Origin of the sequence: Microbacterium sp. F2E (assembly GCF_020905435.1) — a bacterium.
GTDB classification, from domain to species: Bacteria; Actinomycetota; Actinomycetes; order Actinomycetales; family Microbacteriaceae; genus Microbacterium; species Microbacterium lacticum.
The window spans coordinates 227,638-339,902 of record NZ_JAJJIB010000001.1; the positions used below are offsets into that span (position 1 = coordinate 227,638).

At 71.4% G+C, this 112,265-nt stretch carries 106 protein-coding genes, 4 tRNA genes and 1 pseudogene (2 of these 111 only partly in view); 38 read left to right on the top strand and 73 right to left on the bottom strand.

The genetic code is table 11. The features are described from left to right. From LOK55_RS01085 to LOK55_RS01095, 3 genes are all read left to right on the top strand, one after another. Positions 1 to 1,384: the 3' portion of an MDR family MFS transporter gene (locus LOK55_RS01085; RefSeq protein ID WP_229933879.1), read on the top strand. 353 nt of this gene lie to the left of the window's left edge; only the last 1,384 of its 1,737 coding nucleotides appear in the window; its start codon lies off the left edge, out of view; it ends in the stop codon at positions 1,382 to 1,384. After that, positions 1,381 to 1,908, top strand: a complete 528-nt coding sequence (locus LOK55_RS01090) for a MarR family winged helix-turn-helix transcriptional regulator (RefSeq protein ID WP_196323915.1) — start codon at positions 1,381 to 1,383, stop codon at positions 1,906 to 1,908. Before LOK55_RS01085 ends, LOK55_RS01090 begins: the two co-directional genes overlap by 4 nt. An 82-nt stretch (positions 1,909 to 1,990) precedes the next feature. Further along, entirely contained in the window at positions 1,991 to 3,076 is a 1,086-nt protein-coding gene (locus LOK55_RS01095; protein WP_374107593.1) for an NADP-dependent oxidoreductase, read from the top strand. A gap of 42 nt (positions 3,077 to 3,118) precedes the next feature. Here the strand turns inward: LOK55_RS01095 and LOK55_RS01100 are convergent, their stop codons facing one another. Next, positions 3,119 to 4,033, bottom strand: coding sequence for a LysR family transcriptional regulator ArgP (locus LOK55_RS01100; protein ID WP_141379802.1), 915 nt, complete (start codon positions 4,031 to 4,033; stop codon positions 3,119 to 3,121). A gap of 72 nt (positions 4,034 to 4,105) precedes the next feature. Between LOK55_RS01100 and LOK55_RS01105 the strand changes: the two genes are divergently transcribed. Beyond that, a complete protein-coding gene (locus tag LOK55_RS01105) occupies positions 4,106 to 4,729 on the top strand; it encodes a LysE/ArgO family amino acid transporter (protein WP_229933880.1) in 624 nt (207 codons plus the stop codon). A 24-nt stretch (positions 4,730 to 4,753) separates the two neighbouring features. On the opposite strand, the gene LOK55_RS01110 is transcribed toward LOK55_RS01105, so the two are convergent. After that, entirely contained in the window at positions 4,754 to 5,092 is a 339-nt protein-coding gene (locus LOK55_RS01110) for an iron chaperone (RefSeq protein ID WP_229933881.1), read from the bottom strand. Between the two features lie 56 nt (positions 5,093 to 5,148). Between LOK55_RS01110 and LOK55_RS01115 the strand changes: the two genes are divergently transcribed. Continuing rightward, entirely contained in the window at positions 5,149 to 5,424 is a 276-nt protein-coding gene (locus tag LOK55_RS01115) for an acylphosphatase (RefSeq protein ID WP_141379799.1), read from the top strand. A gap of 1 nt (position 5,425) precedes the next feature. Here the strand turns inward: LOK55_RS01115 and LOK55_RS01120 are convergent, their stop codons facing one another. From LOK55_RS01120 to gabT, 13 genes are all read right to left on the bottom strand, one after another. Next, a complete protein-coding gene (locus LOK55_RS01120; protein WP_229933882.1) occupies positions 5,426 to 6,472 on the bottom strand; it encodes a nitronate monooxygenase family protein in 1,047 nt (348 codons plus the stop codon). Positions 6,473 to 6,550: 78 nt separating this feature from the next. Continuing rightward, complete coding sequence (gene rplA / locus LOK55_RS01125) at positions 6,551 to 7,240, bottom strand: 50S ribosomal protein L1 (RefSeq protein ID WP_141379797.1); 690 nt, start codon at positions 7,238 to 7,240, stop codon at positions 6,551 to 6,553. 13 nt (positions 7,241 to 7,253) lie between these two features. Continuing rightward, complete coding sequence (gene rplK, locus LOK55_RS01130; RefSeq protein WP_005050009.1) at positions 7,254 to 7,685, bottom strand: 50S ribosomal protein L11; 432 nt, start codon at positions 7,683 to 7,685, stop codon at positions 7,254 to 7,256. A gap of 122 nt (positions 7,686 to 7,807) precedes the next feature. Next, entirely contained in the window at positions 7,808 to 8,899 is a 1,092-nt protein-coding gene (gene nusG / locus LOK55_RS01135) for a transcription termination/antitermination protein NusG (RefSeq protein ID WP_229933883.1), read from the bottom strand. Between the two features lie 45 nt (positions 8,900 to 8,944). After that, positions 8,945 to 9,208 carry a preprotein translocase subunit SecE gene (secE, locus tag LOK55_RS01140; RefSeq protein ID WP_229933884.1) on the bottom strand — a complete coding sequence of 88 codons (264 nt, stop codon included), beginning with the start codon at positions 9,206 to 9,208 and terminating at the stop codon, positions 8,945 to 8,947. A gap of 85 nt (positions 9,209 to 9,293) precedes the next feature. Next, positions 9,294 to 9,366: transfer RNA gene (locus LOK55_RS01145), tRNA-Trp, on the bottom strand. Between the two features lie 134 nt (positions 9,367 to 9,500). Next, complete coding sequence (locus LOK55_RS01150) at positions 9,501 to 9,938, bottom strand: pyridoxamine 5'-phosphate oxidase family protein (RefSeq protein ID WP_141379794.1); 438 nt, start codon at positions 9,936 to 9,938, stop codon at positions 9,501 to 9,503. 78 nt (positions 9,939 to 10,016) lie between these two features. Further along, on the bottom strand, positions 10,017 to 11,381 hold the full coding sequence (locus tag LOK55_RS01155) for an NAD-dependent succinate-semialdehyde dehydrogenase (protein ID WP_229933885.1): 1,365 nt from the start codon (positions 11,379 to 11,381) through the stop codon (positions 10,017 to 10,019). Positions 11,382 to 11,416: 35 nt separating this feature from the next. Next, positions 11,417 to 12,874, bottom strand: coding sequence for an NAD-dependent succinate-semialdehyde dehydrogenase (locus tag LOK55_RS01160; protein WP_229933886.1), 1,458 nt, complete (start codon positions 12,872 to 12,874; stop codon positions 11,417 to 11,419). Beyond that, positions 12,871 to 14,463, bottom strand: a complete 1,593-nt coding sequence (locus tag LOK55_RS01165) for an APC family permease (protein WP_229933887.1) — start codon at positions 14,461 to 14,463, stop codon at positions 12,871 to 12,873. The genes LOK55_RS01160 and LOK55_RS01165 overlap by 4 nt, the downstream gene beginning before the upstream one ends. Continuing rightward, a complete protein-coding gene (locus LOK55_RS01170; protein WP_229933888.1) occupies positions 14,460 to 15,347 on the bottom strand; it encodes a universal stress protein in 888 nt (295 codons plus the stop codon). The genes LOK55_RS01165 and LOK55_RS01170 overlap by 4 nt, the downstream gene beginning before the upstream one ends. Then, a complete protein-coding gene (locus tag LOK55_RS01175; protein ID WP_229933889.1) occupies positions 15,344 to 16,702 on the bottom strand; it encodes an NAD(P)/FAD-dependent oxidoreductase in 1,359 nt (452 codons plus the stop codon). Before LOK55_RS01175 ends, LOK55_RS01170 begins: the two co-directional genes overlap by 4 nt. Positions 16,703 to 16,741: 39 nt before the next feature. Beyond that, positions 16,742 to 18,091, bottom strand: a complete 1,350-nt coding sequence (gabT, locus tag LOK55_RS01180; protein WP_229933890.1) for a 4-aminobutyrate--2-oxoglutarate transaminase — start codon at positions 18,089 to 18,091, stop codon at positions 16,742 to 16,744. 108 nt (positions 18,092 to 18,199) lie between these two features. Between gabT and LOK55_RS01185 the strand changes: the two genes are divergently transcribed. After that, positions 18,200 to 19,747: a PucR family transcriptional regulator gene (locus LOK55_RS01185; RefSeq protein WP_229933891.1), complete on the top strand. Its 1,548-nt coding sequence runs from the start codon at positions 18,200 to 18,202 to the stop codon at positions 19,745 to 19,747. 47 nt (positions 19,748 to 19,794) lie between these two features. Here LOK55_RS01185 and LOK55_RS01190 read toward each other — a convergent pair whose 3' ends face one another. Continuing rightward, positions 19,795 to 21,288 (bottom strand): helix-turn-helix domain-containing protein, encoded by a 1,494-nt coding sequence (locus tag LOK55_RS01190; RefSeq protein WP_374107594.1) that lies wholly within the window; start codon positions 21,286 to 21,288, stop codon positions 19,795 to 19,797. 159 nt (positions 21,289 to 21,447) lie between these two features. Here LOK55_RS01190 and aceB point away from each other — a divergent pair, with 159 nt between their 5' ends. The 5 genes from aceB (at position 21,448) to LOK55_RS01215 (ending at position 27,993) form a co-directional block, all read left to right on the top strand. Further along, positions 21,448 to 23,115 carry a malate synthase A gene (gene aceB, locus LOK55_RS01195; RefSeq protein WP_229933892.1) on the top strand — a complete coding sequence of 556 codons (1,668 nt, stop codon included), beginning with the start codon at positions 21,448 to 21,450 and terminating at the stop codon, positions 23,113 to 23,115. 46 nt (positions 23,116 to 23,161) lie between these two features. Further along, positions 23,162 to 24,757, top strand: a complete 1,596-nt coding sequence (locus tag LOK55_RS01200) for an isocitrate lyase (protein ID WP_229933893.1) — start codon at positions 23,162 to 23,164, stop codon at positions 24,755 to 24,757. Positions 24,758 to 24,848: 91 nt separating this feature from the next. Further along, the gene (locus tag LOK55_RS01205) at positions 24,849 to 25,526 is read left to right on the top strand and encodes a GntR family transcriptional regulator (RefSeq protein ID WP_229933894.1); all 678 of its coding nucleotides are present in this window, start codon (positions 24,849 to 24,851) and stop codon (positions 25,524 to 25,526) included. Further along, positions 25,523 to 26,770: an MFS transporter gene (locus tag LOK55_RS01210; protein ID WP_141379783.1), complete on the top strand. Its 1,248-nt coding sequence runs from the start codon at positions 25,523 to 25,525 to the stop codon at positions 26,768 to 26,770. Before LOK55_RS01205 ends, LOK55_RS01210 begins: the two co-directional genes overlap by 4 nt. Positions 26,771 to 26,793: 23 nt before the next feature. Beyond that, on the top strand, positions 26,794 to 27,993 hold the full coding sequence (locus LOK55_RS01215) for a pyridoxal phosphate-dependent aminotransferase (protein WP_229933895.1): 1,200 nt from the start codon (positions 26,794 to 26,796) through the stop codon (positions 27,991 to 27,993). A gap of 132 nt (positions 27,994 to 28,125) precedes the next feature. Here LOK55_RS01215 and LOK55_RS01220 read toward each other — a convergent pair whose 3' ends face one another. From LOK55_RS01220 to LOK55_RS01285, 14 genes are all read right to left on the bottom strand, one after another. Continuing rightward, complete coding sequence (locus LOK55_RS01220; RefSeq protein WP_229933896.1) at positions 28,126 to 29,274, bottom strand: UDP-N-acetylmuramate dehydrogenase; 1,149 nt, start codon at positions 29,272 to 29,274, stop codon at positions 28,126 to 28,128. A 3-nt stretch (positions 29,275 to 29,277) separates the two neighbouring features. Then, positions 29,278 to 29,721 carry a MaoC/PaaZ C-terminal domain-containing protein gene (locus LOK55_RS01225; RefSeq protein ID WP_229933897.1) on the bottom strand — a complete coding sequence of 148 codons (444 nt, stop codon included), beginning with the start codon at positions 29,719 to 29,721 and terminating at the stop codon, positions 29,278 to 29,280. Continuing rightward, entirely contained in the window at positions 29,718 to 30,167 is a 450-nt protein-coding gene (locus LOK55_RS01230; protein WP_229933898.1) for a MaoC family dehydratase N-terminal domain-containing protein, read from the bottom strand. Before LOK55_RS01230 ends, LOK55_RS01225 begins: the two co-directional genes overlap by 4 nt. A gap of 34 nt (positions 30,168 to 30,201) precedes the next feature. Beyond that, positions 30,202 to 30,996, bottom strand: coding sequence for a sulfite exporter TauE/SafE family protein (locus tag LOK55_RS01235; RefSeq protein WP_229933899.1), 795 nt, complete (start codon positions 30,994 to 30,996; stop codon positions 30,202 to 30,204). Continuing rightward, the gene (locus LOK55_RS01240) at positions 30,993 to 33,032 is read right to left on the bottom strand and encodes an ABC transporter ATP-binding protein (RefSeq protein ID WP_229933900.1); all 2,040 of its coding nucleotides are present in this window, start codon (positions 33,030 to 33,032) and stop codon (positions 30,993 to 30,995) included. The genes LOK55_RS01235 and LOK55_RS01240 overlap by 4 nt, the downstream gene beginning before the upstream one ends. Then, entirely contained in the window at positions 33,029 to 34,756 is a 1,728-nt protein-coding gene (locus LOK55_RS01245) for an ABC transporter ATP-binding protein (protein ID WP_229933901.1), read from the bottom strand. The genes LOK55_RS01240 and LOK55_RS01245 overlap by 4 nt, the downstream gene beginning before the upstream one ends. A gap of 178 nt (positions 34,757 to 34,934) precedes the next feature. After that, a tRNA-Met gene (locus LOK55_RS01250) sits at positions 34,935 to 35,008 on the bottom strand. Between the two features lie 35 nt (positions 35,009 to 35,043). Beyond that, positions 35,044 to 35,115: transfer RNA gene (locus tag LOK55_RS01255), tRNA-Thr, on the bottom strand. A 61-nt stretch (positions 35,116 to 35,176) separates the two neighbouring features. Then, entirely contained in the window at positions 35,177 to 36,532 is a 1,356-nt protein-coding gene (locus LOK55_RS01260; protein ID WP_229933902.1) for a M23 family metallopeptidase, read from the bottom strand. Positions 36,533 to 36,667: 135 nt separating this feature from the next. Next, on the bottom strand, positions 36,668 to 37,459 hold the full coding sequence (locus LOK55_RS01265; RefSeq protein WP_229933903.1) for an inositol monophosphatase family protein: 792 nt from the start codon (positions 37,457 to 37,459) through the stop codon (positions 36,668 to 36,670). A gap of 7 nt (positions 37,460 to 37,466) precedes the next feature. Next, entirely contained in the window at positions 37,467 to 38,453 is a 987-nt protein-coding gene (locus LOK55_RS01270; protein WP_229933904.1) for a hypothetical protein, read from the bottom strand. Positions 38,454 to 38,547: 94 nt separating this feature from the next. Further along, complete coding sequence (locus LOK55_RS01275) at positions 38,548 to 38,916, bottom strand: hypothetical protein (RefSeq protein ID WP_229933905.1); 369 nt, start codon at positions 38,914 to 38,916, stop codon at positions 38,548 to 38,550. Positions 38,917 to 39,021: 105 nt separating this feature from the next. Further along, positions 39,022 to 39,103: transfer RNA gene (locus tag LOK55_RS01280), tRNA-Tyr, on the bottom strand. An 87-nt stretch (positions 39,104 to 39,190) separates the two neighbouring features. After that, positions 39,191 to 39,676, bottom strand: coding sequence for an FBP domain-containing protein (locus LOK55_RS01285; RefSeq protein ID WP_196324436.1), 486 nt, complete (start codon positions 39,674 to 39,676; stop codon positions 39,191 to 39,193). A 196-nt stretch (positions 39,677 to 39,872) separates the two neighbouring features. Between LOK55_RS01285 and LOK55_RS01290 the strand changes: the two genes are divergently transcribed. The 4 genes from LOK55_RS01290 to LOK55_RS01305 are packed head-to-tail and all read left to right on the top strand — an operon-like array spanning position 39,873 to position 43,136. Next, on the top strand, positions 39,873 to 40,475 hold the full coding sequence (locus LOK55_RS01290) for a GNAT family N-acetyltransferase (RefSeq protein ID WP_229933906.1): 603 nt from the start codon (positions 39,873 to 39,875) through the stop codon (positions 40,473 to 40,475). Next, positions 40,457 to 41,305, top strand: a complete 849-nt coding sequence (locus tag LOK55_RS01295; RefSeq protein WP_196324438.1) for a GNAT family N-acetyltransferase — start codon at positions 40,457 to 40,459, stop codon at positions 41,303 to 41,305. Before LOK55_RS01290 ends, LOK55_RS01295 begins: the two co-directional genes overlap by 19 nt. 10 nt (positions 41,306 to 41,315) lie before the next feature. After that, complete coding sequence (locus LOK55_RS01300; RefSeq protein ID WP_229933907.1) at positions 41,316 to 41,804, top strand: YajQ family cyclic di-GMP-binding protein; 489 nt, start codon at positions 41,316 to 41,318, stop codon at positions 41,802 to 41,804. Between the two features lie 3 nt (positions 41,805 to 41,807). Next, positions 41,808 to 43,136, top strand: coding sequence for a D-alanyl-D-alanine carboxypeptidase family protein (locus LOK55_RS01305; protein ID WP_229933908.1), 1,329 nt, complete (start codon positions 41,808 to 41,810; stop codon positions 43,134 to 43,136). Between the two features lie 67 nt (positions 43,137 to 43,203). On the opposite strand, the gene LOK55_RS01310 is transcribed toward LOK55_RS01305, so the two are convergent. From LOK55_RS01310 to LOK55_RS01335, 6 genes are all read right to left on the bottom strand, one after another. Next, on the bottom strand, positions 43,204 to 43,572 hold the full coding sequence (locus LOK55_RS01310; protein ID WP_229933909.1) for a hypothetical protein: 369 nt from the start codon (positions 43,570 to 43,572) through the stop codon (positions 43,204 to 43,206). Further along, entirely contained in the window at positions 43,569 to 44,546 is a 978-nt protein-coding gene (locus LOK55_RS01315) for an alpha/beta hydrolase (protein ID WP_229933910.1), read from the bottom strand. The genes LOK55_RS01310 and LOK55_RS01315 overlap by 4 nt, the downstream gene beginning before the upstream one ends. 42 nt (positions 44,547 to 44,588) lie before the next feature. After that, complete coding sequence (locus LOK55_RS01320; protein ID WP_229933911.1) at positions 44,589 to 45,977, bottom strand: FAD-dependent oxidoreductase; 1,389 nt, start codon at positions 45,975 to 45,977, stop codon at positions 44,589 to 44,591. Between the two features lie 66 nt (positions 45,978 to 46,043). Continuing rightward, positions 46,044 to 47,105, bottom strand: coding sequence for a polyprenyl synthetase family protein (locus LOK55_RS01325; RefSeq protein WP_229933912.1), 1,062 nt, complete (start codon positions 47,103 to 47,105; stop codon positions 46,044 to 46,046). Between the two features lie 71 nt (positions 47,106 to 47,176). Next, the gene (locus tag LOK55_RS01330; protein ID WP_374107601.1) at positions 47,177 to 47,839 is read right to left on the bottom strand and encodes a class I SAM-dependent methyltransferase; all 663 of its coding nucleotides are present in this window, start codon (positions 47,837 to 47,839) and stop codon (positions 47,177 to 47,179) included. A gap of 71 nt (positions 47,840 to 47,910) precedes the next feature. Next, on the bottom strand, positions 47,911 to 48,474 hold the full coding sequence (locus LOK55_RS01335; protein WP_229933914.1) for a DUF402 domain-containing protein: 564 nt from the start codon (positions 48,472 to 48,474) through the stop codon (positions 47,911 to 47,913). Positions 48,475 to 48,589: 115 nt separating this feature from the next. Here LOK55_RS01335 and LOK55_RS01340 point away from each other — a divergent pair, with 115 nt between their 5' ends. Next, complete coding sequence (locus LOK55_RS01340; RefSeq protein ID WP_229933915.1) at positions 48,590 to 49,852, top strand: isochorismate synthase MenF; 1,263 nt, start codon at positions 48,590 to 48,592, stop codon at positions 49,850 to 49,852. Between the two features lie 113 nt (positions 49,853 to 49,965). On the opposite strand, the gene LOK55_RS01345 is transcribed toward LOK55_RS01340, so the two are convergent. From LOK55_RS01345 to LOK55_RS01355, 3 genes are read right to left on the bottom strand one after another with little or no spacing between them, the layout of a single operon-like run. Next, the gene (locus LOK55_RS01345) at positions 49,966 to 50,829 is read right to left on the bottom strand and encodes a polyphosphate kinase 2 family protein (RefSeq protein WP_229933916.1); all 864 of its coding nucleotides are present in this window, start codon (positions 50,827 to 50,829) and stop codon (positions 49,966 to 49,968) included. A 25-nt stretch (positions 50,830 to 50,854) separates the two neighbouring features. After that, positions 50,855 to 52,657: a 2-succinyl-5-enolpyruvyl-6-hydroxy-3-cyclohexene-1-carboxylic-acid synthase gene (menD, locus tag LOK55_RS01350; protein WP_229933917.1), complete on the bottom strand. Its 1,803-nt coding sequence runs from the start codon at positions 52,655 to 52,657 to the stop codon at positions 50,855 to 50,857. 1 nt (position 52,658) lies between these two features. Beyond that, a complete protein-coding gene (locus LOK55_RS01355) occupies positions 52,659 to 53,057 on the bottom strand; it encodes a PLD nuclease N-terminal domain-containing protein (protein ID WP_229933918.1) in 399 nt (132 codons plus the stop codon). Positions 53,058 to 53,194: 137 nt separating this feature from the next. Here LOK55_RS01355 and LOK55_RS01360 point away from each other — a divergent pair, with 137 nt between their 5' ends. Further along, positions 53,195 to 53,527, top strand: coding sequence for a DUF4229 domain-containing protein (locus tag LOK55_RS01360; RefSeq protein WP_141379940.1), 333 nt, complete (start codon positions 53,195 to 53,197; stop codon positions 53,525 to 53,527). A 14-nt stretch (positions 53,528 to 53,541) separates the two neighbouring features. On the opposite strand, the gene LOK55_RS01365 is transcribed toward LOK55_RS01360, so the two are convergent. The 4 genes from LOK55_RS01365 to LOK55_RS01380 all read right to left on the bottom strand — a co-directional run bounded on the left by LOK55_RS01365 (position 53,542) and on the right by LOK55_RS01380 (position 58,091). Next, a complete protein-coding gene (locus LOK55_RS01365; protein WP_229933919.1) occupies positions 53,542 to 54,534 on the bottom strand; it encodes a 1,4-dihydroxy-2-naphthoate polyprenyltransferase in 993 nt (330 codons plus the stop codon). 303 nt (positions 54,535 to 54,837) lie between these two features. Next, complete coding sequence (locus tag LOK55_RS01370) at positions 54,838 to 56,004, bottom strand: glycerate kinase (protein ID WP_229933920.1); 1,167 nt, start codon at positions 56,002 to 56,004, stop codon at positions 54,838 to 54,840. Between the two features lie 7 nt (positions 56,005 to 56,011). Then, positions 56,012 to 57,154, bottom strand: coding sequence for an AMP-binding protein (locus LOK55_RS01375; protein ID WP_229933921.1), 1,143 nt, complete (start codon positions 57,152 to 57,154; stop codon positions 56,012 to 56,014). Positions 57,155 to 57,164: 10 nt separating this feature from the next. Then, positions 57,165 to 58,091 (bottom strand): 1,4-dihydroxy-2-naphthoyl-CoA synthase, encoded by a 927-nt coding sequence (locus LOK55_RS01380; RefSeq protein ID WP_229933922.1) that lies wholly within the window; start codon positions 58,089 to 58,091, stop codon positions 57,165 to 57,167. Between the two features lie 86 nt (positions 58,092 to 58,177). Between LOK55_RS01380 and LOK55_RS01385 the strand changes: the two genes are divergently transcribed. Genes LOK55_RS01385 through LOK55_RS01410 form a run of 6 tightly spaced genes read left to right on the top strand, consistent with a single transcriptional unit; the run spans position 58,178 to position 61,200 of the window. Next, on the top strand, positions 58,178 to 58,621 hold the full coding sequence (locus tag LOK55_RS01385; RefSeq protein WP_229933923.1) for a GNAT family N-acetyltransferase: 444 nt from the start codon (positions 58,178 to 58,180) through the stop codon (positions 58,619 to 58,621). Further along, entirely contained in the window at positions 58,618 to 58,908 is a 291-nt protein-coding gene (locus LOK55_RS01390; RefSeq protein WP_229933924.1) for an antibiotic biosynthesis monooxygenase, read from the top strand. The genes LOK55_RS01385 and LOK55_RS01390 overlap by 4 nt, the downstream gene beginning before the upstream one ends. Then, positions 58,905 to 59,309, top strand: coding sequence for a VOC family protein (locus tag LOK55_RS01395; protein ID WP_196324837.1), 405 nt, complete (start codon positions 58,905 to 58,907; stop codon positions 59,307 to 59,309). Before LOK55_RS01390 ends, LOK55_RS01395 begins: the two co-directional genes overlap by 4 nt. A gap of 48 nt (positions 59,310 to 59,357) precedes the next feature. Further along, the gene (locus tag LOK55_RS01400) at positions 59,358 to 59,750 is read left to right on the top strand and encodes a glucose-6-phosphate dehydrogenase (protein ID WP_229933925.1); all 393 of its coding nucleotides are present in this window, start codon (positions 59,358 to 59,360) and stop codon (positions 59,748 to 59,750) included. Further along, positions 59,729 to 60,160 (top strand): helix-turn-helix domain-containing protein, encoded by a 432-nt coding sequence (locus LOK55_RS01405; protein ID WP_308066622.1) that lies wholly within the window; start codon positions 59,729 to 59,731, stop codon positions 60,158 to 60,160. Before LOK55_RS01400 ends, LOK55_RS01405 begins: the two co-directional genes overlap by 22 nt. A gap of 53 nt (positions 60,161 to 60,213) precedes the next feature. Further along, positions 60,214 to 61,200 (top strand): o-succinylbenzoate synthase, encoded by a 987-nt coding sequence (locus LOK55_RS01410; RefSeq protein WP_229933926.1) that lies wholly within the window; start codon positions 60,214 to 60,216, stop codon positions 61,198 to 61,200. A gap of 23 nt (positions 61,201 to 61,223) precedes the next feature. On the opposite strand, the gene LOK55_RS01415 is transcribed toward LOK55_RS01410, so the two are convergent. Together LOK55_RS01415 and LOK55_RS01420 are read right to left on the bottom strand one after the other, a co-directional pair. Beyond that, on the bottom strand, positions 61,224 to 62,279 hold the full coding sequence (locus LOK55_RS01415; RefSeq protein ID WP_229933927.1) for a hemolysin family protein: 1,056 nt from the start codon (positions 62,277 to 62,279) through the stop codon (positions 61,224 to 61,226). After that, a complete protein-coding gene (locus tag LOK55_RS01420) occupies positions 62,276 to 63,604 on the bottom strand; it encodes a hemolysin family protein (RefSeq protein WP_229934040.1) in 1,329 nt (442 codons plus the stop codon). Before LOK55_RS01420 ends, LOK55_RS01415 begins: the two co-directional genes overlap by 4 nt. A 400-nt stretch (positions 63,605 to 64,004) precedes the next feature. Between LOK55_RS01420 and LOK55_RS01425 the strand changes: the two genes are divergently transcribed. Continuing rightward, the gene (locus tag LOK55_RS01425) at positions 64,005 to 64,976 is read left to right on the top strand and encodes a hypothetical protein (RefSeq protein ID WP_229933928.1); all 972 of its coding nucleotides are present in this window, start codon (positions 64,005 to 64,007) and stop codon (positions 64,974 to 64,976) included. A 140-nt stretch (positions 64,977 to 65,116) separates the two neighbouring features. On the opposite strand, the gene LOK55_RS01430 is transcribed toward LOK55_RS01425, so the two are convergent. Then, positions 65,117 to 66,574, bottom strand: coding sequence for a GuaB1 family IMP dehydrogenase-related protein (locus LOK55_RS01430; RefSeq protein WP_229933929.1), 1,458 nt, complete (start codon positions 66,572 to 66,574; stop codon positions 65,117 to 65,119). A gap of 111 nt (positions 66,575 to 66,685) precedes the next feature. Here LOK55_RS01430 and LOK55_RS01435 point away from each other — a divergent pair, with 111 nt between their 5' ends. Beyond that, positions 66,686 to 70,444: a multifunctional oxoglutarate decarboxylase/oxoglutarate dehydrogenase thiamine pyrophosphate-binding subunit/dihydrolipoyllysine-residue succinyltransferase subunit gene (locus LOK55_RS01435; protein WP_229933930.1), complete on the top strand. Its 3,759-nt coding sequence runs from the start codon at positions 66,686 to 66,688 to the stop codon at positions 70,442 to 70,444. Positions 70,445 to 70,500: 56 nt separating this feature from the next. Here LOK55_RS01435 and LOK55_RS01440 read toward each other — a convergent pair whose 3' ends face one another. Further along, positions 70,501 to 70,746 carry a zf-HC2 domain-containing protein gene (locus tag LOK55_RS01440; protein WP_141379926.1) on the bottom strand — a complete coding sequence of 82 codons (246 nt, stop codon included), beginning with the start codon at positions 70,744 to 70,746 and terminating at the stop codon, positions 70,501 to 70,503. A 13-nt stretch (positions 70,747 to 70,759) separates the two neighbouring features. After that, complete coding sequence (locus tag LOK55_RS01445; protein WP_229933931.1) at positions 70,760 to 71,380, bottom strand: sigma-70 family RNA polymerase sigma factor; 621 nt, start codon at positions 71,378 to 71,380, stop codon at positions 70,760 to 70,762. Between the two features lie 109 nt (positions 71,381 to 71,489). On the opposite strand from LOK55_RS01445, the gene aroA reads away from it, so the two are divergent. The 3 genes from aroA to bcp all read left to right on the top strand — a co-directional run bounded on the left by aroA (position 71,490) and on the right by bcp (position 74,524). Beyond that, positions 71,490 to 72,839, top strand: coding sequence for a 3-phosphoshikimate 1-carboxyvinyltransferase (gene aroA / locus LOK55_RS01450; RefSeq protein WP_229933932.1), 1,350 nt, complete (start codon positions 71,490 to 71,492; stop codon positions 72,837 to 72,839). Between the two features lie 12 nt (positions 72,840 to 72,851). Further along, positions 72,852 to 73,892, top strand: a complete 1,041-nt coding sequence (gene rsgA, locus LOK55_RS01455; protein WP_229933933.1) for a ribosome small subunit-dependent GTPase A — start codon at positions 72,852 to 72,854, stop codon at positions 73,890 to 73,892. A gap of 143 nt (positions 73,893 to 74,035) precedes the next feature. Continuing rightward, on the top strand, positions 74,036 to 74,524 hold the full coding sequence (gene bcp, locus LOK55_RS01460; RefSeq protein ID WP_229933934.1) for a thioredoxin-dependent thiol peroxidase: 489 nt from the start codon (positions 74,036 to 74,038) through the stop codon (positions 74,522 to 74,524). 47 nt (positions 74,525 to 74,571) lie between these two features. On the opposite strand, the gene LOK55_RS01465 is transcribed toward bcp, so the two are convergent. Further along, positions 74,572 to 74,970: a histidine kinase gene (locus LOK55_RS01465; RefSeq protein ID WP_229933935.1), complete on the bottom strand. Its 399-nt coding sequence runs from the start codon at positions 74,968 to 74,970 to the stop codon at positions 74,572 to 74,574. Positions 74,971 to 75,222: 252 nt separating this feature from the next. Between LOK55_RS01465 and LOK55_RS01470 the strand changes: the two genes are divergently transcribed. Next, the gene (locus LOK55_RS01470) at positions 75,223 to 75,471 is read left to right on the top strand and encodes a WhiB family transcriptional regulator (protein WP_196324119.1); all 249 of its coding nucleotides are present in this window, start codon (positions 75,223 to 75,225) and stop codon (positions 75,469 to 75,471) included. A 48-nt stretch (positions 75,472 to 75,519) separates the two neighbouring features. On the opposite strand, the gene LOK55_RS01475 is transcribed toward LOK55_RS01470, so the two are convergent. The 3 genes from LOK55_RS01475 to LOK55_RS01485 are packed head-to-tail and all read right to left on the bottom strand — an operon-like array spanning position 75,520 to position 79,021. Next, entirely contained in the window at positions 75,520 to 77,007 is a 1,488-nt protein-coding gene (locus LOK55_RS01475; protein WP_229933936.1) for a sensor histidine kinase, read from the bottom strand. A 23-nt stretch (positions 77,008 to 77,030) separates the two neighbouring features. Further along, the gene (locus LOK55_RS01480; protein ID WP_229933937.1) at positions 77,031 to 78,395 is read right to left on the bottom strand and encodes an AAA family ATPase; all 1,365 of its coding nucleotides are present in this window, start codon (positions 78,393 to 78,395) and stop codon (positions 77,031 to 77,033) included. Beyond that, positions 78,392 to 79,021: an SAF domain-containing protein gene (locus tag LOK55_RS01485; RefSeq protein ID WP_229933938.1), complete on the bottom strand. Its 630-nt coding sequence runs from the start codon at positions 79,019 to 79,021 to the stop codon at positions 78,392 to 78,394. Before LOK55_RS01485 ends, LOK55_RS01480 begins: the two co-directional genes overlap by 4 nt. 97 nt (positions 79,022 to 79,118) lie before the next feature. Here LOK55_RS01485 and LOK55_RS01490 point away from each other — a divergent pair, with 97 nt between their 5' ends. Beyond that, a complete protein-coding gene (locus LOK55_RS01490) occupies positions 79,119 to 79,400 on the top strand; it encodes a helix-turn-helix domain-containing protein (RefSeq protein WP_141379917.1) in 282 nt (93 codons plus the stop codon). A gap of 103 nt (positions 79,401 to 79,503) precedes the next feature. Here LOK55_RS01490 and LOK55_RS01495 read toward each other — a convergent pair whose 3' ends face one another. After that, positions 79,504 to 80,121 (bottom strand): hypothetical protein, encoded by a 618-nt coding sequence (locus LOK55_RS01495; RefSeq protein WP_141379916.1) that lies wholly within the window; start codon positions 80,119 to 80,121, stop codon positions 79,504 to 79,506. Positions 80,122 to 80,246: 125 nt separating this feature from the next. Here LOK55_RS01495 and LOK55_RS01500 point away from each other — a divergent pair, with 125 nt between their 5' ends. Beyond that, positions 80,247 to 80,687, top strand: a complete 441-nt coding sequence (locus tag LOK55_RS01500; RefSeq protein ID WP_141379915.1) for an Rv3235 family protein — start codon at positions 80,247 to 80,249, stop codon at positions 80,685 to 80,687. Positions 80,688 to 80,753: 66 nt separating this feature from the next. Here the strand turns inward: LOK55_RS01500 and LOK55_RS01505 are convergent, their stop codons facing one another. Then, positions 80,754 to 81,977 carry a pyridoxal phosphate-dependent aminotransferase gene (locus LOK55_RS01505; protein WP_196324123.1) on the bottom strand — a complete coding sequence of 408 codons (1,224 nt, stop codon included), beginning with the start codon at positions 81,975 to 81,977 and terminating at the stop codon, positions 80,754 to 80,756. 62 nt (positions 81,978 to 82,039) lie between these two features. Continuing rightward, on the bottom strand, positions 82,040 to 84,841 hold the full coding sequence (gene secA / locus LOK55_RS01510; protein ID WP_229933939.1) for a preprotein translocase subunit SecA: 2,802 nt from the start codon (positions 84,839 to 84,841) through the stop codon (positions 82,040 to 82,042). Positions 84,842 to 85,009: 168 nt separating this feature from the next. Here secA and LOK55_RS01515 point away from each other — a divergent pair, with 168 nt between their 5' ends. Next, positions 85,010 to 86,332: a hypothetical protein gene (locus LOK55_RS01515; RefSeq protein WP_229933940.1), complete on the top strand. Its 1,323-nt coding sequence runs from the start codon at positions 85,010 to 85,012 to the stop codon at positions 86,330 to 86,332. Between the two features lie 126 nt (positions 86,333 to 86,458). Here the strand turns inward: LOK55_RS01515 and hpf are convergent, their stop codons facing one another. The 5 genes from hpf to mtrA form a co-directional block, all read right to left on the bottom strand. Next, positions 86,459 to 87,124, bottom strand: a complete 666-nt coding sequence (gene hpf / locus LOK55_RS01520) for a ribosome hibernation-promoting factor, HPF/YfiA family (protein WP_229933941.1) — start codon at positions 87,122 to 87,124, stop codon at positions 86,459 to 86,461. Positions 87,125 to 87,226: 102 nt separating this feature from the next. Then, positions 87,227 to 87,958 carry a ComF family protein gene (locus LOK55_RS01525; RefSeq protein WP_229933942.1) on the bottom strand — a complete coding sequence of 244 codons (732 nt, stop codon included), beginning with the start codon at positions 87,956 to 87,958 and terminating at the stop codon, positions 87,227 to 87,229. A 123-nt stretch (positions 87,959 to 88,081) separates the two neighbouring features. Further along, positions 88,082 to 89,797: an LpqB family beta-propeller domain-containing protein gene (locus LOK55_RS01530; protein ID WP_229933943.1), complete on the bottom strand. Its 1,716-nt coding sequence runs from the start codon at positions 89,795 to 89,797 to the stop codon at positions 88,082 to 88,084. After that, the gene (gene mtrB, locus LOK55_RS01535) at positions 89,797 to 91,551 is read right to left on the bottom strand and encodes an MtrAB system histidine kinase MtrB (RefSeq protein ID WP_229933944.1); all 1,755 of its coding nucleotides are present in this window, start codon (positions 91,549 to 91,551) and stop codon (positions 89,797 to 89,799) included. Before mtrB ends, LOK55_RS01530 begins: the two co-directional genes overlap by 1 nt. Positions 91,552 to 91,561: 10 nt before the next feature. Further along, the gene (mtrA, locus tag LOK55_RS01540; RefSeq protein ID WP_229933945.1) at positions 91,562 to 92,242 is read right to left on the bottom strand and encodes an MtrAB system response regulator MtrA; all 681 of its coding nucleotides are present in this window, start codon (positions 92,240 to 92,242) and stop codon (positions 91,562 to 91,564) included. Between the two features lie 262 nt (positions 92,243 to 92,504). On the opposite strand from mtrA, the gene aqpZ reads away from it, so the two are divergent. Beyond that, complete coding sequence (aqpZ, locus tag LOK55_RS01545) at positions 92,505 to 93,257, top strand: aquaporin Z (protein ID WP_229934041.1); 753 nt, start codon at positions 92,505 to 92,507, stop codon at positions 93,255 to 93,257. A gap of 104 nt (positions 93,258 to 93,361) precedes the next feature. On the opposite strand, the gene katG is transcribed toward aqpZ, so the two are convergent. The 4 genes and pseudogenes from katG to LOK55_RS01565 form a co-directional block, all read right to left on the bottom strand. After that, positions 93,362 to 95,644 carry a catalase/peroxidase HPI gene (gene katG, locus LOK55_RS01550; protein WP_229933946.1) on the bottom strand — a complete coding sequence of 761 codons (2,283 nt, stop codon included), beginning with the start codon at positions 95,642 to 95,644 and terminating at the stop codon, positions 93,362 to 93,364. Between the two features lie 28 nt (positions 95,645 to 95,672). After that, positions 95,673 to 96,131 (bottom strand): Fur family transcriptional regulator, encoded by a 459-nt coding sequence (locus LOK55_RS01555; RefSeq protein WP_279070991.1) that lies wholly within the window; start codon positions 96,129 to 96,131, stop codon positions 95,673 to 95,675. Between the two features lie 53 nt (positions 96,132 to 96,184). Further along, a pseudogene (locus LOK55_RS01560) lies at positions 96,185 to 96,343 on the bottom strand (adenosylhomocysteinase); the annotation flags it as partial. Between the two features lie 86 nt (positions 96,344 to 96,429). Continuing rightward, on the bottom strand, positions 96,430 to 96,636 hold the full coding sequence (locus LOK55_RS01565) for a DUF3499 family protein (protein WP_141380229.1): 207 nt from the start codon (positions 96,634 to 96,636) through the stop codon (positions 96,430 to 96,432). Between the two features lie 94 nt (positions 96,637 to 96,730). Here LOK55_RS01565 and LOK55_RS01570 point away from each other — a divergent pair, with 94 nt between their 5' ends. Further along, entirely contained in the window at positions 96,731 to 97,165 is a 435-nt protein-coding gene (locus LOK55_RS01570) for a metallopeptidase family protein (protein ID WP_196324131.1), read from the top strand. A 28-nt stretch (positions 97,166 to 97,193) separates the two neighbouring features. Here LOK55_RS01570 and LOK55_RS01575 read toward each other — a convergent pair whose 3' ends face one another. The 8 genes from LOK55_RS01575 to LOK55_RS01610 form a co-directional block, all read right to left on the bottom strand. After that, entirely contained in the window at positions 97,194 to 98,609 is a 1,416-nt protein-coding gene (locus tag LOK55_RS01575) for a DUF5719 family protein (protein WP_229933947.1), read from the bottom strand. Beyond that, positions 98,606 to 101,554: a glycosyltransferase family 2 protein gene (locus tag LOK55_RS01580; protein WP_229933948.1), complete on the bottom strand. Its 2,949-nt coding sequence runs from the start codon at positions 101,552 to 101,554 to the stop codon at positions 98,606 to 98,608. Before LOK55_RS01580 ends, LOK55_RS01575 begins: the two co-directional genes overlap by 4 nt. A 98-nt stretch (positions 101,555 to 101,652) precedes the next feature. Continuing rightward, positions 101,653 to 101,970, bottom strand: coding sequence for a WhiB family transcriptional regulator (locus LOK55_RS01585; RefSeq protein WP_141380226.1), 318 nt, complete (start codon positions 101,968 to 101,970; stop codon positions 101,653 to 101,655). A 159-nt stretch (positions 101,971 to 102,129) separates the two neighbouring features. Then, positions 102,130 to 103,308 carry a mannose-6-phosphate isomerase, class I gene (gene manA, locus LOK55_RS01590; protein WP_229933949.1) on the bottom strand — a complete coding sequence of 393 codons (1,179 nt, stop codon included), beginning with the start codon at positions 103,306 to 103,308 and terminating at the stop codon, positions 102,130 to 102,132. Positions 103,309 to 103,317: 9 nt separating this feature from the next. Further along, positions 103,318 to 104,391 (bottom strand): IS630 family transposase, encoded by a 1,074-nt coding sequence (locus LOK55_RS01595; protein WP_229934043.1) that lies wholly within the window; start codon positions 104,389 to 104,391, stop codon positions 103,318 to 103,320. A gap of 120 nt (positions 104,392 to 104,511) precedes the next feature. After that, the gene (locus tag LOK55_RS01600; RefSeq protein WP_229933950.1) at positions 104,512 to 105,153 is read right to left on the bottom strand and encodes a hypothetical protein; all 642 of its coding nucleotides are present in this window, start codon (positions 105,151 to 105,153) and stop codon (positions 104,512 to 104,514) included. Positions 105,154 to 105,162: 9 nt separating this feature from the next. Beyond that, a complete protein-coding gene (locus tag LOK55_RS01605) occupies positions 105,163 to 105,747 on the bottom strand; it encodes a hypothetical protein (protein WP_229933951.1) in 585 nt (194 codons plus the stop codon). A 9-nt stretch (positions 105,748 to 105,756) separates the two neighbouring features. Beyond that, complete coding sequence (locus LOK55_RS01610; RefSeq protein WP_229934043.1) at positions 105,757 to 106,830, bottom strand: IS630 family transposase; 1,074 nt, start codon at positions 106,828 to 106,830, stop codon at positions 105,757 to 105,759. Between the two features lie 104 nt (positions 106,831 to 106,934). On the opposite strand from LOK55_RS01610, the gene LOK55_RS01615 reads away from it, so the two are divergent. The 4 genes from LOK55_RS01615 to LOK55_RS01630 all read left to right on the top strand — a co-directional run bounded on the left by LOK55_RS01615 (position 106,935) and on the right by LOK55_RS01630 (position 112,087). Next, positions 106,935 to 108,341 carry an O-antigen ligase gene (locus LOK55_RS01615; RefSeq protein ID WP_229933952.1) on the top strand — a complete coding sequence of 469 codons (1,407 nt, stop codon included), beginning with the start codon at positions 106,935 to 106,937 and terminating at the stop codon, positions 108,339 to 108,341. Next, complete coding sequence (locus LOK55_RS01620) at positions 108,320 to 109,690, top strand: O-antigen ligase family protein (protein ID WP_229933953.1); 1,371 nt, start codon at positions 108,320 to 108,322, stop codon at positions 109,688 to 109,690. The genes LOK55_RS01615 and LOK55_RS01620 overlap by 22 nt, the downstream gene beginning before the upstream one ends. Positions 109,691 to 109,702: 12 nt before the next feature. Continuing rightward, positions 109,703 to 110,707 carry a glycosyltransferase gene (locus LOK55_RS01625; protein ID WP_229933954.1) on the top strand — a complete coding sequence of 335 codons (1,005 nt, stop codon included), beginning with the start codon at positions 109,703 to 109,705 and terminating at the stop codon, positions 110,705 to 110,707. A gap of 75 nt (positions 110,708 to 110,782) precedes the next feature. Next, positions 110,783 to 112,087, top strand: coding sequence for a UDP-glucose/GDP-mannose dehydrogenase family protein (locus LOK55_RS01630; protein WP_229933955.1), 1,305 nt, complete (start codon positions 110,783 to 110,785; stop codon positions 112,085 to 112,087). A gap of 19 nt (positions 112,088 to 112,106) precedes the next feature. On the opposite strand, the gene LOK55_RS01635 is transcribed toward LOK55_RS01630, so the two are convergent. Next, on the bottom strand, positions 112,107 to 112,265 hold the 3' portion of the coding sequence (locus LOK55_RS01635; protein WP_229933956.1) for an ABC transporter ATP-binding protein. It continues 585 nt past the right edge of the window; the window shows 159 of its 744 coding nt (coding positions 586-744); its start codon lies off the right edge, out of view; it ends in the stop codon at positions 112,107 to 112,109.

A 112,265-nucleotide genomic window follows, 5' to 3' on the forward strand; every position in this document is an offset into this window, starting at 1 on the left:
GCAGGGCATCGGCGCGGGCGGCCTCGCCGCGCTCAGCCAGGTGCTCATGGCCGACATCATCAGCCCGCGCGAACGCGGCCGGTACATGGGCCTGTTCGGCGGCGTCATGGCGCTCGCGACGATCGGCGGGCCGCTCCTCGGCGGCGTCATCACCGACGCGTGGGGCTGGCGCTGGAACTTCTTCGTGGCCCTCCCCGTCGCGATCGTCGCGCTGATCCTCGTGCAGGCGACGCTGCACGTGCCCGCCCGCCCGAAGAAGAAGACGACGATCGACTACCTCGGCATCGTGCTGCTCTCGGTGTCGGTGTCGCTGCTGCTCATCTGGGTCACGAACGCCGGCACCACGAAGGGCGGCGACTGGGGAGACGTCGCGAACAACAACGACTGGTGGAGCCTGTCGACGGTGCTGATGGTGGGCGGCTCGCTGCTCGCCGCGATCCTCTTCGTCATCGTCGAGCTGCGCTCGAAAGAGCCCCTCATCCCCCTGACGCTCTTCCGCAACCGCACCTTCACCCTGTCGGTCATCGCCTCGATCGCCACCGGCATCGCGATGTTCGGCGCGTCGGTGTTCCTCAGCCAGTACATGCAGCTCGCCCGGGGCGCGACGCCCACCGAGGCCGGCCTCATGACGATCCCGATGATCGGCGGCCTGCTGATCTCGTCGATCGGCGTCGGGGCGCTCGTGACGAAGTACGGCAGCTGGAAGCCGTACCTCATCGTCGGCTCGGTGCTGCTGGTCGCCGGCTCGTTCCTGCTGTCAACGATCCACTACGACACCGACTTCTTCCTCGTGTCGGTCTACATGTTCCTCCTCGGTGCGGGCGTCGGCATGACGATGCAGAACCTGGTGCTCGTGGTGCAGAACCAGGCGCGCCCCGACCAGATCGGCGTCGCCAGCTCGGGTGTGACCTTCTTCCGCAGCCTCGGCGGCACGATCGGCGTCTCGGTGATGGGCGCGGCGCTGTCGGCGCGCGTCATCGACCTCGTCGCCGAGCGCAAGGACGACATCACCGCGGCGCTCATGAGCCTCGGGGACAAGGCGCAGTACTGGGCTGACCAGCTGCAGTCGGGTGCGCTGCCGCGCGTCGCCGACATGCCCGAGGCGCTGCGGGTGATCTTCGAAGACATCTACGCGAACGGCATCTCGCACTCGTTCCTCATCGCCGTGCCGTTCGCCGTGATCTCGCTGCTGGCGATCGTGTTCCTGCCCAACAAGCCGCTGACCACGATGACCACGACCGAGCGCCTGCAGGCCGGCGAAGCGGACCTCGCCACGGTGTCGGTCCCCGAGGGCATGGCGACCCTCACCGCGACGGGCGCGGTGCGCACGATGAATGCCGGTGACGCGCCCGCCTCCGAGACGCACTCCACGCGTTCGTCATGACCTCCGATGAACTCCAGGCCCGCACCGACGCGGTGCGGGCCCTGGAGGCCCAGTTCGGCGAGCTGATCAACCGCATGCGCCGGCACCTGAACGAGAACGCCCAGCGGGTGAGCCCCGGCATGCTCCCCGGGGCATACAAGGTGTTCAGCACGATCGCGGGGCGCGGCCGTATCGCGCAATCGACGCTCGGCGATGTGCTCATGGTCGACAAGGGCCAGCTCAGCCGCACCGTGCGCGAGCTCGAGCAGCTGGGACTCATCCAGCGCGAGCCCGACCCCGACGACGGGCGCGCGAGCATCCTCTCCCCCACGCCGCTCGGCATCGAACGCCTCGCCGCGGCGCGCGCCCCGCAGGAGCAGACCCTGATCGGGACTCTCCGCGACTGGCCGCTCGATGACATCCACAACCTCACCCGGCTGCTGCACGCGCTCGCGAGCGGAGCTCTTCCCGGCGGCGACGCTCCCCCGCTGCCCGGTGACGACCCGGCGGCGCGGAGCCTTCTCGACCCGGTAGCACCGGCGTAACACGGCGGAGACAATCGCAGGGTTGACTGGGGGCACCCGGGCATCCCGCCGGCGCCGTCGACTCGCTACCGGAAGGACGACCATGTCTCCTGATCGCCTGCGCCGCTTCCGCTCGCCCCGTGCGGCGGCCCTCGCCGCACCGGCCACGGCCGGAACGCTGCCGAGCAACGCCACCGACCGCGAGCCGGGTGCGCACGAGGTCCCCGAAGAGATGCGCGCGGTCGTGTTCGACGCGCCCGGGCCCGCAGAATCGCTCCGCGAGACCGCCGCCCCCACACCCGCGCCGGTGCTGAGCGAACTGCTCGTGCGGGTCGTCGCCGCGGGCGTCAACCCGATCGACGCGAAGACACGTGCCGGCCGCGGGGTCTCGGGCGCGATCGAGCAGTTCCCCTCGACGCTCGGCTACGACTTCAGCGGGGTGGTCGTGCGCGCCCCCTACGAGACGCATCCGTTCCCCGCGGGCACCGAGGTGTTCGGAATGGTGCCCTTCCCCCGCTCGGGCGGGACGTACGCGCAGTACGCCGTCGTGCCGACGCTCTCGGTGGCGCGCAAGCCCAGCGCGCTCTCCCACGTCGAGGCGGCCGGCGTGCCGCTCGCCGCGCTCACCGCGTGGGGCCTCGTCGTCGAGACGGCCCACGCGCACGAGGGGCAGCGGATCCTCATCCACGGCGCCTCGGGCGGAGTGGGGCACTTCGCGGTGCAGCTCGCCGCCTACTTCGGCGCGCACGTGAGCGCCACCTGCTCGCCGCGCAACCTCGCATGGCTGCGCGAACTCGGGGCATCCGTCGTCATCGACCACACCGCGATGGCCTTCGAAGACGTCGTCGGCGACGTCGATGTCGTGATCGACCTCGTCGGGAACGTGCACGACGACACCGGCACCCGTTCGCTCACGGTGCTGCGACCGGGCGGCCTGTACATCGTCGTGCCGACCGGGTCGTGGCCCGGCTACGCGCAGGCGGCGACGGATGCCGGGGTGCGCGCCACCGCGTACACCGTGATCCCCGACGGCGGCGCGCTCGCGACGATCGGCCGCCTGCTGACCTCCGGCGCCATCCAGGTGTACGTCGACCGGGTGTTCCCCCTCGACGAGGCGGCCGCCGCGCACGAGGCGCTCGAGCAGGGTCGCACGCGGGGCAAGATCGTGCTGGCGGTCAGCGAGGGCTGATCGCGCGCGGCCGGCGTCGCGGCCGGCACCGGCCGGGCGGTCTCACACCGCGAGGACGCGCCGCCCCTCGGCGACGACCTCGACTGCGACGGCGTCGAGCAGGGCGGACCGCAGGTTCCACTGCTGCCAGTACAGCGGCACGTCGACGGGCGCGCCGCCGAGCCGCACGAGCCGCCCGTCGGCCAGGTGATCCGCCGACTGCAGCGTCGGCAGGAGCGCCCAGCCGAGCCCCCGCACGGTCGCCTCGGCGAAGTCGTGCGAGGCGGGCACCCGGTGCCGCGGCGGCAGCGCGGGGTCGACGCCACGGGAGGCGAGCCATCGGGTCTGCAGATCGTCGCGACGGTCGAAGTCGATGAGCGGCGCCCGCGTCAGCGCCTCGGCGAGCGCGGCGGAATCGGCGGGGTCTGCGCCACCTCCGCCCGCCCCCGGCAACCAGGTGCCGACGAACGCAGGCGTGGCGACGGCTTCGTAGCGCAGCACGCCGAGGGGCTGCACGCGGCATCCGCCCACCGGCACCGCGCGCGAGGTGACCGCGCCAGTCACCGTGCCGTCTTCGAGCATGCCCGCCGTGAAGTCCTGATCGTCGCGGTGCAGGTCGAAGACCACCGGATGCCGCGCGCTCAGCCGCGCGAGCGGCGCGAGGAACCACGTGGCGAGCGAGTCGGCGTTGACCGCGAGCGGCAGGGCGACGGGGCCCGCGCCCTGACCGAGCTCGACGGCGGCATCGTGCTCGAGCAGCGCGACCTGCCGCGCGAAGCGGACGACGGCGTGCGCTTCGGCGGTCGGCCGAAGCGGCTTCGTCCGCACGAGGAGCACGCGGCCCACCTCGTCCTCGAGGGCCCGGATGCGCTGGCTGACCGCGGACGGCGTGATGTGCAGTGCACGGGCGGCGCCCTCCATGCTGCCCGCGTCGAGCACGGCGGCGAGGGTCGCGGCTCCCAGGGCGGGAATCGGCATGAATAAGCGCTCCTTCATCGACATAAGAATCCTGAGCTGGACTGTATCAGCGGCTGCCCGTATGTTCGAGCCATGCTCGCCTCCACCGCCTCCGGTCTCGCCCTGGGGCTCTCCCTCATCGTCGCGATCGGGGCGCAGAACCTGTTCGTGCTGCGCCAGGGCATCCGCCGCGAGCATGCCCTCGCCGTCGCGCTCGTCTGCGCCGCCTCCGACGCGATCCTGATCGCCGTGGGGGTGTCGGGTCTCGGCGCGGTGCTGCACGCCGTGCCGTGGCTGATCGACGCGGTGCGGTGGGCCGGTGCCGTCTTCCTCGCCGTCTACGCCGTCCTCGCTGCCCGGCGGTCGCTCCGCCCCGGCGCGGAGGTGCTCGACGCGGGCGCCGCACGCGCCGCAGGCCGCCGCGGCGCGCCGCTGCTGCCGGTGCTGCTCACCTGCCTCGCCCTCACCTGGCTGAACCCGCATGTCTACCTCGACACGGTGTTCCTGCTCGGCTCGGTCGCGAACACGCACGGCGCGCACCGGTGGTGGTTCGCCGCCGGCGCGATGGCGGCGTCTCTGCTGTGGTTCTCGGCCCTCGCGCTGGGCGCGCGCTACCTCGCCCGCTGGCTGGCCACCCCGCGGGCATGGCGGGTGCTCGACGGTGTGATCGCCGTCGTCATGATGGCCCTCGCGGTGAGCCTCGTCTGGCCGCGCTGAGACCAGGGCGGCTCCCCGGCGGGATCAGCCGTCGATCTCGGCCTTCCGCGCCGCGACGAGCGCACGGACGGTGTCGTCGGGGAGCGGCTCGGTGAACCGGATGGTGCCCTTCGCATGATCGACGCCTTCGAGCAGCGGCAGCACCGCGTTGATCGCCCCGGGGCTGAACGGGAAGATGCCGAAATGCTTCTTCGCGCGCATCACCGACAGCAGCGGCGAACCGCGGTAGACGAGCGCGGGCATGCCGTAGCCGAGGCCCTGCTCCGCCTCCCGCACCACTTCGAGCGCGAGGTCGTACGTGTGCGAGATGACCGCGCTGTCGGCCGGGTCGAGGGTCGCGAGGTAGTCGTCGATGGTTCCCATAGGGGCATCCTTCCCGCTCCGGTGCGCCGGCGGAAGGTCCGCGCCAGGATGGGAGCATGAGACGAGTGCACGCGATCGTGACCGGAACCGTGCAAGGCGTGGGCTACCGCTTCACGCTGCAGCACGTCGTCGAGCGCGCCCATGCCACCGGGTGGGTGCGGAACCTCCGCGACGGGAGCGTGGAGGCGGAGATCGAGGGCGAGGATGCCGCGGTGGAGGCCGTGCTCGATTGGATGCGGGAAGGCCCGCGCGGCGGCGACGTGACCGGCGTCGAGGTCGCCGAGCTCTCCCCCACCGGCGGCACCGGGTTCGAGGTGCGCCGGGACGGCTGACTCAGGCGGGCAGTCCCGCCGCGAGCTCCGCGAACACGTCAGCCGCGTCGTCGTAGACGCTCAGCGCCGCCGCCTGCCCTGCCCACAGGCTCACGAGGTCGGCGCGACCCTGCTGTGCGGCCGCCGCGCGGAACTGCCCGGTGAGCCAGTTCTGCGCCGGGAACGGCAGGATCTCGTGCTGCTCCAGCAGGCGCATCGCCGCGTTCGGGATGCCCCGGGCCAGGCGCCCGCTCATCGCCCGCGTGAGGACGGCGCTCGTGTCGTGCGCGTGGGTGATCGCGCGGCGGTGCCCGGCCGTCGCGGCCGATTGACGGGTGCGCAGAAACGCCGTGCCCACCTGGACGCCGCTCGCTCCGAGCGCGAAGGCAGCGGCGACACCGCGCCGGTCGGCGATGCCGCCGGCGGCGATGACCGGCACGTCGACCGCGTCGACGACCTGGGGCACCAGCGCGAACGTGCCGACCAGGGAGTCCTCCGGCGGGGCGAGGAACGACACCCGGTGCCCGGCGGCCTCGGCACCGGTGGCGACGACGGCATCCACGCCGCCCGCCGCGAGCGCCTGCGCCTCCGCCACGGTGGTCGCCGTGCCGATCAGGGCGATGCCGCGCTCCCGCGCCGCCGCGACGACGTCGGGGGCGGGCACACCGTAGACGACGCTGAGCGCGGCGGGCCGCGCCGCGAGCACCGCGTCGAGCTGCTCCTCGACCGGCGGCAGGAACCGGGCCGGCGCCTCGGGCAGCGGGAGGCCGAGCTCGGCGAACTGCGGCGCGAGCGCGCTTCGCACCCGCTCGAGGTCCCCGTCATCCACAGCCGCTTCGTCGCCGGTGGGCAGCCACAGGTTCAGGGCGAAGGGTCGCGTCGTCGCGGCCCGCAGCTGCGCGGCGGTCTCGGCGATGCGCGCGCCGTCGTAGCCGTACAGCCCGTAGGAGCCGAGGCCGCCGGCCTCGCTCACCGCGGCGGTCAGATCGATGGAGGAGAGTCCGCCGAACGGCCCCACGACGATCGGAGAGTCTGTGCTAAGGACGTCGCGGAGAGCCCGGGGAGCCATGTCGCAACGCTAGCGCGGGAACGGGAAAGGCCCCACCCGAAGGTGAGGCCTTTCCGTCTGCTCGGTGCGAGCGGATGCTCAGGCGAGCGAAGCGACGTCCAGCGGGATACCGGGGCCGAACGTGGTCGACACGGCGCCCTTCTGGATGTAGCGGCCCTTCGAGCTCGAGGGCTTGAGGCGCACGATCTCCTCGACCGCGGCCTTGAAGTTCTCGTCGAGCTGCTCGGCCGTGAACGAGGCCTTGCCGACGACGAAGTGCACGTTGGCGTGCTTGTCGACGCGGAACTCGATCTTGCCGCCCTTGATCTCCTCAACGGCCTTGGCCGGGTTGGGGGTCACGGTGCCGGTCTTCGGGTTCGGCATGAGGCCACGGGGGCCGAGCACCTTGCCGAGGCGACCGACCTGGCCCATGAGCTCGGGCGTCGAGACGGCCGCGTCGAACGCGGTCCAGCCGCCGGCGACCTTCTCGATGAGCTCCGCGCCGCCGACCTCGTCGGCGCCTGCGGCGATCGCGGCCTCGGCCGCGGGGCCGGTGGCGAACACGATGACGCGGGCGGTCTTGCCGGTGCCGTGCGGCAGGATGACCGTGCCGCGCACCATCTGGTCGGCCTTGCGCGGGTCGACCGCGAGCTTGAGGGCGACCTCGACGGTGGAGTCGGTGTTCTTCGAACCGGTCTCCTTCGCGAGGTTCACCGCCTCGGTGGACGTGTAGAACTTGTCGCGGTCGATCTTCGCCGCGGCTGCTTCGTAAACCTTGGACTTAGCCATTGTCGTCTCCCCCTCAGTCCTCGACCGTGATGCCCATGGAACGGGCGGTGCCGGCGATGATCAGCGAGGCGGCCTCGATGTCGTTCGCGTTCAGGTCGGGCATCTTCGTCTCGGCGATCTGGCGCACCTGGTCCTTGGTGAGCTTCGCGACCTTGACGGTGTGCGGGGTCTTCGAGCCCTTCTGCACGCCGGCGGCCTTCTTGATGAGTTCCGCCGCGGGCGGGGTCTTCAGGATGAACGTGAAGCTGCGGTCCTCGTAGACGGTGATCTCGACGGGGATGACGTTGCCGCGCTGCGACTCGGTCGCGGCGTTGTACGCCTTGCAGAACTCCATGATGTTGACGCCGTGCTGACCGAGCGCGGGCCCGATCGGCGGCGCCGGGTTGGCGGCACCGGCGTTGATCTGAAGCTTGATCAGGCCGGTCACCTTCTTCTTGGGTGCCATTTCCTTGTCCTTTCCTCGAACGGATGCCGAGGCATCCGTTCTCCCGCGAATCCGGCCTCTCCGGACAGCGGTACGTCCGCGTGCACGCGGACAACCTGCCTATTCTACGACAGGAGTCTGTATTACTGCTTGGTGACCTGGTCGAACGACAGCTCGACCGGGGTCTCGCGCTCGAAGAGCGAGACGAGCACGGTGAGCTTGCCGCTCTCCGGCTTGATCTCGCTGATCGAGCCGGGCAGGCCCGCGAACGAGCCCTCCTTGATCGTGATGGTCTCGCCGATCTCGAAGTCGACCTCGGTGACGACCGAACGCGCCTGCGTGGCCGAGCCCTTGGCCGCACCCTTCGCGGGCGCCGTCTCGGCGACCTGCACGAGCGAGCGCAGCATGTTGAACGCCTCTTCGAAGCGCAGCGGCGTCGGGTTGTGCGCGTTGCCGACGAAGCCCGTGACGCCGGGCGTGTGACGCACGACCGACCAGGTGTCCTCGTTCAGCTCCATGCGCACGAGCACGTAGCCGGGGATCCGGACGCGCGTGACCATCTTGCGCTGACCGTTCTTGATCTCGACGACGTCCTCCATGGGGACCTCGACCTGGTAGATGTCCTCTTCCACCTCGAGCGTGTTCTTGCGCTGCTCGATGTTCGCCTTCACCTTGCGCTCGAAGCCGGCGTAGGAGTGGATGACGTACCACTTGCCCGGCAGCGACCGCAGCTCGGCGCGGAACGCCTCGTAGGGGTCTTCCGGCTCGGCCGGCTCGGTCTCCGCCTCGACCTCGGCGGCGTCGACGATCTCGGCGGCCGCGGCCACCTCGGCGACGGCATCCTCGTCGAGCACGGGCTCGTCGGGCTCGCCGTTGACGTCGGGACCGTCGTACGGGGTCACGTCGTCGGCGGCCGCAGCGGCGGCTTCGGCCTCTTCTTCGGCGAGCGCGTCGGTGAGCACCTCAGCGGCGGCCTCGGCCTCGGCGGCCTGGTCGATCTCGAGTGCGTCGTTCACGATGGCGTCTGCCTCCGGGTCGTCGATGTCGATCTCTTCGTCGTCGTCCTGGCTGTCGTCGTCTTCGTCGTCGTCGACGACGTGCACGGCGAGGTGCTCGGCGGGAGCCGAGGATGGCTCTTCGGCGGCGAGGATGTTGCCCTCCTGGGCTTCGTCGTCCTCACTGGACTGCTCGGCGGCGGTGGCCCAGTCGGCGTCGTCGACATACTTTTCAGACACGTGTGTTCACTTCCATCGGGGGCGGCTGTCGGTCTGGTGTCCGCGTCAGGCGGGAACACCGAAGACGACGTTGACCACCCAGGTGAAGAGCAGATCGAGGCCGTACACGATCGCCATCATGACGACGACGAACCCCAGCACGACCAGGGTGTACTTGACGAGCTCCTGCCGGGTCGGCGTGACGACCTTGCGAAGTTCGCCGAACACCTGACGGATGAAGAGGGCGATCCGCTGGAAGAAGTTCAGCTTCTTGTCGCGGGGCGCGCCGCCTGCTGCGACGACCTCGCCGTGCGCCTCTTCCTGGACCATGTACCCACCCGTGTGAATTGCTCGGACTTGCATTCCGTGCCGGCATCAGCCGACACGCCTTCTGTGTCAACTCAGCGCTGACGCGCAGGGCGGACAGGAATCGAACCTGCAACCTGCGGTTTTGGAGACCGCTGCTCTGCCAATTGAGCTACCGCCCTAGAGACCGTTCCGGTCTCAGGAGAGTCTGCCATCTCCCCGGCCGTGCCCGGCAGGCACGGCGAAAGAATGCAGACTTCCACTGCACTGTCCAGTGTACGTCATGGCCCAGGGGCACGCGAACGCACGGGCCCGGTCAGTACTGCTGCACCCCGTACCGGTCGGGTTCGTCGCCGCGGTGGATGTCGCGGCCCGAGAGCGAGGTCGGCACGATCCGCACGTAGTTGTACTTCAGCGTCGGCACCCACGGCGTGAGGGCGAGCCGGTCGGCGGCGTCGACCTCCTCGGTCGTCTCGAGGCGGTGCGCACGCCCGCGGACGACGACGCTCCAGGCATCCGTGTCGGTGTACTCGTCGACCTCGAACAGCACGTCGTCGTTGATCGTCACCTCGGTGAGCTTCGAGCCCTCCGCGGTGCGGAAGACGAGGCTCTGCCCGTCGACGATGTAGTTCACCGGGAAGACGTCGAGCACGTCGCCCACGTGCGTCACGAGCCTGCCGAGCTGCTGCTCGGCGAGGCGGTCCCAGCACTCGCGATCGGTGAGGAAGACGACGGCATCGGACTCGTTGCTCATGCCCCCATCCTGCCTCCGGGCGCATCGCAAGGGAAGGCGTCCCCGCAGGGAAAACGCCGCTCGCGGCGGGTTGCGGTGTCAGCCGACGCGGATGAGCTTCTTGTTGACGAACTCGTCGGCGGCCAGGAGGCCCATCTCACGACCCGTGCCGGAGCGTTTCACCCCGCCGAAGGGAAGCTCGGGAGAATCGGCGAGGACGATGTTGACGTAGACCATGCCGGCGTCGATCTTGTCTGCGATGCGCTCCGCCTGCGCGGGGTCGGTCGTGAACACGTACGAGCCGAGTCCGAACGACGTGCCGTTCGCAACCTCGACCGCCTCCTTCTCTCCCGAGACCTTGAAGACCATGCCGACCGGTCCGAAGAACTCCTCGCGGTAGGCGTCCATCTCGGGCGTCACGCCCGTGATCACGGTGCCGGGGTAGTACGCCCCGTCCCGGACGCCTCCGGTCACCACGGTCGCGCCCTGCGCCACCGCGCGATCGACCTGCTCGGCAAGGCGCTCCGCCGCCGCGAGCGACGAGAGCGGCCCGAGGACCGTGTCCTCCGCGAACGGGTCGCCGACCTTGGCATCCGCCATCGCCTCCGTGAACTTCTCGACGAACGGGTCGTAGAGGTCTTCGGCGACGATGAACCGCTTCGCAGCGTTGCAGGACTGACCGTTGTTGTCGAGACGCGCCTCGACGGCCATCTGCACCGCGCCGTCGAGATCGTCGGTGGAGAGCAGGATGAACGGGTCCGACCCGCCGAGCTCGAGTGCGACCTTCTTGAGGTTGCGGCCCGCGATCTCGGCGACCGCCGCCCCCGCACGCTCGGAACCGGTGACCGACACACCCTGCACGCGCGGGTCGGCGATGACGGTCGCCGACTGCTCGTTCGTCAGGCGGACGTCGACATAGGCACCCTCGGGGAACCCGGCATCGAGGTACATCTGTGCGATCGCCGCCGCCGACTCGGGGCACTGCGGCGCATGCTTCAGCAGGATCGTGTTGCCCACCGCGATGTTGGGCGCGGCGAAACGGGCCACCTGGTAGTACGGGAAGTTCCACGGCATGATGCCCAGCAGCACCCCGAGCGGGGCCCGGCGGATGACCGCCGAGCCCTCGCCGAGGAGGTCGATCGGGGTGTCGCCCGTGATCTTGTCGATGTTGTCGGCGTAGTACTCGGTGATGTCGGCCGCGAAGTCGACCTCGCCCTCGGCCGCGGCGAGGGGCTTGCCCATCTCGCGGACGATGATCGCGGCGAGCTCGTCGCGCCGCTCGCGGTGAAGCTCGGCGACCCGCTTCAGCAGCGCCGCCCGCTCGGCGGGGGCGGAGGTGCGCCCGAACGAGCGGAACGCCCCGTCGGCGGAGGCGATCGCCGACTCCACCTCGGCGTCAGTCGCGGTCGGATACGTGGCGAGGGTCTCCCCCGTGGCGGGATTCGTGACGGCGTAGTCGCTCATGGTGTCCTCTTCTCGATATCGATCGTGCGGTCCGGTCAGGATGCCGGGATCAGCGTGTACTTCGTGGACAGGTACTCGTGGATGCCCTCGAGCCCGCCCTCGCGGCCCAATCCGGACTGCTTGACGCCGCCGAACGGTGCAGCGGCATTCGAGACGACGCCGACGTTCAGGCCCATCATCCCGGTCTCCAGCCGGTCGATCATGCGGTGTCCGCGGGCGAGGTCCTGCGTGAAGACATACGAGACGAGTCCGTACTCGGTGTCGTTGGCCAGGCGCACGGCCTCGTCTTCGTCGGCGAAGGTCGCGATCGCGAGCACCGGCCCGAAGATCTCCTCACGCAGGATGTCGCTGCCCGCCGCAACCTCGGTGATGACGGTCGGCTCGAAGAACGTGCCGGGGCCGTCGATCGCCGATCCGCCGGCGCGGACGGTCGCGCCGCGATCCACGGCATCCTTGACGAGCGCCGCCGTGGCCTCGACGGCCTTGCGGTCGATGAGCGGGCCGATCTGCACGCCCTCCTCGGTGCCGCGGCCGATCTTCATCGCCTTGACGCGCTCCGAGACACGATCGGCGAACTCCTCCGCGACAGACGAATGCACGATGAATCGGTTCGCCGCCGTGCAGGCCTGCCCGATGTTGCGGAACTTCGCGGCCATCGCGCCGTCGACCGCCTTGTCGAGGTCGGCGTCGTCGAACACGACGAACGGGGCGTTGCCGCCGAGCTCCATCGACACCCGCAGCACGCCCTCGGCGGCCTGCGCGATGAGCTTCTTGCCGACCGGCGTGGACCCCGTGAACGAGAGCTTGCGCAGCCGCGGGTCGGCGATGATCGGGCCCGACACCGCCCCCGAGGTCGTGGTGGTCACGACGTTGACGACGCCGGCGGGAAGACCCGCCTCGACAAGCAGCTGCACGAACGCGAGGGTCGTGAGCGGCGTCAGTTCGGCGGGCTTGATGACGACGGTGCACCCCGCAGCGAGCGCGGGCGCGATCTTGCGGGTCGCCATCGCGAGGGGGAAGTTCCACGGTGTGATGAAGAAGCACGGCCCGACGGGATGCTGGCTGATCACCATCCGGCCGGTGCCCTCGGGGTTCTGCCCGTAACGACCGGCGACCCGCACCGCCTCCTCGCTGAACCAGCGCAGGAACTCACCCCCGTAGGTGACCTCGCCGCGGGCCTCGGCGAGCGGCTTGCCCATCTCGAGGGTCATGAGCAGCGCGAACTCGTCGGCGCGTTCCATCAGCAGGTCGAACGCGCGCCGGAGGATGTCGCTGCGCGTGCGCGGGGGCGTGGCCGCCCAGTCATCCTGCGCCTCGACGGCCGCGTCGAGGGCGCGGATGCCGTCTTCGGGCGACGCGTCGGCGATCTCGACGAGCACGTCGCCGGTGGCCGGGTCGTGCACCGGGAACGTGCCGCGGGAGCCCTCGACCCACTCCCCTCTGATGAACAGCCCGCGCGGGACCTTCTCGAGTAGTGCGGATTCGGTGATCAACGTGCGGCCTCCTTCAGACGACGGGTGCTGGCAGGGGCATCCATACCCAGCGTCTCACCCTTGAAGAAGGCGGGGCGCTTGATGGACTGCCAGATCATGAGGACGATGCCGATGACGATGATCAGCACGCCGAGGACGAAGACGATCCCCACTCCCCCGACCTCTGCGCCCGAGCCGTAGGCCGGGTCCATCGAGTCGAGGAGGGTCGTGAAGAAGAGGATCGCGAGGATGACGCCGCCCACGAGCGGGAACAGGAACGTGAAGAAGACGTCCCGCACCGAGTCGAACCACTGGTGACGGAAGTACCACACGCACGCGAACGCCGTGATGCCGTAGTAGAAGCAGATCATCATGCCGAGGGTCAGGATCGTGTCCCATAGGGTGTTCTCGCTGACGACCCGCATGACGGCGTAGAAGGCCGAGGCGACGACCGCCGAGACGATCGTGGCGTAGCCCGGCGTGAAGAACCGCGGGCTGACCTTCGCGAACGCGGGCGGCAGCGCCCCGTAGTGTCCCATCGACAGGAGCGTGCGGGCGGGGCCCACGAACGTCGACTGCAGCGACGAGGCCGAGCTCGTCAGCACGGCGAGCGAGACGAGGAAGGCGAGCGGGCCGAGGATCGGCCCGGACAGGTGGAAGAACACGTTCTCCTGGATGTCTTCGTTGCCGAGTCCCAGCCTGCCCGTGCCGACACCGGCGAACATGATCATCGCGACGGCGAGCAGCAGATAGAGCGACACGATCGTAATGACCGTGAGGGTCGCGGCACGCCCCGGCGTCTTCTCGGGGTCCTTCGTCTCCTCGTTCATCGTGAGGGTGACATCCCACCCCCAGAAGATGAAGATCGACAGCGACAGCCCGGCCGCGAAGGCGGAGAACGAGGTCACCGCGAACGGGTTGAACCAGCCGATGTCGAACGGCCGGTAGTCGAAGCCCTGGCCGTTCACCGCCTCGACGATCGCCGCGACGGCGAAGAAGACGAGCACGAGCACCTGGAAGCCGACGAGGAAGTACTGCAGCTTCTGCGTCGTCTGCATGTCGCGGTACGAGATCCACGTGGCGGCGAGCATGAACAGCAGGCAGACGGCGATGTTGATGACGGTGTTGGATGCCAGGTCCGCGATGTCGGGATTGCCGCTGATCTGCGAGATGAGCAGGAACAGGAAGTCGACGGCGACGCCAGCGAGGTTCGAGAGCACGAGGATCGTCGCGACGACGAGACCCCAGCCAGCCATCCAGCCGACCCACGGGCCGAATGCGCGAGACGCCCACGTGAACGACGTGCCTGCGTCGGGCATGCGGTTGTTGAGCTCGCGATAGCCGAAGGCGACGAGGAGCATGGGGATGAAGCCGACGAGTACGATCGCAGGGATCTGCGCACCCACGACCGAGGCCGTGGGGCCGACCGCCGCCGTGAACGTGTACGCCGGGGCGATGCACGAGATGCCGATGACGATGGCGCCGATGAGTCCGATCGTGCCGGCGGACAGGCCCTTGGCGGACAGGCCGCCCGTGGTCGCGGCGCCCGCGGCGCTCGCCCCGGTGGCGGACGTGCCACCGGCCGGGGCGCCGGGTTCCGATGCGGTCATTTCGTCGTCTCCTCAGTGCGGGTGGCGCGGGGCACGACGATCACGGGAACCGTGATCTCTTTGAGCATCTTCGCGGCCGTCGATCCGAGGAACAGGCGCCGCGGCTGGGCGAGCCGGCTCGATCCGACGAGCACGACCTCGCCGTCCTGCCAGTCGAGATGCGACACGGCGTCTTCGATGCTCTCGCCCGCGGCGACCACCACGTCGGCGGAGACCTCCGCGGGCAGCTCGGCCTTCGCGACGGCGAGCACGTGGTCCGTCTCGGTCGAGGAGGCCACCCGGATCGTGGCGGTGTCGGCGGTGGCCGGCAGATCAACCGGCAGCAGAGACAGCAGTCGCACCGGCACATGGGCGGACTGCGCGAACCGCGCCGTCACCTCGAGCAGGGCATCGGCACCGGGCCGGGTGCCGACGGCGACCGTGAGGCGGGTGATACCCGTCTCGGGCGCGACCTTGCGCGCGCCGCGCGGCACGAGCGCGACCGGCACGTCGGACGAGTGCAGCAGCTCCGTCGTCGTGCTGCCGAGGCGGTGCCGACCGCGGGTCGCCCCGTCCGCGGCGCCGACGACGATGCACGCCGCGTCGAGCTCGTCGGCGATCTGCACGAGACCGGCGGCGAACGACTCGGCCGCGCGGATCTGGGCGTGCGCGACGACGTCGTCGGGGATGCGGTCGATCGCCTCGGCGATCCACTGCTGGGCCTGCTCCTTCAGCACCCGGCTGTAGCCGTCCGCCGGCGGGGTGATGACACTGCGGTCGGCGCTCGGCAGCACGATCGAGACGTCGAGCAACGCCCCGGTGGCGCGGGCGAGACGCGCGGCGAACGCCACGGCATCCCGTCCCGTCTTCGTCGCGGTGTAGCCGACGACGACGTGGCTCGTCATGCGCGCACCTCGTCGATGATCTGCGCGGCGACCAGGCGCCCCATGCGGATCGCGCCGTCGACGTGCTGATAGCCGGCGCCGGCCAGATCGCTGCACGCGAAGTGGATCGGGCCGACGGCCTCGCGCAGGTGCTTGCCGTAGCGCGAGAGCCCGCCGAGGTCGAAGCTCGCAGCGTACGCGCCGCGGGTCCACTCCTCGCTCCCCCAGTCGCTCTCGTAGTAGACCACCGGGTCGAGCGCCTCCGGGCCGTAATAGTGGCTGAGCGAGGTGAGGATGCGCTGCTTGCGCTCGTCGGCGGACAGCTCGAACACGCCGTCGGCGTTCAGGTCGCTGACGAAGCCGACGAGCGTGCCGCGCTCCTCGCCGTGGTTGGAGTTGTCGTACGCCTCGTGCGAGAGCTCGTACGGGCTGAACGCGGTGCCCGACAGGCCCTTCTCGCGCCAGAACGGCGTCTCGTACACGGCGTGCACCTTGATGACGAAGCCCATCGACAGATGCTGGTGCATCTGGTGCTGCAGGCGCGGCAGCGCCGGCACGAACGAGATGCGGCTGTAGAGCACGGGCGCGAGCGCGAGGATCGCCTGGCGCGCGCGCACCGTCATCCCGTCGGCGACGGCGGTGACGCCCTCGTCGGACCACTCCAGCGTGCGGACGGGCTGGTTCAGGAAGACGTCCTCGCCGAGGCGCTCGGCGAGCAGCAGCGGCACCTGCTGCAGGCCGCCCACGACCCGTTTGTCGAGGATGAAGTCGGCGTCGACGAGGTTCGAGTAGCTGCCCGCGGAGGCGGCCATCAGGAGCGATTCGAGCAGCGAGATCGCGTGCGTGGGCTTCGTGAGCATGGCCGAGCCGGTGGCGAAGGCGAGGTTTCGCACCGCCTCGTCGTCGTCGGTCTGGGCGCGCAGCCACGCATCCCATGACACGCTGTCCCACTCGGCGGCCTTCTCGTGCGCCCAGGGCCGGTCGGGGTCGATCTCGGCGACCATCGCGTCAAGTCGTTCGGTCAGGCGGGCGATGACCGCCTCGGTCTCGGGAGAGACCGGGAACATCTCGCCGGTGAAGCGGTGCGCCGTCCCGTCCGGACCGACGTACACGCTGTCGCCCTCGCGGTACCGGCTGAAGGTGTCGAGGCCGAGGTCTGCGACCGTCTCGATGAGCGCGGTCTGGTCCGGCGAGATCCACTGCCCGCCGATCTCGAGCATCGCGCCGTCGATGACGTCGGTCCACAGCCGTCCGCCGACGCGGTCGCGCGCCTCGAGGACGGCGACCGACAGGCCCGCCTTCTTCAGCTCGTTGGCGGCGGTCAGTCCTGCGGCGCCGGCGCCGACGATGACGACGTCTCGGGTGATCTCGGTCATGCCTTGTCTCCTTCGCGTGCGGGGGTAGGGCCGGAGCGGTCAGTTGGCCTGCAGAGCGGATGCCACGACGTCCAGGCCCTCGCTCAGCAGCTCGTCGCTGATCGACAGCGGCGGCAGGAAGCGGATCACGTTGCCGTAGGTGCCGCAGGTGAGGACGATGACGCCCTCGGCGATGGCCGCCTTCGCGACGGCCGACGTGAGCGCGGCATCGGGGGCGCCGGTGGCCGGGTCGACGAACTCGGCGGCGATCATGGCGCCGCGTCCGCGGACGTCGCCGATGCGCGGGTCGGCCTCTGCCATGGCGCGCAGGCGCGTGAGGAGGAGCGCCTCGATCTGCTGCGCGCGCTCGATGAGGCCGTCGTTCTCGAAGGCGTCCATCGCCGCGAGCGCGGCCGCGCATGCGACGGGGTTGCCGCCGTAGGTGCCGCCGAGGCCCCCGGCGTGCGTGGCATCCACGATCTCGGCGCGGCCCGTGACGGCCGCGAGCGGCATGCCTCCGGCGATGCCCTTGGCCGTGGTGATGAGGTCGGGCACGATGCCGAACAGCTCGCTCGCGAACATCGCGCCGGTGCGGGCGAAGCCGGTCTGCACCTCGTCGGCGATGAAGACGACGCCGTTCGCGCGGCACCAGTCCACAACCGCCGGGAGGAACCCGTCGGCGGGCACGATGAACCCGCCCTCGCCCTGGATCGGCTCGATGATGACGGCGGCGAGGTTGTCGGCGCCGATCTGCTTCTCGATCAGCGAGATCGCCTTAGCCGCGGCCTCGGCGCCGGAGAGGCCGTCGCGGAACGGGTAGGAGGCGGGAGCGCGGTAGACCTCGGAAGCGAACGGGCCGAAGCCGCTCTTGTACGGCATCGACTTCGCGGTGAGGGCCATCGTGAGGTTCGTGCGGCCGTGGTAGGCGTGGTCGAACGCGACGACCGCCTGCCGGCCGGTGAACCTGCGCGCGATCTTGACGGCGTTCTCGACCGCCTCGGCGCCCGAGTTGAACAGCGCCGACTTCTTGGCGTGGTCGCCGGGGGTGAGCCGGTTGAGGCGCTCGGCGACGGCGACGTACGACTCGTACGGCGAGATCATGAAGCAGGTGTGGGTCATCTGGGCGACGGCGTTCTGCACGGCCGCGACGACGGCGGGGTGCGCGTTGCCGACGCTCGTGACGGCGATGCCCGAGCCGAGGTCGATGAGCGAGTTGCCGTCGGCGTCGACGACGACACCGCCACCGGCGGCGACGGCCGCGATCGGCACGGTGTGTCCGACGCCGGCCGCGACGGCCGACGCCTTGCGCGCGAGCAGTTCCTGGGAGCGCGGACCGGGGATCGCGGTGACGAGGGAACGCTGCTGCGGGAGGGTGGGTCCGCCGAGGAGGGTCGTGGTGGGAGTGCTCATGCCTGGGAGCGTAGGGCGGCGCGCGCGCCGCTCACACTCGCCGTCGTGTACATTCTGCTGCGAGACGCGTACGTCGCGGACAGCACCACCGACCCGAGATGAGCGACGATGCCCACGACCGAGACGCAGCCGACGCTGCGGGCTCTCCTCGCCCGCACCGAGCTGGCGCTGCGGCTCGCCTCGCGCGAGGGCGACCTGCCGGGCGACGCGCTCGACGCACCGCTGCGGTGGGTGCACTCCTCCGATCTCGCCGACCCGACGCCGTTCCTCGCCGACGATCTGCTGCTGCTGACCACCGGCACCCAGTTCGCGCTCGACGCCCGGACCGGCACGGCGCCCACGACGGCCGAGGCGTACGTGGCGCGCCTGCGCGCCCGGGGCGTGCGGGGCCTGGGGTTCGGCACCGAGGTCGTGCGCGACGGCATCCCGCCGACCCTCGAGCGCGCGTGCCGCGCCGCGGGCATGCCGCTGTTCGAGGTGCCCTACCGCACGCCGTTCATCGCGCTCGCCCGGGCCAACGCCGAGGCGATCGCCGCGCAGGCGTACGCGCGGCGCACGTGGGCGCTGTCGGCGCAGCGCGCGATCTCGCTCGCCGCCCTCCGCCCCGACGGGCTCGCCGCGACGGTCGCCGAGCTGGCGAAGCAGCTGGGCGCGTGGGTCGGACTCTACGACGCGGCGGGCGTGCTCACCCAGAGCCATCCGCACGAGGGGCCGGGCGCGGCGGCGCGCGCGGCGCTGGATGCCGAGGCGGGCGCCGTACTGCGGCGGGGCAGCCGCGCCGCGTCGCAGTTCGAGATCGACGGGGCGCGCGTGACGATGCAGACGCTCGGCCGGGGCGGCCACCTGCGCGGGCTGATCGCGATCGCCGGCGCCGAACTCGACCTCGAGGGCCGGAGCGTCGTCACCTCGGTGATCGCGATGGCGGGCCTGGCGCTGGAGCAGAACGTCGGCCTCGGGCGGGCGCGGTCGGCGCTGCGCGCGGGCCTCGTGCACGCACTGCTCGAGGGGGATGCGGGGCTCGCCCGGCGCGTGTCGCGGGAGCTGTGGGGGCCGCTGCCCGCCGCCCCCGTCATCGTGGCCGTCGCGACCGTCACCCCAGCGCGGCTCGACGCGGCCGTCGACTGGCTCGAGCTGCGGGCCGCCGAGGCGCGGGGCGCGCTCTTCCACGGTCGCGGCCCCGAGGGGGTCGTGCTCGTGGTGCCCGCCGCCGACTCCGCGACGATCCCCGCCTTCGCGGCGCTGTTCGACGCCGCCTGCGGCGTGTCGGAGCCCGTCGACTACACCGGCTTCGCGACCGGGCACGTCCAGGCGGTCGCCGCGCGCCGCCGGGCGGCTGCCGGCATCCCGGCCCGCTTCGCCGACGACGCGGCGCGGGGGCTCCTCGGCGCCCTCGACTCCCCCGCCGCGCGCGCCCTGGCCGAGGCGCGGCTCGCGCCCCTGCGCGAGCACGACGACGCGCACGCGACCGCCCTCGTCGACACGGTGCGCACGTGGCTCGAGAGCGACGCCCGCATCGACCAGACGGCGCAGGCCCTCGGCATCCATCGGCACACCGTCCGCGCCCGGGTGGCGCAGGCTCAGCGCCTGCTCGGCGTCGACCTCGGCTCCTTCCCCGCCCGCGCGGAGCTGTGGGCCGCGCTCGTCGCGCTGCGCTGACCCGCCCTTCCGCCACCCCCCGGCCCGCCTTACGGAGGCAGGCGGCGTCAGCCGCGCGGGGCGTGCGCCTCGAGGAACTCGTACAGGTCGGTCGTGTCGACGCCCGGGAACGAGCCCGACGGCAGCGTGGCGAGGAGCGTCCGCGGCGTGCGCACGTTCGGCCAGGCCTGGTCGCGCCACTGCGACTCCAGCTCGGCGGGGGCCCGCCGGCAGCACACCTCGACGGCATGCCGGGACACCCCGCGGTTGGTCGTCTCGCGTCCGAGGAACCATTTCGTGTCGTCGAAGCGCACGCCGACCGAGACGGAGTGGGCGCCTTCGCTGGATGCCTCGACGCGCGCCGTGCACCAGTACGTGCCGTTCCCGGTGTCGGTGTACTGGTAGTACGGGTTGAACTTGTCGGGGATATCGAACACCGTGCGGCTCGTCCACCGCCGGCAGCACAGCTGCCCCTCGATCGACCCGATCCGGTCGGCGGGGAAGTTGACGTCGTCGTTCTCGTACGCCTTCGTGATGGTGCCCGACTCGTGCACCTTGAGGAAGTGCACCGGGATGCCGAGGTGCTCGGTCGCGAGGTTCGTGAACCGGTGCGCGGCGGTCTCGTACGAGACCGAGTACGCGTCGCGGAGGTCTTCGATCGAGATCGCGCGCCGCTCCTTGGCGTCGCGCAGCACCGGCACCGCATGCTCTTCGGGGATGAGGAGCGCGCCGGTGAGGTAGTTGGTCTCGACGCGCTGGCGCAGGAACTCGGCGTACGACCGCGGCTCGCTGTGCCCGAGGATGCGGCTGGCGAGCGCCTGCAGCACCGCGGTGCGCGAGTCGCCCTTCATCGGCACCGTGCTCGAGAGGTACAGCCGGCCGTGCCGGATGTCGGCGACGGAGCGTGTGGATGCCGGCAGGTCGGCCACGTAGTGCAGCGAGAATCCCAGGTGAGCGGCGATATCCGACGCCGTGCGCTGGGTGAGCGGACCCCCCGGGTGGTCGACGGCGCGCAGGATCGTCCGCGCGTGCTCCTCGAGGTCGGCGAAGTAGTTGTCCTGCCGCCGCATGAGGTGACGGAGCTCCACGTTCGCCCGACGCGCCTCCTCGGGGGTCGCCGACCGCTCGTCGCCGAGGCGCTGGATCTCGCCCTGCAGCGCGAGCAGGGCGCGGAGCGCCTCGTCGGGCACCGACTTTCCGATGCGGAACGGTTCGATGCCGAGCGCGCGGAAGGTCTGCCCCTTCATCGCGCGCTCGAGGGCGATCTCGAGCGTCGCGCGTTCGTCGAGGGTCTCCGCCTCGAGCAGCTGGTCGACGGTCGCGCCGAGTGCGCGCGCGATCGCGCGGAGCAGGGTGAGCTTCGGCTCGCGCTTGCCGGTCTCGATCATCGACAGCTGACTGGGCGCCCGCTCGACCGCGGCGGCGAGCTCATCGAGGGTCATGCCGCGAGCGGTCCGCAGCTGACGGATCCGGCGTCCGATCGTCAGGGCGTCCGCGTCTCCCGAGGCATCCATCGCGGCGTCCGTCGCGGCGGTGGCGGAAGGAACATCGACGTTCGTCATGTCCGGAAGTGTGTCACAGATCCAGAAGAACGAGCAAACTTCACAGCCGATTTGGTCAAGTCGGCCTCGAATCTTCACCCAGAGTGGTCTCACCGCCCCTCGACGAGCTCGGGGACCTCGAAGTTCGGGGACAGGCGGACCAACACGAAAGGCAAGGCCATGATTCCGACCGCCACGGGCATCGCGCCTGATGAGACCACCCGCCCCACGACGGGGCCCATCCCGACGTCGGCGATCGTCGTCACGGGCCCGATCCGCGAGCGGTACGACGAGATCCTCACCCCCGACGCGCTCGCGTTCCTCAGCGAGCTGCACGCGCGCTTCGCGGGGCGCCGCCACGACCGGCTGGCCGACCGTCTGCGCCGCCGGTTCGAGATCGGCAACGGGCACGACCCGCAGTTCCGTGCCGACACGGCGCACATCCGCGACGACGCCGACTGGCGCGTCGCCGGTGCCGGCCCCGGCCTCGAAGACCGCCGCGTCGAGATCACCGGCCCGACCGACCCCAAGATGACCATCAACGCGCTCAACTCGGGCGCGAAGGTGTGGCTCGCCGACCAGGAAGACGCCACGAGCCCCACCTGGAAGAACGTCATCGAGGGCCAGCTGTCGCTTTACGACGCGATCCGCGGGCAGCTGTCGTACACGTCGCCCGAGGGCAAGGTGTACGAGGTCACCGCCGAGCAGACGCCGACGATCGTGATGCGACCGCGCGGCTGGCACCTGACCGAGAATCACATCACGTTCACCGACCGCGCCGGGCGCCAGCTGGCCGCGTCGGGGTCGCTCGTGGACTACGGGCTCTACTTCTTCCACAACGCCAAGCGCCTGATCGAGAACGGCGTCGGCCCGTACTTCTACCTGCCGAAGATCGAGTCGTCCGAAGAGGCGAAGCTGTGGGACGACGTGTTCACGTTCAGCGAGGACTACATCGGCATCCCGCACGGCACGATCCGCGCGACCGTGCTGATCGAGACGCTGCCGGCCGCGTTCGAGATGGACGAGATCCTCTTCGAGCTGCGCGACCACATCGCGGGCCTGAACGCCGGCCGGTGGGACTACATCTTCTCGATGATCAAGAACTACCGCGGCCGCGGCGCCCGGTTCGTCCTGCCCGACCGCAGCCAGGTGACGATGACGGTGCCGTTCATGCGCGCTTACACCGAGCTGCTCGTCAAGACCTGCCACAAGCGCGGCGCCTTCGCGATCGGCGGCATGAGCGCGTTCATCCCGAACCGGCGCGACCCCGAGGTCACGGCGCAGGCGTTCGAGAAGGTGTCGGCCGACAAGAAGCGCGAGGCCGGCGACGGCTTCGACGGCACGTGGGTCGCCCACCCCGACCTGATCCCCGTGGCCCGCGCCGAGTTCGACGCCGTGCTCGGCGAGCGCCCGAACCAGGTCGACCGCCAGCGCCCCGAGGTGGACATCAAGGCATCCCAGCTCATCGACGTGCACATCGGACTGCCGATCTCGGCCGCCGGCGTCTACGCGAACGTGTCGGTGGCGATCCGCTACATCGAGGCGTGGCTGCGCGGGCTCGGCGCCGTTGCGATCGACAACCTGATGGAGGATGCCGCGACCGCCGAGATCTCGCGCTCGCAGGTCTGGCAGTGGATCCACCAGGACCGCTCCACGGAGGACGGCACGAAGATCACCCGCGAGTACGTCGAGGGCCTCATCACCCGGGTGCTCGAGGAGGTCACCCGCTTCGATGGCGACCGGTTCGACGACGCCGCGGCGATCTTCGAAGAGGTCGCGCTCGGCGACGACTTCCCCGCCTTCCTGACCATTCCCGCCTACAACCGCTTCCTCGTCGAGTCCGCGTGACCCGATCCGCCTCCGCAGTGACAGACACCGCAACGAAGGACACACCATGACCAGTTACCAGGACGACATCGACGCCATCCAGGCCCTCAAGGACGAGAACGGGCCGAGCTGGCACGCCATCGACCCCGAGGCCGTCGCCCGAATGCGGGCCCAGAACCGCTTCCGCACGGGCCTCGAGATCGCGCAGTACACCGCCGACATCATGCGCGCCGACATGGCCGAGTACGACGCCGACTCGTCGGTCTACACGCAGTCGCTCGGCGTCTGGCACGGCTTCATCGGGCAGCAGAAGCTGATCTCGATCAAGAAGCACCTGAAGTCGACCAACAAGCGCTACCTCTACCTCTCGGGGTGGATGGTCGCAGCGCTGCGCAGCGAGTTCGGGCCCCTCCCCGACCAGTCGATGCACGAGAAGACCGCCGTTCCCGCGCTGATCGAGGAGCTCTACACCTTCCTCCGTCAGGCCGACGCCCGCGAGCTCGACCTGCTGTTCACGAAGCTCGACGCGGCGCGCGCGGCGGGCGACGACACGGCGGTGGAGTTCATCCAGTCGCAGATCGACAACTACGAGACCCACGTCGTGCCGATCATCGCCGACATCGACGCCGGCTTCGGCAACCCCGAGGCGACGTACCTGCTCGCCAAGAAGATGATCGAGGCCGGCGCGTGCGCCATCCAGATCGAGAACCAGGTCTCGGATGAGAAGCAGTGCGGCCACCAGGACGGCAAGGTCACCGTGCCGCACGAGGACTTCCTCGCGAAGATCAACGCGGTCCGTTACGCGTTCCTCGAGCTCGGCATCGACAATGGCGTGATCGTCGCCCGCACCGACTCGCTGGGCGCCGGTCTCACGCAGAAGATCGCCGTCTCGCAGGAGCCGGGCGACCTCGGCGACCAGTACAACGCGTTCCTCGACGTCGAGGAGATCGACGCCGCCGAGCTGAGCGACGGCGACGTCATCATCCGCCGTGAGGGCAAGCTCCTGCGCCCCAAGCGCCTGGCATCCAACCTGTACCAGTTCCGCTCCGGCACCGGTGAGGAGCGCTGCGTGCTCGACTGCATCACGTCGCTGCGCAACGGCGCCGACCTCCTCTGGATCGAGACCGAGAAGCCGCACGTCGAGCAGATCGCGGGGATGGTGGATGCCATCCGTGAGGAGATCCCGAACGCGAAGCTCGTCTACAACAACAGCCCGTCGTTCAACTGGACGCTGAACTTCCGCCAGCAGGCCTACGACGCGCTCGCGGCGCAGGGCGCGGATGTCTCGGCGTACGACCGGGCCGACCTCATGAACGTCGCGTACGACGACACCGAGCTCGCGACGCTCGCCGACGAGAAGATCCGCTCGTTCCAGAAGGACGGGTCGGCCCGCGCCGGCATCTTCCACCACCTCATCACGCTGCCGACCTACCACACGGCCGCGCTGTCGACCGATGACCTGGCGAAGGGCTACTTCGGCGACGAGGGCATGCTCGCCTACGTCAAGGGCGTACAGCGCCGCGAGATCCGCGAGGGCATCGCAACGGTGAAGCACCAGAACATGGCCGGCTCCGACATCGGCGACAACCACAAGGAGTACTTCGCCGGTGACGCGGCCCTGAAGGCCGGCGGCAAGGACAACACGATGAACCAGTTCGGCTGACAGACCCCCCTGGGGGACGGGGGCCAGGGGGCGGATGCCGAGGCATCCGCCCCCTCTGCATCTCGCCTTGAATACGACTAGTATCTATGTTGTGAACGAGACGACCCCGAATGCCGCCGACCTCGTCTACGCGCGCGTCAAGCAGCGCATCCTGCAGGGCGACTTCGAAGGGGGCCGCATGCTCAGCGAGGGCGAACTCGCCGCCGAGCACGGCGTGAGCCGCACGCCCGTGCGCGAGGCGTTCCTCCGGCTGCAGGCCGAGGGCTGGATGCGGCTGTACCCGAAGCGTGGCGCGCTCGTGGTCGAATCCACGCCCGGCGAGATCGCGCAGGTGCTCGAGGCGCGGCGCCTACTGGAGAACTATGCGGTGCAGCGCACGGTCCGCGACGAGCACACCCGGCAGGACCTCGCGGCGGAGCTCGCTCGCGCCGTCGACGCGCAGCGCCGCGCGGCGCAGGCCGATGACACCGAGGCCTTCGTCTCGGCCGACGCGGACTTCCACAACGCGATCATCCGCTCCGCCGGCAACACCCTCCTCACGACCTTCGCCGAGGGGTTGCGCCAGCGGCAGCAGCGCGTCACCGCGACCTCCATCCGCACCCCCGAGCGGATGACGGCCGTCGTCGCCCGACACGAGCGCCTTGCCGCCGCGATCGCCGCGGGCGACGCGGACGCGTTCCGCACGACGCTCGACGCCCACTTCGAGGCCGCCCACGGCGTGCGCGCGGGCACATCGCCCGCCGATCAGACGGCGGGAGCGGCCCGATGAGCGCCGCGACGACGCCGATCGCGATCGCCGACGCAGGTCGGCACCGCACGAAGCCGTGGCTGCGCGCCGCCGCCGCGCTGTTCGCGGTCGCATGGGGCGGCAACGAGTTCACGCCGCTGCTGGTCACCTACCGGCTGCACGACAACCTCGGCGCGCTCACGGTGAACGTCCTGCTCGGCGCCTACGTCATCGGCATCGTCCCCGCGCTCCTGCTTGGCGGGCCCCTGTCGGACCGCTTCGGCCGTCGCCCCCTCCTGCTGCCCGCCCCCCTGATCGCGCTCGCGGGCTCGGCCGTGCTCGCCGCCGCGGCGGGCGAGCCCGTGCTTCTGTTCGCGGGCCGGGTGCTCTCCGGCGTCGCGCTCGGCCTCGTGATGGCCGTCGGGACGGCCTGGATCAAAGAGCTCTCCGAGGCCCCCTTCGACGCTTCCGCATCGGGGTCGGGCGCGCGGCGTGCGGCCCTTTCGCTCACGACGGGGTTCGCGCTCGGCGCGGCCGTCGCGGCGGCGCTCGCGCAGTTCGCCCCGCTCCCCGAGGTGCTGCCCTATCTCGTCAACGTGGCGCTGTGCGCGGCGTCGTTCGCCTTCGCGCTGCGCACCCCCGAGTCGCACCCGCGCGACCCGGCCCGCGGCGGGCGGCTGCGCGACGATCTGCGCATCCCGTCGGCGAGCCACCGGCGCTTCCTCGGCGTCGTCGCGCCAATGTCGCCGTGGGTGTTCGGCACCGCGGCATCCGCCTACGCGATCCTCCCGGCGCTGCTGGTCGACCGGGTCGCCGGGTTCGAGGTCGGCTTCGCGGGACTCATGTGCCTCGTGAGCCTCGGCTGCGGCGTCGGGGCCCAGACGCTCGCGCGCCGCATCGACCTGCCGGGCGGATGCCGCGGCGTCACCGCGGCCCTCGCGGCCGTCGTGCCGGGCATGCTGCTGGCGGCCGCGACGGCGCTGACCCGGTCGGTCGCCCTCGCCCTCGTCGCCGCAGCGGCCCTCGGCATCGGCTACGGGCTGCTGCTCGTGGGCGGGCTCATGGAGGTGCAGCGGATCGCGGGCCCCGACGATCTCGCGGGCCTGACCGCGGTGTTCTACTCGCTGAGCTACGTGGGCTTCTTCGTGCCCGCCGTCCTCGCGGCGATCAGTCCCGTGATCGGCTACCCGACCCTGTTCGTCGCGGGCGCCGTCATCGCGGCGCTGTCGGCCGCGCTCGTGTGGCGTGCGCACGTGAACGGCAAGCGGCGCGCGCTCGCGGCCTGACCCCGCCGACTACGCTGGGTGCCGTGACCGAACGCGCCCCCGTCTCCCGCAAGCTGTCGTCCATCGCCGAATCGGCGACCCTCAAGGTCGACGCGAAGGCGAAGGCCCTCAAGGCCGAGGGCAAGCCGGTGATCTCGTACGCCGCCGGCGAGCCAGACTTCGCGACACCGCAGTTCATCGTGGATGCCGCGGCCGAGGCGCTGCGCGACCCGGCGAACTTCCGCTACACGCCCGCCGCCGGCCTGCCGGTGCTGCGCGAGGCGATCGCCGCGAAGACCCTCCGCGACTCGGGTCTCGAGGTCTCCCCGTCGCAGGTGATCGTCACCAACGGCGGCAAGCAGGCGGTCTATCAGGCCTTCCAGGCCGTGGTGAACCCGGGCGACGAGGTGCTGCTGCCCGCGCCGTACTGGACGACCTATCCCGAGGCGATCGCCCTCGCCGACGGCGTTCCGGTCGAGGTGTTCGCCGGCGCCGATCAGGACTACAAGGTGACCGTCGAGCAGCTCGAGGCGGCGCGCACCGATCGCACCACCGCGCTCGTGTTCGTCTCGCCGTCGAACCCCACCGGATCGGTGTACACGCCCGAGGAGACCGCCGCGATCGGGCAGTGGGCCCTCGAGCACGGCATCTGGGTGATCAGCGACGAGATCTATCAGAACCTCGTCTACGAGGGCGTGCGCGCCGTCTCGATCGTCGAGGCGGTCCCCGGGCTCGCCGGCCAGACGATCCTCGTCAACGGGGTGGCGAAGACGTACGCCATGACGGGCTGGCGGGTGGGCTGGATGGTCGGGCCCGCCGACGCCATCAAGATCGCCGGCAACCTGCAATCGCACCTGAGCTCCAACGTCAACAACATCGCCCAGCGCGCCGCGCTCGCGGCCCTCACCGGGCCGCAGACCGAGGCGGAGGAGATGCGCCAGGCCTTCGACCGCCGCCGCGAGGTGATCGTCGCCGAACTCGCGAAGATCCCCGGGGTCACGGTGCCGGTGCCGCTCGGCGCGTTCTACGTGTACCCGGACGTCCGCGGCCTGCTCGGCCGCGAGTGGCGGGGCACTCGCATCGACACCTCGCTCGAGCTCGCCGACTTCATCCTCGACGAGGCCGAGGTCGCCGTGGTGCCGGGCGAGGCCTTCGGCCCGTCGGGATACCTCCGCCTGTCGTACGCGCTCGGCGACGACCAGCTGCTCGAGGGCGTGCAGCGCCTGCAGCGCCTGTTCGCCTGAGCACGGCCCGCGTCGCGCGGGCGCGGGCGCAGCGGATTCGGAGAATCGCAACAGAATCGGACGATCACGACCGTGGCATCCGATTCTGTTGCTGATCTCCGATTCTGGTGCGCCGCGCGCCGCGCGCCCGCGTCAGAGCTCGACGCCGACGAGCACGGGTTCGGGCTGCAGGATGAGGCCGAACTCGCTCTGCACACGGCTCTGGATGTAGCGCGCCAGCTCGGCGAGCTCGCCCGCCGAGGCATCCCCGCGGTTCGTCAGCGCGAGCGCGTGCTTGGTCGACAGCCCCGCCCGCGACCGCGGCAGGTGGAATCCCTTGCGCAGACCGGCGTGCTCGATGAGCCACGCGGCGCTCACCTTAACGTCGGGGAGCGAGGGCGCCGGCACGGGGTACAGGCCGGCGTAGTCGTCGAGCGGGATGACCCGGTCCGGCGCGGCGAGCGGCGCCGCCGTTGTCGAGATCGGCCACCGCGGGCACTCGTCGGGGAGGGTGCGGGCGAAGGATGCCGAGACGATGGCGTTCTGGAAGAACGAGCCGGCGCTCCGGGTGTCGGGGTCGGCGTCGTCGAGCACCATGCCCTTGCGCGCCCGCGTCGCGAGCACGGTCTCGCGCACCCAGCGGAGGGTCACCCGCTCCCCCTCGGCGACGCCCAGCGCCTGCCGAAGCTGCGCGCCGGAGAGCTCGAACGCCTCGTCGCCGACGTCGCGCAGTTCGAGCGTGACGGAGAGCACAACCGCGGGCCGCGGCGCGACCGAGCCGTAGTGGTTCTTCAGCACCGACGTGCGGAACCCCAGCGCGAGATCGGCGGCGGGCACGGTGGAGACCTCCCCCGTCGCCTCGTCGATCAGCTCGACCTCGACGAGGGTCTCGACGATCTCCTGGCCGTACGCCCCGATGTTTTGCACGGGAGCCGCACCGACCGTGCCCGGGATGCCCGACATCGCGACGATGCCCGACAGCCCCTCCCGCGTCGCGTACTCGACGAGGTCGTCCCAATCGTGCCCGGCTTCGACGCGCACTCGCGTGTGGCCCTCGCGGGGCGACGGGAGGCGTTCGATCCCGCTCGTGCGCACGAGCACCACGGTGCCCTCGAACGGGTCGTCTCCGACGAGCAGGTTCGACCCGCCGCCGACGACGAGCCATGGCTCGCCGCTCGCCCACACGTCGCGCAGCGCCGCGACGAGCTCGTCGCGGGTCTGCGCCTCGATCATGCGCTCCGGCATCCCGCCCACGCGGAGCGTCGTGAGGTCCGCGAGCGCGACCGGTTCGATCTCGGGCATCTCTCAGCCGTCCCGGCGCACGCGCACCTGGGCCTTGCCGAGCACGGTCGTCTCACCGGCCGACACCGTCAGGTCGATGCGCAGGAACTCGTCGTCGACCTGGCCGACGGTGGCGGCGACGACGACGTCGGCGCCCGACTCGGCGTCGACGACGACGGGGCGGGTGAAGCGCACGCCGTAGTCGACGATGCGACCCGCGTCGCCGAGCCACGGCACGACCGTCTCGACGGCGAGGCCCATCGTGAGCATCCCGTGCGCGAGCACACCGGGCAGGCCCACCCGCTCGGCGACGTCGTCGCGATAGTGGATGGGGTTGAAGTCTCCGGATGCCCCGGCGTAGCGCACCAGCGACTCACGGGTGAGGTGCACGGTGCGCTCGGCGACGACGTCGCCCACCGCGACGGCGTTCGCGGCGGCTGCGGTGTTCGGGTTCGTCGAAGAACTCATGCGACCTCTCCTCCGATCAGCAGCACCGAGGTGGCCGTGACGACGTGCGCGCCCGTGGCATCCGCGATCTCCGCTTCGCTCGTGACCATCCCGCCCTTTCCGAACGGGCGGACGTTGGTGATGCGCAGCTGCGCGACCAGCTCGTCGCCCGCGACGATGGGGCGGGTGTAGTGGAAGCGCTGCTCGGCGTGGACGGTGCGCTCGAGCGCGATGCCGGAGTCCTCCTGCGCGAGCAGCTGCTGCAGCGTGAGGTCCTGGATCACCATCGCGAAGGTCGGCGGCGCGACGACGTCGTCGTAGCCGAGGGCGCGGGCGGCGGCCGGGTCGGTGTGCTGCGGGTCGGTGGCGAAGACGGCGCGCGCGAACTCGCGCACCTTCTCACGCCCGACGAGGTAGGGGGCGGTCGGCGGGAAGGCACGACCCACCAGCTCAGGATTCACGGACACCCGTCGATTCTACCGAGGATGCCTGGACACCCGATCAGCGGGCACGGCGCGAGCGCAGGGCACGCAACGCCATCTGCACGGCGATGAAGACGAGGAACACCGCGAAGAGGATGTTCGCGACCGCCGGATCGAAGAGGGCCGCGAACCACGCGCCGAGCGCCGTCGTGGTGCAGGCTGCTCCCCCGATCAGCGCCGCGGCGAGCAGGTCGACGTTGCCGCGCCGGAGGTTGCCGATCGTGCCCGAGATGGCGGTCGGGATCATCATCAGCAGCGACGTGCCCTTGGCGATGAGGTCGCTCGTGCCGAAGAAGATCATGAGCGCCGGCACCACGACGACGCCGCCGCCGACACCGAGCAGGCCCGCGAGAATGCCCGTGATCAGACCGAGCGCGGCGAGGGCGATGCCCGTCCCCCACGTGAGCACCAGTTCGGCGTCACGGGAGGGGACGACGACGAACATCATCACGATGACGAAGGCGAGGAAGACCACGAAGCCCCAGCGCAGCGCATTCTGCGGCAGCCGCGCGAGCAGCCAGGTGCCGATCTGCGCGCCGATCACGGCGAAGGCGGCGAGGATGAGCGCGGGGATCCACGCCACCGAGCCGTGCATCGCATAGGAGATCACCCCGACCGTCGCCGTCGGCACGATCGCCGCGAGCGACGTGCCGGCGGCCAGCCGCTGGTCGAAATGCAGCAGCAGCACGAGCATCGGCACGATGACGGTGCCGCCGCCGACGCCGAACAGGCCCGACAACAGTCCCGCGGCGAGCCCGATGCCGATGCACGACAGCACGAAGCGGGGGCTCCGCCGGGAGGCGACCGCGCTCACGCGGTCGCCTCGTCGGCCACGGTGTCGTCGCTCGTCGCGGCCTGCTCGAACTGCGAGCGGTACAGCCGCCAGTAGGCGCCCTCGGCGGCGATCAGCTCGTCGTGGGTGCCCTTCTCGACGATGTCGCCGTGCTCCATCACGAGGATGAGGTCGGCGTCGCGGATGGTCGAGAGCCGGTGCGCGATCACGAACGACGTGCGTCCTTCGCGCAGGGCCGCCATCGCGTGCTGCAGCAGCAGCTCGGTGCGGGTGTCGACGGAGCTGGTCGCCTCGTCGAGGATGAGCACGCCGGGCGAGGCGACGAACGCGCGGGCGATCGTGATGAGCTGCTTCTCCCCCGCCGAGACGTTCGCCGCGTCCTCGTCGAGAATCGTGTCGTAGCCGTCGGGCAGCGAGTGGACGAACCGGTCGACTCGGGTCGCGACCGCGGCCTCGACGATCTGCTCGTCCGAGGCATCCTCGTTGCCGTAGCGGATGTTGTCGCGGATCGACCCGGCGAACAGCCACGGATCCTGCAGCACCATGCCGGTGCGCGAGCGCACGTCGTCGCGGGTGAGCGCGGCGATGTCCTGCCCGTCGAGCAGGATCCGCCCGCCGTCCAGCTCGTAGAAGCGCATCAGCAGGTTGACGAGGGTCGTCTTGCCGGCGCCGGTGGGGCCGACGATCGCGACCGTCTGTCCCGGCTCGACGCGGAACGACAGGTCGCGGATGAGCGGCTTGTCGGGGCTGTAGCTGAAGGCGACGTGCTCGAACTCGATGACGCCCGGGCCTTCGACGAGCGCGGGCGCGGCCGGGGCATCCGGCTCCTGCTCGTCTTCGTCGAGCAGCTCGAACACGCGCTCGGCCGACGCCGTGCCCGACTGCACCACCGCGGCCATGCCGCCGAGCTCGGAGAGGGGCTGGGTGAACTGCTGCGAGTACTGGATGAACGCCTGCACGTCGCCGAGGCGCAGCTGACCGGATGCCACCATGAGACCGCCGAGCACGGCGACGCCGACGTAGCTCAGGCTGCCGATGAACATCATCGCGGGCATCATGAGGCCGGAGAGGAACTGCGCCTTGAACGCGGCCTCGTAGAGCTCCTCGTTCTCCTCCTGGAACTTCTCCCGCGAGTCCTTCTCGCGCCCGTACACGCGCACGAGGGCGTGGCCGGAGAACGACTCCTCGACGCGTGCGTTCAGGCGGCCGACCTTGCGCCACTGGGTGTTGAACGCCTTCTGCGACTTCGGGCCGATCACGCCGAACACGACGGCCATGAGCGGCAGCGCGATCAGGGCGACGATGGCGAGCTGCCACGAGATGGAGAACATCATGACGAGCACACCGACGACGGTGAGCACGTTCGTGACCGCCGTGGAGAGCGACTGCTGCATCGTCTGGGTGATGTTGTCGATGTCGTTCGTGACGCGCGAGATCAGCTCACCGCGCTGTACGCGGTCGAAGTAGGCCAGCGGCAGGCGGTTGATCTTCGCCTCGACCTCTTCGCGCAGCCGCCACATCGTGCGCACCATGATCACGTTGATGACGTAGCCCTGCACCCAGGTGAGGAACGCCGAGGCGATGTAGATCGCGAGCACCGCGACCACGACGCCGCGGAGGCGGTCGAAGTCGACGCCCGCGCCGACCTGGAAGTTCTGCATCGCCGAGACGATGTTGGCGATGTCGGTCTGACCGGCCGCGCGGAGGGCCGCGACGACGTCGGCCTGCGACGTGCCCTGCGGGAACTGGTCGCCGAGGGCGGCCGAGACGACGCCCTCGAAGATGACGTTGGTCGCCTCGCCGAGCACCTTCGGCGCGATGACGGCGAGCACGACGCCGATCGCGCCGAGGAGCGAGACGAACGCGAACGCCCACTTGTAGGGTGCGAGCAGCCCGATCATGCGGAAGAAGCTCTGTCGGAAGTTCGATGCCTTGCCCGGGGCGACCGAATCCCAGTCGCCGGAGTTCAGCCGCGCCTGCTCGGCGAGCTCGAGCTCGTAGCGCTCTTCTTCGGAGAGCTCGGCGCCCGCTTGCGGTGTTCCGGTGGGCGCGCTCATGCGTCGACTCCCAGCTGCGACTGGACGATCTCGCGATACGTCTCGTTGGACTCGAGCAGTTCGGCGTGCGTTCCGGCGCCCACCATGCGGCCGTCGTCGAGCACGATGATGCGGTCGGCGTCGACGACGGTCGAGATGCGCTGGGCGACGACGATCTTGGTCACCTCCGGTAGCTCTCGCCAGAGGGCCTGGCGGAGCCTGGCATCCGTGGCCACGTCGAGCGCCGAGAACGAATCGTCGAACACGAGGATCTCGGGGCGGTGCGTGATCGCGCGTGCGATCGAGAGGCGCTGGCGCTGGCCGCCCGACACGTTCGTGCCGCCCTGCGCGATGCGGGCGCCGAGCCCGCCCTCCATCTCCGCGACGAAGTCCCGCCCCTGGGCGATGTCGAGGGCATGCCAGAGCTCGTCGTCCGTGGCCTCTTCGCGGCCGAAGCGCAGATTGGATGCCACGGTGCCGGTGAACAGGAACGCCTTCTGCGGCACGTAGCCGATGCCCTGCCACATGAGGTCGAGGTCGGCGGCGCGCACGTCGACGCCGCCGACGCGGACCGTGCCGCCGGTGACGTCGAACAGGCGCGGGATGAGGGAGACGAGGGTCGTCTTGCCCGAGCCGGTCGAACCGACGATCGCGACCGTCTCCCCGGCATCCGCGCGGAAGGTGATGCCCTCGAGCACCGGCGCTTCCGCGCCCGGGTAGGTGAACGAGACGTCGTCGAACTCGACGACGCCGCGCTCGGGGAAGGTCGCGACGGGGTTCTCCGGCCGCTCGAGGGCGTCGTTCGAGGTGAGCACCTCGCCGATGCGGTCGGCGGAGACGGCGGCGCGCGGGATCATGATCGTCATGAAGGTCGCCATGAGCACGCCCATGAGGATCTGACCGACGTACTGCATGAACGCGAAGAGCGTGCCGATCTGCACGTGGCCGGCGTCGACCTGGATGCCGCCGAACCAGATCACGCCGACGACGGTGACGTTCAGCACGAGCATCGCCAGCGGGAACATGATGACGAAGAGCGATCCGACCTTGCGCCCGACGACGAGGATGCCGGTGTTGGCGACCCGGAAGCGCGCCTCTTCGATGCGCTCGCGCACGAACGCGCGCACGACGCGGACGCCGGTGAGCTGCTCGCGCATGATGCGGTTCACCCCGTCGAGGCGCTCCTGGTAGCTGCGGAACAGCGGCACCATGCGGCTGACGATGAACCCGGCGATGATGAGGAGGAGTGGCACGGCCACCGCGATGAGCCAGCTGAGCCCGACGTCCTGCTGCAGCGCCATGATGATGCCGCCGATGGCGAGCAGCGGTGCCGTGACGAGCATGGTGGCGCCCATCATCGCGAGCATCTGCACCTGCTGCACGTCGTTGGTGTTGCGGGTGATGAGCGTGCCCGCGCCGAAGGACGACACCTCGCGCTCGGAGAATCCGCTCACCTTCTCGTAGACGTCGCGGCGGATGTCGCGGCCGACGCTCATGGCGGTTCGGGCGGCGAAATAGGTCGCGATGATCGAGGCGACGATCTGCCCGAGGGCGATCGCGAGCATGAGAACGCCGCGCGACCAGATGTACGCGGTGTCGCCGGCGGCGACGCCCTTGTCGATGATGTCGGCGTTGAGGCGCGGCAGGTAGAGGGACGCCATGGCCGAGGCGAACTGGAAGACGAGCACCCCCACGAGCCACCACTTGTAGGTCCGGAGGTACCGGACGAGGAGCTTTCCAAGCATGCGCGATCTCCGTACGATGCGGCGAGGAGGGGACGCTACATGCTATCGCCGGGCTCCGACACGCCATGGCCGACCGCAGCGACGGAGGCACACGCTTGTGCTCCGCGACGTCGCGCTCAGACATGAAGAAAACCCCCGGACCTCCGCGGTATTCCGCGTGTCCCGGGGGCTGATTCGGTAGCGGGAGCGGGGCTTGAACCCGCGACCTCACGATTATGAGTCGTGCGCTCTCACCAACTGAGCTACCCCGCCGCGCTGCACCCACACGGCGAGATGTGGATGCTGCGAGCCCCGAGTCAGGATTGAACTGACGACCCCTTCCTTACCATGGAAGTGCTCTGCCACTGAGCTATCGGGGCGTGCTGCCCGCGAGCGGGCAACCAGAAAAGAATATCAGAGCCGAAGCGCTGTGCCGAACCGTCAGCCGACGGTGTGCGTGCCCGTCGTGTGCTCGGCGAGCCACGGCATCGGGTCGGTGGTCGTCGTGCCGCCCAGCAGCACCTCGAGGTGCAGGTGGGGGCCCGTCGCCTTGCCGGTCTGACCGACCTTGCCGATGATCTGCCCGGCGGTGACCCTCTGCCCCTGCGTGACCTGGAGCGAGCCGTACTGCATGTGCCCGTACCGGGTCGAGACGACCTGACCGTCGATGACGTGGTCGATGACGACCGTCACGCCGTAGTCGCCGCCCGACTCGGTCGCGATGCGCACCGTGCCGGCGGCGACCGCGTGGATCTCGGCTCCCGCACCCGGGGTCAGGTCGACGCCACTGTGCGCGGACGAGAACTCAGCGAGGTACGACGACGAGCCGTACGCGGCCGAGACCGGCACGCCCACCGGGAAGGGCCATTGAATGGGGGCGGACGGGTTGTTGACCCAGGTGCCCTGACCCGCGCCCGCGAAGATCGTCACGCCGGAATCGGCCGCGATCTCGGACATCGAGGCGACGTTGTAGCCTTCGGGGCGATCGAGCGCCGTGGCATCCTTCGCCCCCGTCGTCACGAACGCCTGGATCTTGTCATCGCCGGTCTTGGACGACGATGCTGACGGCGCGGAGATGTCGGAGGTGAGGGACGACCCGGCGGCGACGGCTGCGGCGGGGGTCGTGGTGCCGACGGCCAGCATGCCGACGATCGTCATGACGCCGACGGAGAACGAGGCGGCGGCGACGCGCTGGAAGACGACGCGACCGCGACGCGGGCGCCCGGTGGCGACGTGCACGGACGACGCTGCGACGGGCGCGGATGCCTCGTCGGGTGTGGATGCGGCGGCGGGGCGCTGCACCGGCGTCTCGGCCGTGAAAGAGAAGAGCCGTGCAGCGAACTCGAACTCGTCGAGGTGGCACGGCTCGGGGGTCGTGAAAGCCGAGGAGGATGCCTCATGGGCCCCGTCGACCGGAAGGGTGGGGTCGGCCGGAAGCGTGGCGGGGGCGACGTCGTCGCCGGCGACGTGGGCGAACACGGCGTCGGCGGCTTCGCGCAGGCGGCGCCGGGAAGCTGCGTCGGGCGCGGCGCCGACGGTCTCGCCGATGATGGCGGCGGCCACGTCGGCGACGATCGTCTCGGCGACGGACGGCTCGGGGGCGATCTCGACGGGCGCGTCCCCGGAGGGGGCGTCGGTCGACGCCTGCGCGGCGGACGCGGCCTGCGCCGCGGCTCGGCGTCGCAGCTCCGCGCGGGTGAGCGGAACGCCCGTCTCCTCCGGCGCGGCGGGCGCGGAGGGTCGGCGGCTGGAGCGGCGCGTCGGCGCGGCGTCAGCCAGGGGGGTGTCGAACGTCAAATGCGGGGCTCTCGTCCGGCCGCTCCGGGGGTAGCGGCGTCGTGAATCGGGCTTCTGATCACCGTTGCCGTTCGGGCGGCAAAGGTAACGATCGGGTAAACACTACCGCCGCACGGCTGGGAATGCCATGAATGGTCAGCGGTATATCGCCGCGTCGAGCGCGGCGTAGAGGTCCGGCCCCGCGGCGATCGTCATCTGCCGGCCAGGGCGACCGCCGGGCGCACCGCCGACGACGCCGCCCGCCTCCTCGACCAGGAGCGCACCGGCGGCGTGATCCCACGGCGCCAGGCCGCGTTCGAAGTAACCGTCGAGCCGCCCCGCCGCGACGTACGCGAGGTCGAGCGACGCGGCGCCCGCGCGACGCAGGTCGCGGGCGAGCGGCATGACGGTGCGCACGCGCTCGAGGTCTCCGGCGTGGGTGGCCGGGTCGTAGCCGAATCCGGTCGCGAGGAGCGCCCCGGCATCCGTCGGCCGCGACACCGCGAGGCGGTCGGCGCCGAGCCAGGCGCCGCTCCCCCGCGCCGCGCGGAAGAGGTCACCGGTCACGGGCGCGAAGACGACGCCGGCCTGCGCCGACCACAGCTCGGGATCGGGGTCGCCGGCGACCGCAGCGATGGAGACGGCGTAGTGCGGGATGCCATAGGCGTAGTTGACCGTGCCGTCGATCGGGTCGACGACCCACGTGATCTCCGTCGAGCCGCGCTCCGCCCCGGATTCCTCCCCGAGGAAGCCGTCGCCGGGACGCGCGGCGGCCAGCCGCGCGCGGATCAGGGTCTCGACCTCGCGATCGGCCTCGGTGACGATGTCGGCGAGCGCCGACTTTGTCGCGGCGATCCGCACTCCCTCGTCGCGGCGGCGACGTGCCAGCTCCCCCGCCTCACGGGCGATCTGCTCGGCCAGGAGCAGCAGGTCGGACGCATCCACCATGGCTCCGTCAATCCCGCGGGGCGACCGGAGGCTGCGTCGGTACGGGCGGGGGCGGCGGGTATCCGCGGTACCAGGGCGCGGCGGCGGGATCGGATGCCGGGGCGCCGGTGGGAGGGGCCGCGGGGGCGGCGGCGGTGGGCGCAGCCGCGGCGGCCGACATGGGCTGCGACGCCTGCGCGGCCGAGGCCGCGGGTGCGTACGTCGGACGGCCCGTGTAGTAGGCGTTCCAGTCGGGAGTGCCGTCGGGCAGTGCCGGGAGCGGGGTCGCGCCGTCGGCGAAGGTCGGCCAGGGCAGAGGCGCGGGCGTCAGCGCTGCCGCGGGAACTCGTCCGTACGCGGGAGGGACGCCGTTGTAGGGAGCGGGCGCCGCCGCGCGGGGCGCCTTCGGGGCGAAGAGGGCGTTGACGAGCGGCACGATGGCGGTGCCCACGGCCGCGAGGATGGCGAGCGCGACCACGACGCGCCAGTACAGCGGGCGGTAGCGGACGAACTCGTCGGTCATGAGCGGCAGCACGAGCATCACCCCGAGGATCACGACGAGGCCGATCGTCACGGAGGTGACCGCCGTCGTGAACCCGGTCTGGTGCCGCGAGTACGCCTGCAGCAGGAGTCGGGCGTGCAGCAGCGCGCCCTGGATGATGAGCGCGATGAGGATGAAGCGGAAGAACCGCTCGGCTCCGACGCCGAAGTGCCCGCTCGTCGGCATCCAGATCAGGAATGCGCCGATCAGCAGGATCAGCACCCACGCGAGCATGCTCGCGAGGGCGAGCCACGCGGGGCGCCGGACGGCGAGGTTCGTCTCAAGGATCGCGACCCCCGCGAAGGCCGCGAGCAGCAGCACCGTCAGGAACGCCTTGCCGACGATGCCGTTCTCGTCGCCGATGAGCACCCAGACGACGCAGACCAGGGCGGCCGCGATCAGGGCGCCGATCGCGACCCAGATCGACGCGCGCAGGATCTTGTTCGACTCGGGTGAGGTGATCGGTTGGCTCATATCGGTCCCTTCGGTGGGGCGGCCGGAGCATCCGGCGGGCGTCGCTCCCATCCTGACACGAATGGCCGCCGCCGCCAGGGGCGCCGCCTGAATGTCAGAGGAAGGGCACGAAGGACGCCGGGACGCTGACGTTGTCGGGGACGCCGCGGAACAGCGGGGCCACCTCGGCGGGTGCGTAGCCCGCGATGCCGCAGCCGACCGGCGTGAGCAGGAAGCGCAGCTCAGGGTGCGCGGTCGCGTAGGCGACGAACACGTCCGCGTCGGCGGCGAGCGCGTCGAGCCCGCTCATCGAGTCGATCGCGTAGCTCTGGCCGTGATGGCCGCGGCCCTCACCCCACACCGCGCCGAATCGCTGGTGCGCGATCCGCGCGGCCCCGCCGCCGTGAGCGCCGGCCGCGTTCGAGCCGAAGACGAAGACGTCGTCGGGCTCGAGCGAGGTGACGAGGTCGGGCGTGATCCGCATGCCCGCATGCTACGCGCCGTCATGATCGCGGTCGAGCGTGCGAGCGCGCCTTCCCGAACGCCGAAACCCCGGCGAGACTCATCATCTCACCGGGGTTTTTCCGGGTGGCAGGTGAGGGATTCGAACCCCCGAAGTCTAAGACGGCTGATTTACAGTCAGATCCCTTTGGCCGCTTGGGTAACCTGCCAAGTGCGCACCCGACCGGCTTGTTCAGTCGAGCGGAGGCGCGATCACCTATCTTACCCGTCCGCGGGCGATGAGAAAAACCGATGCCTCAAGCCGGAGAGACGACCCGCTCGACGAACGCCTCGACGCGGTGCCGCGTGCCGTCGATGCGGCGGTCGACGCTCGCCCGCATCTCGCTGGGCGCGAGCGGTGCGGCGAGGCGCACGTTGTCGTGGCATCCGAGATCTGCACACATATAGGTGCCGACGCTGTCGCCCCGCTCCCCCGCATCGCCCGCGCGGCGTGCGGTGAACAGGGCGACCTGGTTGCCCGGCTGCATCGTGTGACAGAGGTTGCACATCGCCGCCCGCGGCCGGCTGCCCGACGCGGCGCGAAGCACGATGCCGGTGGGCACGCCGTCGCGCTCGACGATGACGTAGCCACGACCCCGGTTGTCGGGGTCGGGCCACGCGAAGAAATCGAGGTGGTCCCAGTCGGCGAGCACGAACGACATCGGGACGACGAGCCGGTCGCGCTCATCGGGCGACGCGTTGACGAGCGCCGCGCGGACCTGGTCTTCGGTCAGCGCCTGCATCGCTTCAGTCTACGAGCGGCGCGGGGCGGCTGGGCCGGCGCGGGGCGCCCCGCACGAGGGCCCGGCGCGAGCGGCCCCGTGCGAGGCGCCCCGGCACCGCGCCCCCGCGCGAGAACGCACAACAGCACCGCTCACCCAACGGGACGCGTGCTGTCGTGCGTTCTCGCCGCAGTCGGCGCACGCTTACGATCGGGGGATGTCGCCGTTCGTTCTCGAAACCGCTCGCCTGACGCTCGACCAGCCGACGGATGCCGATGTCGACGCGATCGCGCGGTACTGCGTCGAACCGGTGTTCGAGCGGTTCATGCTGACGCCGTGGCCGTACGGCCGCGAGGATGCCGTGGGGTTCGTGAACGGGTATGTGCCCGACGGCTGGGCGGATGACTCGGAGTGGACGTGGGCGATCCGCGGGCGCGGCACGGCTCCCCTTCTCGGGGTCGTCGGGGTGCGCAGGAAGGGCGGCATGGTCGGCTACTGGCTCGGCGCGGAGTTCCGGGGTCGCGGCATCCTGCCCGAAGCGCTCGCGGCGGTCATCGTCGCCGTCTTCGCCCGCACCGATCTCGACCGGGTGCGTTGGGAGTGCACGTTCGGCAACGTCGCGTCGATGCGCGTCGCGGCCAAGACCGGATTCCGCTTCACCGGGGCGCAGACCGGGCTTCTGCCGAACCGCGACGGCAGGCCGATCCACGCGTGGACGGGCGAGCTGCTGCGCACCGACGACCGCTCGGAGAAGGACGGCTGGCCGGAGGCCGAGGTCGCGCAGGAGGAGGTGCCGACGTCGTGGAGCTCTCGCCCCTGACGCAGGCCGACATCGACGGCGCCGCGGCGTGGATGAGAGGCATCCCCCTCCGCGCCGACCGTTGGCGAGGCGACGACACCCGATCGCTCGTCGCCACGGCATCCGGGGTGCCGGTCGCCGCGGGGATCATGTGGACCTCGCGCGTGCACGGCGACCGCTACTGGTTCGAGATCGCGGTCGCTCCCGAGCATCGCCGTCGTGGCGTCGCACGCGCCGTGTTCGCGGCGCTCAGCGCCCGTCGGGCCCGCCCGATCCCGTTCATCGCGCGCGGCTACGTCGATGAGGATCGACTCGCGTTCGCCCGTGCGCTGGGCGCACGCACCATCCAGGTCGTACCGCCCGCCGCCGTAGCGGTGAGCGCGCGCGACGTGCTGCGGTCTCACGGCGCCGTCCGCGAGGCGACGAGCGCGAGCTGGGACGAGCTGCGAGCGGCGAACGCGGCGACCTACGAGTGGACGCACGCCGACTGGAGCCCGGTGGGGCCCGACTTCTCACTCGCGCTGAACGAAGACCTCGCCGAAGAGCTGGATGCCGAGGCGAGCTCGATCGCGGTCGTGGACGGCCGGATCGCAGCGGCCTGTCTCGTCTACCGCGATTCCACGCCGCCCGTCGTGACCGCCGAGACGGTAGCTCGCACGACGCCCGACGGCGAGCTGCTCGTGGAAGGGTGCGTGCGCCGCTCGCTCGAGGTGCTGGCCGATCGCGGCACGGACGTGGCCGAGTTCGACGGGCACGTCAGCGACCCGCACTTCCTTCCCGTCTGGACGAGGCTTTCGCCCGACGGCCGGTGGTTTCACCTCGTCGAGGTGCCTGCCGACGGGCCGGGGTAGGGTGATCGCCATGGCTGACTCAAGTTTCGACATCGTCTCCAAGATCGACCGGCAGGAGGCGGACAACGCCCTGAACCAGGCCCGCAAAGAGGTCGAGCAGCGCTACGACTTCAAGGGCACGGATGCCTCGATCGACTGGTCGGGCGATGCGATCCTCATCAAGGCGAACAGCGAAGAGCGCGCGAAGGCGATCCTCGACGTGTTCCAGTCGAAGCTCATCAAGCGCGGTATCTCGCTGAAGTCGCTCGAGTCGGGTGACCCGCAGGCATCCGGCAAGGAGTACCGCATCACGTCGACGCTCAAAGAGGGGATCTCGTCGGAGGATGCCAAGAAGATCGGCAAACTCATTCGCGACGAGGGCCCGAAGTCGGTGAAGTCGCAGATCCAGGGCGACGAACTTCGCGTGCAGTCGAAGTCGCGCGACGACCTGCAAGAAGTCCAGCGCCTGCTGAAGGCCGCCGACCTCGACGTCGACCTGCAGTTCGTCAACTACCGCTGAGGCGTGAGCGACCCCCACCTGCAGTCCGAGTTCTCCGACCTCTTCGAGGTCGATGAGCAGGACGGTCCCGACCCGGCTCTGATCGCGGCGCGCCGTCGCCTCGTGCGTCCCGCCCTGATCACCGTCACCGTCGTGATGACGGTGGCCCTGGCATCCATCGTCGGCTACGTCTTCTGGGCGCTGAACGCGCCGCTCCCCTCCCCCGTCGCGAACACCCGCAGCCTCGAGGCGCCGACGACCCAAGCCGCCACCTTCGCGCTGCCGGCCGAGGGGGCGACCGCCGTCGCCGTGACGGGCGCCCCCGACTACCTCGGCGCAGAGGGGGTGCGCCTCACGGCCGGTGACGACGGGGCACACTCCATTGCGAGCATCAGCAAGGTCATCACGGCGCTCGTCGTGCTCGACGCGCACCCGATCGCCGACGGCGACGTCGGCCCCACCCTCACCTTCAGCAAAGCCGACCACGACCTGTACGACCAGTACTACGTGCAAGACGCCGCGGTCGCCGAAATGCCCACCGGCAGCACCATGTCGCTGCGCGACGCCCTCGCGACCATGCTCATCCCCTCGGCGAGCAACTACGCCGACGCCGTCTCGACCTGGGCGTTCGGTTCGCGCAGCGCCTTTCTGTCAGCGACCGACGACTACCTCGCCCGCGAGGGCCTCACCGGAACGACCATCGTCGAGCCGACCGGCATCAGCCCGCGAAACGTCAGCACGCCCACCGACCTGCTGCGTATCGGTCAGCTCGCCGCCGCGAATCCCACGATCGCCCACATCGCCGCGACGACCGACCTCACCCTGCCGGGCCCGGGGACGCTCACCAACACCAACACGCTGCTCGGCGAGGGCGGCGTGACGGGCCTGAAGACCGGCAACCTCGGCGAAGGCACGTTCAGCCTGCTCTTCACCGCCACCCTCGACGGCGGCATCGGCGAGCCGCTCGCCGTCACGGGGGTCACCCTCGGCGGGCAGTCGAGGGCGTCGCAGGATGCCGCGGTGCTGCGCCTGCTCGACAGCATCCGCGCCGGGTTCCACGATGTGCCGCTCGTCGAGGCCGACACGCTCGTCGGCTCGTACACGACCGCGTGGGGCGCTTCGGCGCAGCTCGTCGTGGCGGATGCCGCATCCATCCGCACCTGGTCGGACACGCCGATCACTCTCACGACCGACATCTCGAATCCGACGGAGTTCCGCGACGGCGAGCAGGTCGGGTCGGTCACCTGGACCGCCGGCCCCGCCACGGCGAGCTCACCGCTGCGCGTGCGCGGCACGATCGAGCCGCCCACCGATTGGTGGCGCCTCACCCACCCGGGCGAGCTGCTGGGCTGAGCGCGCGGGGGCGGGCGCGCAGTGAGCCGGCGCAGGGCGACCCGCGACCACCGAGCGCTGCAGTGGTTCAGGCCTTGCGCAGGGCCTCCCACGAGACTTCGACGGCGCCCGGCTGAGAGCGCGAGACCCGCGCGGGGAGCACCTGGCCCACGCGAGGCCAGAACCTGCGGTCGAACACGACCTCGAGCACCACGGGCGTCGTCGGCACACCCGGCGCCTCGGCGGTGCCCTCGACACAGCACTCCTGGTAGCGCGGTCGGGGCGAGGCTTCTGACACCGCGTCGATGCGCAGGCGACCGGGCACGGCATCGGCGAGCGGGTCGCCGGTGAGCCGCTGCAGCCACGTGACCGCCTGGTCGAACTCGCTCGGGCGGGCGGGTTCGCCGGCTCCGGCGGGTCCGACGCCCCCGGCGCCCCCGGACACGTCGCCGCTCACGCGAGGGCTCCCGCCGTGAGCCACGCGCGCAGCGCCGCGAACGCGTGCGCACGAGGCTCGGCACTCGACAGCACGACGTCGTGGATCGCGCCGCGGATGCGGACAACCGTCACCCGATCGCCGAGCCGAGTGGCGGTGCGCGCGATGTCGTCGACGACGAGCACGCTGTCGGTGCTGGTCATCGCGTCGGACCACTGGATCGGCGAGCTCGACCCCTTCGACAGCAGCACGAGCACGGGGCAATCGATGTCGAGCCCGGCCGTGACCGCGGCATGACCTTTCATCACCGCCGCCAACCACCCCGGATGGGTCGGGAATCCCCGCTCGGGCCGCCAGCCTTCCGGGCTCTCGGGCAACGTGCCCAGTTCGCGCTGGGCGCGCGTGTAGAACCCCAGATCGACGACGGGGTACGAGCCGAGCGGATCGAACTTCGCCCGCGCCGACACGAGCGGCGAAAGCGCCTGGCGCCCGATGGCGCCCGTCTGCAGTTCGAGCCAGGGGCTGTTCAGCACGAGAGCCGCAGCAACACCGGGGTGCCGCCCCGCCCAGAGGCTCAGCGTCAGGCCGCCCGTCGAATGGCCCATCACGACGAGCCTGCGCCCCTCGTCGCTCGTGCCCATGGCATCCAGCGCTGCGGCGATGTCGGCGTCGTATTCGTCGAGCGACGCGACATAGCCGGGCGTCTGCCCGGCGCGCTGGCTGCGCCCGTACTTGCGCAGATCGAGCGCGAAGAACCGTGCGCCCAGGCCCGTCCAGAAGTCGGCCAGCTCGGTCTGGAAGAAGTAGTCCGACCAGCCGTGCACGTAGAGCACATCGACGTCTTCGAGGGCACTATCGGTGGATGCCGGGGCACCCGCCCGCACGAGGGTCGCCACGACGGGCCCCTCGTCGTCGTGACCGAGGTCGAGCGTCAGCTGTTCGTATGGCTCACCGAGGATGTCGGGGACCCAGGTCGGCTCCGGCGGGTCAGGCATGACGTCAGCCTAGCCAGCACCGGCGCGCGAGCGCTGTCGCGTTCACTCCCCGCGCGAGACTCGCACCATCTCGTCGCGGTCGACGACCTTGATGCGCGCGCGCTCTTGGGGAGCGCCGAGGGCGATCTCGTGTTCGTCGAGGCGGTGCCAGCCGTCGAGGTCGGTCCAGGCCACGCCGCGCTCGGCGAGAAGCGCCGGAATCGCCTCGGGCGACGGGTCGGCCGGGGTCCACCACGAACCCTGGTCGTTGATCAGGTGGCTGACCGTCTCCATGGCATCCGACTTCGTGTGGCCGATGAGCCCCACCGGGCCGCGCTTGATCCAGCCGGTCGCGTAGACGCCCGGCACGCGCTCGTTCGAGTCCTTGCGCAGGACCTGACCCTCGTGGTTCGGGATCACGCCGTGCTTCTTGTCGAAGGGCACGCCGGGCAGGGGCGACCCGAAGTAGCCGACGGCCCGGTACAGCTGCTGCAGCGGAACCTCGCGCAGCTCGCCGGTGCCGACCACGCCGCCCTCGCCGTCGGGGCGTGTGCGCTCGTAGACGAGCGCGCTCACGCGCCCGTCTTCGGTCTTCACCTCGACGGGCTTGGCCCAGAAGTGCAGGTGCAGGCGCCGCGACGCGCGCGGGGTCTCGGCGTCGGCACCGGCGTAGTCGTTGACGCCCGGGCGCTGCCGCCACGACTGCAGCACACGGTCGATGACCATCACCTGCTTGTTGCTCGCGATGGCCTCGCGCGAGGCCTCGTCGTAGTCGAAGTCTTCGTCGTAGACGATCATGTCGACGTCGCGCAGCTCACCGAGCTCCCGCAGCTCGAGCGGCGTGAACTTCACCTGCGCCGGGCCGCGACGGCCGAACACGTGCACATCGGTGACAGCGGATGCCTCGAGCCCCGCCTGCACGTTCGCCGGAATCTCGGTGGGCAGCAGGTCTTCGGCGTGCTTCGCGAGCACGCGGGCCACGTCGAGGGCGACGTTGCCGACGCCGACGACGCCCACCGAGGCCGCATCGAGCGGCCATTCGCGCGGGAAGTCGGGGTGGCCGTCGTACCAGCTGACGAAGTTCGCGGCGCCGTACGAGCCGGTCGCGTCGACGCCGGGGATGTCGAGGTCGGCGTCGCGGATCGCGCCGGTCGCGAAGATGACGGCGTTGTAGTGCTGCTTGAGGTCCTCGAGGGTGAGGTCCTCGCCGAAGCGCACGTTGCCGAAGATGCGGATGTCCCCGCGGTCGAGCACGTCGCGCAGCGCCGTGATGATGCCCTTGATGCGCGGGTGGTCGGGAGCTACCCCGTAGCGGACGAGGCCGTACGGCGCGGGCAGGTGGTCGAACAGGTCGATCGAGACGTCGAACTTGCGCTCGGCCTTCAGCAGGATGTCCGCCGCGTAGATGCCGGCGGGGCCCGCGCCGACGATGGCCAGCCTCAGCTTGGTCATGGGGTGTTTTCCTTCGTGTTCATCCGGTCGTGACGCGCGAGCGGAGCGGCCCGCGCCGACACGCGATCAGTGGGAGCGGTCGACGATGACGTGCGAGAGCTTCACCAGCGCGTCGCGCACGACGCCGGCCGGCAGCGGGTCGATGGCTTCGACCGCGGCATCCGCCCACTCGTACGCCTGCTGCCGGGTGGCCTCGGTCGCGGGGTGCTCGCGCAGCGCGGTGATCGCGTCGTCGAGGATCGCCGGGTCGGCGCCGTCGGCGATGCGGAGGACGCCATCGTCGATCGTCGCCTTGAGCGCCTGGGAGGCGGGGTCGCCGGAACGGCCGAGCAGCAGGTACGGCATGGTCGGCACGCCCGCGCGCAGGTCGGTGCCGGGCACCTTGCCGGTCTCGTCCGCGTCGGGAGACAGATCGATCACGTCGTCGAGCAGCTGGAAGGCCACGCCGACCTTCTCGCCGTACTGGCGCACGGGGAGGCGATACTCCGACGGGGCATCCGAGAAGAGCGCGCCGGCGTGCGCGGATGCCGCGATGAGCGATCCGGTCTTGTCGGCGAGCACCTGCAGGTAGAAGTCCACCGGGTCCTCCCCGGCCTGCGGCCCGACGGTCTCGTGCATCTGGCCGAGCACGAGCCGCTCGAAGGTGTCGGCCTGCAGGCGGATCGCCCGCTCGCCGATCTGCGCCATCAGCTGGCTGGCCCGGGAGAAGAGGAGGTCGCCGGTGAGGATCGCGACGTTGTTGCCCCACACCGCGTGCGCGCTCGGCACCCCGCGGCGGACGTCGGCGCCGTCCATGACGTCGTCGTGGTAGAGCGATCCGAGGTGGGTCATCTCGAGCGCCGTGGCGCCGGCGATCACGTCGTCGGTGGCGCCCTCGCCGAGCTCGGCGGTGAGGAGCGTCAGCATCGGGCGCACGCGCTTGCCGCCCGCCTCATAGAGGTAGCGGGTGGTCGCGTCGGCGAGGGTGTCGGTGACCTTCAGCTCGCGCGCGAGGGTCTGCTCGACGCGGTCGAGGCCGTCTTCGACGACCCGCAGCAGCTTGCGCATGCGGGGGCCGGCCAGCACGCGCTCGGTCAGGCCCAGCTGGGCCGAGAGGCGCTCGCCGGAGGCGGGAAGGCTCGCAGTCACGGTTCCAGCCTACCGGGGCCCGCCCGGGCGCGGTCCGCCGCCGACCCGCACCCGCACGCGAACGGCTCGCCTCACGCGAACGGCTTGACGCCGCGGTGCAGCGCCACGATGCCGAACGTGAGGTCGCGGTGCGCGACCTCGGTCCACCCGGCCTCGCGCATCCACCCCGACAGGGTCTTCTGATCGGGCCAGTCGCGGATCGACTCGTTGAGGTAGTCGTACGCGTCGGCATTCGAGCTCACCGCCTTCGCGACGAGCGGCAGCACCCGGTCGTTGTAGAAGCCGTAGAGGCCCGCGAACGCGGCGTTCTGCGGGTGCGAGAACTCGCATATCACGATGCGCCCGCCGGGCGCGGTCACGCGCAGCATCTCCGCGAGCGCGGCGTGCGGGTCGGCGACGTTGCGGAGCCCGAACGAGATCGTGACCGCGTCGAACTCGCCGTCACCGAAGGGCAGTGCCATGGCATCCGCTTCGACGAACGTGACGTTCGGGACGTGCCCGTGCCGGCGGCGCCCCTCGGCGATCATGCCGGGCGAGAAGTCGCCCGCGACGACCTCCGCGCCGCTCCGGGCGAGGGCCACCGAGCTCGCCCCGGTGCCGGCGGCGAGGTCGAGGATGCGCTGACCGGGGCGCGGCGCGACGGCGCGGGTCGTGGCAACGCGCCACAGCGTGTCCTGCCCGAGGCTCAGCACGGTGTTGGTGCGGTCGTAGCCGCTCGCCACCTCGTCGAACATGCCGCTGACCCGCGAGGGGTCCTTGCCGAGGTCTGCGCGGTGCTGAGTCACCGTTCGATCCTAGGCGAGTGTCAGTGGGAGGCCGGGGCGAGCCGGTCGAGCTCTGAGAGCCAGTGCGCGGCCGTCGCGGCCTCGAACGGCACCGCCTCTTGCGTGACCTCGCGCTCGAGGTCGAGCGCGACCTGCTCGAGGCGCGTGACGATGTCGAGCGGGTAGCCGTAGTGCACGCGGTGCTCGGACCATTCGTCGCGGTCGTCGATCCAGATGCCGCGACCGTCGCGGGCGCGCACCACATCGAGGTCCATGTCGATACCGGTGGGGCTGCCGTCCTGCCAGCGCACGTCCCAGCCGATGTCGATGTAGACGGCGTAGGTGGCGGGAGCGGCGTTGAACGTCGCCGCCCACTCCCCCGACGGCGCGATGAGCGTGACGTTGTCGGCGTCGGCCGTCACCTCGCGTCCGGGCCGCACGCTGCGCCAGCCCGAGCGCTGACCCACCCAGTCGCCCCACCGGTCGCTGCCGAGGAAGACGCAGTCGTGCTCCCAGTGCGGCGAGCCGTCCCACTTGCGCCAGCGGAAGACGAGCCGCGAGCCGGGGGCGGGGCGGTGGGGCGCGGTCGCGGCGTCGGCGGTCATGTCGCGAGCCTACGCCGTACCGTTTCGCAGGACGAACGGCTCGGCCGCCCGGCCCCCGCCCCGGGATCCCGGGGTCCGGAGCGGGCGGCGCGGGCGCCGGATTAGGCTGAAACGTGTGAGCGACCCGACCCTGAGCACGACCGGGCTGCGCGTCGTGACCCGCGAGATCGCGCCGCTCGGCGACCTGCTCGAATACGCAGACCCCGCGGATCCGCTCGTCTGGAGCCGGCGCGGCGCGTGGCTCGTCGGCGTCGGCGACGCCCTGACCCTCACCGCCGCGGGCACCGATACCGCCTCGCTCGCCGACCGCTGGCGCGAGGTCGCCGCCGCCGCGCACGTCGACGATCACGTCGAGGCGCCCGGCTCGGGCCTCGTCGCGTTCGGGGCGCTGCCGTTCGCCGCGCACTCGGCATCTCCCGCCGTGCTCACGGTGCCGCGGCTCACGATCGGTCACGCAGGCGATCGCACGTGGGCGACGTGGGTGCTGCCGGATGCCGGTGCGCCCGACCCGACCGAACCGATCCCCGTGCCGTTCGGCCCGCACTGGTCGGCGGCGGTCGGCCCGGGCGCGCTCATCCCCGAGGGCTATCAAGACGCCGTGCGCGCGGGCCTCGCGGCGATCGCCGCGGGCGAGGTCAGCAAGGTCGTGCTCGCGCGCGACCTCGCCGGCACCGTGCCCGCCGGGTCGGACCTCCGCCGTCTCGTGCGCTCGCTCGCCTCGGGCTACCCCGACACGTGGGTCTACGCCGTGCACGGGCTCATCGGCGCGAGCCCCGAGACCCTCGTGACGGTCGCGGGCGGCACCGTCACGGCGCGTGTGCTCGCCGGCACCGTCGCCCGGGGTGCCGACCCCGACGCCGATCGCGAGGCGGCGCTCGCCCTGGCATCCAGCGTCAAAGACCTCGACGAGCACGGGTACGCCGTGCGCAGCCTCGTCGACGCGCTCACCCCGCACACGTCGGCCCTCGCGACGAGCGAGCAGCCGTTCACGCTCGCGCTGCCGAACGTGTGGCACCTCGCGACCGACGTCGAAGCGACGACGACGGCCGACACGTCGGTGCTCGACCTCATCGCGGTGCTGCACCCGACGGCCGCGGTGGCGGGAACACCGACGGATGCCGCGCTCGCGGCCATCTCCCGCATCGAGCCCTCCGACCGTGGTCGCTATGCGGGGCCGGTCGGATGGGTCGACGCGCACGGCGACGGCGAGTGGGCGATCGCGTTGCGCGGAGCGCAGTTCGACCTCGCCGCGGCGAACGCAAACGGCATCCCGTTCACGGCGCACGCCGGCGCGGGAATCGTCGCGGGGAGCGACCCCGAGGCGGAACTGCTCGAGACCCGGGTGAAGTTCCGGCCCATCGTCGACGCGCTCGCCTGACGCCCCTCGACAAGCTCGGGGACCGGGCACGCTCGGGCACCGGCCAGCACGTTCGGAGACCGGGCAGCGAGCGCGGGGACGGGGCAGCACGCGCGGTGACCGGATGCGGCGCGCTAGGTCGCTGCGAGGCGGCGTTTCTCGAGCGCGACGTCGAAGTCGGCGGCCGGCCACTGCGGATCGATCTCCTCGAGCGCGTCGAGCAGCAGCGCCTGCACCGCGAGCCGCGCGTACCACTTCGCGTTCGCCGGCACGACGTACCACGGCGCGTTCGGGGTCGACGTCCGCTCGAAGACCGTCTGGTAGGCATCCATGTACTGCGGCCACAGCGCCCGCTCGTCCACGTCGGCGGGGTTGTACTTCCAATACTTGTCGGGGCGGTCGAGCCGCTCGCCGAGGCGTTCCTTCTGCTCGTCGGGCGAGATGTGCAGCATGACCTTGACGATGCGGATGCCCCGGTCGGTGAGGCCCTTCTCGAAGTCGACGATCGCGCCGTAGCGCCGTTCGATCTCGGCGTCGTCGGCGAGGTGGCGCACGCGCCCGATCAGCACGTCCTCGTAGTGCGACCGGTCGAACACGCCAATGAACCCCGGTTCCGGCACGCGCTTCTCGACGCGCCAGAGGAAGTCGTGCGCGAGCTCTTCGGGGGTCGGCTTCTTGAATGCCGCGAGCGACACCCCCTGCGGGTCGACCGCGCCGATCACGTGGCGCACGATGCCGCCCTTGCCGGCGGTGTCCATCCCCTGCAGCACGAGGAGCACCGCGGGCGAGCCGTCGTCGACGCGCGATTGGGCGTAGAGGCGCTCCTGCAGCTCGTCCAGCTCGTCGGCGCCGGCGGAGAGGTCTTCGGCCCCCCGCTTCTTGCCCTCGGTGTAGCCCGGCTTGGCGTCGGGGGCGACGTCGGCGAGGCGGAACCCCTCGTCCGCGCGCAGCAGGTCGGCGGGGTCGCCCGTCCAGTGCATCTGGCTCTTCGCAGTCATACAGCCATGATGGCCGACGGCGGGCTCACCGGGCCAGTGCCACCTCGATGAGCTGGCGTCCCGTGACCGGGGCGACGAGCGCCTGATCGAGCTCGGTGCGGGTCGTCGCGCGCACGTACTCCCAGCCGTAGGCCGCAGCCAGCAGGTCGACGCGCACGTTCTGCGGCGTGTAGAGCACGCGGTCCATCGCCGCCGCCGACGCCGTCTGCGCGACCTCGAGCCCGTCGAAGATCGTGCCGCCGCCGTCGTTACCGACGATCACCTGGATGCGGGGCTCCTGCTCCCCCGCCGGCAGCAGCAGGGCGCCCACGTCGTGCAGCAGCGCGAGGTCGCCGATCACGACCCGCGTGAGGCCGGGTCCGCCGGCCGCCTGACTCGTCAGGGCGATGCCGAGCCCCGTCGCGATCGTGCCGTCGATGCCGGCGAGGCCGCGGTTGGCGTGGACAGGCACCTTCTTGCCCGCGAGCAGCTGGTCGGCCACCCGCACGAGCCGCGACGACGCGAACAGCAGCCGGTCGTGCGGCCACGTCGCCCGCCACACCGCGTCGACGAGGGCGGCGCGGTCGATCGGCGCACGCAGCACGTCGAGCTCGGCAGCGAGCGCGCCGAGCCGCTCGCTCGGCACGGTGGATGCCAGGGCGTCGGCGTCGGGGGCAGCGGGGGTGAGGTCGACGGCGGCCGCGCGCGACGCGCGCATCCATGCCCCGAACCACTCCCGGTCCTGATCGCCGATCGCGGCGATCACCGCGTCGACGGCCGTCGTCGCGTCGTTGAGGTTGAGCGGCTCGCCGGGGCCGCGCACGGCGAACACCTCGACGTCGGGGCGGGACAGGAGCGCCGTCCCTTCACGACTGAGCGTTGGATGCCCGAACACGATCACCCGCTCGACGCGCCCGCCGAGCTCGGGGTCGGCGAGGAGCGTCCGGTAGCCGTGCACGAGGTTGCGACCGAACCGCGCCCCCGAGACGATCTCGGCCACGAGCGGCCAGCCGCCGGCGTGCGCGAGGGCCTCGGCGCCCGCACCGGCGTCGGCTCCGGCGACGACGATGGTGCGCGGACCCCGCTCGAGCACGTGCGGGTCGACGTCGGGATCGCTCGGCCGGTCGGACTCGCCGATACCGCCGCCGCCCTGGTAGAGCGCCCCGGAGGGGCCCTGCTCGGGAGCCGGCGCGGCGGGCGCGTCATCAGGGCCCGGCGCGGCAGCGGCGAGCTCGACGGTGGGCATCCCGAGCCAGCCGGGCAGCTCCCCCGCGAGGGGCTCGCGGTACGGCAGGTTCAGGTGCACGGGCCCGGCCTGGCGGGTGCCCGCGCCGAGGGCCGCGGCCATCGCCTCGTCGGCGACGCGGCGGAGCATCGCCGACTGCTCGCCGGTGCCCTCCTCGTCGACCTCGTCGGGCACGGGCAGATCGGTCTCGAACCGCGCGCTCGGGGCGAACATCCCGGGCTGTCGGGTGGTCTGGTTCGCGCCGACACCGCGCAACTCGGGCGGCCGATCGGCGGTCAGCAGCAGCAGGGGCACGCCCGCGTGGTGCGCCTCGAGCGCCGCGGGGAGGAGGTTCGCCACGGCGGTCCCCGACGTGCACAGCACGACCGCGGGCATCCCGCTCTCCCGTCCGATGCCGAGCGCGGTGAAGCCCGCGACGCGCTCGTCGATGCGGACGTGCACGGATGCCGCGCCGCGCGCCTCGAGCTCTGCGGCGACGAGGGCGAGGGCCTGCGAGCGCGAGCCCGGGCTCACCACGATGTGGCGCACGCCGAGCTCGACGAGGCGGCCGAGGAGGGCCGCGGCGGCGTCGGTCGCCGGCGCCGCGGAGGGTCGGGAGGCCATGTCAGCCGCGCGCACCGCGCGACGGGCCGTCGGCGTCGTCGTCGGGGGCGGCCGAGGGCGGCGGCCCCGGCCGATCGGGGTCGGCGTCCTCGGCGTCGAGGGCGGCGAGCTCCGCCTCGAGGCGCCGGATGCGCTCGTCCTGATCGCTGATCGAACCGATGCTGCCGAGGAACTCGAGATCGTCGTCGGGGGCGGTCGACACGGGCGCCGTGCGCTGACGGCCGCGGCCGACGATGAACCAGAGGATGCCGCCGAGCACGGGCAGCAGCACGACGATGAGGATCCACACCGGCTTGCTCACCCCGCGGTGCCGCGTCGGCGAGAGGAGGGCGCAGTCGACGATGCTGTAGACCCAGAACGCGATCAGCAGCAGCAACACCGGCAGAAGCACGCGCACCACGCATCCATCCTAGGCGCGCCGCACTCGCCACGGACGCCGCCCGTCCGCCGCGAGAACGCACAACAGCACCTGCGGAGGCCCGCGAGCGGTGCTATCGTGCGTTCTCGCGCAGCGCGGGCGCACGTAGACTCGATGCCATGCGTGCTCGCTCGGCCCTCCTGTACACCGTGCTGCGCCTGGCGGCCTTTCTGGTGCCGTTCGGGATCATGATGCTGTTCCCCGTCATGCGCGAGTACTACTGGCTGTCGGCGATCTTCGCCGCCCTGATCGGTCTGAGCCTGTCGACGCTGTTCCTGCGCCGTCCCCTCGCCGACATGACCGCCGACCTCGCGGCCGGCCGCGGCGAGCGCAGCGCGCGCCGGGTCAGCGACGAGCAGGTCGAGGACGCCGCCACCGACATCTCCGCCGACGAGCCGGGCGACGACGAGGCATCCACGCCCCCGACGACGCCGTCGAGCCCGGCCGCCTGAGAGAAGCGGATGCCTCAGCCGGCGAACGCCCAGCAGAGGAAGCCCGCGACGGCGAGCGAGGTCAGCGACGTCAGCCCGAGGGCGACGACGAGCTCGCGCGGAGCGCGGTAGGTCCAGACGATGAGGATCGCACACGCCGCGGGGATGAGGGCGAGAAGGCCGAGCCACGCGAGCGGGTAGAACTGCGCGAGGAACGCCACGATCAGGAACGCGGCGACCACGAGCACCGTGTACAGCACCTGGGTGGCGCGCTTGCCGATGCGCACGGTGAGGGTCTTCTTGCCCGCGAGGCGGTCCTGGTCGATGTCGCGGAGGTTGTTCGCGAGCAGCACGGCGCACGCGAGGAGGCCCGCGACGGTGCCGCCCCACCAGGCCTCCTGCGGCACGGAGGCCGCCTGCACGTAGGTCGTGCCGACCGTGGCGACGAGTCCGAAGAAGACGAAGACGAACAGCTCGCCGAGGCCCGCGTAGCCGTAGGGCCGCTTGCCGCCGGTGTAGAACCAGGCGGCGAGCACGCACGCCGCCCCGACGAGGAGCAGCCACCAGTGGCCGGTGCGGACGACGATCGCGGTGCCGGTGACGGCGGCGATGGCGAACCAGGTCAGCGCGACGGCCAGCACGGTGCGGGGCGTCGCCTTGCGCGAGGCGGTGAGGCGGGCGGGTCCGACGCGCTCGTCGTCGGTGCCGCGGATGCCGTCGCTGTAGTCGTTGGCGTAGTTGACGCCGATCTGCAGCGACACCGCCACGACGAGGCAGCTCAGGGCGATCACCCAGTGGAACTCGCTTCGCCCGATGAGCGCGGCGCCGGTGCCGATGATCACGGGCGCGACGGCGAGCGGCAGGGTGCGCAGGCGCGCCGCGCCGATCCAGTCGCGCAGGGTCGCCGGCTCGACGTGCGCGGGGTCGCGCGAGACGTGCGCGCGCTGCGGGTTGCCGTGCGGTTTCTGCTTCTGCGCCCCGGCGCTCTGGCGTCCGGTGTGCTTCTTCTTGCGGGTGCTGCCTGCCACCCGAGAATCCTATTCCGCGTGGGCGGGTGCGGCGGCGCCGGGGCCGCCAGCCTGGGCCGATGCGTCACCATTCGTCGGAGCGGTGGTGCAGGTGTCACCTCCCGAGCGCCAACCGGCTACTCCCGCCCCACCGATCCGACGGATGAGCTCGCACCGGCAGCACGGGCGCCTCCCCGCCCGTCGGGACCGCAGGGCTGCCACCCTCGCCGCTGCCCGGGGCCGGGGCCGGGGCCGATGCCGATCCCGCTCCCCCACCATCCGTCGGAGCGGTGGTGCAGGTGTCACCTCCCGAGCACCAACCGGCTACTCCCGCCCCGCCGATCCGACGGATGAGTCGTCTCCCGCGAAGCGACCCCGGGCGAGGTCTTCGGCGATGAGGCGCCCGACGCGCTGCAGCAGCGGCAGCGCCTCGGCCATGCTCACGGCCGGATTGGGTTCGAGATCGGCGAGCGCATACACAGCGGCGAAGCCGGCCGCGGCGAGCGCTGCGGGCTCGAGGGTCGTCCGGCCGCACACGGCGACCACCGGAACGGATGCCGCGCGGGCGGCAGCCGCGATGCCAAGCGGGGTCTTGCCGCCGAGGCTCTGCGCGTCGAGGCTCTCCTCCCCCGTGACGACGAGGTCTGCCGCGGCGATGCGCTCGGCGAGCCCGGTGAGCCGCTGCACCACCTCGATGCCCGGCTCGCGCCGCGCGCCCAGCACGGCGAGGGCGGCGTAGCCCACGCCGCCGGCCGCACCGGCGCCCGGTGTGAGCGCCGCGGGGCGGGCGAGCGGATGAGCGTCGATGAGGTGCGCCAGCCGTGCGAGGCCTCGCTCGAGGGCGACGACATCATCGACATCCGCCCCCTTCTGCGGACCGAACACAGCCGCGGTTCCCTGCGGGCCGAGGAGCGGGTTGTCGACATCGCTCGCGAGCACCACCTCGACTCCCGCGAGGCGCGCGTCGAGGCCCGACAGGTCGACCGCAACGAGCTCGGCGAGCGCCGCGCCGCCCGGCCCCACCGGGCCGCCGCCCGTCGACAGCCTCACGCCGAGCGCCTGCAGCATGCCCGCACCGCCGTCGATGCACGCGCTGCCGCCGACCCCGAGCACGATCGAGGTCGCGCCCCGGTCGAGGGCCGCGGCGATCAGTTCGCCCGTGCCGCGGCTGGTCGCCGTGCGCGCGGCGCGCGCTCCGCCCGGCAGCAGATCGAGCCCGCTTGCCGCCGCCATCTCGACGATGGCCACACCGCCCCGCGTCGCGATCGCCGCGTCGACCGGCTCGCCGGTGGGGCCGGTTGCGCGCACCGTCAGCCGCTCGAACCCCGCCTCGATCGCGGCCTGCAGCGTGCCCTCGCCGCCGTCGGCGACGGGCACCGCCTCGACCTCGGCGTGCGGCAGCACCGCGGCGATGCCCGCCGCGAGGGCCGTCGCGACCTCGGCACCGGTGGCCGAGCCCTTGAACTTGTCGGAGGCGATGACGATGCGCATGATCCGCTCAGTCCGGCAGGCCGCGCAGCGCCACCCGGTCGGGCTTGCCGCTCGCCAGCATCGGCACGGCGTCGACCGCGATCACGGCGCGCGGGCGGGCGATCTTGCCCAGGGCGGCTTCGACCGCCGCGCGCACGCGGGCCGTGGCATCCGGGTGGCGCGCCGCGTCGCCGGCGCAGACGACGACGGATGCCTCGCCCCACCGCTCGTCGGGCACGGCGACGACCACCGCCCCCTCGAAGCCCGGCACGGCGCGCACCGCCCGCTCGACCCGGTCGAGCGAGACGTTGACACCCCCCGAGACGATCACGTTGTCGGCCCGGCCGGTGACCCGCAGGCGCCGGCCGTCCCACTCGCCGAGGTCGCCGGTGCGGTACCAGCGCGTACCCGCGGCGTCGACCTCGAACGCCGCGGCGGTGCGCACAGGGTCGCCGAGGTAGCCGTCGGCGAGCGTCGGCCCCGACAGCTGCACCTCGCCGTTTTGGATGCGGACGCCGACGCCGACGAGCGGCACGCCGTCGTAGACGCACCCGCCGGCGGTCTCGCTCGACCCGTACGAGCGGACGATCCGGGCCCCGGCAGCGGCGGCGCGCTCGGCGAGGGCGGGGGCGAGCGCCTGCCCGCCGACGAGGATCGCCTCGAACCCGGCGAGTGCCCGCGCGGCGGCGGTGTCGCCGCCGTCGACCGCGTCGAGCACGGTCTGCAGCTGCGCCGGCACGAGCGAGGTGTAGGTCGGGACGCGCACGCCGCCGTCGCTGGAGGCCATGGCCGCCGCCGCGGCCGCGAACGCATGGGCCGAGAAGGAGCCGGCCAGGATCGCCGGCTCACGCCCGGCGACGAGCGAGCGCACGAGCACCTGCACCCCGGCGATGTAGCCGGCCGGCAGGGCCAGGAGCCACGCGCCGTCGCCGATCCGGTCGACGGTCGCGAGCGCCGACGCGGTGAGCGCGGAGCGGCTGAGCGCGACCGACTTGGGATAGCCGGTCGAGCCCGACGTCGTTACGACGACCGCGGTGCCCGCCGGCACCTCGTCCGGGAGGGTTCCGGCGGGGGCGCCGCAGGCGATCGCCGGTCCCGCGCCGAGCACGGCTCCGCGGAGCCCGCGCAGCACGGCGCGTGCGTCGGTGGCATCCACCCGCTCGAGCCTCACGCGCCCGGCCTCAGTAGTGGTACGGGTAGGGCGACCAGTCGGGATCGCGCTTCTCGAGGAACGCGTCGCGCCCTTCGACGGCCTCGTCGGTGCCATACGCGAGACGGGTCGCCTCGCCGGCGAACACCTGCTGACCGACCATGCCGTCGTCGATGGCGTTGAACGCGAACTTCAGCATCCGGATCGCGGTCGGCGACTTGCCGAGGATCGTCCGCGCCATCGCGAGCGCCTCGCGCTCGAGCTCGGCGTGCGGCACGACGCGGTTGACGGCCCCCATCTCGTAGGCGCGCTGGGCGGAGTACTCCTCGGCGAGGAAGAACACCTCGCGCGCGACCTTCTGGCCGACCTGGCGCGCCATGTACGCCGAGCCGTACCCGGCGTCGAACGAGCCGACGTCGGCGTCGGTCTGCTTGAAGCGGCCGTGCTCGGCGGAGGCCACGGAGAGGTCGCACACGATGTGCAGCGAGTGCCCGCCGCCGGCCGCCCAGCCCGGGATCACCGCGATCACGACCTTCGGCATGAACCGGATGAGCCGCTGCACCTCGAGAATGTGCAGGCGCCCGGCGCGGGCGGCGTCGGGCGCCGTCGCGTCGTCGGCGGCGTAGGTGTAGCCGTCGCGGCCGCGGATGCGCTGATCGCCGCCGGAGCAGAACGCCCAGCCGCCGTCCTTCGGGCTCGGGCCGTTGCCGGTGAGGAGCACGACGCCGATCTTCGGGTCCTGCCGGGCGATGTCGAGCGCGCGGTACAGCTCGTCGACGGTGTGCGGGCGGAAGGCGTTGCGCACCTCGGGGCGGTCGAACGCGATGCGGGCGATGCGGCCGTCGGTCGACACGTGGGCCGTGATGTCGGTGTAGACGGATGCCCCGTCGGTCACCGACCCCGGAGCGGGCACCCACTCGGCCGGGTCGAACAGGTCGGAGACGAAGGGCGCGGTCACCCGCCCAGCCTACGCGCGCGGTCATGTCGGGGCGGTGTCCGGGCCGTGCCGGGGGCTCTGTCGCACACCCTGAGTACAGTCGACGCATGGACACGCCGATCCGCCCGCTGACCCGCGCCGAGATCGTGTCGCCCGCGTTCGGACCGCTGCTGTGGGAGGCGGCGAGCGTCGATGCGGACGCCCTGATGCACATCCGCGACGTCGAGCTCCCGCATCTCGAGGTCATCGGCTCCGCCGACGACGCGGGCGACGTCGTGGGATTCGCGGCGTTCGCGCGTCACCGCGACCACCTCGAGCTGCTCTACCTCGCGGTGTCCGAGACCGCCCGCGGCGCCGGGCTCGGCTCGCGTCTCATCGACGCCGTCCGCGCCGCCGACCCGTCGCTGCCGCTCCGCGCCGAGACCGACGATGATGCCGTCGACTTCTACCGCACGCTCGGCTTCACGGTGACCGGCGCCCCGCGCGACGCCCGCTGGCCGGGCCGCCGCCGCTACCGGTGCGAGATGCCGCCGCGAGAGGCATCCGCATGATCCTCGAGCACGCCCTGCTTCCCGTCCGCCCCGGCCTCGAGGCCGATTTCGAGGCGGCATTCGCGCAGGCGCGGCCGCTCATCGAGGCGGCGGGCGGCTGCCGGGGCGTGACGCTCCGCCGCAGCATCGAGACGCCGAACGAGTACCTGCTGCTCGTCGAGTGGGACAGCGTCGCGGCGCACACCGAGGGCTTCCGCGGATCGGCGGCCTACGACCGGTGGCGGCACCTGCTGCACCGCTTCTACGAGCCGTTCCCGGTGGTCGAGCATTTCACGGAGGTGCGATGAGCCTCACCGTCGGGTCGATCGTCATCCGGGTCACCGACCTCGACGCGCAGCTCGCGTTCTGGACGGCGGCGCTCGACTACGTGCCACGCCAGCTGATCGCGGACGACTTCGCCCTGCTCGGACCGCGGACGGGCGCGGGCGTCGGCCTCTCGCTCGACGTGGTGGCCTCGCCGCGCATGCTGCCGCCGCGCATCCACCTCGACCTGTACACCTCCGCCCAAGCCGCCGAGGTGGCCCGACTCGAGACGCTCGGCGCCCGACGCGTGCACTGGAGCAAGCGGCCGCCCGACGCCGACTACGTGATCATGGAAGACCCCGAGGGCAATCGCTTCTGCGTCGTCCGTGCGCGCGGCGATGACTCGGCCTCCGACGCCGCGGGCTCCGACGCCGTGGGAGAATGAGACACGGCGAGATCCACTCCCGAACGGATGCCGCCGGGAAGGCTCATCGTGCAGATCAGGAACTCCTCGGACTGGCGCGACGCCCTCCCCTTCGAGCTGCCCGTCGCGGCCGCCGAGGCGGTGCCCGGCGACCCGACGCGCTGCGCGGGGTGCGGCGTGGACAGTGAGCCGTGGCCGCGCGAAGCCCTGTGGGTCGTGAAGCACCGGCATCCGACCAACCCCGCCGGCTACGCGCGGTACTACTGCGCCGAGCACAAGCCGACGCCGAAGCTCGCTCCCCCGGTCTCCGCGCCCGAGCGCGCGCGCCGCGCCGCGTCGTCCGGCCCGCGCAAGCCCGCCGCGCCGTCGATCCCCGAGCGCGCCGTGGTGCTCTGCCCCGACTGCTTCGTGCAGGTGCCGCCGACGGGCGTCTGCGGCATGTGCGGGCAGCAGGTCGCCTGACGGCGACGCCCGCGGGAACCATCGAGCTCGTCGAGCCGCGCAGCGGCTACGAGGGCAGCTGTCGCGCGCACGGCAACGACGGGCGCGCGATCGGCGACATCCTCGCCCGGATCGGCGACAAGTGGTCGCTGCTGGTGATCGCGACGCTGCACGAGGGGCGCCTGCGCTTCGGTGAGCTGCAGGGCCACATCCCCGGCATCTCGCAGCGCATGCTCACCCTCACCGTGCGCCAGCTCGAGCGCGACGGCATCGTGACCCGCACGGTGTTCCCCGAGGTGCCCCCGCGCGTCGAGTACGAGCTGACCGAGCTCGGCGAGACGCTGTTCGTGCCCGCGCGCGCAATCGCCGACTGGGCCGTCGCGCACCACGACGAGATCGAACGGGCGCGCACCGCGTACGACGCGCGCTGACGCCCGGGCCCCGAGGCCCCGCGGCAACGGGCCGGCACGGCAGGATGGATGCCATGGACCTGCCCGACCTCGCCGACCTGCGCGCCGCGGCGCGCGTCGTCTCCCTCCCCCTCGTCACCCGGGTCCGCGGCGTCAACCACCGCGAGGCGCTGCTCCTGCGCGGCCCCGAGGGGTGGACCGAGTTCTCGCCCTTCCTCGAGTACGGCGACGACGAGGCATCCGTCTGGCTCGCCGCCGCGATCGACTTCGGCTGGCGCACCCAGCCGGCGGCCCTCCGCGACCGTGTGCCGGTGAACGCCACGGTGCCCGCCGTCACGGCGGCGGAGGTGTCCGCGGTGCTCGCGCGGTTCGACGGCTGCCGTACGGCGAAGGTCAAGGTCGCCGAGCGCGGGCAGACCCTCGCCGACGACGTCGCCCGCGTGCGCGCGGTGCGCGCCGCGATGGGCTCCGAGGGCCGTGTCCGGCTCGACGCGAACGGCGGCTGGAATGTCGACGAGGCCGAACGCGCCGTGCACGCCCTCGCCGAGTTCGACCTCGAGTACCTCGAGCAGCCGTGCGCCGAGGTCGCCGAGCTCGCCGAGCTCCGGGAGCGCCTCGCCGACTGGGGCATCCCGATCGCCGCGGACGAGAGCGTGCGGAAGGCCGCCGACCCGCTCGCCGTCGCCCGCGTCGGCGCCGCCGACCTCGTCGTCGTTAAGGCGCAGCCCCTCGGCGGGGTCACCCGCGCCCTGGAGATCGTCGGCGCGGCGGGCCTTCCCGCGGTCGTCTCGAGCGCCCTCGATACCTCGATCGGGCTGTCGATGGGGCTCGCCCTCGCCGCGGCCCTCCCCGACCTGCCCTACGACTGCGGGCTCGGCACGGCGTCGCTGCTCGCCGCCGACGTCGTCGCCGCCCCGCTTCAGCCCGCCGGCGGGTCGCTGCCGGTCGGGCGCGTCGAGGCGGATGCCGGACTGCTCGCGCAGCACGCGGCATCCGCCGAGCGACGGGACTGGTGGCTCGACCGGCTCGAGCGCTGTCATGCCATCCTCGCCGCAGGCTGAGCGGCTGAGGACCCCGTCGCGGGTCAGTGTCCGCGACGGGTCGCGTCGTGCACCTCGCCGACGAGCTCTTCGATGATGTCCTCGAGGAACAGCACCCCCGTCACCTCGCCCGAGGCATTCCGCACCTCCGCCAGGTGACGGCCCGAGCGCCGCATGAGCGCCAGCGCGTCTTCCAGATCGGTGGTCTCGGCGACCGGCACCATGTGGTGGATGCGCTTGGGCCTGATCGGCGCGTCGACGTTGTTCGAGGCATCCGTGCCCTCGGCGGCGCGCAGCACGTCCTTCAGGTGCACGTAGCCGATCGGCGCCCCCGCGGCATCCACGATCACATAGCGCGAGAACCCGTGCTTCGCGACGGCGCGCTCGATCTCGTCGGGCGTCGTCACCTCGGGGAGGGTCACGAGCTGCGACAGGGGCACCGCGACGTCGCTCGCCTTCTTGTCGGTGAACTCCACCGCCGCGGTGACGGCGCCCGACGCGTCGTCGAGCACCCCCTCCATGCGCGACTGCGCGACGATCGTCGCGACCTCGTCGAGCGTGAAGGTGGATGCCGCCTCGTTCTTCGGCTCAACCCGGAACAGGCGCACGACGTGGTTCGCGATCCAGTTGAGCGCCGCGATGATCGGGTAGAAGAGCTTCGAGAACCACACGAGCGGGGTCGCCAGCAGCAGCACCGCGCGGTCGGGCACCGAGAACGCGAGGTTCTTCGGCACCATCTCGCCGAACACGACGTGCAGGTACGACACGACGATGAGAGCGGTGGCGAACGCGACGCCGCCGATGACGGCCTCGCTCCACCCGGTGAGACTCAGCGGCCCCTCGAGCAGGTGGTGGATCGCCGGCTCGGCGACGTTCAGGATCAGCAGCGAGCAGATCGTGATGCCGAGCTGCGAGGTGGCGAGCATGAGCGTCGCGTGCTCCATGGCGTACAGCGCCGTCTTCGCGGTCTTCGACCCGCGCTCCGCGAGCGGCTCGATCTGCGAGCGGCGCGCGGAGATCACGGCGAACTCCGACGCGACGAAGAAGGCGTTGAAGGCGAGCAGCACGACCAGCCATGCGATTCCGGCCCAGTCGTTCATCGACGCTCACCCCCTTCGATCTCGGCAACCTCCGGAACGGGATGCGGCGTGAACCGCACCCGGTCCACCCTCCGTCCGTCCATCCGGGCGACCTCGAGCGTGCCGTCTTCGAGCTCGACGGTGTCGCCGACCTCGGGGATCCGCTCGAGACTCGACATGACGAACCCGCCGACGGTGTCGTACACGTCCCCCTCGGGAACACGGATGCCGGTGCGGTCGAGCACCTCGTCGGGTCGCAGCTCGGCGGGAAAGACGGTCGCGTCGGCGGTGCGTACGACGCCCGCGCGACTGCGGTCGTGCTCGTCGAGCACCTCGCCGACGATCTCTTCGACGAGGTCTTCGAGGGTGACGACGCCGGCGGTGCCGCCGTACTCGTCGACGACGATCGCCATCTGGTACCCCTTGGACCGCAGCTCCGTCATCACGGCGTCGAGGTGCACCGCCTCGGGCACCCGCAGCGGCTCTTCGGCAATCGCGGCGGCGGGCACCTCGCCGCGGCGGTCGCGGGGAACGCTGACCGCCTGCTTGAGGTGCGCGATGCCGATGATGTCGTCCATCGAGTCGTCGTAGACGGGAAAGCGGCTGTGTCCGGTGCGGCGGGCGAGCTGGATGACATCTTCCACGCTGTCGCCCGCGGCGACCGCATGGATCAAGGGGCGCGGCGTCATGACGTCGGCCGCGGTCAGCCGCGCGAAGGTGAGGGTGCGGTCGAGGAGGGAGGCGGTGTCCTGTTCGAGCACGCCCGCGCTCGCCGAGCGGCGCACGAGACTCGACAGCTCTTCGGCGGTGCGAGCCCCCGAGAGCTCCTCCTTGGGTTCGATGCCCATGCGGCGGAGGATCGCGTTGGCGCTGCCGTTGAGCAACGCGATCGCGGGGCGGAAGACCGTCGTGAAGGCGACCTGGAACGGCATGACGAGCTTCGCCGTCTGGCGCGGGATGGCCAGGGCGAAGTTCTTCGGCACGAGTTCGCCGATGATCATCGAGAACGTCGTCGCGATGGCAATGGCGACAACCGTCGCGATGGGGCGCACCGCGGCATCCGGCACGCCCCACGCCTTCAGCACGGGGCTCAGCAGGTTGGTCAGCGCGGGCTCCATCGTGTAACCGGTGAGGAGCGTCGTCAGGGTGATGCCGAGCTGCGCGCTGGACAGGTGCGTCGACGTGATCTTCAGGGCGTCGATCGTCAGCGACAGCCGGGACTCGCCCGCAGCGCGGCGGGCTTCGAGGTCCGCGCGGTCGAGGTTGACGAGCGCGAACTCGCTCGCGACGAACAGACCGGTCCCGATGGTGAGCAGCAGCCCCACGCCCAGCATGACGTAATCCATCACGCATCACCCCCGATCGTGGTCGGGGAGGGTCGGTGGGGCGATCGTCTGCAACTAGGAGGGTCGTCCATTGTGCGAACGATTCTACGGCACGACGCCCCGCCCCGGCGCGGGGTGGGATGATCCCGGCATCCGCGACAGGTTGCGGCATCCGCGACAGGTTGCGGCATCCGCGACAGGTTGCGGCATCCGCGACAGCTCCTGGCATCCATTCCCCGCTCGCGCTACAGGAATCAGCATCCGCCACACACATTTCCTGACGCGGATGCCGGTTTCTGTAGCGTCAGGCATCGCACCGCCGCTCCGCGCCGCCTCCTCCCCAGCGACGGATTCTCGCCGAGATCCCACAGATCGCTGCCCGCGGCGGCCGCCGGGGCGGCGTGGGCGCCATGCTGGCGGCGTGGACACCCTGACGCACGAACCCCTGACCTCCAGTCCGATCGAGGTGTTCCGCCGCCGCGGCCGGTTCGACCCGATCGATGACCGACGGGTGCGCGCGGCCGTCGCGGCGGGCGCGTGGGTGCGGATCATTCCCGGTGTCTACGCGCGCGCCGAGGCGTGGCGCGCGCTGCGTCCGCACGAGCAGCATCGCGTCCGTGTCCTCGAGGTGACGCATCGCCTCGAGACTCCCGCGCTCGTCTCGCACCATGCCGCGGCTGCGGCGTGGGGCATCGACACGCTCGGGAGGTGGCCGGAACGGGTGGATGTCCGGGTGCCGCGCGCGAGCGGCGGACGCTCGACCGGGCGGATCCGCCGCTACCCGCTCGGCGTGGACGACGTCGCGACCGCCCCGTTCGGCCGCCACCGGGTGACGACTCCCGCGCAGACCGCCCTCGACCTCGCCCGCGCGCTGCCGTTCGTGCGCGGCGTCGCGGCCCTCGATCAGGCGATCTGGACCGAGCGGCCCGGCGGCGCGCTCACGGATCTCGCCGAGATCGAGCATCTCCGCGCCGCGCATCCCTCCCCGCGCGGCGACGCACGGGCATCCCGGGTTCTCGCCTTCGCCTCGACGGGCGCGGCGAACGTGCGCGAGTCGCAGATGCGCGTGCTCGTCGTGGAGCTCGGATTCGGCCTGCCGACGGTGCAGGAGCGGCGCGTGCTGCCGAGCGGCCGCGTCGCCTTCGGCGACCTGTACTTTCCCGACGCGGATCACTGGGTAGAGATCGACGGCCGGGGCAAGTACCTCAGCCCCGAGTACACCGGCGGCCGCGACGCCGCCCAGATCGTGCTCGACGAGAAGGCCCGGGAGAACGAGATCCGACGGATCGTGCGGGGGTTCTCACGCCTCGACGCGCTGGATGCCGAGCATCCACGACGGGTCTACGACATCCTCACCGGCGACGGCCTGCGCAGCATCCTGCCCCGACCGTGACCCACGCCCCCGCGCGCCGCCGCCGGCGCGACAGCAACCTGCAGGTGCCACAGGATTCTCCTGGCGCGGATGCCGATTTCTGTAGCGGAAGCCCGGCCGCGAATGCCGAAGCCCGCGCGGCGGCCAGGCCCCGCCCCGCGTCACCAGCTGACGGGCAGCGCCTTGCCCTCCTCGTAGCCCGCGGCGGACTGCAGCCCCACCGTCGCGCGATCGTGGAACTCGGGCACGGTGGATGCCCCGGCGTACGTGAACGAGGAGCGAACCCCCGACGTGATCATGTCGATGAGGTCCTCGACCGAGGGCCGAAGCGGGTCGAGGTAGATCTTCGACGACGAGATGCCCTCGGCGAACAGCTCCTTGCGGGCGCGGTCGTAGGCGTCCAGCCGGCCGAAGCGTCCGTGCACGGCCTTCGTGGATGCCATGCCCCACGACTCCTTGTAGACGCGGCCCGCCTCGTCCACCTGCAGCTGCCCGGGCGCCTCGATCGTGGCCGCGAACCACGAGCCGATCATCACCGAGGCGGCGCCGGCGGCGAGCGCGAGCGCCACGTCGCGCGGGTAGCGCACTCCCCCGTCGGCCCAGACGTGCGCGCCGAGCTCGGTCGCCGCCTGCGCGGTCTCGAGCACCGCGGAGAACTGGGGGCGGCCGACGGCGGTCATCATGCGGGTCGTGCACATCGCGCCCGGGCCGACCCCGACCTTGAGGATCGACGCCCCCGCGTTCACGAGGTCGTGCGCACCCTCGGCGGTGACGATGTTGCCCGCCGCGATCGGGATGCCGAGCCCGAGGCCCGCCACGGTCTCGAGCGCCCGCAGCATCCCCTCCTGGTGACCGTGCGCGGTGTCGATGACGAGCACGTCGACACCGGCGGCGGCGAGGGACTTCGCCTTCGCGGCGACGTCGCCGTTGATGCCGACGGCCACGGCGACGATGAGCCGCCCGTCGCCGTCGACGGCGGGCCGGTAGAGCGTCGAGCGGAGCGCCGTCCGCTGCGAGAGCGTGCCGACGAGGTGGCCGTGGTGGAGCACGCAGACGGTCTCGGCCTCGGCGGCGACGATGAGGTCGAACGCGTGCCGGGCGTCGGTCACGTCGTCGGCGTCGATCGAAGGGGTGCGCCCGCGGGCGAGGTCGCCGAGCCGCGCGTCGGGGAGCGCCGTGCCGAGCCGCGTCGCCGCGACGACGCCGATGATGTCGTCGACGTGCACGCGCTCGGCGGGCTCGTTCACCACGACGATGCCGTGCCCCGCGGTGGCGGGAAGGAGCGCCGCCGCCTCCGCGACCGTCGCCGACGCGGGCAGCACGACGGGGCTGTCCCACCGCACGGGCTGGTCCTTCACCCAGCGGATGGCCGCGTCGATGTCCTGCAGCGGCATGTCCTGCGGCAGAACGCCGAGGCCGCCGCGACGGGCGAGGGCGGCCGCGAGGCGCGGCCCGGTGACGGAGTTCATGTTCGAGGCGACGAGCGGGATCGTGGCGCTCGTGCCGTCGCCCGGCGACAGGTCGACGTCGAGCCGGCTCGTGACGCCCGAGCGCCGCGGCACGAGGAAGACGTCGGAGTAGGTCAGGTCGACGGTCGGTGGGGAGCCGGACAAGTGCATGTACCCACGGTACCCGCCGACAAACCTGGGATACCCTTGATGGATGTGTGCGTGAGCGCCCGTCCGGGCCCGGCACCGTACGAACTTCATCGACGAAAGCAGGCGCAAACCGTGTCCAGTCAGGCGACCGGCGTGGGTACTTCGACAGACGGCGACTTCGGAGCCAACGAGTGGCTCGTCGCCGAGATGTACGACCAGTTCGCGAAGGACCGTGACTCGGTCGACCGGTCGTGGTGGCCGGTGCTCGAAGCGTACGAGAAGACGCAGCAGGATGCCTCGGCCGCCGCCCCGGCAGAGGCGAAGCCCGCGCCGGCGAACACGGCGACCGCCGCGCCGGCGAAGCCCGCCGAGCCGTCGCAGGCGAAGCCCGCGGCATCCACCCCCACCGCCGACGCGCGTCCGCTGACCGCGCCCATCCCCGTCGTCGGCGCGCAGCCGGTCGCGAAGACGACGACCCGCCCCGCGGCGCCCCAGCCCGTTCCCGCGCAGGCGCCGAAGGCGGAGCCGGGCACGACCGCGGAGGCCCGCGATGACGTCGTCACGCCGCTGCGCGGCCTGCCCAAGACCCTCGCGGCGAACATGGACGAGTCGCTGACCGTGCCGACCGCGACGAGCGTGCGCACCGTGCCGGCCAAGCTCATGATCGACAACCGCATCGTGATCAACAACCACATGTCGCGCACCCGCGGCGGCAAGGTGAGCTTCACGCACCTGATCGGCTGGGCGCTGATCCAGGCCCTCAAGGCCTTCCCGAGCCAGAACGTGTCGTACGCCGAGATCGACGGCAAGCCGTCGGTGGTCGCGCCGGCGCACGTCAACCTCGGCATCGCGATCGACCTGCCCAAGCCCGACGGCACCCGCGCGCTCATGGTGCCGAGCATCAAGCAGGCCGAGTCGCTGACGTTCAACGAATACCTCGCCTCGTACGAGGACCTCGTCAAGCGCGCCCGCGCCAACAAGCTCACCGCCGCCGACTTCCAGGGCACGACGGTGTCGCTGACCAATCCGGGCGGCATCGGCACGGTGCACTCGGTGCCGCGCCTCATGAAGGGCCAGGGCTGCATCGTCGGCGCCGGCGCCCTCGAGTACCCCGCCGAGTTCCAGGGCTCCAGCGAGAAGACCCTCGTCGAGCTCGGCATCGGCAAGACGATCACCCTCACGAGCACCTACGACCACCGGGTCATCCAGGGTGCCGGCTCGGGCGAGTTCCTGAAGATCGTGCACGAGCTGCTCATCGGCCAGCGCGGCTTCTACGAGGGCATCTTCGCGGCGCTGCGCATTCCGTACGCGCCGATCCACTGGTCGAACGACATCAACGTCGACCTCGCCGAGCGCGTCGACAAGCAGTCCCGCGTCGTCGAGCTCATCAACTCGTTCCGCGTGCGCGGTCACCTGATGGCCGACATCGACCCGCTCGAGTACGTGCAGCGCACCCACCCCGACCTCGAGATCGAGAACCACGGCCTCACCTTCTGGGACCTCGACCGCGAGTTCGTCACCGGCGGGTTCGGCGGCAAGCGCACGATGAAGCTCCGCGACATCCTCGGTGTCCTCCGCGACTCGTACTGCCGCACGATCGGCGTCGAGTACATGCACATCCAGGACCCGGCCCAGCGCAAGTGGTTCCAGGACAACGTCGAGGTCAAGTACCAGAAGCCGAGCCACGGCGAGCAGCTGCGCATCCTCGACAAGCTCAACCAGGCCGAGGCGTTCGAGACCTTCCTGCAGACCAAGTACGTCGGGCAGAAGCGGTTCTCGCTCGAAGGCGGCGAGTCGCTCATCCCGCTCCTCGACGAGATCCTGCAGGGCGCGGCGGGCGCGGGCCTCGACGGCGCCGCGATCGGCATGGCCCACCGCGGGCGCCTGAACGTGCTCACCAACATCGCCGGCAAGACCTACAGCCAGATCTTCCGCGAGTTCGAGGGATCGGTCGCCATCGGCTCGAAGTCGGGCTCGGGCGACGTGAAGTACCACCTCGGCACCGAGGGGACGTTCGTCTCGGATGCCGGGGAGGAGCTGCCCGTCTACCTCGCCGCCAACCCGTCGCACCTCGAGACGGTCGACGGTGTGCTCGAGGGCATCGTCCGCGCCAAGCAGGACCGCTCCCCGATCGGCACCTTCCCGTGGCTGCCGATCCTCGTGCACGGCGACGCGGCCTTCGCCGGCCAGGGCGTCGTCGTCGAGACGCTGCAGATGTCGCAGCTGCGCGGCTACCGCACGGGCGGCACGGTGCACGTCGTCGTCAACAACCAGGTGGGCTTCACCACGCTCCCCCAGGACGGCCGCAGCTCGGTGTACGCCACCGACGTCGCCAAGACGATCCAGGCGCCGATCTTCCACGTCAACGGCGACGACCCCGAGGCCGTCGTCCGGGTCGCCGAGCTCGCGGTGGCCTACCGCCAGGAGTTCGCCCGCGACGTCGTGATCGACCTCGTCTGCTACCGCCGCCGCGGTCACAACGAGGGCGACGACCCGTCGATGACGCAGCCGCTCATGACGAACCTCATCGAGGCGAAGCGCTCGGTGCGCCGCCTGTACACCGAGTCGCTCGTCGGTCGCGGTGACATCAGCGAAGAGGAATACGACAAGGCGAAGGCCGACTTCCAGAACCGCCTGGAGATCGCGTTCGCCGAGACCCACGCCGCCGAGACCGGGGCCACCGGCATCGTCTCACCGAGCACGGGCGCGATCGAGCAGGCCGTCGGTCAGCCCGAGACCACCGGCGTCGGCGTCGAGGTCGTGCGGCAGGTCGGCGACGCGTTCGTCAACAAGCCCGACGGCTTCACGGTGCACCCGAAGATCCAGCAGCTGCTGGACAAGCGCCTCGACATGAGCCGCAACGGCTCGATCGACTGGGGCTTCGGCGAGCTCCTCGCCTTCGGCTCGCTCCTCATGGAGGGCACGAACGTGCGCCTCGCCGGGCAGGACGCGCGCCGCGGAACCTTCGTGCAGCGTCACTCGGTCATCCACGACCGCGCGAACGGCCAGGAGTGGCTGCCGCTGGCGAACCTCGGCGAGAACCAAGGCCGCTTCTACGTGTACGACTCGCTGCTGAGCGAGTACGCCGCGATGGCGTTCGAGTACGGCTACTCGGTCGAGCGCCCCGACACGCTGACCCTGTGGGAGGCGCAGTTCGGCGACTTCGCCAACGGCGCGCAGTCGGTCGTCGACGAGTACATCTCCGCCGCCGACCAGAAGTGGGGCCAGCAGTCGTCCGTCGTGCTGCTGCTGCCGCACGGCTACGAGGGCCAGGGGCCCGACCACTCGTCGGCGCGCATCGAGCGCTACCTGCAGATGTGCGCGCAGGACAACATGATCGTCGCGCGCCCGTCGACCCCGGCCTCGCACTTCCACCTGCTCCGCCGTCAGGCCTACTCGCGCCCCCGCCGGCCGCTGATCGTCTTCACCCCGAAGGCGATGCTGCGCCTGCGCGGCGCGACGAGCCCGGTCGAGGCGTTCACCACGGGCCGCTTCGAGCCCGTGCTCGACGACGATCGCGGCGTCGACAAGGCATCCGTGACCCGTGTGCTGCTGCACTCGGGCAAGATCCACTGGGACCTCGTCGCCGAGCTCGACAAGAAGCCGAACCCGAAGATCGCGCTCGTGCGCCTCGAGCAGCTCTACCCGGCCCCGATCGACGAGCTCAACGCCGTCATCGACAGCTACCCGAACGCGGAGCTCGTGTGGGTGCAGGACGAGCCCGAGAACCAGGGCGCGTGGCCGTTCATCGCCCTCGAGGTGGTCAAGCACCTGCACGGGCGGACGATCCGTCGCATCTCGCGCGCAGCGGCGGCCTCGACGGCCACCGGGTCTCCCAAGGTGCACGCCCGCGAGCAGGCCGCGATCATCGAGCAGGCCCTCACGGTCTGAGCACGACCCTCTGACGAGGTGAGCGGGGCATCCATCCGTGGATGCCCCGCTCCGTGTCAGTGGTGGGTGGACTGCTCGGCGCGCAGGCGCGCGAGCACCTGGTCGCGCAACTGGTCAGGGGCCGTCTCCTTGCACGCCCGCGCGATCACCGCGGTGAGCGTCGTCGCCACGAGCGCCTCGTCACGGCACGCGGGGCAGTTCTCGAGGTGCTCGGTGATGTCGGAGTGCTGCGTCTTGCAGACTTCGTGGCGGAGGTACTCCTCCAGGTCTTTGCGCGCCTTGGAGCAGCCGCAGTCGCTCATTTCTCGCTCCCGGTCATTTCTTGCTCTTCGAGGTCGCGGGGACGGGCACGTCGATGCCGCGCTCCCGCGCATAATCGGCCAATAGGTCACGCAGCATGCGTCTGCCACGGTGCAGACGGCTCATGACCGTGCCGATCGGGGTCTTCATGATGTCGGCGATCTCCTGGTACGCGAATCCCTCGACGTCGGCGAGGTAGACGGCCAGGCGGAAGTCCTCGGGGATCGACTGCAGCGCATCCTTGACGACGGAGGACGGCATGTGGTCGATCGCCTCGGCCTCGGCCGAGCGCGAGCTGGTCGCCGTCGTCGACTCGGCGCCGCCGAGCTGCCAGTCCTCGAGCTCGTCGATCGTGCCCTGGTAGGGCTCACGCTGCTTCTTGCGATACGTGTTGATGTAGGTGTTCGTGAGGATGCGGTACAGCCACGCCTTGAGGTTCGTGCCCTGCGTGAACGAGGCCCACGACGCGAACGCCTTGACGAAGGTCTCCTGCACGAGGTCGGCCGCGTCGGCGGGGTTCCGCGTCATCCGCATCGCGGCCGCGTAGAGCTGGTCCATGAACGGCAGCGCCTGGTCTTCGAACTGGGTGCGCGGGTCCTGGGCCGTCTGCGCGTCTGTGGCCGCCTGCTCTTCCATCGCGGCCCAGTCTACGTCTGACAGGTCCGCGATAACGGGTGCGAGGGTCGCTGTCAACTGTGACCTCTTCTTTCTCCGGTTCCGGGCGGGTTCGTTAGGGTAGAACCCGATGACCACGACCTGGTATTCCCTCACTCAGCCCGCTTCGTCGTCGCCGTGGGCCGCGCCCCTCGCCGACGAACCCGTGCAGGCGACCATCGCGGTGCCTTCGTCGAAGTCGCTCACCAACCGCGAGCTGGTGCTCGCCGCCCTCGCCGACGCCCCCAGCACGCTGAACTCGCCGCTGCACTCCGACGACTCGGCGCGCATGGTCGAGGCGCTGCGCACACTCGGCGTCGGCATCGAGGAGGTGCCCGGCGAGGGACCGTTCGGTCCCGACCTGTACGTGACCCCGCCCGCCGCGCTGCGCGGCGACGTGACGATCGACTGCGGACAGGCCGGCACCGTCATGCGCTTCATCGCGCCGCTCGCGGGACTCGCGACCGGCGACGTCACGATCACCGCGCACGCGAGTGCCCTGCACCGCCCGATGGGCGAGACGATCAAGGCGCTGCGCGAGATCGGCGCCGACATCGACGACGGCGGCCACTGGGCGCTGCCGTTCACGGTGCGCGGCCGCGGCCACATCCGCGGCGGTGAGGTGACGATCGACGCGAGCGCGTCGAGCCAGTTCGTCTCGGGTCTCCTCCTGGCAGCTCCCCGCTTCGCCGTGGGACTGCACCTCATCCACTCCGGCGAGCGGCTGCCGTCGATGCCGCACATCGACATGACCGTCGAGACCCTCGCGCGGCGCGGCATCCAGGTCGAGCGCCCGAACGCCAACGAATGGGTCGTGCCCGCCGGGGTGCCGCGCGCGCGCGACGCGGTCATCGAGCCCGATCTCTCCAACGCGGCGCCGTTCCTCGCCGCGGCCCTCCTCACCGGCGGTTCGGTCACGATCCCGGGCTGGCCGCCCACCTCGACCCAGCCCGGCGCGCTCCTGCCCGAGATCCTCTCGCTCCTCGGCGCCCGCACCGGCCGCCGCGGCGGGGCCCTCACCGTCACCGCCGCGCGCCCGCTCGCCGGCGTCGACCTCGACCTGTCGGCGGCGAGCGAGCTCGCCCCGACGCTGTTCGCCCTCGCGGCGTTCGCCGACGCCCCGACGACGCTGCACGGCATCGGACACATCCGCGGGCACGAGACGAACCGCATCGACGCCCTCATCGGCAATCTCCGCGCCCTCGGCGGCGAGGCCGAGGAACTGCCCGACGGCATCCGGATCACGCCGCGCCCGCTGCACGGCGGTCTGTGGCACGCACACCACGACCACCGGATCGCGACCGCGGGTGCCCTGATCGGCCTGCGCGTGCCCGGCGTCGAGGTCGACGACATCTCGACCACCGCCAAGACGATGCCGCAGTTCCCCCAGCTCTGGGAACAGCTGCTGGCGACCGACGACGGCGACTCCGACGCCGCGTGAAGCAGGCATGAGATGAGCTGGCTCGACGACGCCGACGACGACGAACCCGAGTTCGACGAAGCCGATGTGCGGGTGCGCCCGAACCCCAAGGCGAATCGTCCCCGCACGAAGCGGCGCCCCGCCCACGCCGACGCCCGCATCGCGCGGGTGCTCGGCGTCGACCGGGGCCGCTACACCGTGCTGATCGACGAGGACGGCCCGGACGAGCACGTCGCGCTCGCCTCGCGCGCCCGCGAACTGCGCAAGCAGCCCATCGTCACGGGCGACCGCGCGCGGGTGGTCGGCGACTCGAGCGGCGACGAGGGCACGCTCGCGCGCATCGTCGGCATCGAGGAGCGCACGTCGCTCCTCCGCCGGAGCGCCGACGACACCGACCAGGTCGAGCGGGTCGTCGTGGCGAACGCCGACCAGATGCTCATCGTCGTCGCCGCGGCCGACCCCGAGCCGCGGCCTCGCCTGGTCGACCGCTACCTGATCGCGGCGCTCGATGCCGGCATCCACCCCCTGCTCGTCGTGACGAAGACCGACCTCGCCGACCCGACCGACTTCCTCTCGCACTTCGAGGGCGTCGACGACCTGACGGTGTTCACGAGCGGTACGGGCGACATGCCCGTCGATGAGATCGGCCGGCACCTCGTCGGACACTCGACGGTGTTCGTCGGGCACTCGGGCGTCGGCAAGTCGACGCTCGTCAACGCGCTCGTGCCCACCGCGGAGCGCGCGACGGGCCACGTCAACGAGGTCACCGGGCGCGGGCGGCACACGTCGAGCTCGACGGTGTCGCTGCGCTACGTCGGCGAGGACGGACGCGGCTGGGTCATCGACACGCCCGGCGTCCGCTCGTTCGGGCTGGGCCACGTCGACCCCGCGAACATCCTGAAAGCGTTCAGCGACCTCGCCGTCGTTGCCGAGGACTGCCCGCGCGGCTGCACGCACCTGCCCGACGCACCCGACTGCGCGATCATCGAAGCGGTCGAGGAGGGCCGGCTCGGCGAGCGCGGCGCGGCTCGACTCGACTCGCTGCAGCGCCTGCTCGCGACGTTCTCGGGCTGACGCGCCCCGGCGCTCCCCCGCCCCGCCCCACCCCGCCCCCGTTCACCGAAACGGCATGCAGCGCGTCATATGGCCGCCCGTTTCGCGCGCTGCATGCCGTCTGGGCGGCGTACGAGGCGGCGGCGCCTCGTAGGCTGGATGCCATGACGAAGCTCGAGCCCGGCACCCCCGCCCCCGATTTCACGCTGATCGACCAAGACGAGCGCTCCGTCTCGCTCCGCGAGCTGCGCGGCGCCGACACCCCGGACGGCGGGCGGAGCGTCATCCTGTTCTTCTACCCCGCGGCGATGACGCCGGGCTGCACGAAGGAGGCGTGCGACTTCCGCGACAGCCTCGCCCCGCTGCAGGAGGCCGGCTACGCGGTCGTCGGCATCTCGCGCGACGCCCCGGCCAAGCTCCGCGCCTTCCGCGAGCGCGACGGCCTCACCTACGACCTGCTGAGCGACCCCGACCACGCCGTGCACGAGGCGTACGGCGCGTGGGGCGAGAAGTCGAACTACGGCAAGACCGTGGTCGGCGTCATCCGCTCCACCATCGTCGTCGACCCGAGCGGCACCGTGACGCACGCGCTGTACAACGTCAAGGCCACCGGCCACGTCGCGCGCCTGCACGCGCTGCTCGAGGTCGGCTGAGCCGAGCGCGCCAGGCCGAAGCCTGCGTGCCGACGCCGCCGAGGCCGTTACCGGTCCGGGGCATTCGTCCGTCGTCGCGCCCCCGCACGACGCGCGGCGGCGAACAGCACGATCAGCCCGACGATCGCGGGCACGGCGAGCACCGTCGCGAACCCGGCCGAGGGAGCCGGTCCGGTGAGCGCGCCGAGGGCGACCGCGAGCACGAGAAGCTGCGTGACGATGCCGCCGGAGCGCCCCCACGACTGACCGCGCGCAACCCCGACAGCGAAGGCCACCACCGCGGCGGCGCCCACGACGGTCAGCACGATCAGCGCGATCGAGCTGCCGACGTCGTCGGTGTCGCCGCCGACGAGGGCGACGACCTCCCACCCCGCGACCATCAGCAGGGCGAGGCCCTCGAGGGCCAGCAGGGCCGCGGCGACCCGTTCGACGGGGGTGATCGGCATGCGGGCGGCTCCTCGTCTGCCGGGGCGGGATCGACGTGCGGCGGGTGCGCGTGGAGCCAATGCACAGCTATCCCCGCCGGGAAATGCGCCGTTCACTCTTGATTCATCCGAATGTGCGTGGGACCATTGAAGAATCAGTGTGCTCCCACAGCGAAGTGGGGCGAGCCCTCGAGCTCGCACACCTACCAGGGTAACGGACACCCGAGTCCCTCCCTGACATCGGTCACTTCCCCACTCAAGGAGCAATTCACTATGGACTGGCGCGACAAGTCTGCCTGCCTCACGGTCGACCCCGAGCTGTTCTTCCCGGTCGGCAACACCGGGCCCGCGGTCGAGCAGATCGAGAAGGCCAAGGCCGTGTGCGCCCGCTGCACCGTCACCGAGGTGTGCCTGCAGTACGCGCTCGAGACCGGTCAGGACTCCGGCGTCTGGGGCGGCCTCTCCGAAGACGAGCGTCGCGCCCTCAAGCGTCGCGCCGCCCGCGCCCGCCGCGCCAGCTGACCCGCCGCCTCCGCCGACCCGCGCCGTTGAACCGACCCGCGCCGGGCGTCAGCCCCGGTCGAGGTAGCGCATCGGAATGTCGATGGTCACCTCGGTGCCCGATCCGACGATCGTGTGCCAGTCGATCGAGCCGCTCAGCTCTCCCTGGATGAGCGTCCGCACGATCTGGGTGCCGAGCCCGCGGCCCACCTGCCCCTCGGGCAGACCCACACCCGTGTCGCGCACCTTGACGTCCAGTCGGTCGTCGGTGCGCTCGGCGATGATCTCGACCTCGCCCTCCTGATCGGCGAGTCCGTGCTCCACCGCATTGGTGACGAGCTCGGTGAGGGCCAGCGCGAGCGGGGTCGCGTACTCGCTCGGCAGCGTGCCGAACGTGCCCGTCTTGATCGTGCGCGCCCGCGTGTTCGGTGAGGCGGCGACCTCGGCGACGAGCTTGAGCACCCGGTCGAACACGTCGTCGAAGTCGACGTTCTGCGCGAGCCCCTGCGACAGCGTGTCGTGCACCACCGCGATCGCCGACACCCGCCGCATGGCGTGGGTGAGCGCGTCGCGCGCCTCGTCGGAGTGCGTGCGGCGCGACTGGATGCGTAGCAGCGACGCGACGGTCTGCAGGTTGTTCTTCACGCGGTGGTGGATCTCACGGATCGTGGCATCCTTCGTGATGAGCTCCTGCTCCTGGTGGCGGATCTCGGTCACGTCGCGGCAGAGCACCACGGCGCCCACGCGGTGCCCGTTGTCCTTCAGCGGGATGGTGCGCAGCGACACCGTCACCCCGCGCGCCTCCAGGTCGGCCCGCCAGGGGGCCCGGCCCGCCATGACGATCGGCAGCGACTCGTCGAAGTCGCGACCCTTGGGCAGGATGCTCGTGGCCACCTCGAGCAGCGACTCGCCCTCGAGCTCGTCGTCGAAGCCGAGCCGGTTGAAGGCGGACAGCGCGTTGGGGCTCGCGAACGTCGTCACCCCGTCGACGTCGAGGCGGATGAGACCGTCGGATGCCCGGGGCGCGCCGCGGCGGGGCGAAGTGGGCGCCGCGAGGTCGGGGAAGTCGCTCGACGCGATCATGCCGAAGAGATCGTCGGCGCAGTCGTTGAACGTGATCTGCTGCCGGGACGGGGTGCGGGTCTCGCCGAGGTTCGTGTGGCGGGTGAGCACGCCGATGACGGTCGGGGGATGCTCGGCGGTGCCGCGCTCGCGCACGATCGGCACCGCGCGCACGCGTGTGGGCGTCTCTTCGAACCAGTCGGGCGAGGCGGAATCGACGATCTCGGCGCGCGTGAAGGCATCCCGCACCTGCGTGCGCCACTGCGGGCGCACGAGGTCGCCGACGATGTCGCGGTAGAAGAGCGTCGCCGCCCCCGACGGGCGGGTGTGCGCGACCGCGATGAACGAGTCGTCGGTCGTCGGCACCCAGATGACGATGTCGGCGAAGGCGAGATCGGCGAGCAGTTGGCCGTCGCCCGCCAGGCGATGCAACCACTCGACGTCGGCATCGGTGGAGCGGCCCTGGGCGTACACGAGATCGCTGAGCGTCGACACGCCCCCAGCCTATTGGGCCGCGCTCATGCCGTGCGTGCGCGGCGCCGTGACAGAACGGTGCCGGCGCGGCGGGGCTCGGTGGCCTCGCCGCGACCAGCGCGGCCGCGGCGCCGGCGATCGGCCTGACGCACCGGCACAGGGGGTTCGATCGCCTCGCCGACGAACCGCCGCACCGCGCCGGCGAGCGGCGAACGGGCCGCGACGTGCGCCACCGGCTGAGCGGCGAGCATCGCCGCGTCGGTCGCCTTCGGATCCCACGGCACGAACCACACGTCCCGCGCGTCGGTGTACCGCTCCAGGGTGCGCCGCACCTGCGCCCGCGCGTCGAGGCCGACCGGGCCGGTGCGCGACTTGTTGACCATGATCTTGACCGGGGTCGCACCGACGACCGAGCGGAGGTCGGCGTGCGCGCGCACGAACCGTGCGACACCGACCGGATCCGCCGAGACCACCGCGACGATGAGGTCGGCGGAGGCGAGCGCGGCGAGGGTCGCGGCGTTACGCCGTGGGCCGGCGAGGTCGCTGACGATCTCCTCGTCACGCTCGAGTGAGGCGGCGACGTCGACGACGATGTCGTCGGCCCACTCGCGGCACCGTTCGAGCGCCGCCTGCACCCGGTCGTGGGAGAGCTCGGGCCAGCGCCCCGGACGGTTGATGCCGGTGAGCACCTCGACGGTGCCGAGCGGCGCGGCGATGCGGGCGAGCTCCGCGACCGTCAGCGTGCCGCGCTCGGCCTGCCGACACGCCGCGGCGAACCCCGGTCCCTCGTCGGCGAGGCCGGTCGCCATCGCGATCGACGGGGCGTGCGCGTCGGCGTCGATGAGGGCGACGCGGCGCCCGTCGCGGGCGAGCTCGCAGGCCAGCTCGATCGCGGTGGTCGTGCGCCCGGGGGCGCCCGCCGCGCCCCACACCGCGATCACCCGGCCCCGCGTGGGCTCGGGCGCCTCGGCATCCTGCGCGCGGGCACCGCTCGCGAGCGCCTCGGCCGCGTCCGCCTGCGCATCGCAGGCGTCGACGCCGAACACCCCTGCCAACCGACGTTCGGCCGCGCCGGCGCAGAGGGCGACGATCCGGATGCCGAAGCGATCGCAGGCCGCGACGAGCTGGGCGGTCAGGGTGCGCCGGTCCGCATCGAGCACCAGCAGGTCGGCGCGGGCGAGCTCGCCGAGCAGCTCCGCCGCCTCCCGCCCGCTCATCGCGTCGACCGCCGCGGCGGCGGGGGCGTCGGGAGCGACGACGAGCCGGACCTCGGCGCCGGCGTCGCGCAGATCGGCGGCGAGCTCCGCGCCACGTTCATCGGCGACGGCGACGACCACGGCGGGGCCGCCGCGCGGCTCCTCCTCACCGCGGCGGCGGAAGGCGCCGATCGACCCGCCCGCGCCGGTCACGGCTGCACCGCCGAGGTGGGCACGATCGACAGGCTCGCGCCACCCGAGATGGCCGCGAGCGTGTCGGCGACCTCGGCCCGCTCGATGACGAGCTCGACGGCGGAGCCCGCCGAGCCGATCATGGTGTCGTCGGCGGTCACCGAGACGACCGTCGCCGAGGCGACGAGCATGCGGGGCTTGTCGTACTGGCCCCGTTCGAGCTGCGGCGCCGCCCAGACCTCGACGGTCGAGCCGGGCCCGACGGCGGCCGGCAGCTCGGTCGCGCTGTGCACGACGACCGTGGTGGTGCGAAGACCCGCGGCGTCACCGATGGCATCCTTCGCCACCAGCTGCCCCTCGGGGATCGTGCGGGTCGCCACCGAACCGGGGGTGAGCGACGCGGGCGACGCGTAGGCCCCCTCGACGTGCCCGAGAGCCACATCGACGACGGTGAGATCGTCGGCGCCGACCGCCTCTCCCGCGACGATCGTGCGCGCCGCGGCGAACACCGGGGCGGTCTGGCGCGCCGCCGAGACGACGAGCCACACGCCGGCCACCGACGCGATGATCAGGGCGATGCCCAGCAGAAACCGGATGTCGGCCCAGAACGCGCGGGGCCGGGGGCGCGCAGCGGTGTGATCGCTCATGGGTTCCATGGTGACCGCGCGCCGGGACGGGCGCGGAGGTTATCCACAGCCGGAACGTCTCAGCCGCATCAAAGACCACGGCGGTCATAATTGCCTCATGCCCGACACACCCGACGCCGGTGCGCGACTGTTCACGCCCGCCGAAGTCGCGGAGATGCTCCAGCTCTCCGTCGACGAGGTGATCGCGCTCGTGCTCGACGCGCGGCTTCGGGGCATGAAGGTCGGCTCCCCCGCGCGCTGGCGCATCGAGGCCGACAGCGTCGAGGGCTACCTCGACGATCAGGCCGAGGAGGCGCGACGGATGGCGCTGTGGCGCGAGTCGAACGCGGCGAGCTTCCCCGAGCTGTGGGGCCGCGGCCCCGCCCGCGGCGGCGACTGACCGGCGGCGACTGCCGGCGGTTGCAGCCTGCCGCGGAGGGCGATCTCGCGTGCGCACGACTGACCGCGAGGGCGGTCCCCAGCGCGACCTCCCGCGAGCGGCGTCAGGCGAGATCGGATGCCGAGGCGAGCCGCACGGCGAGCACGCCAGCGAACGGCACGATGCGATACCCCGTGACGTTCTCCGCCCGCCGCGGCGCTCCGGGTTCGTGCAGAGCGACATCGAGGTGGTCGGCGCCGGCGCGGTCGATCGTGCCGTCGAGGGTGCGGCCACCCTCGAGGTGCAGCGCCACCGGGATGCGGCGGCGCACGAGATCGCGCAGCACGAAGCCGAAGCCCATCCGCTGCGCGAGCGCCGGCCCCGGGTCGGCGTCGCGGACGCTCGCCAGCACCGCGTCGATCGGCGCCGCAACGTCCGTCACCGCCCAGAGCGGCACGACGACCGCGCCGGCGCCCGCACCGTTGCCGGCCCCGCCGGGAGCATCCCCGACGAGCGCGCACCAGTCCGCGCCCACCCGGGCGAGCCGCCCCGAGTGCACGCCACCGTCCTGCAGGTGCAGCGCCACGCCCCGCGGCTCGCGGCACAGCGCGACCAGCCGTTCCCGCAGCGCGACACGCGAGAGCCGCAGCCGCTCGGCCTCGGTGTCCAGCGCCGCACGCTCGGCCTCCCACTCGGAGTCGAGCTGATCTTCCAGGTCCTCGAAGAACCGATCCCATCGCACGTCGCGACAGTACGCGACCCGCGATCGGCGGCGTTGCCACTATCCACAGGTGAGGGGATTCTCATCTCCGCTGTGAACGGGCTGTGTTGTACTCGATCCCACGTCAACCGCTGGAGGAGGTCACCATGGTCCCGTCGCCGTCGCTTTCCGCGCCCCGGCCGTCACGGGCCGGCACCGCACTCGAGGTCGAGGAGTACTTCGCCCCGCAGCGCACGCCGTCGCAGGCGCTGCCCGACCCCGAACCGCTGCTGGCGAACCTCACGATCGGCGTGCTGGAGGTGCTCGCCGGCGTGCGCGAGGCCGATCAGCTGGCCCGGTGGCTCGGCGAAGACGCGTTCCGCGCGCTCGTGACCCGGTCGAACCTGTCCGCCCGTGCGCGCAGCGCCCGCGGCGTCGCCCCGGCACGGCCCTCGTACCGGATCGTCTCGACCCACGTCTCCTCCCCCGCCGACGGCGTCGTCGAGGGGGTCGTGATCACCGCCGGTCCCGCCCGCACGCGCGCCGTCGCCGTGCGCCTGGAGGGCTGGGACGGCCGCTGGCGCGCCACGTCGCTCGCGGCACTCTGAGCGCGGCGCGCTGACCCGGCGCTCTGACCACCGCGCCGACCGCACCTGCAGGCCGGCGCGGCGAGATCACTGCCGGTACGACGAGAGGAAGTTCCCGAGGCGCTCGATGGCCTCGGTGAGCACCCGCGCTTCGGGCAGCGTGACGATCCGCAGGTGATCGGGTGTCGGCCAGTTGAAACCGGTGCCCTGCACGAGCAGCACGTGCTCCGCGACGAGGAAGTCGTAGACGAGCTTCGCGTCGTCGTGGATCTCGTACACCTCGGGATCCAGCCGCGGGAAGGCGTACAGCGCCCCCGCGGGCTTGTGGCACGAGACGCCCGGGATGGCCTCGAGGCCCTCCCACGCGGCATCCCGCTGCTCGTGCAGCCGCCCGGTGGGCATGATGAGCGCGTCGATCGACTGCACGCCCGACAGCGCCGCCTGTACCGCGTGCTGGGCGGGGACGTTCGGGCACAGGCGGGTCGAGGCGAGCAGTTGGATGCCGTGCAGGAACCCCTCGGCGTGCCGCTTCGGCCCGGTGATCACCATCCAACCCGAGCGGTATCCGGCCACGCGGTACGTCTTGGAGAGCCCGTTGAAGGTGAGGCAGAGGAGGTCGGGCGCGAGCGTCGCGAGCGGGATGTGCACCGCGTCGTCGAAGAGGATGCGGTCGTAGATCTCGTCGGAGAGGAGCAGCAGCTCGTGCTCGCGGGCGATCTCGACGATGCCCTCGAGCACCTCGCGTGAGTACACGGCGCCGGTGGGATTGTTCGGGTTGATCACGACGATCGCCTTGGTGCGGTCGGTGATCTTCGCGCGGATGTCGTCAAGCGAGGGCTCCCAGCCGTTCTCGCTCTCGCACAGGTAGTGCACCGCGGTGCCCCCGGCGAGGCTCGTCATCGCCGTCCAGAGCGGATAGTCGGGCGCGGGGATCAGCACCTCGTCGCCGGTGTCGAGGAGGGCCTGCATCGTCATGGTGATGAGCTCGGACACGCCGTTGCCGAGGTAGACGTCGTCGGGGTCGAACTTCGGGAAGCCCGGCACCTCCTCGTAGCGCGAGACGACCGCTCGGCGGGCCGACATGATGCCGCGGCTGTCGCTGTAGCCGTGCGCGTGCGGCACGGCCTCGATCATGTCGCGGACGATCTGGTACGGCGCCTCGAAGCCGAAGATCGCGGGGTTGCCGGTGTTGAGCTTCAGGATCCGGTGCCCGTCGGCCTCCAGCCGGTCGGCCTCGACCAGTGCGGCGCCGCGGATCTCGTAGAGGACGTCCTTGAGCTTCGACGACTGGTCCAGGATGCGCGGGGTCATCCGTTCAGAATATCCCCGCCCTCACCGGGCCAATCGCCGCGCCGTGGCCTCGAGGCCGCGACTCACTTCTTCTTGCCTGCGGCGCGGCGCTCCGCGCGGTTCTGCGGGGCGGGGGTGGATGCCCCGGCATCCGTCCGCTGCCCGAACGCGCCGCGGGGCGCCTCGGACGAGGACGCGGGAGCCGCCGGGGCCGCGGCGGCGGCGGCCGCCTGACGCACCTTGCTGGTCGCGGCCTGCTGCACCTGGCCGCGGTCGTTGCGCACCTCGACCTCGCCGCCCTCGCCGGCTGCGGTGTACTGCAGCTTCTGCGCCTCGACGGGCGGAGCCTGGAGGCCCTTCGCCTCGACCTGGCCGTCACCGGTCTGGCGCACCTCGACGTCGAGGTTGTAGAGGAAGCCGACCGACTCCTCCTTGATCTGCCCCATCATCGCCTGGAACATCTGGTAGCCCTCGCGCTGGTACTCGATCAGCGGGTCGCGCTGCGCCATGGCGCGCAGGCCGATGCCGTCCTTGAGGTAGTCCATCTCGTAGAGGTGGTCGCGCCAGCGGCGGTCGAGCACCTGCAGCACCACGCGGCGCTCGAGCTCGCGGGTCGCCGGGGCGCCGAGCGTCTCCTCGCGCTTCGCGTAGGCGATCTTCGCGTCGGAGAGGATCTCGCGCTTGAGGCCCTCCGGCGTGATGCGGCCCTTGCTGCCGCTCTCGGCGACGACCTCGTCGATCGTGACGCTCACGGGGTAGAGGGTCTTCAGCTCCGTCCAGAGCGCGTCGAAGTCCCAGCTCTCGTTGTGGCCGGAGCCGGTGTGATCGTCGATGACCGCGCCGATGGCATCCTCGATGAAGTGCTGCACGCGGCCGGACAGGTCATCGCCCTCGAGCATGCGCCGGCGGTCGGCGTAGATCGCCTCGCGCTGACGGTTCAGCACGTCGTCGTACTTGAGGACGTTCTTTCGGATCTCGGCGTTGCGCGACTCGACCTGGCTCTGCGCGCTCTTGATGGCCCGTGAGACCATCGCCGACTCGATCGCGACGTCGTCGGGGAAGTTCGCGCGGGCGAGGATCGCCTCGGCCGCCCCCGACTGGAAGAGGCGCATCAGGTCGTCGGTCAGCGACAGGTAGAACCGGCTCTCACCGGGGTCGCCCTGACGACCCGAGCGTCCGCGCAGCTGGTTGTCGATGCGGCGCGACTCGTGCCGCTCGGTGCCGAGCACGTACAGACCGCCCGCTTCGACAACCTTCTTCGCCTCTTCGGCGACCGTGTCGCGCTGGGCGGTGTACGCGGCATCCCATGCCGCCTCGTACTCCTCGGGGGTCTCGACGGGGTCGAGGCCCTGGGCCTTGAGCTCTTGCACGGCGAGGAACTCGGCGTTGCCGCCGAGCATGATGTCGGTGCCACGGCCGGCCATGTTCGTCGCGACGGTGACGGCGCCCAGGCGCCCCGCGCGCGCGACGATCTCCGCCTCGCGAGCGTGGTTCTTCGCGTTCAGGACCTCGTGCTTGATCCCCTTCTTGGCGAGCAGGCGCGACAGGTACTCGCTCTTCTCGACCGACACCGTGCCGACGAGCACGGGCTGACCCGTCTCGTGACGTCGGGCGATGTCTTCGACGACCTGGGCGAACTTGGCCTGCTCGTTCTTGTAGACGAGGTCGGGCTGGTCCTTGCGGATCATCGGCTTGTTCGTCGGGATCGGCACGACGCCGAGCTTGTATGTCGACATGAACTCGGCCGCCTCGGTCTCGGCTGTGCCGGTCATGCCTGCGAGCTTTTCGTACAGGCGGAAGTAGTTCTGCAGCGTGACGGTCGCGAGCGTCTGGTTCTCGGCCTTGACCGGCACGCCCTCCTTGGCCTCGATGGCCTGGTGGATGCCTTCGTTGTAGCGTCGGCCGACGAGGATGCGGCCGGTGTGCTCGTCGACGATCATGACCTCGTCGTTCATGACGACGTAGTCGGTGTCGCGCTTGAAGAGCGCGAGCGCCTTGATGGAGTTGTTCAGGAACGAGATGAGCGGGGTGTTCGCCGACTCGTAGAGGTTGTCGATGCCGAGGTAGTCCTCGACCTTCTCGATGCCGGGCTCGAGCACGCCGATCGTGCGCTTCTTCTCGTCGACCTCGTAGTCGACGCCCGCCTCGAGGGTGCGGGCGATCTTCGCGAACTCGACGAACCAGCGGTTGGCCTCACCCGAGGAGGGTCCGGAGATGATGAGCGGCGTGCGGGCCTCGTCGATGAGGATCGAGTCGACCTCGTCGACGATGGCGAAGAAGTGGCCGCGCTGCACGAGGTCCTGCTTCTGCCAGGCCATGTTGTCGCGCAGGTAGTCGAAGCCGAACTCGTTGTTCGTGCCGTACGTGATGTCGGCCTCGTACTGCTGGCGGCGCACCTCGGGGGTCTGCCCGGCGACGATCGTGCCGGTCGTCATGCCGAGGGCGCGGTAGACGCGGCCCATCAGCTCGGACTGGTACGACGCGAGGAAGTCGTTGACCGTGATGACGTGCACGCCCTCGCCGGCGATCGCGTTGAGGTAGACCGCGAAGGTCGCCGTGAGGGTCTTGCCCTCACCGGTCTTCATCTCGGCGATGTTGCCGAGGTGCAGCGCCGCGCCGCCCATGATCTGCACGTCGTAGGGCCGCTGGCCGAGGGTGCGCTTGGCGGCCTCGCGCACGGCGGCGAACGCCTCGGGCATGAGCTTGTCGAGCGACTCGCCCGCGGCGTAGCGCGCACGCAGCTCCGCGGTCTCGCCGCGCAGCTCCTCATCGGTGAGCTGCGCGTAGTCCTCTTCGAGGGCGTTCACGGCCTTCACGACCTGCTGCAGCCTGCGGAGGATGCGTCCTTCGCCGGCGCGGAGCAGTTTCTCGAGAGGGTTGGCCACGGAGGATCTCCATACGTTCGGGGGCCGGCGGCACGGGATGCCACCGTTGGCGCGCGCGGCACGCGCGACACGACTTCCTATGTTATGCGGTCGTGACCTTGATGCGCGCTGTATGCGGGTGTGCGCCGCCCCAGCCCGGCCGGGAGGGCGCCGACGTAAGATCGTGCCATGGCCGGATTCTGGGGCACCCGTAAGAAGGAGCGCGAACAGCTCGCCGCGCAGGACGCCGAACTCGGCCGCCGGGCCGACGCGGCCCTCGTCGCCGCCGACGAGAGGCTCCGCACCACCGACGACGAGCTCACGTTCGCCGAGCTCGAACTCGGCCGTGACGCGACGCGGGATCTCCGCGACGCGCTCGTCGCCGTCCGCACGCATCTGCGCGAGGCGTTCCAGCTGAACCAGCTCAACCACGACGAGATCCCCGACACCCCGGAGGAGGCGCGCACCCGCAACGCCCGCATCGTGCAGCTGTGCGAGTGGGCAGAGGAGCTCCTCGACGACCGCCTCGAGGAGCTCGCCGAGCCGGTCGCCCGCGCGCGGCGCGCCCCGGAGATCATCGCCGGCATCCGCCAGAACGTCGAGCGGGAGAGCGCGCGCGTGCCGCGGGCCGAGGCCACTCTCGCCCGCCTGGAGGCCCGCTACGCGCCCACGGCGCTGCGCAAGATCGCGGGCAACCCGCGCGAGGCGGGCCAGTTGCTCGAGTTCGCGACGCACGGCGCCGACGTCTCCGAGGCTCGGCGTGAGTCGGGTCAGCGCGAGCAGGCGAACCTCGCACTTGAGACCGCGATCGAGGCATCCCGCCGCGCGACGACCCTCCTCGACGCGGTCGACGCGTTCGAGATCGAGGCCCTGCGGGCGGAGTCGACCCTCGACGCGATCGTGGAGGACTCGCGCGACGACCTCATCGCCGCGCGCGATCTGGAGCACCTCCCGGCGGTCGGCAGCGCGATGGCGACGCTCGAGCGCGAGCTCGGCGCCCTCACGCCCGCCGGCGACAAGCCTGACCCGTTCACCGAGCTGACGCGCCTGCGCGAGGCGAATGCGGCGCTGGATGCCATCGTCGCGAAGGCCCGCGAGCGTGCCGCCCGCCCCGTGCCGCCCGAGTCGCACGTGCGACACGCGATCGACGACGCCGACCGCCAGCTGGGCGTCGCCCGCAGCGTGATCTCGGGCCACCGCGGGTGGATCGGCGCCGATGCGCGCACGCGGCTCGCCGAGGCGGAGCGGCTGCGCCTCGAGCTCGCACAGCTCACTGCGGGCCCGATCGACGAGGACGACCGCGAGCAGGCGCTCGCCGACGCGCGGCGCTGCGGGCAGCTCGCCGCGGAGGCCCTGCAGCTCGCGCAGCGCGACATCGACTCGTCGCGCCCGAACGACGGCGGCTGGGGTGGCCCGGGCGGCGGCGGTCAGCGCGGCGGCGGCAACGGCATCGCCAGCGGCATCCTCGGCGGCCTCGTCATCGGCTCGATCCTCGACGGCATCTTCGACTGACGCGCGCCCCTCGCGGGCGCCGCGCAGAATCGCAGAACGACAGCAGAATCGGATGCCACGAGCCGTGGCATCCGATTCTGTTGCGCTTTTCCGATTCTGCTTGCCCGCGCGTCCCGCGGGCGAGCGTCAGGAGGCGAGCTCCTCCGCGGCGGGCGGGGCGCTGGCGAGCAGCGAGATCACGCCGTAGTCCCAGCCCTTGCGGCGGTAGACGACGCTCGGGTGGTCACTGCGCGCGTCGATGAAGAGGAAGAAGTCGTGCCCGACGAGCTCCATCCGATCGACGGCCTCCTCGACGGTCATCCACTCCGCATCGAAGTGCTTGTTGCGGATGACGACGGGGGTGTAGTCCTCTTCGCCCTCGTCGTCGGCGACGACCGGGACGCTTCCGGTCGCGACGGCGCGCAGCACGTCGGCCGACGCGGGCTGCACGTCGATGCCGGCGAGCGAGCCGCTGCCCTTGTCGAGCTTCGCGCCTCGCGGGTGGTTGCGCGCGTCGATGCGCTTGTCCTTCGCGCGGCGGAGCTGCTCGACGAGCTTGTCGACGGCGAGGTCGAGCGCCACGAACTTGTCGCTGTCGGTCGCCTCGGCCCGGACGACGGGGCCCTTACCGGTGACGGTCAGCTCGACCGTCTCGTCTTCGCGCGCACCGTTGTGATAGGCCCGGTGGGTGACCTTGATGTCGAGTCGCTGCGCCCGGGGGGCGATGTTCTCGATGCGGAGGGATTTCTCTTCGGCGACGGTGCGGAATCGATCCGAGATGCTGACACCTACGCCGACGATGCTGGTTTCCATCCTTGACCCCCTAGTTCCGGGTTCTCCGCCTTCCCACGAGGTCAAGGGAGAACCCTGAGTTCGCCTTGGTCTCCCCCACGCTATCGGGGTTCACGCCCCCTGTCACCTGCCAGTTGCCGTGAGAAACCGTCGGCGCGGCGTGGATGCCACCGTCGCCGCCCCGACCACGCGGGCGCCCCCGGCCGACAGCGCCCGTGCCGCCTCCCGCAGGGTCGCTCCGGTGGTCACGACGTCGTCGACGAGGAGCACCGCGCGCCCCGCGAGCCGCGTGTCCCACCCGCGGCCGAGCCGCATGCTGCCGGTGACGTTGCGCTCCCGATCCTCGGCGCCGAGCCCGCGCTGATCGGCCGCCCGAACACCCGCCCGAAGAGCGCGCTGCGGGTGCAGTCCGGCGTGACGGGCGAGCAGCTCGACCACCCGGTATCCGCGGCGGCGCATCGCGCCGGGCGACGTCGGCACCGGCACGACGATCACCGGCTCTCCCGGTCCGCCGGCGAGCGCCGCGTGCGCGGCCGCGCGGAGTGCGACGGCGAGGGGCGCGGCGAGGGCGGTGCGCCCCTCCTCCTTATAGGCGCGGAGCACCCGGGCGACGACCCCCTCGAACGGCAGCCCCGCGAACACGGTGAAGGTCCCGCCGAGCGCCCGCGTGCGCACCTCGGGCTGCAGCGCCGCGCGGCAGGGCGCGCACAGCGTCGCATCGGCCAGGTCGCAGCCGGCGCACCACGTCGGGAAGACGAGCGAGAGCGCACCGGCCAGCGCGTCGCGTGCCGCCGCGGCGAGCGGCGCGACGGGCGTCGGTGCGGCGGGCGGATGCCCGGAGGAGGCGGAACGCATGATCGCCCCAGCCTCCCCGCCCCGGCGCCCGCACGGACGCGCGTCGCCCGCATCTGTGGACGGATTCCGCCGATCGCCGCCTGGGGAGGAGGCGAGGGACAAAGTCGCCGCGAGGCGGTCGGGTCAGCGCGGCGAGCCCTGCTGGACCGCGAGCACGACGATGCCGGAGGCGACGTTCTGCCAGTTCGAGCCCTGCTGCGAGTACAGCTCCCCGGCCGCATCGCGCACGCGCACCGCGCCCGACTGCGTGCCGCCGGCGACGCTCGTCACGGCCTCGGGGGTGCGCTGAGTGTCACCGAAGCCGCCGAGCTTCTGGGTGAGGAGCGACGGGGTGTCCTGGCTCGAGGTCACGGCGGCGAGGGTCGAGGAGTCGAGCCACGTCAGCGCCGTGCCCGGGCCCGGGAGGACGGCGATGACCTTGGTCGCGCCGAGCCCCGTCGGCACGCCATCGCGGTCGCGGAGGACACCCGCCACCCAGATCGCCCACCGCTCCCCGTCGCGCACGATCGCCGCGAGGCGGGTGCCGTCGCGCGAGATGCGCTGCGCCGCGAGCTGCGACGCCGCGGGCCACGCATCGGGCAGCAGCACCTCGGTGCCGCCCGGACCGAACGCCACGACCGCCGAGGGCGCACCGGCGGGAACCGACCAGATGTAGCCGCCCGGGTCGACCGACGGCGCGACGAGTCCCGGTCGGGCGTCGAGCCGGGTGACCGTGCCGTCGCTGCCGACCTCTGACACGGCGCCGGTCGTGTCGCGCACCGCCGCGACGGTGCGGTCGGCGTTCACCTCGATGTCGGCGGCGGCGACCTGCAGCAGCGCGCTGGAGAGCCCGGGCAGCTCCTCGATCGAGCCGCCGGAGGCGCCCGAGGCGAACCCGAACGCGTCGGCCGTGCGCACGAGCGGGCGCGAATCGATGCGTGTCTGCCGCACCGTGACGGTGTCGGCGGCCAGCGGCTGCTCGTCGACGAGCATGTCGACCTGGTCGATGCCGGTCGGCGCGAGGCTCGTCTCGAGCTGGGTCTGCATGCGGCTGAGCGCCTCGCGTCCGAGGGCGCGCGCCCCCTCCTGCAGAGAGACCGAGGCCACGTTCGAGCGCACCGGCACCGCCACCTGGGCGAGGCGTGCCCCGTCGACGAACGCGGTCGAGACGGCGCCCTCGAGCCAGGTGCTCGGTCCGCCGTTCACGAGTGCTTCGGCGATGCTCGTGGCCGCGTACTGCATCGGGAACCAGCGCGTGTCGGGCACGAGGTAGGTCCAGCTCGGGTCGAAGAACTGGAGGTCGTAGCTGCTGTAGACCCGCTCGAACCGGTTGCGGTCGAGCACGACGCCGTCGGGCGCCTTCGTGATGCGCCACTGCCCATCGTCCTGGCGTGCCAGGGTGAACGGCAGCGAGATGTCGCCCGCATCCCCTGCGACGGCGAGATCCCCCGCCTCGTCGACCGTGGCGACGGGGGTGACCGACAGAACGTATTCCCCCTCCGACACCTGGCGGAGCGCCCGATCGCCGGGGCGGTACACCGTCACCCCCGCCCGCGGGTTCCAGGTGCTCCGCAGGTCGCCGGCGAGGAACTCACGGGCGGTGCCCCAGTTGTCGGTCGGACCCGAGCCCGCCGCGATGAACCCCTCGACGATCTGCTCCGGCGTGGCATCCGGGCTCGGCTTGTCGGGGAAGAACACCACGCCGCCGTTCGTGCCGGCGTCGGGGATCGACTTTCCCGCGTTGACGGGGCCCGACGTCGGCAGGCCCCCGCAGGCGGTGAGCACGATCAGCAGCAGCGCCGCGATCACCGTGGTCGCCGCGGCGCGCACCCGCGATCCGGGCTGCACCTCCGCGCGCATCACGATCGCCCCGCCGTCTCGGTCGAGGAAGCGGTCGAGGAGGAGGCGGTCGAGGATGCCTCGGACGCCGCCGCGGACGGCACCGCGATCGGCTGGGTGAGTCCGATGTCGTCGAGCGCGGCGCCGTCCTCGCCCGGGTCGACGGGGATCGGGGAGCCGAGCGCACCGTCTCCGACGACGCCCTGTCGCGGCAGGGTCAGCACGAAGTTCGTGCCGCGGCCGAGCTCCGACCACACCGAGAGGGTGCCGCCGTGCAGCCTGGCGTCACCGAGGGCGATGGAGAGTCCGAGGCCCGTGCCTCCGATCGTGCGCTTCCGCGACGGGTCGGCGCGCCAGAACCGGTCGAACACGCGCTCGGAGTCAGCCGCGCTCATGCCGAGGCCGTAGTCGCGCACCCCGATCGCGACGGCGCGCTGATCGCTGTCGACCGTGACGACGATGGGTCGCCCCTCGCCGTGCTCGATCGCATTGCCGAGCAGGTTGCGCACGATCCGTCGCACGCGGCGCGGGTCCATGTCCACCGGGGAGTAGCCTCCGGGCGCCACGAGGCGCACGTCGGAGCCGCGCTGCAGGGCGAGCTGATGCATCGAGGCGATCTCCTCCTCGGCGAGGTGCGCGAGGCTCGTCGGCTCGTTCTCCAGCTGCACCGAGCCGGCGTCGTAGCGGCTGATCTCGAGGAGGTCGGTCAGCAGCACCTCGAAGCGCTGCACCTGCGCGTGCAGCAGCTCCGCGGCGCGCGCCGTCGACGGGTCGAACTCGTCGCGCCGGTCGTTGAGCATGTCGCTGGCGAGCCGGATGGTCGTGAGCGGCGTCCGCAGCTCGTGCGAGACATCCGAGACGAACCGCTGCTGCACGAGCGACAGCTCGGCGAGCTCCTTGATCTGCGCCTCGATCGAGTCGGCCATCGCGTTGAACGAGCGGCCGAGCACGGCGAACTCGTCGTCGCCGCGCACCGGGAGCCGCACGCCCAGGTCTCCGCCGGCGAGGATGGCGCTCGTCTCGGCGGCCTGCGCGATCGGCACGGTGACGGTGCGCAGCACGACCCACGAGATCGCCCCGATGAGAAGCACGAGCCCCGCGCCGACGAGCCACAGCGTCACCTGCACGAACCGCAGCGTCTCCGCCTCCGAGGCGAGGTCGTACGCGAAGTAGAACTCGTACGCCCCCACTTCGGGCAGGATCAGCTGCTGTCCGATCACGACGCCCGGCACATCGGCGCGGCCGTCGTCGCCTTCGGGGAGGCCGATCGACTGCCACCAGCGCTTGTCGGGCCCCTGCTGCACCGTCATCCGCAGGCCGTCACTGATCATGTCGGCGGTGAGGCCGCCCCGGGCGAAGTCCTGCGGGGCGATCACCGACGGCTCGTTCGAGATGCGGAACCCCGCGATCATGTCGGTGCCGGCCTGCCGGGTCATCGACAGCACCGCGGCATCCATCAGCGACTGCAGCGCCGCCGAGTCGCCGTCGACCTGCGCGGAGTCGAGGGTGCGCTGCGTCGCCGCCGTCGCGCGCGCCACCGACTCCTGCGCCTGCTCGACGCGCGATTCGAACAGGTCGTTCTGGATCGCGAGGGCCATCGTCACGAAGGCGCCGAGGATCGCGAACGCCGTGAGGGCGAGGGTGACGGCGAGGGTGCGGAACCGCAGCGAGCCGCGCCACGCGTGCGCGAAGCGCTCGGGCCACGAGCGCCAGCTGCGCCAGTCACGCCAGCCCCGAAGGCCCGGCGTGCGCACGGTGGCCGTCGTCGGCGGCATGAGGACCCGGTCAGACCACCGCGCCGGCGCGGTAGCCCACGCCCCGGACGGTCGAGACGATCTTGGGGTTGTCGGGGTCGATCTCGACCTTCGCGCGCAGGCGCTGCACGTGCACGTTCACGAGCCGGGTGTCGGCCTTGTAGTGGTAGCCCCACACCTGCTCGAGGAGCATCTCGCGCGAGAACACCTGCTGGGGCTTGGATGCCAGCGCCACGAGCAGTTCGAACTCGAGCGGCGTCAGGGCGATCGCGTCATTGCCGCGGCGCACCTCGTGCGCGGCGACGTCGACGACGACGTCGCCGACCCGCAGCGTCCCGCTGTCGGCGGCGGTGCCGGGGCGCAGGCGCGTGCGGATGCGGGCGATGAGCTCCTTCGGATTGAACGGCTTGACGATGTAGTCGTCGGCGCCCGACTCGAGCCCGCGCACCACGTCGGCGGTGTCGGTGCGTGCCGTCAGCATGATGATCGGCACGCCGGATTCGGCACGGATGCGGGTGCACACCTCGATACCGTCCATTCCGGGCAGCATGAGGTCGAGGAGCACGAGGTCGGGGCGCTGTGCGCGCCATTCGTCGACGGCGGCGGCGCCGTCGGCGCAGAACACGGGCTCGAAGCCCTCGGTTCGCAGCACGATGCCGATCATCTCCGCGAGCGCGGTGTCATCATCGACGACCAGGATGCGAGAAGTCATGGGGGCGGATACGTCCTTCGAGTCGGCGGGATGCCGCAGCGCGCAACGGGGATGCGCACCAATTACAGTATCGGACCCTCCTGACGGCGCGCCGTGCAGTGCCGTGTCGACACATTCCGACGCGGATCACGCGCACGGGGCTGACGAGGGGGCACAATCGCGAGCAGAGACCACTCGAACGAGAGGACCCACCGTGAGCACCGACGACCCCCGCCCCGACATCCCCATCGACCCGACCGAGATCGCGCACACTCCGGAGCCCGTGGAGGCGCTCGCCGCTCCGGCGACCTCCGCACGCCTCGTGGCCGAGGCCGCCGGCACCTTCCTCCTCGTCTTCGGCGGGGTCGGCACGGCGCTGATCGCCGCGAACAACGGCCTCGCCGCCAACGGCTTCCCGGTCGGCGTCGGCTACGTCGGCGTCGCCCTGGCCTTCGGCCTGACCGTCGTCGCGGGCGTGTACGCCTGGGGCCCGATCTCGGGCGGCCACTTCAACCCCGCCGTCACCCTCGGCCTCGCCGCGGCGGGCCGGTTCCCCTGGCGCGAGACCGTCGGCTATCTCATCGCGCAGGTGGTCGGCGGCGCGCTGGCGACGAGCGTGATCGTGCTGGTGGGGCTCTTCGGCCCCGACGGCTGGCTCGCGACCGCGCAGGACGGCGGCTTCGCGAGCAACGGCTTCGGCGACCACTCCCCCGGCGGGTTCGGGCTCGGCGCGGCGATCACCGTCGAGATCGTGCTCACCGCGATCTTCGTGCTGGTGATCCTCGGGGTGACCCACGCGACGCGCGGCACGCCCGCCCTCGCGGGCCTCGCGATCGGCCTCACCCTGACCCTCATCCACCTCACCTCGATCCCGGTCGACAACACCTCGGTGAACCCGGCGCGCTCGATCGCGGCGGCGATCTACGGGGGGACGGATGCCCTGGCACAGCTCTGGGTGTTCATCCTCTTCCCGATCGTGGGCGCACTCCTGGCGGGGTTCGCGCACCGCGCGCTGTTCGAACGCACCAACATCTGAGCGAGCGGCCCTGCCCGAGCGGAGGGCCGCGCACAGGCGAGGGCCCGCCCCCGGATCGGATCCGGGGGCGGGCCCTCGAGGTGTCGCTCGGAGCGCAGCCGCGCTCAGCGGTGCAGGTCGAACCGGTCGAGCTCGGTGACCTTGCCCCACGCGGCGGCGAAGTCGCGCACGAACTTCTCGGCCGCGTCGTCCGAGGCGTACACCTCGGCGAGCGCGCGCAGCTCGGAGTTCGAGCCGAACAGCAGGTCGACGCGGGTGCCGACGCCGACCTTCTCGCCCGAGCCGTCCTTTGCCCCGGCGAACGCGTGCGAACCCGGGTCGAGCGGCTTCCACGTCGTGCCGAGGTCGAGGAGGTTCACGAAGAAGTCGTTCGTGAGCACGCCCGGGCGCTCGGTGAACACGCCGTACGGCGAGCCGTCCCAGTTCGCGCCGAGCACGCGCAGACCGCCGACGAGCACCGTCATCTCCGGCGCGGTGAGGGTCAGCAGGTTCGCCTTGTCGAGCAGGTGGTACTCGGCGGGCATCTCCGCGAGGGGGCCCTGGTAGTTGCGGAACCCGTCGGCGGCGGGCTCGAGGTAGGCGAACGACTCGACGTCGGTCTGCTCCTGCGAGGCATCCGTCCGCCCCGCGTGGAACGGGACCTCGACCTCGACGCCGGCGTCCGCCGCGGCCTTCTCGACCGCGGCGTTGCCCGCGATGACGATGAGGTCGGCGAGCGAGACCGGCGTGCCCGCGGCATCCAGGTCGCTCTTGATGCCGCCGAGGACGCCCAGCACCTTGTGCAGCTGGGCCGGGTTGTTGACCTCCCAGTCCTTCTGCGGCGCCAGGCGGATGCGAGCGCCGTTGACGCCGCCGCGCTTGTCGCTGCCGCGGAACGTGGATGCCGCGGCCCAGGTCGTCCCGACGAGTTCGGCGACCGTCAGACCCGACTCGAGCACGCGGCGCTTGGCCTCGGCGACGCCGGCGGCGTCGATGAGGTCGGCGGACGGCGCCGGCACCGGGTCCTGCCAGAGGAGCTCTTCGGCCGGGACGTCGGAGCCGAGGTAGCGGGCGATCGGGCCCATGTCGCGGTGGGTCAGCTTGAACCAGGCGCGGGCGAACGCGTCGGCGAAGGCCTCCGGGTCGTCCTTGAACTTCCGGGAGATCTTGTCGTACGCGGGGTCCATGCGCAGGGCCAGGTCGCTCGTGAGCATGCGGGGCTCGCGACGGCCGCTCGAGTGCGCCATCGGCACCATGTCGGCGCCGCCGCCGTTGATCGGGCGCCACTGGTGCGCGCCGGCGGGGCTCTGGAACAGCTCCCACTCGTAGGCGTAGAGGATGTGGAAGAACTCGTTGTCCCACCGGGTGGGGTGGTAGGTCCAGGTGACCTCGAGGCCGGAGGTGATCTGGTCGTCGCCCTTGCCGGTGCCGTTGTTGTTCTTCCAGCCGAGGCCCTGCATCTCGAGCCCCGCCGCCTCGGGGTTGTCCTCGAGGTTCGAGTCGGGGGCCGCGCCGTGCGTCTTGCCGAAGGTGTGACCACCGGCGATGAGGGCGACGGTCTCCTCGTCGTTCATCGCCATGCGGCCGAACGTCTCGCGGATGTCGCGCGCCGAGGCGAGCGGGTCGGGGTGACCGGCCGGACCCTCGGGGTTGACGTAGATGAGGCCCATCTGCACGGCCGCGAGCGGGCCGTCGATCTTGCGCTCGCCCGAGTCGCGGGTGTAGCGCTCGTCGCCGAGCCAGGTCGTCTCGGGGCCCCAGTACACGTCGTCGTCCGGCTCCCAGACATCCGCCCGGCCGCCGGCGTAGCCGAAGGTCGTGAAGCCCATGTTCTCGAGCGCGACGTTGCCGGCGAGGATCATCAGGTCGGCCCACGAGATCGACTGGCCGTACTTCTTCTTCACGGGCCAGAGGAGGCGGCGCGCCTTGTCGAGGCCGACGTTGTCGGGCCAGCTGTTGAGGGGCGCGAAGCGCTGCTGCCCGGCGCCGCCGCCGCCACGACCGTCGGTCACGCGGTAGGTGCCGGCGGAGTGCCACGCCATGCGGATCATGAGGGGGCCGTAGTTGCCGAAGTCGGCCGGCCACCAGTCCTGGCTGGTGGTGAGCGTCTCGGCGATGTCCTTCTTCACCGCGGCGAGGTCGAGCGCCTCGAACGCGGCGGCGTAGTCGAAGTCGCCGCCCAGCGGGTTCCGCGACTCGGGGTTCTTCGCGAGGATCTTGATGTTCAGCTGGTTCGGCCACCAGACGCGGTTCGCCGAACCCGACGTGGGGTGCGGCTGCGCGTGGATGACGGGGCAGGTCGCCGCCTCTTCGGCGAAGGCCTCGTCGGTGTCGGACACGGTGACGGACTGATCGATGTCGGTCACGTCCTCGCCGATGCCGGCGGCGGACGGGTCGTTCTCGGTCATGGTTTTCCTTCCTGGGGGCGGTCGAGGCTCAGGCGGCTGCGGCCGCGCACGAGGGGCAGAGCCCCCAGTACGTGACCTCGGCGGAGCTGAGGGTGAACCCGTGCGCATCCGACGGGTGCAGGCACGGCGCGTGGCCGACGGCGCAGTCGACGTCCTGCACGGCGCCGCACGAGGTGCACACGAGGTGGTGGTGGTTGTCGCCGATGCGCAGCTCGAAGAGCATCGCGTGGCCGGCCGGCTCGATGCGGCGGACGATCCCCGCGTCGGTGAAGTCGCCGAGGGCGTTGTAGACGGACTGGATGCTGGCGCGCGGCATCCGCTCCGCCACCGCCGCGTGCACGGCATCGGCGCTCGCGTGCGGGAGGCCGCGGAGCGCGTCGTACACCGCGAGGCGTGGCTCGGTGACCCGGAGGCCGGCGGCGCGCAGGGCATCGGATGCCGAGGCCACGACCGCTGCCGCGGGTTCGGGTGCGCGCAGATCGGTCACGCCTCCAGCGTAGCGCGTGATTTGATCAGTTCAAAAAAGGTGAGGTCAATACCGGTCATGACGAACGACGGATGCCCCGTCGCGTTGCCGAGGTTCAGCAGCCGCCCCTCGGAGAGCACGAGGATGCTCGCGCCGCCCGGCATCCGGTACTCGTGCACCTGCGGCTTGATCTCGATCTTCTCCACGCCCGGGATCGCCTCGAGGCCGGCGATGCGGCATCCGGCCGTTGTCCCGCGCGGGGCCCCGGTGATCCGGAGTGTGTCGGGACGTCTGCGACGAGGCGCGGAGCGTCATCCGGCTAGGCGCGGAGCGTCTCGTGGCGGACGACGAGCCAGCCCTTCGGCACCGACAGGCGGTCGGTGTGGATCGCGCAGAGGTCGTGGGCGTGCGGGTCGCCCGACGCCCCCAAGGGCCCGACGGCGGCCATCTGGTCGCCGTAGTCGTAGGTGAGGGTGGTCACGGCTTCGCGGGCACACCCGACTTTCGAGCAGAGTCTCGTACGCATCGGCTCCACGCTAACCGCGACCCGTGCCCCCGCGGCGGAGCCGCGCCGCAGAGGTCCCCGCTCCCGCCCCGGCCCACCGCTCTAGACTGGGGGAATGGTCAGGCGGCGCGCGACGAGCACCCCGCGCCGGCGTCCCTCCCGGCACGGCCGGCACGGGCGCGAGGACCGCAGCCCCGTCGTCCGCCCGCCGCTGCTGCCGCTCGAGACCCGCGAGGAGCGGTTCGATTTCGCCGTGGGCACCGCGGCGGAGTTCTTGCGCAGCGCCTGGCCGGAGCTGCGCGAGGTGCGGTTCGAGGTCGCGGCGATGCCGCCGGCCTCCGACGACGACGGGATCCCGCGCTGGAGCGTGCACACCGAGCACCAGCTGATCGTGCTCTACCGCCTGCCGATCGAGCGGCTCAGCCACCTGCACCGCGAGGACGAGCTGCACCGGCGCATGATGATCGAGGGCGCGGTCTTCCGCGCCGCGGCCGAGTACCTCGACCGCGACCCGTGGGATCTCGGGCCGGAGCGGTTCCGCTACTTCTGAGCCTGACGCGGTCCGCGCGCCGCGCGCGTCAGCGCGGGTAGACGCGGATCGCCGACTCGGCGGCGTCGCCCGACGGCACGGGGTAGCCGGCGAGCGACCCGGTGCCGCTGTAGCTCACCGCCGCCCGCACGGGGGCGTCGGCGCGGACGCGGTAGGTCGCGTTCGCGGTGACCGGCACGCTCACCGAGCCGCCGGCGGCGAGGCGCAGCTGATCGTCGCCGCCGCCCGCGGCGCCGCCGTCGAGGGTGACGACCTGTTCGGTCGCGCTCGTGACGGTGAGCAGGGCTCCGGGGCCGGCGGCCACGGCGACGAGCGTCTGCGCGGCGAGCTCGGGAGCGGGCGTGTACCAGGCGAAGTCGCTTCCGGCCGCCGATCCCGTCGTCGACCACACCGCGCCCGTGACGGGCGTGGTCGCCTCGACGCCGACCGTGTACGTGCCGATCGCGAGGCCGCTGAGATCGAGCTGCAGGGGCACGCCCGCCGCGACCGGGATGGTCTGCGTCTGGGCCGTCGTGCCCGAGCCGCCGCTGCCGACCGCGCCGCCGCGCACGGTCACGGTCGCCGTGCCGTCCGTCGACGGGGCCACGAGCCGCAGATACGTCGACACGTCGCTCGCGCCCGCCTCGCCAGGGGCGACGGTCACCGTCACGCCGGGGATCACGAGGGTCGTCGCGGGAGCGGCCACGGCCGCGGACTGGTCGATGCCGATCGGGGCGAGCACGCGGGTGAGGCTCGACTGCAGGGCGGCCTGCACGGGGGCCTGGGTGGCGGTGACGCGCACGACGGGGTTCTCCTCGCCGAGCGCGAGGGCGGCGAGCGGCACGACGCGCTGCGTGCCCGCCGGGACGACGATGCCCTTGCCCGCCGCCGGCTGGACGAGCCCGGATGCCCCGTAGACGCTGAGGGTCACGAGCGAGGCCACGTCGCCCGGGTTGGCGAGGACGACGAGGTCGGCCGACCCGGTCGTGCCGGTTCCGGTGACGAGCCACGACTCCATCTCGGCGCGCGTGCACGCCGACGCGGCGAAGCCCGTCGCGTCGTCGGCGCGGACGGTCGACGACCCGGCGGCGGCGAGATCGACCCGGTCACCGCCCGGGGTCGGCGGCGCGGTCAGCGACGCGGGCCCCGCACCGCCCGACACGTCGGGGGCGGCGAGCGTGGCCTCGGCCACCTCGCCGTTCGCCGACGAGGCCGCGGTGACCGCTTGCGGTGCGGCATCCGTCAGCAGCGAGGCCTGCGTGGCGTCGCGACCGCTCGCGAGGAGCGGCCCCGCGCACGTCGCGACCGACGCCGCGGCGGGCGGCTGCGCCGACACCTCGACCGTGTCGCGGGTGAGTCCGGGCAGGTCGAGCCAGATGAGGCCGGCGGCACCGACGAGGGATGCCGCGGCCACCACCCCGCCGATCACGAACCCGGCGGTGCGGGCGGCCGAGAAGCGGCTCATGACTCGTCTCCCTCACGGTCGGTCGGCGCCGATTCGACCGGATCGGACGCGAGCGGTTCCCGCCCGAGCGGATCGGACGCCACGGGTTCCGGCTCGACCGGCGCGCCCGTCGCCGTAGCCGGCGCGACGCTCGATGCGGCCAGCATCCGCGCCCGCGGCGCCCGCCGCGACAGCCCGACGATGCGCGGGCGCCGGCGGGCTTCGGCGAGCGAGCGCCGGGTGGGCAGGGCCAGCAGCAGCGCGACGATCACGATGCCCGCCTGCAGCAGCCCGACCCGCCAGGCCGCACCGTCGTCGTCGGCGCTGCGCGCGGTGACGTCGGCGGTGATGCGCCAGAGCTTGCCCTTGGCGGTGTCGCCGACGATCTCGAGGTCGTCGCGCTGATCGAGCGAGGTCTCGGCCTGCCGACTCATGCCGGTCGCGGCATCCACTCCGGCATCCGTGCCGACGTCGGCTCCACCGAGCAGCACGTACGCGACGCCGTGCGCGGCGAGGTCGCCGACGACGGGGCCCTCCGGGTCGGCGATCAGCTGGGCGGCGTAGCGGGCGGTCAGTTCGTCGCCGGGGTCGGCGGAGAGCCGCGCCGAGCGGAGCGTGGACTGCCCGCCGAGGGAGGCGGTCTCGCCCCAGACCACGTCGGTGACGACGGCGCCGTCGGGGGTCGGAGTGAGCACGAAGGTCGCCGTCGAGAGGCCGCCGCGGCCTTCGGCCTCGACGTACGCGGGAAGGGTGCTCGAGGTCGACTCGGTGATCGCCGCCGTGCCGCGCAGCGGCGCGGTGAGGGCGGGCACGGCACTGACGGCGAGGGCGACCATGACGAGCGTGCCGAGCACGGTGCGCAGCGGCGGCCGCGCGGGCAGCGCGTCGAGCGCGAGCACGGCGGCGCACACCACCGCCAGCCAGTAGAGGCTCAGCGCGGCGCCCGGCCACAGGGTCACGATCTGCTGGGCATCGGATGCCACGGCGATACCGATCGCCGCGAGCGCCGTGCCCAGCCCGGCGAGAGCGGCGATGGCGAGCACGACGGCGGGGAGCGTGCGGCCGATCACGGGAGCGGCGAGCGCGAGCACGAACAGGGGCGCGACGAGCAGCAGGCTCCACGTCGACACCGGCAGGCCGCTGAGCGCCGCCCAGCCGTCGCCCCCGGGGAAGCCGAGGCCGAGCGCGAGCCGGCGACCGAGATCGGTGCCACCCGAGTCGGCGAGCGGCACGCCCGGATCGGCGAGGAGGCTCCAGAGGTCGCCCGTGCGCACGCGATGCCAGAGGAGCGGCGCGAAGACGACCGCCGTGGGCACCGCGAGCCAGATGATGCGCGCGATCCCCCGGCCGCGACGGAGCGCCGCGGTGAGCACGATCCCGATGATCCACACGATCGCGAGGGCGGGGCCGACGCTCGGGGCGCAGGCGACGACGCCGACCGCGACGATGGATGCCACGCCGGCGGCGCTCCACGACCGCTGCGCGACGGCGCCGGTCCAGACGAGCCACGGCAGCAGCAGGTGCGCGATGACGACGGTGGGTCGACCCGAGATCAGCGCGTCGAGGAGGCTCGGGGCGAGCGCCCAGGCGACAGCCGCGACGGCGCGCAGGAGCGCGCGGTCGGTGAACCGGGTCGCGGCGAACCATCCGCCGAGAGCGGCGAGCGGGAGGGCGAGCACCCACAGCACGACGATGGTGCGAGACGGCGCGGCGGGCCAGAGCGAGCCGAGGAGGGCGATCACCGCGCTCCACGGGTCGGCGGGACCGGAGCTGTCCCAGCCGAGCGGGCGCAGGCCGTACGAGGCATCCGCCCACAGTCCGCCGAGGGTCGCGCGCATCGGCGCGAGGGCGCCCCCGCCCAGCACCGGCCAGGCGAGGAGCGAGAGGAACGCGATCACCGAGACGACGAGCGCCGCGAGCACGACCCATGCTCCGCCGCCGCTGAAGAAGTGCAGGTCGCCCCGGCCGGTGCCGGCGGGCACGTCGTCGTCGAGGCGGTGGCGCAGCTCGGTGCCGGTCACCCGGAGCGGCGCGAGCTGCGCCCACGAGGCGGCGCGCTCCTGGCGGATGCCGCGACGGGTACGGGCGACGGCGCCGGGACGGACGGCCGCGGTGACGGCGGCGCCCCACTCGGAGAGGGTGCGGGCGGGCCGCTTGCCGAGGATCGCCCCGAGCGAGCGCAGCACCGCGAGCGGCAGCAGGCTCAGCCAGTGCAGCGGCACGACCGCGGCGGGTGCGTAGCTCAGGCGCCGGTGCAGCTGCGCGGTGCGCTCGGCGCAGGCGGCGCGCACCGGCGACGGCCCGGAGCCGGCGATCGCGACGATCGCGGTGGGCGCGAGCGCGACGCGACCGCCGCGCAGCCGGGCGCGGATGCCGAGGTCGAGGCCTTCGTCGGCGCCCGCGAGCGCCCGGTCGATGCCGCCGAGCCTCCGCCACGCGTCGGCGCGCACGAGGATGCCGCGCACATCGGTGCCGAGCACGTCCTCACCGGCATCGTGCTGACCCTGGTCGTGCTCGCCGTCGGCGAGGCCGACCGTGCGGCCGTACCGCGTCATCGACACTCCGAGCGAGACGATGCGGTCCTTCTCGTCGGCGCGCACGAGCTTGGGGGCCGCGAACGCGACCGAAGGGGCGGTCTCGAGGGCGCCCGCGAGGCGCGCGAGAGCGTCGGGGTCCGGGATCGTGTCGTGGCTGAGCACCCAGACCGCGTCGCCGTCGAGTCGGTGCGAGCCGAGCGTCAGCGCGTCGGCGAAGCTCGTACGGCGGTCGGCGGAGATCACGGCCTCGGCGTGCGACGCGGCGGCGACGGCCTGCACCGAGGCATCCGCGTCGCACAGCACGATCGTCAGGGCGTCGACAGGGCGCGACTGTGCGCGGAGCGCGGTGAGCGTCCGTTCCAGATGGATGTCGGCGGCCACGCGCCCGTCGGGGCGCACGACCAGCAGCGCGTGAACTCGGGCGGGCATGACCTGGTCAGCCTAAGCGCGCCCGCCCCGCACACGTCCCCGCGACACGGCCGCCGCCGCAATCGTCGGTGCGTGCACGGGGGCGCGCGGGCGACGGATCAGGCGCGTCGCTTGAGCTTGCGGCGCTCCCGCTCGCTGAGCCCGCCCCAGATGCCGAAGCGCTCGTCGTTCTGCAGGGCGTACTCCAGGCACTGGTCGCGCACGTCGCACGTGGTGCAGATGCGCTTGGCGTCGCGAGTCGAGCCGCCCTTCTCCGGGAAGAACGCCTCGGGATCGGTCTGTGCGCACAGCGCGTCGGCCTGCCAGGCCAGGGCGCTGTCCTCGTCGGTCGCGGCCGGCCGCCTGACCCCGGGAACCCCGAGGTTGACCGGATCGACGAACCAGTTCTCGGGAACTCCGGAACGGTAACCCGTCATATCGTTCTCCCCACTGATTCCCCTCACGCCGGTGCGCGTGTTCGAATAATTACACCGCTGTCATTCGCTCGGGTCAAGTCGCAGATCGTAAACCCTCAAGGCGTCCCTGAACCTTCACCCGCAATCCGACCGGCGTGTCGCGCCCATCGGCGCGGGGAATCAGGCCTCTACGAGGGCGCCGGGGTGCGCCACGAATGCCTCGCCGGCGCCGGCGAGCACGACCTCGCGCACTCCCCCGCCGACGTACACCGCGTCGCCCGGGGCGAGCGCGACCCGCTCGTCGCCGTCTTCGACGCTCACCTCGCCCGCCGTGGCGAGCACGATCGCCGCGCCGCGGAGCTGCACGGCGACGGGGTCGCCGGCGAGCTCGACGCGTGTGAGGGCGAAGTCGGGGACGGGAGGCGCGAACTCCGCGGCAGCGCCGGTCTCCCCCGCCCTCGATGACACGGCCCGCGGGGCGACGAGCGGCGCGGGGCCGACCGTCGGGTCGAGCACCCGGAGCAGTTCGGGCACGTCGACGTGCTTGGGCGTGAGCCCGCCGCGCAGCACGTTGTCGCTGGCGGCCATGAGTTCGACGCCGAGGCCCGACTGGTAGGCGTGCAGCACGCCGGCGGGCGCGAACAGCGCCTCGCCGCGGTGGAGCACGACGAGGTTCATCAACAGGGCGACGAAGAGCCCGCGGTCGCCGGGGAAGTCGGATGCCGCGGTGCGCAGCGCCTCGATCTCAGGCGCGAACTCGGCATCCGTCGCCCGCGTGAGATCGCCCGTGAGCTCCTCGACGTCGGCGGGGGTCGCCTCGGTGAGCGCCCACTCCAGCGCTCCGCGCACGGCCCGCTCCGGGTCATCGCCCGCGAGGAGGGCGTCGAGGCGCGTGAGCGCGGGGCCGTCGCCGAGCGCCGCGATCAGGCGGCGCGTCGCGGCGAGGTCGCGGATGCCCACGAGGGCGCGGAACTCGTCGCTCAGCGCGACGATGACCTCGGGCTTGTGGTTGTCGTCGCGGTACAGGCGATCCGCGGCATCCCGCGGGATGCCCGCCGCCTCCTCGCGGGCGAACCCTTCACGGGCCTGGGCGCGGGTGGGGTGCGCCTGGATCGACAGCGACGAGCCCGCCGCGAGCATCTTCAGGAGGAACGGCAGCCGCGGCTCGCCGGCGGCGCTCAGCGCCGCGTCGAGCGTGCCGCCGCCGGCACCGACCACGTCGGAGGGATCGCCCGGGTGGTCGCCGTACCAGATCTCGGCCTCGGGCGACCCGGTTGGCTCCCGTCCCTGCAGGCGGGCGATCAGGTCGGTGGAGCCCCACGAGTAGTCGCGCGGGGTGTTCGAGATCGGGATGAGCATGCCCTCAGCCTAGTGTCGCGTTTCTGAAGTTCGTTTCGGGTTCGTCTTCGCGAGGATCTGTTCCGGGGTCTTGGTCCACACGAACGGGTGTTTGCGGTCGTTCCAGCCGATGATGAATTGTCGGATCTTCGCGTTGAGGTCCTTCACCGAGGTGAATACTCCGCGGCGGATGGCTTGCTTGTCGATGATCCCGAACCAGACTTCGACGAGGTTGAGCCAGGAGCCCGAGGTGGGCGTGAAGTGGACCCGGAATCGAGGATGCTGATCGAGCCAGGCTCTCACCTCCGGGGTCTTGTGGGTGGCGTAGTTGTCCATCACCAGATGCAGCTCTCGCCCCGGGTAAGCACGATCAAGCTGGCGCAGGAACGCGAGGAACTCCTGCCGGCGGTGCTTCGGTTTGACCGCGCCGGTGACCTGCCCGGTCGCGATCTCCAGCGCCGCGAACAGCGTTGTCGTGCCGTGCCGCTTGTAGTCGTGCGTGCGCTTCTCGACGTCACCGGGCCGCATCGGCAGCATCGGCGCGGTGCGATCCAGCGCCTGGATCTGGCTCTTCTCGTCCACGCAGAGCACGACCGCGTTCTCCGGTGGCGCGAGATACAGGCCGACGACATCGGTGACCTTGCCGACCAGTTCCGGATCGGTGGAGAACTTGAATGTCTCGGACCGCCACGGCTGCACCCCGTACTCACGCCACGCCCTGGCGATCGTCGCGTTCCCGATCTTCAGATGCGACGCGAGCAGCCGCGAGGACCAGTGCGTCACACCGTACTTCTTCGGCGGTGGCCTCAACGTCGCCGACACGATCCCCGCGTGATCGACCTCCCGCGGACGCCCCGACCGATCCGCATCGCCCAGCCCGACGATCCCTGCTTCCTCATAGCGAGAGCGCCACTTCAACACCGTCACCACCGATGCATCCGCAAGCTCAGCGATCCGCGTGTTCGCAACACCCTCCGACGCCAGCAACACGATCCGCGCCCGCTTCGCGAGCCCCGCACGAACCGTCGTCGCTCGCGTCCACCGCTGCAACTCCGCCTCGTCACCCTCGAACAACCGCAATGCCGGAGCCGGAGAATTCGCCATACGCAATCCTCCCAAACCACAAACCATTCAGGAACTAACGACACGCGACACTAGTCAGCGATCAGTCAGATGCAGGAGCGCTCCGAGAGGGGCGCTCTTTGTGTCTGCATGGGCTGTCTGTCAGGTTGGAACCTTCAGGTGCTTTCTGACCTTTGAGGCGAGCGTCTCGGCAAGCGCCTTAGTTTCGGCGTAGCGCTCGTAGCGGTCGAAGTCGTTGTACGACGATATCTGCAACTTGTCGATCAGGGCCTCGGTAGCGCTTCGCAGTTCAGGGGGCGCGGCAATCGCGATCTTTGCTTGGAGTGAATAGAGCTCTTCCTGATAGGCCGCTGCGCGCTCGGAATTGCTATTCCAGTCCTTGCTTGTCATCTGCTTGATTCTGAACTGTGCATCGTTCCAGTCCTCAGCCGCCTTTGTGTCGGACTCAAGTTCAGCCAACTTATCGCCCGGTAGCTCGTTTCGCTTCACTGCAACTTCGAACCACAGGTTGTTTATCAGTAGTACTTGCTGCGCCCAGAGCTTTCCGACCGCGTAGTGGATGCGAAGAACGTCGGCCACGTTCTTTCGGATCTCGTCGTCCCAGCGCGTGAGAGTAGTAGTGCGCTGCTTCCGAGCTTCGAGTGTCAAGTTGAAGATGAAGGCGAGCGCGGCACCGATGACGAGGAAGAGCCCGGCGATCACTGGAACACCCCACCAGGGAGCGCTGGTGCCACCTCCAACCATCTGTATCAGTAGCGGGTCCGGTGACGGCGTAGGTGGCATGGGATCAACCTAGCGTCGTCCCAACCTCTCGATCCCGAAGTAGTCCCTGACTGTGGCCGACAGTGAGTCCGAGGAGAGCGAAAGGTTCACTCGCGATGCGTCCGACTCCTCCGAGCTGACTGTCTGCATCAGAGATGAGGCGTGCTCCCAATGCTCATCAACCGCGACCCGCACCGGCGTAGGGGCCACGAGGGCGAGCTCGTCACACGCTTGGTTGAAGGCCTCAAACGTGTCCGAGAGGATGCTTAGCGCTGGTCTGGCGATGGTAGGGAACTCGATCTTCTCGCCCCGCCGTTGCTGGTCGAGCATGAGATCGATCTCGACCCGCTGAGCCGCCTGGTAGTCCGAGGAAGCGGAGAGCAATCGCTTCGTCAGTGTGATCACCGCCGATGTGTGATTCAAGACGTTCTGGTCCCAACGCTGCGCCTTCTCCCGCGCCGCTCGTCGGTTGTCTTGGATGAGGTTGAACACGAACGCCAGGAACGCACCAAGAACGAGGAAACCTCCTGCGATCACCGGCACACCCCACCACGGGGCGGCGTCGCCACCGCTCACGGCTTGGAGCATCACGAGCGGCGAGGAGGTAGGACGCATGGGGTCAATCTAGTGTCGCGTTTCTGAAGTTCGTTTCGGGTTCGTCTTCGCGAGGATCTGTTCCGGGGTCTTGGTCCACACGAACGGGTGTTTGCGGTCGTTCCAGCCGATGATGAATTGTCGGATCTTCGCGTTGAGGTCCTTCACCGAGGTGAATACTCCGCGGCGGATGGCTTGCTTGTCGATGATCCCGAACCAGACTTCGACGAGGTTGAGCCAGGAGCCCGAGGTGGGCGTGAAGTGGACCCGGAATCGAGGATGCTGATCGAGCCAGGCTCTCACCTCCGGGGTCTTGTGGGTGGCGTAGTTGTCCATCACCAGATGCAGCTCTCGCCCCGGGTAAGCACGATCAAGCTGGCGCAGGAACGCGAGGAACTCCTGCCGGCGGTGCTTCGGTTTGACCGCGCCGGTGACCTGCCCGGTCGCGATCTCCAGCGCCGCGAACAGCGTTGTCGTGCCGTGCCGCTTGTAGTCGTGCGTGCGCTTCTCGACGTCACCGGGCCGCATCGGCAGCATCGGCGCGGTGCGATCCAGCGCCTGGATCTGGCTCTTCTCGTCCACGCAGAGCACGACCGCGTTCTCCGGTGGCGCGAGATACAGGCCGACGACATCGGTGACCTTGCCGACCAGTTCCGGATCGGTGGAGAACTTGAATGTCTCGGACCGCCACGGCTGCACCCCGTACTCACGCCACGCCCTGGCGATCGTCGCGTTCCCGATCTTCAGATGCGACGCGAGCAGCCGCGAGGACCAGTGCGTCACACCGTACTTCTTCGGCGGTGGCCTCAACGTCGCCGACACGATCCCCGCGTGATCGACCTCCCGCGGACGCCCCGACCGATCCGCATCGCCCAGCCCGACGATCCCTGCTTCCTCATAGCGAGAGCGCCACTTCAACACCGTCACCACCGATGCATCCGCAAGCTCAGCGATCCGCGTGTTCGCAACACCCTCCGACGCCAGCAACACGATCCGCGCCCGCTTCGCGAGCCCCGCACGAACCGTCGTCGCTCGCGTCCACCGCTGCAACTCCGCCTCGTCACCCTCGAACAACCGCAATGCCGGAGCCGGAGAATTCGCCATACGCAATCCTCCCAAACCACAAACCATTCAGGAACTAACGACACGCGACACTAGGACGCGCGAACGGTGGGCCTCAGACGCGCGCGCGATAGCCTGTGCACACCATGGTCGTCCACACGAAGCATCCCGTCGCGGCGCCGCCTTCGGCTCCGCCCCGCGAGACGACGGGCCACCTGCTGCTGCGCGGCTGGTGCATCTTCGTCATCGCGGCGGCCGTCGCCGGCACCTCCTGGCTGATGGCGTTCGGCCCCCTCGTCTCGGCGATCGTCGCCGTCGGCACCGGGCTCGTGTCGGGGGTGCTGTGGGTGATCCTGCGGCCCGAGGTGCAGTGGCGGCGCCTGCCCTGGTTCGCCGTCCTGTACGTCGCGTGGGCCGTGGCATCCCTTCTCTGGAGCGCCTACCCCTCGGCGACGGCGCTCACCCTCGTGCTGCTGCTGTCGACGACCGTTCAGGCGATGTTCGTCGGGTCCGTGCTCACCTGGCGCGAGCTCGTGCGGGCGATCGCGTCGGCGCTGAAGTGGATCCTGGGGCTCTCGATCCTGTTCGAACTGTGGGTCTCACTCGTCTGGGGCGGGCCGATCCTGCCCGGCTTCGTGCGGCCCGAGGCGGGCGTGCACGACGACCCGATCGTGTACTGGTCGCGCGACAACCTGTTCGACGGCGGGCGCATCCAGGGGCTGTTCGGCAACGCGAACCCGCTCGCCTACGCGGCGCTGCTCGCGATGATCGTGTTCGCGGTGCGCCTCGCCTCGCGCGCACCTCGCCGCGTCCTGCTCGTGGGCTGGTTCCTGGTCGCCCTGTTCCTGTTCGTGCGGGCGGGCTCGGCGACCGCCTGGCTCTCGGCGGCGGCGGTCGTCGTCGTGCTCGCCGCAACGCTTCTCATGCGCACCGTGCGGCGCCCCGGTGGGCGTACGCGCTACTACCTCGCCTACGCCGCGGTGGCGCTCGGCGGGCTCGCGACGCTATGGCTGCTGCGCGAGGGCATCTTCGCGGCGCTCGGCCGGTCGGCGGACCTCACCGGCCGCGAGCGCATCTGGGCGGCGGTGTGGCAGCGCGCGATCGAGCGTCCGTGGCACGGCTGGGGATTCTGCACCCCGTGGGTGCCGAGCGAGCCGCACTTCGAGGGCTGGATCGTCGACCACGGCGAGACGGTCATGCAGGCGCACAACATGTGGCTCGACGTCTTTCTGCAGCTCGGCGTGATCGGGGTGGCGCTCATCGCGCTGACGATGCTGGCTTTCGTGTGGCGGTCGTGGTTCTTCGCCGTCGACCGCCCGCGGTGGGACCTCGTCGCGACGCGCCCGTACTCACCGATCACGCTTCTGCCGACGCTCGTCGGGGCCATCCTGCTCGTGCAGGGGCTCGCCGAGTCGGCGCCGCTGTACGGCTGGGGGTGGTTCTTCCTCGTCATGCTGGCGTTCAAGATCAAGCAGGCCCCGCTCGTCGGGCGCGGCGGCTCCGAGCAGCGCCTCGTCGGGGAGCAGGGCGAGTGGGAGCGGACGGCGACGTGACGACGGATGCCGGTCAGCCGGGAGGCCCGCGTCGTTCCCGCGTGCCCGGCGGCGTCGCGGCGCTCGGGCGACTGGCGGCGTCGGCCGACTTCGCGCGGGCGTTCACGCTGACCGTGTTCGCGGCGCTCGTCGGGACGCACCTCATCGGGGCGGTGGCCGGGATCGTGACGCTGCGCACCGTGCTCGCGGGGCTGTGCGCGGTGGCGATCGGCGTACTCGTCGCCCGGCGCGACGAGCTCTCGCTCGTGCGCCTCGTGCCGCTGACCCTGTTGGCGTTCGTCACCTGGGCGTTTGCGAGCGTCTTCTGGAGCACCGACCCGGCGTCGAGCTTCTGGCGGTGGACGGCGATGACCGCGGTGGCCCTCCTCGCCGTCACGATCGGACACGTCCGCGACACCCTGCAGACCGTCCGCGCGCTCGGCGACGTGCTGCGCGCGGCGCTCGGTCTCTCGCTCGTGCTCGAGATCCTGAGCGGCATCATCTTCGACATCCCCTTCCGGTTCCTCGGCATCCGGGGCGACATCGCGGCGTTCGGCCCGATCCAGGGCATCTTCGGCACGCGCAACATGCTGGGGTTCGTGGCGGTGGTCGCGCTCATCACCTTCGCCGTCGAGATGCGCACGCACTCGGTGCGCCCCGGAGTGGCGGTCTGCTCGCTGTCTCTCGCCGCCGGGCTCGCGCTGCTGTCGGCGTCGCCGACCGTACTGGTGCTCCTCGTGGTCGTCGGGGCGGCGACCGCCGTGCTGACCCTGGTGCGCCGCGCGCCGGCGGCGCGGCGCACCGGGGTGCAGTGGGTCGTCGCGGCTGTCGTCGCCGTGGCATCCCTCGTGCTCTATCTGCAGCGCACGCGGATCATCGATCTGCTCGGGGCGAGGGACGACCTCGCCATGCGCTCGAACCTCTGGGCGGTGGCGCGCTACTTCGCCGCACGACAGCCGGTGCAGGGCTGGGGGTGGTTCGGGTCGTGGGACGTCACCGATCAGCCGTTCGCGTCGATCAACCAGCTGCTGTCGCAGCGGCACACCACGGCGCTGAACGCCTACGTCGATGTGCATCTGCAGCTCGGATGGGTGGGGGTGCTGCTCTTCTGCACTCTCGGGGGGCTCGCGCTCGTGCGGTCGTGGCTCGACGCCGCGCAGCGGAGGTCGGTGGTGTATGCCTGGACGCCGCTCATGGTCGTGGCCCTCGCTGTGACGAGCGGGTTCGAGTCGGTGGCGCTCTACGGCCTCGGATGGATGCTGCTGGTGCTGTGCGCGGTGCGCGCGGGGCAGTCACGGGGGTGGCGCGAGCGCCTCGGCACTGGCGGCGCCCCATCCACGGGAACGATCGAGACGCTGCCTCCGGGGTAGAATCGCCTGGTCATGACGCACCCCACTTCTCCGCGCCCGGCCACGGATGACGCGCCCTCTGCGACGCCGTTCGACCCCGCCACTGCGACGATCGCGGTCGTCACCTTCAACCGGTCGGCGCTGCTCACGCGCCTACTCGACTCGATCACGGCGATGGATCCGAAGCCCGGGCACGTCGTCATCGTCGACAACGCGTCGACGGATGACACCACCGATGTCGTCGAGTCGTATCGCGATTCGATCGGCACGGAGCTCGTCTACCGCCGCCTCGACACGAACACCGGTGGGTCCGGTGGGTTCAGCGAAGGCATGCGCATCGCATACGAGCTCGGCTCGACGTGGATCTGGGTCATGGACGACGACGTCGAGGTCATGCCCGACGGACTCGCCCGCATGGGCGCGTGGGCGCCGCGGTTCCGCTCGATCCAGGGGCGGCGGTACGACTTCGATGGCAGCGATTTCTACTGGCAGTACCGGATCTCCGAGCCCCTCGGCATCCCGATCCCGTTCGCACCGAGCGGCTTCGACGCGTCGGGCTACAAGGAGATGAATTCGGGCTGCTTCGAGGGGATGTTCATCCACCGCGACATCGTCGGCCGGATCGGCCTGCCCGACCCGCGGTTCTTCATCTACTGGGACGACCAGACCTACGGCTGGCTCGCCTCGCGCGTGACGACGTCGGTGATCGTGAACGAGTTCGTGCTGCGCCGCACGCGCGAGATCAAGCAGTGGGATATGGGCATCCGGCACATGAACGCATCATCGGATGCCTACCGGTACTACATCATGCGCAACCGCGCGCTCATCAAGCAGTACTACCGGGCGCATGGCGTCTACCACCCGGTGGCGTTCGGCCTCGGCACCGCCCTCACCTTCGGCAAGGAGATCATCCGGCTGCTGTTCGTCGAGCGTCGCGTGCGGGGCACCTCGCACCTGTTCCGGGGCCTGCGCGACGGGCGCAAGATCTCCCGCGACCGCGACTGGCAGCCGATGCCGGCGCTCGTGGCGGCGCCCTGATTCAGCTGTTGTAGTCGGCGTTGTAGGCGTCGAGCACGCCCGAAAGCGCAAGCCTCGACGGTTAGGGTTGGTTTCATGCGTCTTTCCGTCATCGGGTGCGGTTATCTGGGTGCCGTGCATGCTGCGGCGATGGCGTCCATCGGTCATGAGGTCGTGGGCATCGACGTGGATGGGCGGAAGATCGACGCACTCTCGCGAGGTGAGGCTCCGTTCTTCGAACCGGGGCTCCCCTCGATCCTCTCCGACGGAATCGCTTCGGGGAGATTGGCGTTCACCACTGACGTAGCCGCGGCGCGAGGCGCGAAGGTGCACTTCATCGGCGTCGGCACGCCCCAGCAGAAGGACGGGGACGCCGCCGACCTCACCTTCGTGAATACAGCGATCGATAGCCTGCTCCCCCATCTGTCGCCCGGCGACGTCGTAGCGGGAAAATCGACCGTTCCGGTCGGCACCGCGGCCTCGCTGGCTTTGCGCGTCGAGCGCACGGGCGCCAGGCTCGTGTGGAACCCCGAGTTTCTGCGCGAAGGGTTTGCGGTCAAAGACACCATCGACCCGGACCGGCTCGTAGTCGGCGTCGGCGTCGGCGACAACGCATCCGCCGAAGTGCTGCGCGAGGTATATGCGCCCGCGGTCGACAAAGGCACGCCGTTCATCGTCACCGACCTCGCGACCGCCGAACTCGTGAAGGTTGCCGCGAACGCGTTTCTCGCGACCAAGATCAGCTTCATCAACGCGATGGCCGAGATCGCCGAAGTCACGGGAGCCGACGTCACCCAGCTCGCCGACGCGATCGGGCACGACGTGCGCATCGGACGCCGCTTCCTCGGCGCCGGGATCGGCTTCGGGGGTGGATGCCTGCCCAAAGACATCCGCGCCTTCTCCGCCCGCGCCGAAGAACTCGGCCGCGGCGAATCGGTGGCATTCCTCCGCGAAGTCGACGAGATCAACCTTCGTCGAAGAGACCGCGCCGTCCAACTCGCTGTGGACGCACTCGGCGGCTCTGTGTTCAACAAGAAGATCGCAGTCCTCGGCGCCGCGTTCAAGCCGCACTCGGACGATGTCCGGGACTCCCCTGCTCTCGACGTCGCCGTGCGGCTCTACGGCCTCGGCGCGAGCGTGGTCGTGACCGATCCCGAGGCCATCGACAACGCACGCCGCGCACATCCCCAACTCACCTACGAGTCTTCACGCGACGAGACGATCCGCGATGCGCAAGCCGTGATCCTTGTCACCGAGTGGGACGAGTACCGGCGTCAGCTCTCGCCGGAGCACGCCTCGACCCTCACCAGCGGCCGCGCCATCGTCGACGGCCGAAACGGGCTGGATGCCGCTGCCTGGCGCGCTGCCGGATGGCGGTATTACGGGATGGGGCGGCCCTGAGCGAGAGAGCAGCTCGAGATCACCGAGGAGCGTAATCGGCGTTGTACGCGTCGAGCACGTCACCGATCGGGGCATCCAGCTTCAGCGCACCCTTGTCGAGATAGAGACCGCGTTTGCAGAAGCGGCGCAGGTCTTTCTCGTTGTGGCTGACGAAAAAGAGGGTGCGACCATCGGCGAG

Coding starts and splice junctions, on each gene's coding strand:
- LOK55_RS01090 (WP_196323915.1), top strand. CDS start 1,381: ATGACCTCCGATGAACTCCAGGCCCGCACCGACGCGGTGCGGGCCCTG.
- LOK55_RS01095 (WP_374107593.1), top strand. CDS start 1,991: ATGTCTCCTGATCGCCTGCGCCGCTTCCGCTCGCCCCGTGCGGCGGCC.
- LOK55_RS01100 (WP_141379802.1), bottom strand. CDS start 4,033: ATGCCGATTCCCGCCCTGGGAGCCGCGACCCTCGCCGCCGTGCTCGAC.
- LOK55_RS01105 (WP_229933880.1), top strand. CDS start 4,106: ATGCTCGCCTCCACCGCCTCCGGTCTCGCCCTGGGGCTCTCCCTCATC.
- LOK55_RS01110 (WP_229933881.1), bottom strand. CDS start 5,092: ATGGGAACCATCGACGACTACCTCGCGACCCTCGACCCGGCCGACAGC.
- LOK55_RS01115 (WP_141379799.1), top strand. CDS start 5,149: ATGAGACGAGTGCACGCGATCGTGACCGGAACCGTGCAAGGCGTGGGC.
- LOK55_RS01120 (WP_229933882.1), bottom strand. CDS start 6,472: ATGGCTCCCCGGGCTCTCCGCGACGTCCTTAGCACAGACTCTCCGATC.
- rplA (WP_141379797.1), bottom strand. CDS start 7,240: ATGGCTAAGTCCAAGGTTTACGAAGCAGCCGCGGCGAAGATCGACCGC.
- rplK (WP_005050009.1), bottom strand. CDS start 7,685: ATGGCACCCAAGAAGAAGGTGACCGGCCTGATCAAGCTTCAGATCAAC.
- secE (WP_229933884.1), bottom strand. CDS start 9,208: ATGGTCCAGGAAGAGGCGCACGGCGAGGTCGTCGCAGCAGGCGGCGCG.
- LOK55_RS01150 (WP_141379794.1), bottom strand. CDS start 9,938: ATGAGCAACGAGTCCGATGCCGTCGTCTTCCTCACCGATCGCGAGTGC.
- LOK55_RS01155 (WP_229933885.1), bottom strand. CDS start 11,381: ATGAGCGACTACGCCGTCACGAATCCCGCCACGGGGGAGACCCTCGCC.
- LOK55_RS01165 (WP_229933887.1), bottom strand. CDS start 14,463: ATGACCGCATCGGAACCCGGCGCCCCGGCCGGTGGCACGTCCGCCACC.
- LOK55_RS01170 (WP_229933888.1), bottom strand. CDS start 15,347: ATGACGAGCCACGTCGTCGTCGGCTACACCGCGACGAAGACGGGACGG.
- LOK55_RS01175 (WP_229933889.1), bottom strand. CDS start 16,702: ATGACCGAGATCACCCGAGACGTCGTCATCGTCGGCGCCGGCGCCGCA.
- gabT (WP_229933890.1), bottom strand. CDS start 18,091: ATGAGCACTCCCACCACGACCCTCCTCGGCGGACCCACCCTCCCGCAG.
- LOK55_RS01185 (WP_229933891.1), top strand. CDS start 18,200: ATGCCCACGACCGAGACGCAGCCGACGCTGCGGGCTCTCCTCGCCCGC.
- LOK55_RS01190 (WP_374107594.1), bottom strand. CDS start 21,288: ATGACGAACGTCGATGTTCCTTCCGCCACCGCCGCGACGGACGCCGCG.
- aceB (WP_229933892.1), top strand. CDS start 21,448: ATGATTCCGACCGCCACGGGCATCGCGCCTGATGAGACCACCCGCCCC.
- LOK55_RS01200 (WP_229933893.1), top strand. CDS start 23,162: ATGACCAGTTACCAGGACGACATCGACGCCATCCAGGCCCTCAAGGAC.
- LOK55_RS01210 (WP_141379783.1), top strand. CDS start 25,523: ATGAGCGCCGCGACGACGCCGATCGCGATCGCCGACGCAGGTCGGCAC.
- LOK55_RS01220 (WP_229933896.1), bottom strand. CDS start 29,274: ATGCCCGAGATCGAACCGGTCGCGCTCGCGGACCTCACGACGCTCCGC.
- LOK55_RS01225 (WP_229933897.1), bottom strand. CDS start 29,721: ATGAGTTCTTCGACGAACCCGAACACCGCAGCCGCCGCGAACGCCGTC.
- LOK55_RS01240 (WP_229933900.1), bottom strand. CDS start 33,032: ATGAGCGCGCCCACCGGAACACCGCAAGCGGGCGCCGAGCTCTCCGAA.
- LOK55_RS01245 (WP_229933901.1), bottom strand. CDS start 34,756: ATGCTTGGAAAGCTCCTCGTCCGGTACCTCCGGACCTACAAGTGGTGG.
- LOK55_RS01265 (WP_229933903.1), bottom strand. CDS start 37,459: ATGGTGGATGCGTCCGACCTGCTGCTCCTGGCCGAGCAGATCGCCCGT.
- LOK55_RS01270 (WP_229933904.1), bottom strand. CDS start 38,453: ATGAGCCAACCGATCACCTCACCCGAGTCGAACAAGATCCTGCGCGCG.
- LOK55_RS01275 (WP_229933905.1), bottom strand. CDS start 38,916: ATGCGGATCACGCCCGACCTCGTCACCTCGCTCGAGCCCGACGACGTC.
- LOK55_RS01285 (WP_196324436.1), bottom strand. CDS start 39,676: ATGCAGGCGCTGACCGAAGACCAGGTCCGCGCGGCGCTCGTCAACGCG.
- LOK55_RS01290 (WP_229933906.1), top strand. CDS start 39,873: ATGTCGCCGTTCGTTCTCGAAACCGCTCGCCTGACGCTCGACCAGCCG.
- LOK55_RS01300 (WP_229933907.1), top strand. CDS start 41,316: ATGGCTGACTCAAGTTTCGACATCGTCTCCAAGATCGACCGGCAGGAG.
- LOK55_RS01315 (WP_229933910.1), bottom strand. CDS start 44,546: ATGCCTGACCCGCCGGAGCCGACCTGGGTCCCCGACATCCTCGGTGAG.
- LOK55_RS01320 (WP_229933911.1), bottom strand. CDS start 45,977: ATGACCAAGCTGAGGCTGGCCATCGTCGGCGCGGGCCCCGCCGGCATC.
- LOK55_RS01330 (WP_374107601.1), bottom strand. CDS start 47,839: ATGTTCGACGAGGTGGCGAGCGGCTACGACCGCACCAACACCGTGCTG.
- LOK55_RS01335 (WP_229933914.1), bottom strand. CDS start 48,474: ATGACCGCCGACGCCGCGACCGCGCCCCACCGCCCCGCCCCCGGCTCG.
- LOK55_RS01345 (WP_229933916.1), bottom strand. CDS start 50,829: ATGACTGCGAAGAGCCAGATGCACTGGACGGGCGACCCCGCCGACCTG.
- menD (WP_229933917.1), bottom strand. CDS start 52,657: ATGGCCTCCCGACCCTCCGCGGCGCCGGCGACCGACGCCGCCGCGGCC.
- LOK55_RS01360 (WP_141379940.1), top strand. CDS start 53,195: ATGCGTGCTCGCTCGGCCCTCCTGTACACCGTGCTGCGCCTGGCGGCC.
- LOK55_RS01370 (WP_229933920.1), bottom strand. CDS start 56,004: ATGCGCATCGTCATCGCCTCCGACAAGTTCAAGGGCTCGGCCACCGGT.
- LOK55_RS01385 (WP_229933923.1), top strand. CDS start 58,178: ATGGACACGCCGATCCGCCCGCTGACCCGCGCCGAGATCGTGTCGCCC.
- LOK55_RS01390 (WP_229933924.1), top strand. CDS start 58,618: ATGATCCTCGAGCACGCCCTGCTTCCCGTCCGCCCCGGCCTCGAGGCC.
- LOK55_RS01395 (WP_196324837.1), top strand. CDS start 58,905: ATGAGCCTCACCGTCGGGTCGATCGTCATCCGGGTCACCGACCTCGAC.
- LOK55_RS01410 (WP_229933926.1), top strand. CDS start 60,214: ATGGACCTGCCCGACCTCGCCGACCTGCGCGCCGCGGCGCGCGTCGTC.
- LOK55_RS01415 (WP_229933927.1), bottom strand. CDS start 62,279: ATGAACGACTGGGCCGGAATCGCATGGCTGGTCGTGCTGCTCGCCTTC.
- LOK55_RS01420 (WP_229934040.1), bottom strand. CDS start 63,604: ATGGATTACGTCATGCTGGGCGTGGGGCTGCTGCTCACCATCGGGACC.
- LOK55_RS01430 (WP_229933929.1), bottom strand. CDS start 66,574: ATGCACTTGTCCGGCTCCCCACCGACCGTCGACCTGACCTACTCCGAC.
- LOK55_RS01440 (WP_141379926.1), bottom strand. CDS start 70,746: ATGAGCGACTGCGGCTGCTCCAAGGCGCGCAAAGACCTGGAGGAGTAC.
- LOK55_RS01445 (WP_229933931.1), bottom strand. CDS start 71,380: ATGGAAGAGCAGGCGGCCACAGACGCGCAGACGGCCCAGGACCCGCGC.
- aroA (WP_229933932.1), top strand. CDS start 71,490: ATGACCACGACCTGGTATTCCCTCACTCAGCCCGCTTCGTCGTCGCCG.
- rsgA (WP_229933933.1), top strand. CDS start 72,852: ATGAGCTGGCTCGACGACGCCGACGACGACGAACCCGAGTTCGACGAA.
- bcp (WP_229933934.1), top strand. CDS start 74,036: ATGACGAAGCTCGAGCCCGGCACCCCCGCCCCCGATTTCACGCTGATC.
- LOK55_RS01465 (WP_229933935.1), bottom strand. CDS start 74,970: ATGCCGATCACCCCCGTCGAACGGGTCGCCGCGGCCCTGCTGGCCCTC.
- LOK55_RS01470 (WP_196324119.1), top strand. CDS start 75,223: ATGGACTGGCGCGACAAGTCTGCCTGCCTCACGGTCGACCCCGAGCTG.
- LOK55_RS01485 (WP_229933938.1), bottom strand. CDS start 79,021: ATGAGCGATCACACCGCTGCGCGCCCCCGGCCCCGCGCGTTCTGGGCC.
- LOK55_RS01490 (WP_141379917.1), top strand. CDS start 79,119: ATGCCCGACACACCCGACGCCGGTGCGCGACTGTTCACGCCCGCCGAA.
- LOK55_RS01500 (WP_141379915.1), top strand. CDS start 80,247: ATGGTCCCGTCGCCGTCGCTTTCCGCGCCCCGGCCGTCACGGGCCGGC.
- LOK55_RS01505 (WP_196324123.1), bottom strand. CDS start 81,977: ATGACCCCGCGCATCCTGGACCAGTCGTCGAAGCTCAAGGACGTCCTC.
- LOK55_RS01515 (WP_229933940.1), top strand. CDS start 85,010: ATGGCCGGATTCTGGGGCACCCGTAAGAAGGAGCGCGAACAGCTCGCC.
- hpf (WP_229933941.1), bottom strand. CDS start 87,124: ATGGAAACCAGCATCGTCGGCGTAGGTGTCAGCATCTCGGATCGATTC.
- LOK55_RS01525 (WP_229933942.1), bottom strand. CDS start 87,958: ATGCGTTCCGCCTCCTCCGGGCATCCGCCCGCCGCACCGACGCCCGTC.
- LOK55_RS01530 (WP_229933943.1), bottom strand. CDS start 89,797: ATGCGCGCGGAGGTGCAGCCCGGATCGCGGGTGCGCGCCGCGGCGACC.
- mtrB (WP_229933944.1), bottom strand. CDS start 91,551: ATGCCGCCGACGACGGCCACCGTGCGCACGCCGGGCCTTCGGGGCTGG.
- mtrA (WP_229933945.1), bottom strand. CDS start 92,242: ATGACTTCTCGCATCCTGGTCGTCGATGATGACACCGCGCTCGCGGAG.
- katG (WP_229933946.1), bottom strand. CDS start 95,644: ATGACCGAGAACGACCCGTCCGCCGCCGGCATCGGCGAGGACGTGACC.
- LOK55_RS01565 (WP_141380229.1), bottom strand. CDS start 96,636: ATGCGTACGAGACTCTGCTCGAAAGTCGGGTGTGCCCGCGAAGCCGTG.
- LOK55_RS01570 (WP_196324131.1), top strand. CDS start 96,731: ATGGTCAGGCGGCGCGCGACGAGCACCCCGCGCCGGCGTCCCTCCCGG.
- LOK55_RS01575 (WP_229933947.1), bottom strand. CDS start 98,609: ATGAGCCGCTTCTCGGCCGCCCGCACCGCCGGGTTCGTGATCGGCGGG.
- LOK55_RS01580 (WP_229933948.1), bottom strand. CDS start 101,554: ATGCCCGCCCGAGTTCACGCGCTGCTGGTCGTGCGCCCCGACGGGCGC.
- LOK55_RS01585 (WP_141380226.1), bottom strand. CDS start 101,970: ATGACGGGTTACCGTTCCGGAGTTCCCGAGAACTGGTTCGTCGATCCG.
- manA (WP_229933949.1), bottom strand. CDS start 103,308: ATGCTCATCCCGATCTCGAACACCCCGCGCGACTACTCGTGGGGCTCC.
- LOK55_RS01595 (WP_229934043.1), bottom strand. CDS start 104,391: ATGGCGAATTCTCCGGCTCCGGCATTGCGGTTGTTCGAGGGTGACGAG.
- LOK55_RS01600 (WP_229933950.1), bottom strand. CDS start 105,153: ATGCCACCTACGCCGTCACCGGACCCGCTACTGATACAGATGGTTGGA.
- LOK55_RS01605 (WP_229933951.1), bottom strand. CDS start 105,747: ATGCGTCCTACCTCCTCGCCGCTCGTGATGCTCCAAGCCGTGAGCGGT.
- LOK55_RS01610 (WP_229934043.1), bottom strand. CDS start 106,830: ATGGCGAATTCTCCGGCTCCGGCATTGCGGTTGTTCGAGGGTGACGAG.
- LOK55_RS01615 (WP_229933952.1), top strand. CDS start 106,935: ATGGTCGTCCACACGAAGCATCCCGTCGCGGCGCCGCCTTCGGCTCCG.
- LOK55_RS01625 (WP_229933954.1), top strand. CDS start 109,703: ATGACGCACCCCACTTCTCCGCGCCCGGCCACGGATGACGCGCCCTCT.
- LOK55_RS01630 (WP_229933955.1), top strand. CDS start 110,783: ATGCGTCTTTCCGTCATCGGGTGCGGTTATCTGGGTGCCGTGCATGCT.